At 38.5% G+C, this 99,580-nt stretch carries 87 protein-coding genes and 3 pseudogenes; 41 read left to right on the top strand and 49 right to left on the bottom strand.

Features of this window, described 5'->3' with window-relative positions:
* Positions 1–18: 18 nt before the first annotated feature.
* The 6 genes from AB8M93_RS15980 to AB8M93_RS15955 are packed head-to-tail and all read right to left on the bottom strand — an operon-like array spanning position 19 to position 4,634.
* On the bottom strand, positions 19–222 hold the full coding sequence (locus tag AB8M93_RS15980) for a hypothetical protein (protein WP_373059508.1): 204 nt from the start codon (positions 220–222) through the stop codon (positions 19–21).
* 17 nt (positions 223–239) lie between these two features.
* A complete protein-coding gene (locus AB8M93_RS15975) occupies positions 240–1,064 on the bottom strand; it encodes a hypothetical protein (RefSeq protein ID WP_373059506.1) in 825 nt (274 codons plus the stop codon).
* Between the two features lie 17 nt (positions 1,065–1,081).
* A complete protein-coding gene (locus AB8M93_RS15970) occupies positions 1,082–1,663 on the bottom strand; it encodes a conjugal transfer protein (RefSeq protein WP_373059512.1) in 582 nt (193 codons plus the stop codon).
* A gap of 4 nt (positions 1,664–1,667) precedes the next feature.
* Positions 1,668–4,073 carry a TraG family conjugative transposon ATPase gene (locus AB8M93_RS15965; protein ID WP_373059504.1) on the bottom strand — a complete coding sequence of 802 codons (2,406 nt, stop codon included), beginning with the start codon at positions 4,071–4,073 and terminating at the stop codon, positions 1,668–1,670.
* Complete coding sequence (locus tag AB8M93_RS15960) at positions 4,051–4,344, bottom strand: hypothetical protein (RefSeq protein ID WP_373059502.1); 294 nt, start codon at positions 4,342–4,344, stop codon at positions 4,051–4,053. The genes AB8M93_RS15965 and AB8M93_RS15960 overlap by 23 nt, the downstream gene beginning before the upstream one ends.
* Complete coding sequence (locus AB8M93_RS15955; protein WP_311533874.1) at positions 4,344–4,634, bottom strand: hypothetical protein; 291 nt, start codon at positions 4,632–4,634, stop codon at positions 4,344–4,346. The genes AB8M93_RS15960 and AB8M93_RS15955 overlap by 1 nt, the downstream gene beginning before the upstream one ends.
* A gap of 997 nt (positions 4,635–5,631) precedes the next feature.
* On the opposite strand from AB8M93_RS15955, the gene AB8M93_RS15950 reads away from it, so the two are divergent.
* The 4 genes from AB8M93_RS15950 (at position 5,632) to AB8M93_RS15935 (ending at position 17,696) form a co-directional block, all read left to right on the top strand.
* A complete protein-coding gene (locus AB8M93_RS15950; protein WP_373059500.1) occupies positions 5,632–6,792 on the top strand; it encodes a helix-turn-helix transcriptional regulator in 1,161 nt (386 codons plus the stop codon).
* Positions 6,793–7,014: 222 nt separating this feature from the next.
* A complete protein-coding gene (locus tag AB8M93_RS15945) occupies positions 7,015–7,572 on the top strand; it encodes a hypothetical protein (protein WP_373059498.1) in 558 nt (185 codons plus the stop codon).
* A gap of 648 nt (positions 7,573–8,220) precedes the next feature.
* Positions 8,221–16,764 carry an FG-GAP-like repeat-containing protein gene (locus AB8M93_RS15940; protein ID WP_373059496.1) on the top strand — a complete coding sequence of 2,848 codons (8,544 nt, stop codon included), beginning with the start codon at positions 8,221–8,223 and terminating at the stop codon, positions 16,762–16,764.
* 41 nt (positions 16,765–16,805) lie between these two features.
* Positions 16,806–17,696 carry an outer membrane beta-barrel protein gene (locus tag AB8M93_RS15935; RefSeq protein ID WP_373059494.1) on the top strand — a complete coding sequence of 297 codons (891 nt, stop codon included), beginning with the start codon at positions 16,806–16,808 and terminating at the stop codon, positions 17,694–17,696.
* A 354-nt stretch (positions 17,697–18,050) separates the two neighbouring features.
* On the opposite strand, the gene AB8M93_RS15930 is transcribed toward AB8M93_RS15935, so the two are convergent.
* From AB8M93_RS15930 to AB8M93_RS15910, 5 genes are all read right to left on the bottom strand, one after another.
* Positions 18,051–18,713, bottom strand: coding sequence for a P-loop NTPase family protein (locus tag AB8M93_RS15930; RefSeq protein ID WP_373059492.1), 663 nt, complete (start codon positions 18,711–18,713; stop codon positions 18,051–18,053).
* Positions 18,697–19,428 carry a hypothetical protein gene (locus tag AB8M93_RS15925; RefSeq protein ID WP_373059490.1) on the bottom strand — a complete coding sequence of 244 codons (732 nt, stop codon included), beginning with the start codon at positions 19,426–19,428 and terminating at the stop codon, positions 18,697–18,699. The genes AB8M93_RS15930 and AB8M93_RS15925 overlap by 17 nt, the downstream gene beginning before the upstream one ends.
* Complete coding sequence (locus tag AB8M93_RS15920; protein ID WP_373059488.1) at positions 19,425–19,715, bottom strand: helix-turn-helix domain-containing protein; 291 nt, start codon at positions 19,713–19,715, stop codon at positions 19,425–19,427. The genes AB8M93_RS15925 and AB8M93_RS15920 overlap by 4 nt, the downstream gene beginning before the upstream one ends.
* A 287-nt stretch (positions 19,716–20,002) precedes the next feature.
* On the bottom strand, positions 20,003–20,836 hold the full coding sequence (locus AB8M93_RS15915; protein WP_373059486.1) for an RteC domain-containing protein: 834 nt from the start codon (positions 20,834–20,836) through the stop codon (positions 20,003–20,005).
* A gap of 96 nt (positions 20,837–20,932) precedes the next feature.
* A complete protein-coding gene (locus tag AB8M93_RS15910) occupies positions 20,933–23,341 on the bottom strand; it encodes an aminotransferase class I/II-fold pyridoxal phosphate-dependent enzyme (RefSeq protein ID WP_373059484.1) in 2,409 nt (802 codons plus the stop codon).
* Between the two features lie 212 nt (positions 23,342–23,553).
* Here AB8M93_RS15910 and AB8M93_RS15905 point away from each other — a divergent pair, with 212 nt between their 5' ends.
* The 3 genes from AB8M93_RS15905 (at position 23,554) to AB8M93_RS15895 (ending at position 25,292) form a co-directional block, all read left to right on the top strand.
* The gene (locus AB8M93_RS15905; protein ID WP_373059482.1) at positions 23,554–23,922 is read left to right on the top strand and encodes a DUF7793 family protein; all 369 of its coding nucleotides are present in this window, start codon (positions 23,554–23,556) and stop codon (positions 23,920–23,922) included.
* An 18-nt stretch (positions 23,923–23,940) separates the two neighbouring features.
* A complete protein-coding gene (locus AB8M93_RS15900; protein WP_373059480.1) occupies positions 23,941–24,852 on the top strand; it encodes an AraC family transcriptional regulator in 912 nt (303 codons plus the stop codon).
* 152 nt (positions 24,853–25,004) lie between these two features.
* On the top strand, positions 25,005–25,292 hold the full coding sequence (locus AB8M93_RS15895; protein WP_373059478.1) for a DUF6520 family protein: 288 nt from the start codon (positions 25,005–25,007) through the stop codon (positions 25,290–25,292).
* 59 nt (positions 25,293–25,351) lie between these two features.
* On the opposite strand, the gene AB8M93_RS15890 is transcribed toward AB8M93_RS15895, so the two are convergent.
* The 3 genes from AB8M93_RS15890 to AB8M93_RS15880 are packed head-to-tail and all read right to left on the bottom strand — an operon-like array spanning position 25,352 to position 32,658.
* Positions 25,352–28,234 (bottom strand): M16 family metallopeptidase, encoded by a 2,883-nt coding sequence (locus AB8M93_RS15890; RefSeq protein WP_373059476.1) that lies wholly within the window; start codon positions 28,232–28,234, stop codon positions 25,352–25,354.
* A 13-nt stretch (positions 28,235–28,247) separates the two neighbouring features.
* On the bottom strand, positions 28,248–29,654 hold the full coding sequence (locus AB8M93_RS15885) for a RagB/SusD family nutrient uptake outer membrane protein (RefSeq protein ID WP_373059474.1): 1,407 nt from the start codon (positions 29,652–29,654) through the stop codon (positions 28,248–28,250).
* 10 nt (positions 29,655–29,664) lie between these two features.
* Positions 29,665–32,658, bottom strand: coding sequence for a SusC/RagA family TonB-linked outer membrane protein (locus AB8M93_RS15880; protein WP_373059472.1), 2,994 nt, complete (start codon positions 32,656–32,658; stop codon positions 29,665–29,667).
* A 725-nt stretch (positions 32,659–33,383) separates the two neighbouring features.
* On the opposite strand from AB8M93_RS15880, the gene AB8M93_RS15875 reads away from it, so the two are divergent.
* From AB8M93_RS15875 to AB8M93_RS15840, 8 genes are all read left to right on the top strand, one after another.
* Positions 33,384–33,638 carry a helix-turn-helix domain-containing protein gene (locus AB8M93_RS15875; RefSeq protein WP_373059470.1) on the top strand — a complete coding sequence of 85 codons (255 nt, stop codon included), beginning with the start codon at positions 33,384–33,386 and terminating at the stop codon, positions 33,636–33,638.
* 62 nt (positions 33,639–33,700) lie between these two features.
* Positions 33,701–34,618, top strand: a complete 918-nt coding sequence (gapS4a, locus tag AB8M93_RS15870) for a GapS4a family protein (protein ID WP_373059468.1) — start codon at positions 33,701–33,703, stop codon at positions 34,616–34,618.
* A complete protein-coding gene (gene gapS4b, locus AB8M93_RS15865; protein WP_373059466.1) occupies positions 34,615–35,751 on the top strand; it encodes a GapS4b family protein in 1,137 nt (378 codons plus the stop codon). Before gapS4a ends, gapS4b begins: the two co-directional genes overlap by 4 nt.
* Positions 35,752–36,332: 581 nt before the next feature.
* Positions 36,333–37,199: an HNH endonuclease gene (locus tag AB8M93_RS15860; RefSeq protein WP_373059464.1), complete on the top strand. Its 867-nt coding sequence runs from the start codon at positions 36,333–36,335 to the stop codon at positions 37,197–37,199.
* 303 nt (positions 37,200–37,502) lie between these two features.
* A complete protein-coding gene (locus AB8M93_RS15855) occupies positions 37,503–37,994 on the top strand; it encodes an HI0074 family nucleotidyltransferase substrate-binding subunit (protein ID WP_373059462.1) in 492 nt (163 codons plus the stop codon).
* Positions 37,963–38,301 carry a nucleotidyltransferase domain-containing protein gene (locus AB8M93_RS15850; RefSeq protein ID WP_373059460.1) on the top strand — a complete coding sequence of 113 codons (339 nt, stop codon included), beginning with the start codon at positions 37,963–37,965 and terminating at the stop codon, positions 38,299–38,301. Before AB8M93_RS15855 ends, AB8M93_RS15850 begins: the two co-directional genes overlap by 32 nt.
* A 362-nt stretch (positions 38,302–38,663) precedes the next feature.
* Entirely contained in the window at positions 38,664–38,993 is a 330-nt protein-coding gene (locus tag AB8M93_RS15845; protein WP_373059458.1) for a hypothetical protein, read from the top strand.
* Positions 38,980–39,666 carry an HNH endonuclease gene (locus AB8M93_RS15840; protein WP_373059456.1) on the top strand — a complete coding sequence of 229 codons (687 nt, stop codon included), beginning with the start codon at positions 38,980–38,982 and terminating at the stop codon, positions 39,664–39,666. The genes AB8M93_RS15845 and AB8M93_RS15840 overlap by 14 nt, the downstream gene beginning before the upstream one ends.
* Before the next feature lie 146 nt (positions 39,667–39,812).
* Here the strand turns inward: AB8M93_RS15840 and AB8M93_RS15835 are convergent, their stop codons facing one another.
* Together AB8M93_RS15835 and AB8M93_RS15830 are read right to left on the bottom strand one after the other, a co-directional pair.
* Positions 39,813–40,115, bottom strand: a complete 303-nt coding sequence (locus tag AB8M93_RS15835) for a type II toxin-antitoxin system RelE/ParE family toxin (RefSeq protein ID WP_373059454.1) — start codon at positions 40,113–40,115, stop codon at positions 39,813–39,815.
* On the bottom strand, positions 40,100–40,336 hold the full coding sequence (locus AB8M93_RS15830; RefSeq protein WP_373059452.1) for a hypothetical protein: 237 nt from the start codon (positions 40,334–40,336) through the stop codon (positions 40,100–40,102). Before AB8M93_RS15830 ends, AB8M93_RS15835 begins: the two co-directional genes overlap by 16 nt.
* A 209-nt stretch (positions 40,337–40,545) precedes the next feature.
* Here AB8M93_RS15830 and AB8M93_RS15825 point away from each other — a divergent pair, with 209 nt between their 5' ends.
* Positions 40,546–40,800, top strand: a complete 255-nt coding sequence (locus tag AB8M93_RS15825; RefSeq protein WP_373059450.1) for a hypothetical protein — start codon at positions 40,546–40,548, stop codon at positions 40,798–40,800.
* A complete protein-coding gene (locus AB8M93_RS15820; RefSeq protein ID WP_373059448.1) occupies positions 40,766–41,038 on the top strand; it encodes an HNH endonuclease in 273 nt (90 codons plus the stop codon). The genes AB8M93_RS15825 and AB8M93_RS15820 overlap by 35 nt, the downstream gene beginning before the upstream one ends.
* Before the next feature lie 4 nt (positions 41,039–41,042).
* Here the strand turns inward: AB8M93_RS15820 and AB8M93_RS15815 are convergent, their stop codons facing one another.
* From AB8M93_RS15815 to AB8M93_RS15805, 3 genes and pseudogenes are all read right to left on the bottom strand, one after another.
* On the bottom strand, positions 41,043–41,447 hold the full coding sequence (locus AB8M93_RS15815) for a Fic family protein (protein ID WP_373059446.1): 405 nt from the start codon (positions 41,445–41,447) through the stop codon (positions 41,043–41,045).
* A gap of 36 nt (positions 41,448–41,483) precedes the next feature.
* Positions 41,484–41,537: pseudogene (locus AB8M93_RS15810) on the bottom strand (Fic family protein); the annotation flags it as partial.
* Between the two features lie 3 nt (positions 41,538–41,540).
* Entirely contained in the window at positions 41,541–42,146 is a 606-nt protein-coding gene (locus tag AB8M93_RS15805) for a Fic family protein (RefSeq protein WP_373059444.1), read from the bottom strand.
* A 177-nt stretch (positions 42,147–42,323) separates the two neighbouring features.
* Between AB8M93_RS15805 and AB8M93_RS15800 the strand changes: the two genes are divergently transcribed.
* Positions 42,324–42,560, top strand: a complete 237-nt coding sequence (locus AB8M93_RS15800; RefSeq protein WP_373059442.1) for a hypothetical protein — start codon at positions 42,324–42,326, stop codon at positions 42,558–42,560.
* A 557-nt stretch (positions 42,561–43,117) separates the two neighbouring features.
* Here the strand turns inward: AB8M93_RS15800 and AB8M93_RS15795 are convergent.
* Both AB8M93_RS15795 and AB8M93_RS15790 read right to left on the bottom strand, forming a co-directional pair.
* On the bottom strand, positions 43,118–43,900 hold the full coding sequence (locus tag AB8M93_RS15795; RefSeq protein WP_373059440.1) for an SDR family NAD(P)-dependent oxidoreductase: 783 nt from the start codon (positions 43,898–43,900) through the stop codon (positions 43,118–43,120).
* A gap of 214 nt (positions 43,901–44,114) precedes the next feature.
* On the bottom strand, positions 44,115–44,726 hold the full coding sequence (locus AB8M93_RS15790; RefSeq protein ID WP_373059438.1) for a TetR/AcrR family transcriptional regulator: 612 nt from the start codon (positions 44,724–44,726) through the stop codon (positions 44,115–44,117).
* Between the two features lie 424 nt (positions 44,727–45,150).
* On the opposite strand from AB8M93_RS15790, the gene AB8M93_RS15785 reads away from it, so the two are divergent.
* The gene (locus AB8M93_RS15785) at positions 45,151–46,944 is read left to right on the top strand and encodes a hypothetical protein (RefSeq protein ID WP_373059436.1); all 1,794 of its coding nucleotides are present in this window, start codon (positions 45,151–45,153) and stop codon (positions 46,942–46,944) included.
* 80 nt (positions 46,945–47,024) lie between these two features.
* Here AB8M93_RS15785 and AB8M93_RS15780 read toward each other — a convergent pair whose 3' ends face one another.
* Both AB8M93_RS15780 and AB8M93_RS15775 read right to left on the bottom strand, forming a co-directional pair.
* Positions 47,025–48,284, bottom strand: a complete 1,260-nt coding sequence (locus AB8M93_RS15780) for a Y-family DNA polymerase (protein WP_373059434.1) — start codon at positions 48,282–48,284, stop codon at positions 47,025–47,027.
* On the bottom strand, positions 48,284–48,709 hold the full coding sequence (locus tag AB8M93_RS15775; protein ID WP_373059432.1) for a LexA family protein: 426 nt from the start codon (positions 48,707–48,709) through the stop codon (positions 48,284–48,286). The genes AB8M93_RS15780 and AB8M93_RS15775 overlap by 1 nt, the downstream gene beginning before the upstream one ends.
* A gap of 71 nt (positions 48,710–48,780) precedes the next feature.
* Between AB8M93_RS15775 and AB8M93_RS15770 the strand changes: the two genes are divergently transcribed.
* Positions 48,781–49,143 (top strand): hypothetical protein, encoded by a 363-nt coding sequence (locus AB8M93_RS15770; protein ID WP_373059430.1) that lies wholly within the window; start codon positions 48,781–48,783, stop codon positions 49,141–49,143.
* Between the two features lie 95 nt (positions 49,144–49,238).
* Complete coding sequence (locus AB8M93_RS15765; protein ID WP_373059428.1) at positions 49,239–50,687, top strand: glyceraldehyde-3-phosphate dehydrogenase; 1,449 nt, start codon at positions 49,239–49,241, stop codon at positions 50,685–50,687.
* A gap of 395 nt (positions 50,688–51,082) precedes the next feature.
* Here AB8M93_RS15765 and AB8M93_RS15760 read toward each other — a convergent pair whose 3' ends face one another.
* From AB8M93_RS15760 to AB8M93_RS15735, 7 genes are all read right to left on the bottom strand, one after another.
* Entirely contained in the window at positions 51,083–52,009 is a 927-nt protein-coding gene (locus AB8M93_RS15760; RefSeq protein WP_373059426.1) for a glycerophosphodiester phosphodiesterase family protein, read from the bottom strand.
* Positions 52,010–52,080: 71 nt separating this feature from the next.
* The gene (locus tag AB8M93_RS15755) at positions 52,081–53,655 is read right to left on the bottom strand and encodes a calcineurin-like phosphoesterase C-terminal domain-containing protein (protein ID WP_373059510.1); all 1,575 of its coding nucleotides are present in this window, start codon (positions 53,653–53,655) and stop codon (positions 52,081–52,083) included.
* Positions 53,656–53,666: 11 nt separating this feature from the next.
* Positions 53,667–55,115, bottom strand: coding sequence for a SusD/RagB family nutrient-binding outer membrane lipoprotein (locus tag AB8M93_RS15750; protein WP_373059424.1), 1,449 nt, complete (start codon positions 55,113–55,115; stop codon positions 53,667–53,669).
* 10 nt (positions 55,116–55,125) lie between these two features.
* Positions 55,126–57,165 (bottom strand): TonB-dependent receptor domain-containing protein, encoded by a 2,040-nt coding sequence (locus AB8M93_RS18775; protein ID WP_489671763.1) that lies wholly within the window; start codon positions 57,163–57,165, stop codon positions 55,126–55,128.
* Between the two features lie 60 nt (positions 57,166–57,225).
* The gene (locus AB8M93_RS18770; RefSeq protein WP_489671762.1) at positions 57,226–58,572 is read right to left on the bottom strand and encodes a carboxypeptidase-like regulatory domain-containing protein; all 1,347 of its coding nucleotides are present in this window, start codon (positions 58,570–58,572) and stop codon (positions 57,226–57,228) included.
* Positions 58,573–58,668: 96 nt separating this feature from the next.
* Positions 58,669–59,592: a FecR family protein gene (locus AB8M93_RS15740; RefSeq protein ID WP_373059422.1), complete on the bottom strand. Its 924-nt coding sequence runs from the start codon at positions 59,590–59,592 to the stop codon at positions 58,669–58,671.
* Positions 59,593–59,685: 93 nt separating this feature from the next.
* Complete coding sequence (locus AB8M93_RS15735; RefSeq protein ID WP_373059420.1) at positions 59,686–60,270, bottom strand: RNA polymerase sigma-70 factor; 585 nt, start codon at positions 60,268–60,270, stop codon at positions 59,686–59,688.
* Positions 60,271–60,458: 188 nt separating this feature from the next.
* Between AB8M93_RS15735 and AB8M93_RS15730 the strand changes: the two are divergent.
* The 3 genes and pseudogenes from AB8M93_RS15730 to AB8M93_RS15720 all read left to right on the top strand — a co-directional run.
* Positions 60,459–60,719: pseudogene (locus tag AB8M93_RS15730) on the top strand (glyceraldehyde-3-phosphate dehydrogenase); the annotation flags it as partial.
* An 84-nt stretch (positions 60,720–60,803) separates the two neighbouring features.
* Entirely contained in the window at positions 60,804–60,956 is a 153-nt protein-coding gene (locus AB8M93_RS15725; RefSeq protein WP_373059418.1) for a S41 family peptidase, read from the top strand.
* 52 nt (positions 60,957–61,008) lie between these two features.
* Complete coding sequence (locus tag AB8M93_RS15720; RefSeq protein WP_373059416.1) at positions 61,009–61,170, top strand: hypothetical protein; 162 nt, start codon at positions 61,009–61,011, stop codon at positions 61,168–61,170.
* A 310-nt stretch (positions 61,171–61,480) separates the two neighbouring features.
* Here the strand turns inward: AB8M93_RS15720 and AB8M93_RS15715 are convergent, their stop codons facing one another.
* The 13 genes from AB8M93_RS15715 to AB8M93_RS15655 form a co-directional block, all read right to left on the bottom strand.
* On the bottom strand, positions 61,481–62,389 hold the full coding sequence (locus AB8M93_RS15715; protein ID WP_373059414.1) for an RraA family protein: 909 nt from the start codon (positions 62,387–62,389) through the stop codon (positions 61,481–61,483).
* 178 nt (positions 62,390–62,567) lie between these two features.
* Positions 62,568–63,242 carry a hypothetical protein gene (locus AB8M93_RS15710; RefSeq protein ID WP_373059412.1) on the bottom strand — a complete coding sequence of 225 codons (675 nt, stop codon included), beginning with the start codon at positions 63,240–63,242 and terminating at the stop codon, positions 62,568–62,570.
* 1 nt (position 63,243) lies between these two features.
* On the bottom strand, positions 63,244–64,077 hold the full coding sequence (locus AB8M93_RS15705) for a DUF362 domain-containing protein (RefSeq protein WP_373059410.1): 834 nt from the start codon (positions 64,075–64,077) through the stop codon (positions 63,244–63,246).
* An 83-nt stretch (positions 64,078–64,160) separates the two neighbouring features.
* Complete coding sequence (locus AB8M93_RS15700) at positions 64,161–65,756, bottom strand: aldehyde dehydrogenase (NADP(+)) (protein ID WP_373059408.1); 1,596 nt, start codon at positions 65,754–65,756, stop codon at positions 64,161–64,163.
* 24 nt (positions 65,757–65,780) lie between these two features.
* Complete coding sequence (locus AB8M93_RS15695; protein WP_373059406.1) at positions 65,781–66,614, bottom strand: fumarylacetoacetate hydrolase family protein; 834 nt, start codon at positions 66,612–66,614, stop codon at positions 65,781–65,783.
* Between the two features lie 26 nt (positions 66,615–66,640).
* Complete coding sequence (locus tag AB8M93_RS15690) at positions 66,641–67,843, bottom strand: amidohydrolase family protein (protein ID WP_373059404.1); 1,203 nt, start codon at positions 67,841–67,843, stop codon at positions 66,641–66,643.
* Between the two features lie 11 nt (positions 67,844–67,854).
* The gene (locus AB8M93_RS15685) at positions 67,855–68,742 is read right to left on the bottom strand and encodes an NAD(P)-dependent oxidoreductase (protein WP_373059402.1); all 888 of its coding nucleotides are present in this window, start codon (positions 68,740–68,742) and stop codon (positions 67,855–67,857) included.
* Positions 68,743–68,767: 25 nt separating this feature from the next.
* On the bottom strand, positions 68,768–70,087 hold the full coding sequence (locus AB8M93_RS15680; protein ID WP_373059400.1) for an MFS transporter: 1,320 nt from the start codon (positions 70,085–70,087) through the stop codon (positions 68,768–68,770).
* Between the two features lie 244 nt (positions 70,088–70,331).
* Positions 70,332–70,976: a PKD domain-containing protein gene (locus AB8M93_RS15675; protein ID WP_373059398.1), complete on the bottom strand. Its 645-nt coding sequence runs from the start codon at positions 70,974–70,976 to the stop codon at positions 70,332–70,334.
* 37 nt (positions 70,977–71,013) lie between these two features.
* A complete protein-coding gene (locus AB8M93_RS15670) occupies positions 71,014–72,627 on the bottom strand; it encodes a RagB/SusD family nutrient uptake outer membrane protein (RefSeq protein ID WP_373059396.1) in 1,614 nt (537 codons plus the stop codon).
* Between the two features lie 23 nt (positions 72,628–72,650).
* Positions 72,651–75,968: a SusC/RagA family TonB-linked outer membrane protein gene (locus AB8M93_RS15665; protein WP_373059394.1), complete on the bottom strand. Its 3,318-nt coding sequence runs from the start codon at positions 75,966–75,968 to the stop codon at positions 72,651–72,653.
* Positions 75,969–76,084: 116 nt separating this feature from the next.
* The gene (locus AB8M93_RS15660) at positions 76,085–76,942 is read right to left on the bottom strand and encodes a FecR family protein (protein WP_373059392.1); all 858 of its coding nucleotides are present in this window, start codon (positions 76,940–76,942) and stop codon (positions 76,085–76,087) included.
* A 73-nt stretch (positions 76,943–77,015) separates the two neighbouring features.
* Positions 77,016–77,552, bottom strand: coding sequence for an RNA polymerase sigma factor (locus tag AB8M93_RS15655; protein ID WP_373059390.1), 537 nt, complete (start codon positions 77,550–77,552; stop codon positions 77,016–77,018).
* A 457-nt stretch (positions 77,553–78,009) separates the two neighbouring features.
* Here AB8M93_RS15655 and AB8M93_RS15650 point away from each other — a divergent pair.
* The 15 genes and pseudogenes from AB8M93_RS15650 to AB8M93_RS15580 form a co-directional block, all read left to right on the top strand.
* Positions 78,010–78,772: pseudogene (locus AB8M93_RS15650) on the top strand (glyceraldehyde-3-phosphate dehydrogenase); the annotation flags it as partial.
* A gap of 154 nt (positions 78,773–78,926) precedes the next feature.
* The gene (locus tag AB8M93_RS15645; protein ID WP_373059388.1) at positions 78,927–79,421 is read left to right on the top strand and encodes a YqiA/YcfP family alpha/beta fold hydrolase; all 495 of its coding nucleotides are present in this window, start codon (positions 78,927–78,929) and stop codon (positions 79,419–79,421) included.
* 10 nt (positions 79,422–79,431) lie between these two features.
* The gene (locus AB8M93_RS15640; RefSeq protein WP_373059386.1) at positions 79,432–80,343 is read left to right on the top strand and encodes a helix-turn-helix transcriptional regulator; all 912 of its coding nucleotides are present in this window, start codon (positions 79,432–79,434) and stop codon (positions 80,341–80,343) included.
* Positions 80,344–80,471: 128 nt separating this feature from the next.
* The gene (locus AB8M93_RS15635; RefSeq protein WP_373059384.1) at positions 80,472–80,963 is read left to right on the top strand and encodes an HI0074 family nucleotidyltransferase substrate-binding subunit; all 492 of its coding nucleotides are present in this window, start codon (positions 80,472–80,474) and stop codon (positions 80,961–80,963) included.
* Positions 80,941–81,270 (top strand): nucleotidyltransferase domain-containing protein, encoded by a 330-nt coding sequence (locus AB8M93_RS15630; protein ID WP_373059382.1) that lies wholly within the window; start codon positions 80,941–80,943, stop codon positions 81,268–81,270. The genes AB8M93_RS15635 and AB8M93_RS15630 overlap by 23 nt, the downstream gene beginning before the upstream one ends.
* A 195-nt stretch (positions 81,271–81,465) precedes the next feature.
* Entirely contained in the window at positions 81,466–81,747 is a 282-nt protein-coding gene (locus AB8M93_RS15625; protein ID WP_373059380.1) for a hypothetical protein, read from the top strand.
* Positions 81,748–81,764: 17 nt separating this feature from the next.
* On the top strand, positions 81,765–82,148 hold the full coding sequence (locus AB8M93_RS15620; RefSeq protein WP_373059378.1) for a hypothetical protein: 384 nt from the start codon (positions 81,765–81,767) through the stop codon (positions 82,146–82,148).
* Between the two features lie 202 nt (positions 82,149–82,350).
* Positions 82,351–83,913, top strand: coding sequence for a type I restriction-modification system subunit M (locus AB8M93_RS15615; RefSeq protein WP_373059376.1), 1,563 nt, complete (start codon positions 82,351–82,353; stop codon positions 83,911–83,913).
* Positions 83,914–85,161 carry a restriction endonuclease subunit S gene (locus AB8M93_RS15610; protein WP_373059374.1) on the top strand — a complete coding sequence of 416 codons (1,248 nt, stop codon included), beginning with the start codon at positions 83,914–83,916 and terminating at the stop codon, positions 85,159–85,161. It abuts the gene before it with no gap.
* A 2-nt stretch (positions 85,162–85,163) separates the two neighbouring features.
* Positions 85,164–85,712 carry a hypothetical protein gene (locus AB8M93_RS15605; protein WP_373059372.1) on the top strand — a complete coding sequence of 183 codons (549 nt, stop codon included), beginning with the start codon at positions 85,164–85,166 and terminating at the stop codon, positions 85,710–85,712.
* A 4-nt stretch (positions 85,713–85,716) separates the two neighbouring features.
* Positions 85,717–86,946: a PDDEXK-like family protein gene (locus AB8M93_RS15600; protein ID WP_373059370.1), complete on the top strand. Its 1,230-nt coding sequence runs from the start codon at positions 85,717–85,719 to the stop codon at positions 86,944–86,946.
* Between the two features lie 6 nt (positions 86,947–86,952).
* Positions 86,953–89,826, top strand: a complete 2,874-nt coding sequence (locus tag AB8M93_RS15595) for a type I restriction endonuclease subunit R (RefSeq protein WP_373059368.1) — start codon at positions 86,953–86,955, stop codon at positions 89,824–89,826.
* Positions 89,827–89,896: 70 nt separating this feature from the next.
* The gene (locus tag AB8M93_RS15590; RefSeq protein ID WP_373059366.1) at positions 89,897–90,985 is read left to right on the top strand and encodes an SIR2 family protein; all 1,089 of its coding nucleotides are present in this window, start codon (positions 89,897–89,899) and stop codon (positions 90,983–90,985) included.
* Between the two features lie 155 nt (positions 90,986–91,140).
* Positions 91,141–93,453, top strand: coding sequence for a hypothetical protein (locus AB8M93_RS15585; RefSeq protein WP_373059364.1), 2,313 nt, complete (start codon positions 91,141–91,143; stop codon positions 93,451–93,453).
* A gap of 145 nt (positions 93,454–93,598) precedes the next feature.
* Entirely contained in the window at positions 93,599–94,264 is a 666-nt protein-coding gene (locus AB8M93_RS15580; protein WP_373059362.1) for a class I SAM-dependent methyltransferase, read from the top strand.
* A gap of 60 nt (positions 94,265–94,324) precedes the next feature.
* On the opposite strand, the gene AB8M93_RS15575 is transcribed toward AB8M93_RS15580, so the two are convergent.
* From AB8M93_RS15575 to AB8M93_RS15550, 6 genes are all read right to left on the bottom strand, one after another.
* Positions 94,325–94,657 (bottom strand): cyclic-phosphate processing receiver domain-containing protein, encoded by a 333-nt coding sequence (locus AB8M93_RS15575; RefSeq protein ID WP_373059360.1) that lies wholly within the window; start codon positions 94,655–94,657, stop codon positions 94,325–94,327.
* A 7-nt stretch (positions 94,658–94,664) separates the two neighbouring features.
* Entirely contained in the window at positions 94,665–94,880 is a 216-nt protein-coding gene (locus AB8M93_RS15570; protein ID WP_373059358.1) for a hypothetical protein, read from the bottom strand.
* Positions 94,852–95,124 (bottom strand): hypothetical protein, encoded by a 273-nt coding sequence (locus AB8M93_RS15565; protein WP_373059356.1) that lies wholly within the window; start codon positions 95,122–95,124, stop codon positions 94,852–94,854. Before AB8M93_RS15565 ends, AB8M93_RS15570 begins: the two co-directional genes overlap by 29 nt.
* 1,199 nt (positions 95,125–96,323) lie before the next feature.
* Positions 96,324–96,578 (bottom strand): AbrB/MazE/SpoVT family DNA-binding domain-containing protein, encoded by a 255-nt coding sequence (locus AB8M93_RS15560; RefSeq protein ID WP_373059354.1) that lies wholly within the window; start codon positions 96,576–96,578, stop codon positions 96,324–96,326.
* Positions 96,579–96,665: 87 nt separating this feature from the next.
* Positions 96,666–97,511: a hypothetical protein gene (locus AB8M93_RS15555; RefSeq protein WP_373059352.1), complete on the bottom strand. Its 846-nt coding sequence runs from the start codon at positions 97,509–97,511 to the stop codon at positions 96,666–96,668.
* Between the two features lie 20 nt (positions 97,512–97,531).
* A complete protein-coding gene (locus tag AB8M93_RS15550) occupies positions 97,532–98,065 on the bottom strand; it encodes a DUF6557 family protein (RefSeq protein ID WP_373059350.1) in 534 nt (177 codons plus the stop codon).
* Between the two features lie 282 nt (positions 98,066–98,347).
* Here AB8M93_RS15550 and AB8M93_RS15545 point away from each other — a divergent pair, with 282 nt between their 5' ends.
* Together AB8M93_RS15545 and AB8M93_RS15540 are read left to right on the top strand one after the other, a co-directional pair.
* Positions 98,348–98,686 (top strand): alpha/beta fold hydrolase, encoded by a 339-nt coding sequence (locus tag AB8M93_RS15545; RefSeq protein WP_373059348.1) that lies wholly within the window; start codon positions 98,348–98,350, stop codon positions 98,684–98,686.
* Positions 98,687–98,696: 10 nt separating this feature from the next.
* Entirely contained in the window at positions 98,697–99,521 is an 825-nt protein-coding gene (locus AB8M93_RS15540; RefSeq protein WP_373059346.1) for a helix-turn-helix transcriptional regulator, read from the top strand.
* Positions 99,522–99,580 lie beyond the last annotated feature (59 nt).

Below are 99,580 nucleotides of genomic sequence, written 5' to 3'. Positions count from 1 at the left end.
ATACCGTTGTTAATTAATTTAAAATGGTATACTTTTGAAATGAAATAGTGGTATACTTTTCAGTTGAAATAAACACTCCACGGCATCCCGGTGCATTTTGTACACCAGGTAGCCTGAAAACATACAGGCACAAAATGCCCCGATACTGACGCTGATACTCACCAGTCGGTTGAGCTTTAGCACCTGGAAGATATTACGGTAAGGAGAAAATTTCTTTGACATAAGACAAGGATTTATGGTTAGGAAGTAAACAGTCGCAGGGTAAACGAGGTGGCCCGTTTATAGAGTTTAAACTTTAGAAGCACTATAAAAGCTATAGATCCCGCTTCTATAAGGTTGATGATGACCTGGTTTTGGGAAGGACTGCCCAGGAGGCTTTCCCAGAACCCGCTATTGATCTCCCGATAGAGTTCGTTAATAAACACATTCACCAGGAAAAAGGCCGGCACCAGCATGTAAACCGCTATATATAAGCGAAAAAAAGAGTAGGCCATGCTACGGAAGCGTTCAAAAACCGAGAGGCTGATGATCAGCGGGAAAAACACCTGCATAATACCCAGGACAAAGAAACGTTCCGCCAGGAATAAAGGATAGATAAACAAATCCAGGATCCACAGGAATACCCCGACAATAAAGGAAAGTACTTTTACGGAATACAGGGGGGTAAAAAGCGCTTCATAAAGTGCGGTCATGGCTTTGGTCATCACATCAAAAGCGCCGGGATCCTCGGCAATCTCAAGCTCCTGCAAGCGCAGGGGCATCAGAGCCGGGGCAGTTTCCATAAAGCCGGATTCGACACTCACCAGCAACCGGTCCAGCATGCCAAGGATTTCAGGGGCGCAGAGTACCAGCAGTACCACGCTTAAATTGCGTACCAGGTCCACCGGGCGCAGTCCCCATGTAATCCCGTCCTGGTCGACCATACCTTCCTGGTATTTTTTAAGGATGTTGACCAGGAACAGCACCACGGCAAGACTTTTCATTCCAATCAGGGTATATTCCATAAAGACATTGGTCTTTACCGTCTCAAATACCGTATTTACATATTCCAGCCCGAGTTCCATTGCAAATTATTTAAAAGTTAGATACCGCCCCGGCGGGAGTTTAATTGCTCCTGCAACTGGCGAAAATCGATGATATCACGGTAGCGTCTAAGTTGGCGGTCCACCTGCAGCAGCAGCTCCCGGGATTTCTTTTCTTTTTCATTAATAATTTGTGTGCGGTCCGCATCGGTCATTTTCAAAAAATCACTGGAGAGCACCTGGTCGATAAATTCCAGGTCGCGAAGGGATAATTCGATTATGGCATCAAAGGATTCGGAGATCCGGCTGATTTCCTCCGGGTGGACATAAGGAGAATTCAGGATATCCCTTGCATCATTTTGCACCCTTTCATAAAGCCGCTGGTGGGCACGGGTAAGCTCCCGCACTGCTTTTAGCTGGCGTACCACCGCGTTTACTTTTTCTATATTTTCCTTTTGCTTCTTCAGGAATTCCACGGTCTTTAGCAGCTGCGCGGTCTGTTTTGCCGATTCGATCAGTTGCTTGGCCAGGCTGATAAAATTGGTATTATCATATACCGGCATTCCCTGGCAGGCGGCGCCTGCAGGAAGTAGTAAAACCATTGCCAAAGCAAGGCAAAGCATTTTAGTTTTGTTTTTCATCATATTAAGGTTTAGCGGATAAATACTCATTTATGGCACGTTCCATATTTCCGGTCTTGGCGTACAAAGCCATTATAGCCTCGTTTTCAGCGCCGTCAGTCAGGTATGCGGCATAGGCCTCCGGCGGTACTTCCAACCGGAAAATATTGCTCTCCTTGCCTATCTTTATAAAGACTTCCGTATACTTCCGGGGACCGGTAAGGTTATTGGTAATCGACTTTAACTGGTTCAGGTCATGGGAAGAAAGTTTTAGCCGGGCTACCAGGTCTTCATAGCCTTTTTCATTGCGCAGGCTGTAGATCACCTGGGTATTCTCAAGAATACTGGCCGCGGTGCTTCCCACCGGCAACTGGTTGATCGACTGCAGGATGATCCCTATAGCCCCGTTCTGTTTACGGATAGCCTGGTAATAAAATTCCACGCTCTCCAGCACATTAGCGAACTTTAACTGCTTGGCAAACTCATCAAAGAGGATGATGCCTCTTTCGCTGCGGTTGCTCCAGATAGATCTTTGAATTGCTGTTTTGATGAGTTTCAGCATAATCGAAAGAATCTCTTTATTATCCCGTATTTCATCAAGTTCAAAAATGATCAGGCGCTTTTCCTCCAGGCGGTATGACTGTCCCTGCTGCTCCCGGAACAAATAGCTGTACAGGCCGTTGCCCACGTACTCCGAAATGATATGCAGAAAACGGGAAAGCTCAAAATAGCCGGTATGGATTCCAAGGCGTTGCAGAAGATCTTCCTGTTCGCAATCTATAAAGCGGTAAAAACCTTCAAGGTGATGCGGGGCAGCTATCGAATCGTAATAAGCCTGTAGGAGTTTTTTCAGGGCCACGGTCTCTTCCCTGGCACCGGAGGTCCCGGAAGATAACAACTCCAGTATAAATACCGCCAGCTCTTCCAGGTGTTCCGGGGTAGGACAACATGGCTCCGGCAGGTAAAAAGGGTTAATTCCCAGGGATTTCCCCGGCTGGTAGCGCAATACCAGGTGCTCTTCCGGGTAGAGTTTGGCGAATTTCGCGTAAGAGCCACCCAGGTCAATAATCACCAGGCGAACCCCCTGTTCAAAATACTGGCGCAGGATGTTATTGGCCAGGAAAGATTTGCCTTCCCCGGTAGGCGCGAAGATGGCAAAATTACGAGCCTTTATCCTTCTCTTTTTCTCGTCCCATACATCCTTTATTACCGGGATGTTATACTGACGATCATTAAAGATCACCCCCTCCTTATCTGATCTGTAGTTCCCGCTATGCAGCCAGAGACATAAAGCGTGTTTCAGATCCGTTACATACAGGTCATCATTGGAAAAATTAGAGGTAAATCCAAAAAAGCTATTCAGAAAATAATGTTTTCGTGCTTCCGCTACCGGGGCGTATGGCCGGATGTCCAGCTGTTTACAGGTGGCTTTGATTCCGGCGGCAATGTCTTTTAACTTATGGGGATCCCGGTGCCAGTAAAGAATGCTGAGCTGCCCGCGGATGATCCGGGCCTGTTCATCATGACTGATGCTATGCAAGACAGAATTGATCTTCTCCAGCACCACCAGGTTCTGAGACCCGAAGCTGGCGCTTTTCTTCAGGGCTTCCATTCTTTTCTCCAGCTGCCTGCGCCAAAGATTCGTATCGTCCAGGATAAGCAACTGGTTGACGATATGGTTTTCATAAAGTTCCAGCCCGAACCCATCGATAAACCCCTGGTAAAAATTAAACCCATCTGAAGTAAACCTACCTGCCGGGCGGCTGGTTTGCAACTGGTCTCCAAAGGCTGTCTCATGCTGCACGGCCATGAGATCCAGGTAGTAATCTCCTATTTGGATATGCTGATCCCCCAGCAGGATATCGGTATCCACACCTTCATTAAACCCGTTAAAGTAATCATGGGAACAGGATATCACCTCCTCCTCTTTTAAAGGAATAAGCCTGAGCTTCTGACCCTGATTAAGAAAATGCACCACATCTTCTACAGCCGTCCGGAAACGCTCCAGCGCTTCATCCCCGCTCGTAACCAGGTTTTTACTTACCGCCTTAAAAGGGTTTACGAATTTTGCATGATTAAAACTTTTGTTCCCGGGCCAGCAAAAGAAAAGGTAGCACCGGTGCTCCAGGAATTCCCGGTCTTCAAAATGCCTGCGGGTGGCTTTTTCCAGGAAAAAATTTCCCGGCAATTGGCCTGCCTTGTAACCCTGCTTCCGGTAGACATCCTGTTTATGTACTATGCAACGGGAAGGAAGGCTTTTAAGGGCCTGGAACCAGGTGCTGTGTAGCGATTCAAAATCTTTTTCCGAGAGGGAATACACTTCAGGCAATTCCACGGCGTAGGCCAGGATTATATTTCCATTCGAGGCAAAAACCAGGTTATCTGAAACAGCGGCCAGCGGCGGCTGCTTATACAGGTTCATCATTTTCATCGGCAAATGGATTAACAGGTTTATTACTGATTAGCCTGGGATAAACCCTTATAAAAATCACTTTGCGGGTTAAACGGGTATAATGAAGCAGGCTAAAGTAAAGCCCGGCGTTCATTGAAATCAGGCCAAGGATCACCAGGAAATCGAAAGCAAAAATGGCGATCAAAAGGGAAAGCACCACAACGGCAATCTGCACGGCAAAAAGCAATAAGGGCAGTCCCATGATGAGCGCTTCTTTCCTGATATCCCTGTAGGCGGTATAACGTTTCATCAGACTGCCATGGTTACGAGGTAGGAAAAAATACCCACCACGGCACCGGTAATCAGGACAAATACCAGGACCCGGCTGATTCCTTTTTTGAGGTCGGTATTCTCCCCGAAAAAATGCCCGGCATTAAACAGGAAGCCTACCAGGAAAATTACTCCCAGTAGAACAGGGAAGATGGCGCGGATGGTATCGGAGATCTCCTCGACGGAAGTTTCTATACCACCGATTTGGGCAAATGCAGGTGCAGTCATTAGGAAGGCACCTGCCAAACTGAAATAGTTGATTCTTTTCATCACTTTAGATTTAAGTTAAACTGCTGATTATCTGATCCCAAATTAGAAAAAAAGACAGTTATTTAGCTGTAAATCAAAAAGTTGTGAATAATATTTTACCTGGTATCATTTGCATTGAACGCAATTCAAAATCCTGTAAATGCTATGCAACCAAATCAGAATGCTGTTGATAAATATAAAAGCAGTTTTCAGCGGAAGCGCTTAAAAAGTCAAATTATATAAAATACACAGTAAGAATTTCTTGAATTTTCAAACATGAGCAATCAAATTTTTAAAGGTATTCGACAGTAAAGGATGGAACTGAGAGTTATCGGAATAGGAAGAAATATTAGAAGATTGTATTCAAGATACTATGACATAGCTTAATAGATTTTATGTGGAGTCTGAAATCGCAAGATGGCAGATCGGGATTTTGCTGAACAACAATAATCCCAGGTATCATTTTTTTTAATTCTTTCTTCTGCTCTTTTCATTTCATTCAAATACTTGCACATGGAAGTAGTAGAATAATACAGGTGAGGAAGTAGATATCACGAAAAAATTCTAATGATTCTCCTGTTTTATAAGATTTCCCTCCAATAGAAAAATCGAGTAGCATCGGCGGAAAATATCTAAATAGAATGGCTATAAGGTGGATTTTGAACTGTTATTATGAAATTCAGGAGCCTGGGGAAGTTTCAGAAACTATGTTTTGCTCAACCGGTTTACAGATGCAAAAAAATGCAATGAATTTAGGTCCATATTGAATATAAAATACATAATTTCAAAAATTATAGATAAAAAAAATGGGTAGTAAGCTTGCAGAAAGAATATTCAATCTTTTTCTTTGTTGACCCATACTTTACAAAAAATTGGTGGCAGAATGAATTGAAAAAGAGAATCTCAATAGAATTTCCAGTTCAATTTATTTAGGTGGATATAATATTGCCGGTATGGGGGGCAAAATTATTTGGTCATCATATATAGCAACTACAGAGTATGTTAAATTTGTAACAGTTTGATCAACATTTTATTGATAGCCGCCATCTTTGGCTTCGTTTTATCGACCACATTATTTTTTAAAAAATCCACTAATACAATAGCAACTCGCATTTTAGGCAGTTTTTATTTTCTGTTATCGGTTTATGCTTTGCAAGCTTTTATCATAGATGGTGGATATTTAGAACATTTTACCTGGTTTTTCCTTTGGCCATTACTACCGTATCATCTTATTTTTATCCCGATATATTATTATTTTAAAGTCATTTTGACCGATCAGTTCAAATGGGATAAAGCTGAATTGATTTTGCTCATTCCGTTCCTTTTAGGTTTAATAGATGTTGTTTACGTTTATCTTCAACCGGTAAATTTTTATAATAATATTATTTTCCAGGCTATCGCTTCACCTGAACACAGGTTGGAAGCCGAATACTGGCTTTTAAGCCTAGATCAACACCTGCTTATGCGACACGTTTGGCAATTAGGGGTCTTGGTGGTATTAATACCACCAATTAAGAAGTTTATTAAAAAAGGAAATAATGATGAACTAAAATCTATTCTTAATAAATGGCTAATCACCTTTTGGTCAATATTGACATTAATGGCAGTTTTAGCTATTCTTTATGCTTTAGAAAAAATGTTCGATGAGAACTTGTTTCACTCCTTAATAATAATTGGAAAGGATGGCGGAATTATAACTTTCTTTCTATATATAGCACTTTTTCTTATTGGAATTATCCCGATTTACTTTCCCAGTATTTTGTACGGATACCCACAAAAGATAAAACCTTCATCAAACATCATTAAAGAAGAACAACCTGAGGAGCTTAAATTTGGTCTTGACGAGCAAGAGGTTATTTCAAAATTAGAAAGCTTAAAAGAAAGTAAATCATATCTCAATCAAAGTTTTAATCTTACGGAATGTGCAAGGGAACTGGATATGCCTTCTCATCATATTTCTTATTTTCTTAAAAGTTATTACGGGTTGAGTTTTTCTTCCTATAAGAACGACTTACGCATGGGCTATGCTAAAAGGTTGATTGAAGATGGCTACCTGCAAAATAACACTATTGAAGCTTTGGCTGGAGAATGCGGCTTCGCCAGCAGAACCTCTTTCAGTAAAGCTTTTAAAAATGCAACAGAAGTCAGCCCTAGTCAATATGCCATTGACATGAGATAAGCACTGTTTTTACCATAGTGTAATATTTACATTGCCCGTAATTATTTTCGGCATTAGATGAGTCTCCAGATTTAATACGGATACCAGGAAACCTATATACGATCTCGTTTTTTAGTCTTTATGACGTTTTTTTGTAGTTCGTGCAGAATTTTCCATAAAATAACATGCACAGTTGTGGAGTCAAAAGATCAAAGTTAAACTATAAAAAATGTGCCAGTAAGGATGAATAGTGGTGACGAGAAAAAAGAGCAACGGATAAGAATTCCTGCTCAATCAGAAATCTCCCATCAGAAAATCCTCAGCAGGTCCGGTGTTATTCATAATAATAGGTGGATTAGCCCGGTAGCTTATGCGACTGTTATACTAGTACAGGGGCTGTTCTTCATTTATGTCTCAACCTATATAAGTAATAAAGCTTTAAGAGGTTTGGGCATTATGGCAGGCATTTTGGTTATGAGGATATGTATAGAGTTTTTGATGAATAAAAAGAGTAATTTTCCGATAGATGAAGCTTTGACGCAATACAAGCAACAATTGATCAGTTACTACAGGACAATAAAATATTTGTATTTCATTATGGCTCCGTTATTGATGGCTGCCTACATCTACGGATTCACCATGCTGCTTACTATTTTCGAACAGGAGCTATTGGGGGAATTCTACACCTATGTCATTTATCTATCGTGGATTGTTTTTTTCGGATTGGCTATGCTGACTGGTGTACAATTAAGAAAGGAGCTTGAGATTTTGAAATCATTGATTGCTGATATTGAGATCTAGAGGTCAGCAATTTTCTCCTTTTTCAAAATTTGTCAAAATCAAATTTTCGAAAATTGCTGCCTTGCTTTGGGTACGAGTAATACTAAAACATAACTCATTAAAACATCTTTTGATATTGCAATCGTTCACCCAAAAATACTTACGGCACTCCAAAATCATCATTCCATTTAAGACCGGCCAGGTATCTTTATAATCTTCATCGGTATTGAACCAATCTTTTATTGACTTCTAAGATATGAATTTAAATACCGGCCTCTATTAAGATTTATTAGTTCACTTTTCATGTTTAGAAAGAATGGAAAAAGGAGATGTGAGGGAGTAAATGAATGAATGAGATAGATTATTTTAAAGCTTCCGCCCAGGGACAGCTGTCAATAGGTTGTAAAGCAATAAAGATCAGCCCTCTCAACCGGATCCCACAATTTCTAATGTCAGTATGATCTAATTCCTCTTCTTTACTAAAAACCAGGCAATTAGGAATGTATCCAAATCGAATTTGAGCACCACTACATTGGCATTTCATCCCATTATTCATACTTTTTAACGTTTTTTTGCAATATTATAACATTTCATTTAACAGAATATTCGCTCTACAGAGTAGCGGGATTATTCAAGATCATTCTTAACGTTCAACAAATTTATTTCTACATGAAGCAATATTACATTCCGAAAATTTTTATTTTTTTTATTTTATGTTTGGGGAGTACTATGGCGTTTGCGCAGACTTTTGAACAGGTTCTGCCGCCACCTCCCGCCCCACAAATTCTTCCCAACTTTAACGGAGTACAAAATAGTTCTATAGCTTTTGCCGATGTAGATGGCGATGGCGACCAGGATGTATTAATTGCAGGTGGTGCTGGGGAGATGAATTTAGATCCGATGGGTGATGGAGCTAGTGCTATCCTCTATCTCAACGATGGCTCCGGCGACTATGTCGAAGTCACAGGAACACCCTTTAAGGGAGTGCAAAATGGCTCCGTAGCTTTTGCCGATGTGGATGGTGATGGTGACCAGGATGTAATGATTACCGGTGGTTCTGGTGGTATGATGGGTATGCCGGATATGATGGAGCCCAGTGCCAACCTCTATCTCAACGATGGCTTAGGAAATTTTACAGAACTTTTAGACACTCCTTTTGAAGCTGTTCAAAATAGTTCCATAGCTTTTGCCGATATAGATAAAGATGGCGACCAGGATGTACTGATAACAGGAATCTCTGGTAATGACTGGGATGGAGGTGTTGTCAGCTCTAATCTGTACCTTAATGATGGTCATGGCAACTATACGAAAGATAACACTAATTTCTTTGAAGGAGTGCAGCGCGGCTCCATAGCTTTTGCCGATGTAGATAAAGATGGTGACCAGGATGTGCTTATTACCGGAATAGCCGGTAGTGAGGGGCAAGGAATTCCCGCCTCTGAGCTCTATCTCAACGATGGTTTCGGGAATTTTGTAGAAGATAATAATACTTCTTTCACGGGCGTGGGATTTAGTTCCATTGCTTTTGCCGATATAGATGGAGATAATGATCAAGATGTATTAATTGCAGGCAGGGATAATAATTACAATTCTATCGCCAAATTTTATAAAAATGACGGTGCCGGTCATTATTCAGAATCCACAGGAACTTTTTTTGAAGGAGTGCAAAACGGCTCTGTGGCTTTTGCTGATATTGATGGAGATAGTGACCAGGATCTTTTAATTACAGGTAGGGATAATAATTACAATTTTATCGCCAAACTTTACAAAAATGATGGCTCTGGTAATTATACGGAAGATATTAATAGTTCCTTCGCAGGAGTGGAATATAGCTCTATAGCTTTTGCTGATATAGATGGGGATAATGATCAGGATGTATTAATTACCGGCGCGGGTAGCTCCCACAATCCTATTGCTAAGCTCTATGTTAATATTGGTGCCGGTAACTTTTTAGAGCCCACAGGAACGTTCTTCACAGGAGTGGAAAGCGGTTCTATAGCTTTTGCCGATATAGATGGCGATAATGACCAGGATGTGTTGATCACAGGCAGGGATAACTCATATAATCGTTTTACCAAACTTTATAAAAATGACAGTTCCGGCAATTATTCCGAAGTCACAGATACCCCTTTCACAGCAGTGGAAAACGGTTCTATAGCTTTTACCGATGTAGATAAAGATGGAGACCAGGATGTATTGATTATTGGTCGGGATAATTCCTATAATCGCATTGCAAAACTTTATAAAAATGACGGCTCCGGAAATTACTCTGAAGTGACGGGAACGCCTTTCACAGGAGTGGAAAATGGCTCCATCGCTTTTGCCGATATAGATGGAGATGGTAATCAGGATGTCATGATCACAGGTAAGTGGGGTAACTCTTCCTTGGATGTCAGTGCCAAACTTTATAAGAACGATGGTTCCGGAAATTTTTCAGAAGTTACAGGAACTCCTTTTATGGGAGTGCAAAGTGGTTCAATTGCTTTTGCCGATGTAGACGGAGATGCAGACCAGGATGTGTTAATAACTGGTAGGGGTAGCCAGTATTCCAATATTATCGCCAAACTTTATAAGAATGACGGATCTGGTAATTATTCAGAGGTTACGGAAACTCCTTTAGTGGGAGTGCAGTATAGTTCTGTCGCTTTTGCCGATATAGATGGAGATGATGATCAGGATCTGTTAATCACAGGCAGGGGAAGTTCTATTATAACAAAACTTTATAAGAATGATGGCTCTGGTAATTTTACAGAAGTAACAAATAATTCTTTCCCAGCTGTGCAAGAAGGGTCCATTGCTTTTGCTGATGTAGATAAAGATGGTGCCCCCGATGTAGTTATTACAGGTACGGATAATGAATACAAACCCGTTTCCAAACTTTATATGAATGACAGTGCCGGTAATTTTTCGGAAGTTGGAGGCCTGCCATTCACAAATGTACAAAGGAGCTCCATCGCTTTTGCCGATATAGATGGAGACAACGATAAAGATGTACTCCTAACCGGTTATGATGGCAAGAGTCCCGTTTCTATGTTGTACAGGAATACAACTATTACCTCCACACCCCCTGTTGTAGATGAAACCGCACCGGTTGTAAAGACTTTTTCTCCAGTGCATCAAGCTACGGGTGTGCCTCTTCAACTCACTTTATCTGTCACTTTTGATGAAGCGGTAGCGCTTAATTCAAGTGGTATCCTAACATTGGAAGATACTGATGGAGTGGTGCGAACCTATGATCTTTCGGTTCAGGAAGACCGGGAAAAATTTACCATTTCTGAAGATCAATTGACCTTATCCCTAAAAATTGAGGAAGACCTTCCTGCAAATGCAACCCTTTCAGTGGGAATTAGTAGTGGTTTTGTTAAGGATGAGCATGAAAACAGTACTGAAGCAATAGATGCGAGCAGCGATGTATGGACTTTCACTACAACTAAGTTAGATCAAACCATCAATTTCCCAGAAATTTCTTCAAAGACCTATGGAGATGATAAATTTATCCTTGGAGATGAAAAAAGCGATCAGGGCCTAACGGTGACCTACACAGCTAAAGATCCGACTGTAGTCTCCATCTCTGGTAATCAGGCTACTATTCTTAAAGCGGGAGTTACACAAATCACAGCCACACAGGAAGGAGATGAGACCCATTTTGAGGCTACCCCTGTAACACAAGTTTTGACTGTGAGTGAAGTAGCAATTACCGTTACGGCAGATGCAAAGTCAAAAAAATATGGAGAGGAGGATCCTAATCTCACCTACCAAATCACATCCGGCGCTTTAATCGGAACAGATAAATTGACTGGAGGTCTCACTCGAGTTGCAGGTGAAGATGCAGGTACTTATGTTATTGAGCAAGGCATCCTTTCCTTAAGCAGCAACTATAAACTCACTTATAAAAGTGCAGATTTCACTATCAACAAAGCCGAAGCAATAATCACAGCCGATGCTGTGCAGAACTTTACTTATGACGGAACGGTTAAAAATGTTTCAGCGAAATTGAACCATTCAGAAACTGCGTTGACCTATAGTCTGAAGCAAGGTTATATCCCAGCAGGAACTTATCCAATCACCATTAATGCTGAAGAAACCGACAATTACCTGTCAGCTTCCAAAGATGTTGACCTGGTGATCGAAAAAGCCGAAATTGAAGGAGTTGTTTTTGCAGATGACAGTTTTGTCTACGACGGGACAACGCACAGCATTTTTGTGAAAAACCTTCCTGAAGGTGCTAAAGTGAAGTATGAGAACAATGACAAGACCAATGCAGGTACTTATAAAGTGACTGCCACGGTAAGTCAGGAAAACTACAATGATAAAGTATTGACTGCTAATCTTCTCATCAACAAAGCTGAAGCGGTGATCACTGCCGAAGCCGTGCAGACCTTTACTTATGATGGAATGATTAAAAATGTTTCAGCTAAGCTGAACCATTCAGAAAGTGATTTAAGCTACCGTCCGCAACAGGGATACACCGCAGCAGGAACTTATCCGGTAACAATTTCCGCAGAAGAAACCGATAATTACTTGTCGGCTTCCAAAAATGTCTCTTTGGAAATCAAAAATGCCGAAATTGAAGGATTAACTTTTGCAGACGACAGTTTCATCTATGACGGGACAACGCATAGCATTTTTGTGAAAAACCTTCCTGAAGGTGCTGCTGTAAAGTATGACAACAATGGTCAAGTTAACGCAGGAACTTATAAAGTAACCGCCACGGTAAGTCAGGAGAATTTTAATGATAAAGTACTGACTGCAGATCTTATTATAAAAAAAGCCGAAGCCGTAATCACTGCCGAAGCTGTTCAGACCTTTACTTATGACGGTACGGTAAAAAATGTTTCGGCTAAGCTGAATCATTCAGAAAGTGATTTAAGCTACAGTCCGCAACAGGGATATACCGCAGCAGGAACTTACCCGGTAACAATTTCCGCAGAAGAAACCGATAATTACTTGTCGGCTTCCAAAAATGTCTCTTTAGAAATCAAAAATGCCGAAATTGAAGGAGTTGTTTTTGAAGATGGCACTTTCACCTATGACGGGACAACGCACAGCATTTTTGTGGAAAACCTTCCGGAAGGAGCTACCGTAAAATATGCCGATAATGGGCAAAATAACGCCGGTAATTATAAAGTTAGTGCAACGGTAAGCCAGGAAAACTATAATGATAAAGTTCTGACTGCTAACCTTGTCATCAAAAAAGCTGAAGCGGTAATTACTGCCGATGCAACGCAGACCTTCACCTATGATGGTACGGTTAAAAATGTTTCAGCCGAACTAAACCATGAGGAAACTAAACTGGTTTACACTCCGGCACAAGGATTTACCAATGTAGGAACACATGATGTAACTATTTCTGCGGAAGAAACCGATAATTATTTATCGGCTTCAAAAGAAGTTTCCCTGAAAATTGAAAATGCAGAAATTACAGGAGTGGCTTTTGAAAATGAAACTTTTACTTATAATGGTGAAGTTCATAGTTTAGACGTAACAGGACTTCCTGAAGGTGCTGCTGTAAAGTATGAAAACAAGGACCAGATTAATGCGGGAACTTATAAAGTAACTGCAACGATCAGCCAGGAAAACTATAATGATAAAGTGCTGACTGCAAATCTTGTGATCAACAAAGCTGAAGCGGTAATTACTGCCGATGCAACGCAGACCTTCACCTATGATGGTACGGTTAAAAATGTTTCAGCTAAACTAAATCATGAGGAAACTGCATTGACATATTCTCCTGCACAAGGCTATACTGAAGCAGGAACTTATCCAATTGTAATTTCTGCGGAAGAAACCGATAACTATTTATCAGCTTCCAAAAATGTCTCTTTAGAAATCGAAAATGCCGAAATTGAAGGAGTTGTTTTTGAAGATGACACTTTCACCTATGACGGGACAACGCACAGCATTTTTGTGGAAAATCTTCCTGAAGGTGCTACAGTAAAATATGCCGATAATGGGCAAATTAACGCCGGTAATTATAAAGTTAGTGCAACGGTAAGCCAGGAAAACTATAATAACCTAGAGCTTAATGCAGATCTTGTCATCAAAAAAGCCGAAGCGATAATTACTGCAGATGCTACCCAGACTTTCACCTATGATGGAACGGTTCAAAATGTTTCGGCTATACTAAATCATGAGGAGGCGCAGCTGACTTTCAGTCCGCAGCAAGGATATACTGCAGCCGGTACATATCCTGTAACAATTTCCGCGGAAGAAACCGATAACTATTTGTCGGCTTCCAAAAATGTTTCGCTGGAAATCAAAAATGCCGAAATTGAAGGAGTAACTTTTATCGATGACAGTTTTGTTTATGACGGGACAACTCACACTATTTTTGTGAAAAACCTTCCTGAAGGTGCTGCCGTAAAGTATGAAAACAACGACCAGATTAATGCGGGAACTTATAAAGTGACCGCAACGGTTAGCCAGGAGAATTATAATGATGAGATACTGACTGCAAATCTTATCATCAACAAAGCCGAAGCGGTAATCACTGCCGATGCCACTCAGACCTTTACTTATGACGGAATGGTTAAAAATGTTTCAGCCGAGCTAAATCATATAGAAACCGACTTAAGCTATAGTCCGCAGCAAGGTCATACCGCAGCAGGAACTTATCCAATTGTAGTTTCTGCTGAAGAAACAGCAAATTATCTGGCTACTTCTAAAGAAGTCAGCCTGGTGATTGAAAATGCCGAAATTGAAGGAGTTGTTTTTGAAGATGACACTTTCATCTATGACGGCACCACCCACAGCATTTTTGTAAAGAACCTTCCTGAAGGAGCTTCTGTAACATATGATAATAACGGGCAAATCAATGCGGGAACTTATAAAGTGACTGCAACGGTAAGCCAGGAGAATTATAATGACCTGGAGCTTAATGCAAATCTTACTATCAAAAAAGCTGAAGCCGTAATCACTGCAGATGCCACACATACTTTCACTTATGACGGTACGGTTAAAAATGTTTCAGCAAAGCTGAATCATTCAGAGACGGCCTTGATCTATTCTCCTGCACAAGGCTATACTGAAGCAGGAACTTATCCAATTGCAATTTCTGCTGAAGAAACAGCAAATTATCTGTCTGCTTCCAAAGAAGTCAGCCTTGTGATCGAAAATGCCGATATTGAAGGAGTAACTTTTGCAGATGAAAGCTTAGTCTATGACGGGACAGCGCACGGTATTTATGTAACTGGTCTTCCTGAAGGTGCTTCTGTAACGTATGACAATAATGGCAAAATCAATGCAGGAACTTATAAAGTAACCGCCACGGTAAGTCAGGAGAATTTTAATGATAAAGTACTGACTGCAGATCTTATTATCAAAAAAGCCGAAGCCGTAATCACTGCGGAGGCTACCCAGACTTTCACTTATGACGGTACGGTAAAAAATGTTTCGGCTAAGCTGAATCATTCAGAAACTGTGTTGAGCTATAGTCCGCAGCAAGGTTATACCGCAGCAGGAACTTACCCTGTAACAATTTCCGCGGAAGAAACAGAGAACTATTTGTCGGCTTCCAAAAATGTTTCGCTGGAAATCGAAAATGCCGAAATTGAAGGAGTGACTTTTGCCGATGCCAGTTTTGTCTATGATAATACAACGCATAGCATTTTTGTGGAAAATCTTCCAGAAGGAGCAACCGTAAAATATGCCGATAATGAGCAAATTAATGCAGGTACTTATAAAGTGACTGCAACGGTAAGCCAGGAAAACTATAATGATAAAGTACTGACTGCTGATCTTACCATCAACAAAGCCGAAGCGGTGATCACTGCCGAAGCTGTTCAGACCTTTACCTACGATGGAACGATTAAAAATGTTTCAGCTAAACTGAACCATGAGGAATCTGCATTGACCTATGCTCCTGCACAAGGGTTTACCAACGCAGGAATATATGAGGTCAAAATTTCTTCCGAAGAAACAGAGAACTACCTGTCCGCTTCAAAAGAAGTTTCCCTGGTAATCGAGCCGATAGAAATTGAAGGGCTAAGTTTTGAGGGTGCTACTTTTACTTACGATGGCCAGCCACACAGCCTTATTGTAACCGGCCTGCCTGAAGGTGCAACCGTAAGCTACAGCAACAATGGGAAAACAAATGCGGGAACTTATACGGTTACCGCTATCGTCAGCCTGGAGAATTATTCCGATAAAGTGCTTACTGCAGAGCTGATTATCAACAAAGCTCCGCAGAGTATCACTTTTGAGGAGCTTTCGGATAGAAATGTTATTGATGATAACTTTGTGCTGCAAGCCACTTCCTCTTCCGGATTGCCGGTGACCTATTCTTACACTTCTGAGGATGACGAACCTGCAGCTACGGTAAGCGAGCGTGGATTTGTAAGACTTCTTGCGGCAGGTCAAATAAGTATTACCGCCATGCAGGAAGGAAATCAGAATTATGAAGCTGCAACTCCTGTTATCAGGACACTGAACATCCTAAACAGTACTGCAAGGCTGGACAAGGTGGTGATCAACGGTACCTCCTACTCCAATCCTTCCGCAGAAATCTATTACCTGATTGGCTGTGGCAGTGGTGAAGACCAGGTGCAGATCCAGCTGGAACCAAACAGGGGTTCTTCCGCAGATCATGCAGCAATGTTTACGATCGAAACACCTGTTCCCGGGATTTACGATGAAACCATAATGGTGACTTCAGGAGATGGAAATGCCAGCAGGACCTACCATATCAAAGTTGAAAAAACCTTTAATTTTGAGGATATCGTGGTGCAGAAGTTCAATAATGTATTGCTGGTAAACAACAATCCCGCAACCAACGGGGGGTATAAGTTTGAAAGCTTTAGATGGTACAAAAACGGAGCCCTTATCGGAACCGGGCAGTATTTCTCTGAAGGTGATAATTTAAGTGATCAATTAGATACCGAGAGCAGTTACTATGTGGAAATGACTACAGAAGACGGAGAAATATTAAGAACCTGTGATACCACGGTTCAACTTAGAAGTTCCTTCAACGTGATGCTGTCTCCAAACCCGGTAAATGCCGGAGAATCTTTAGAGTTGTTTGCCGATTTCCCAAAAGAAGAACTGGCTACCATGCAGCTTTCCATACATAACCTGAATGGAGCACTTCTAAAAAGGATGAGTTCCAACAGGAAAACAACCACCATCGAATTGCCATATAATATTCAGGTAGGCGTTTATATCCTTAGCATAAAAACAAGCAAACGCAATAAATCCCTAAAATTTATTGTTCGCTAATGGAACGATTGCATTAATCCTAAATCATCAAATAAAATCTAATGAAATTCAATTATAAAAATACTTACCGAGGCAAATCAATTTTGAAGCTGTTACTGCCTATGCTGGTTTGCGCTGCCATGGGGAACTCCTATGGCCAGTCTAAAAATGAAGTGTCTTTTTACCTGGAGGGGGCATTTTCAAAACTTGATTATGAAGTGCTGCAGGATAAAAATGACATAGAAAACGGCTTTGGTTTTGGAGCAGGTTATTCCTATTATCTTTCTGAAAACTGGAGCATCGGCACAGGTGTCGGGCTTCAGTACATAGAAGGTTCGGCTTACCTTTCCTCTTTAGAAGATACTTATACCACGGTAGATTCAGAAGGAGAGGAATTTGAGTTTAGGTACCGCGTGGAAAATTTCGGGGAAAACCAGTACGCGTATTTCCTGAATGTGCCTTTAAAAGTTCAGTTTGAAACCGGGGACATTGCCCGGTTTTATGCCGCGGCAGGTGCAAAGATAGGTTTTGTGCTTAAATCGGAATATGAAACAGAGGCTTCTTCGCTGACCACCAGCGGGTATTATGAGCAGTATGATGCGGAGCTCCGCGAGCCGATGTTCGCCGGGTTCGGGGATTTTGGGGCTCTTAATACTTCAAAGTCTGACCTTGGGCTTCAAACCAATTTGATCCTTAACCTGGAAACAGGGGTGAAATTCATGCTGGAAAATGACCAGGCGCTCTACATGGGCGTGTTTGTAGACTATGGGTTAAAGGACATAAAGCCTGAAAAAGACGGGCTAGACATTATTGCTTATAATGCCGAAGATCCCATGAACTTTACAAATAACAGCCTGCTTACTTCAGCAAGTAATACAGCATCCACGGCATATGTAGATGAAGTAAAAACCCTGGCTTTCGGACTTAAAATCAGGTACGGCTTCCGGTTCTAAACTGGGGAAATAATTTTAAACTAAATCAGCCTCTTCAGTTATGAAGGGGCTTTTTTATGGAATAGGCTAACAGAAATTAAAAAAGGGTGGCATTCCCCAACTGCCACCCTTTAAGGTCATTTTAGATAGACTAATTAAATTCTGCGGCAAAACTAAACTTTAAAGGGATAGCAAAACAGGGGGAAAATCCCCCTTTTCATCAATAAGATTTAATTCCCTTTAAAAACAGCTGCCGGTAAAAATTCTACTATTAACAAGCCATTCTTCTCTATTATCTGGTGCACCTGGAAAATCCTTATATCCTGAGGGCTGCATGAACAGTAAATTCTGTAGCCAAAAAATACATATTGAAAATCATATTCTTTTATCTACAGCCTGTTTTGGAAAGCCAACCAGGTTAAATAATTCCCGCATCCTGCTGCGCACCCTTTCGCCATAACGCTCTTCCAGTTCTTTTGCATTAAGGTTGGTAGTCGCATGTGTCTTAATTCTTCCTTTACTGGCCAGGTACAATTCATAGCGTGAAAGAAGTACCTCCCCAAGCACATTACAATCTTTGCCGTAATGGCTGCCGATGGGTTCCGCGCCCAGATCGTCAAAACAGAAATATCCACTATTGCCATAATCTTCAATGGTTTTATATCCGATATGGTTAAAACTGAACACCACGTTTCGGCTGGGAATCATTTCATAGTGGCGCCTGTCGGGAAACAGGTGAGGCAGGAGTTTCATCAGGCTAGTTTTTCCGCAGCCTACCGGACCGTTTATCAACAGTCCTTTTTCCGGGTCGATTCCATATTTTTTGCAGGTATGGGCATCACGGATCTTATAAGCACAAAGCTTGCGCAAAACAGGCCGATCCGCTTTATATATTTTAAAATGATTCCCAAATAATAATTTGCCCTTGGCATCAAGGTAGATCAGGATTCTGTTAAAATCGTAGTGGACGGTAGTACCATCAAAGTCACCCAGGGAATATTCCACTCCACCTTCAATTATTTTAGAGGGGTTCGTCATAATTTTTGTTTTTTGTAGTTCTAAGGTGATCCCAATGGGATCTACTACTTGTCCCCCAGCGGGACACTTGTTCATTCTTTCTCCTGTTTTGAAGATTGAGAATCCATTTTTCAGCGGCACTGTACCAGTCCAGAATTTCACTTCCATTACCCATCTTCCATCCAACGGCCTGGTAGTGATTAAAAAAAGTTAGTGCTTCCTGTTTTTCGCAGGAACGATTTTTAAAAAATTCAATAACTTCTTTTTGATGTGCGGGCCGTTTACCCTTAATAAAGTTTTCCTGTTTAGTATTGTTTATAGAAGGTACCACCAGCTGTCTTTCCCTGGGACGGTAGCTGTCCGCAGGTTGTCCCTCTATGGGATTCCTGCATACCTCAAGCTGTCCTGCTCCGGGACGGTAGTGCCACCCAACCGGTTCATCAGCTGTCTCAAATATGGTCATCCTGATCTTACTTCCCTTAAAGGGATTATTGGAAGGAAAATAGGCAAGGTATTTCCACTGGTCAAGATCCCTCACACACCGGTGATAACTGGTTTTAGAACCAATCTTCGCCGCATTCATCATTTCCCTGCGGTTAATAAAAAACGTATCGGCAAAACGGCTGCTGTTCCATTCCTGGAACAGCGCCATATAAAGGCTGATATGATTAGGATTCAAGCGATCATCTGAATAAAATAGCTCGAAGGCGGCATTAAGCTGACGGATATAATTCATTTGCGAAAACCTGAATTGTGGTGGGTGCGGTGTTGGTCCATGGCTTTTTGAACATCAGCAGCCTCGTAATAGATAATACCGCCAATTTTAGTATAAGGCAGGGTGCCGTTGGTACGTAAGTTTTGAAGGGTACCGGGACTGATCTGCAGAAACTCCATCACATCCGAAGATTTAAAATATTGTTTTAAGGTTCCGGAGGATTGTTGGTCCAATAAACTTTTAATTTCTTCGAGCAGTTCCGTTTTAAACTCCCGAAGATCATCCGTGGTGATAATACTTGCTGGCATAAGACTTTGTTTTAAATAATCCCACCACTTCCTGAATCCGATCTTCATTTGAAAGCGGCGGGATTGGGTTGATTTGACTTTCATTTTCATTACAAAGCTGTAAAGGATCTGGAAGAATTTTTCCCAATGAACTTCGTAGTCATGAGAAAATTTAACATTCTATATTTTTAAGTATATTTGGTGGAAAATGAAAGGGTATGATATCCCTGTAAAGGTGAAAATGAGAAACTTTTACAAAGCGTATGGGGAATTTAGTTTTTCGTAGTTACGAAGAGGTTACGAAAAAATCAGAGGGAGTCATCAGCATTGATTTTTTGCTGTAGTATTATGCTTAATTCTTCAAGAAACTTTGTTTTACTTCCCTTTCTTGCTTTGATCTCGGAATATATTTTATAAACATTATCCAGTTTAATATTGAAGAAATCCTCAAAGCAGGAGGTTACGGTGGCAAGGTCTACGGCACCATGATTTATATTACCGCTTGCATATAATGCATAAATTAGTTCAACAAGGGCGGTTTTTGCTCCCGACCAAAGAATGACTTTATGTTGCTTTGGAGCATAAAGGGCAATATTGCCTGTTTGTAATCGCTGTAAGTTTTCCCGGATATAATGAATATACCGGTAGAGTGCCTGCACCATGGCCCAGGTCATATCGTGGGAAGTACTAAATTCCGGATACTGGTAGTAGTTTATAGTGGGCACAAAAGGAAAATCGTTGCGGAACCTACGTGTGAAATACTGGTGATCAAGGTAATTATAATCCTGCTCCATATAGTTCACAAAATCATTATTCTGGGTAAAGAATTTATTGATCTTTTTTATTTCCTTCTCCAGGAACCTCACCTTAAAATTATTCCCAGCCTTGGGAATAGAGAGCTCACAGCTCCTTACCTCGGTGAAATAGATAAGGTAACTCATCGGGTATGGCTTGATGTTTCTGAAAAAATCTATCTCAGCGGTTTTATCTTCAAAATCCTCTTTCTCAACAATATTTTGAAGGGTGGAAAGGGTTTTATTGCACAAGGGAATCCCCTTCTCCGCTTTTTTCAGGTGAGTTTCGGCAGATTTTAAAATTCCATCAAGCTGTTCTGTAAATATTGATATTGTTTCCTCAAACATCAGGTTAGATTTTATAGAAAACAAGTAAAACCGTTGCTGGGCTATCTTCAATTTTCCTTTTTTAGAGTTTGCAGGGTCTTTATGTGAGCAGCGGCATTAATCATTTCGTAACCAATCCAGCGCTTCCATGGCAAAATTATCCCGGGCCTGGATGTAGCAACATTTTGGTATAACGCTGGCCCCTACTTTCCGTTTTTCAAAACCGGCGGTTAATCCAAAATCAATTCTTTTGCTTCCAATTTGCTTTGCCCTCACTATGGTCTGGTATAATAGCTGTCGGTACACGTTATATTCCCTGGAAAATTCATAATCCATACCTACAACTGCCGGCGTATATATGTTAGCTGAGTTTTTATAGCAAAACATTACTCCGACAAGAGGCATACCCTGTTCTTTTAGATACACCAATATAAATTCCCATTGCGGGGATATATTCATGTGCTGAAACAGGGAGTAAGGATAATCGAAGGTATTAAGTCCCAAATTATTTTTCTTCACTGCTAAATACAGTTCATAACACTTTTCCAATTCCTTTACGGTTAATTCCTGACTCGTCTTTACTTCCAAATCATTTGCAAAAGCTTCAATTTCCTTCCTAAAATGTTTCCTGGAACTCCTGCTTAAACTATTCACATATTCTGCCTGGTTCTCCCAGTTGAAATCGGTATAAACTGCAGCCTCTGGCATGGCAACCTGGACAAACCCCTTGTTATGAAGAAAAGTTTTTATCCCTAAATTACTGGTCTCAAAGTCGCGAAGGATTAGATATTGAGGTTGCAATTTTTTCTCCAGTACTTCTAAACGCTCCAATAACAGATTAAATGCTTCCTGCCAGTTTGGGTTTTCCTGGCATAAATATAAATGCTCCCCTTCTGTGATCATAGATCCCATACATAAACAGGAACTGGTATGATAATAAGGTTTTACCTCCCTTTCTTTTTCCAGTTTTAAAGAAACAGATCTTGGAGCAAGCATATCCTCCTTCCATAAACCAAACGAAAAAAAGGTCGCCAAAATACATCTGTCATTCTCATCTTTTACCAGGTAGTAGAAGAATTGGTAATTATGTTCAGGTAACTCATTTGACTTAAATATTCTTTCCAAAGATTTCAGACCTTCCCAGTCATAAAAGCCATGGCTTCCAACTGTTCCATTCCAAAGATCAGGATTCACCTGGTTGATAGAATCATAAGTTTCAATGGATAAATTGGATGTAGATATACCGCTCCCGGTTATCTTCTTAGCTGATTTTCCAAAGGCGAAAAGGACACGCTCTAAACTGGTGTGGGTATCTTCCAGGGCCTTAGGAAAATTATCTACAATAGCATCCACTAGCCCTTTTATTTCTTCTTTTTCATTACTCCGGGAAACCGTAATCCGCAGGCCCGTATTTTTAACCGGAACTGCGGGAAAAATCCCGGTATTCACATAGTATCCTGCTCTTATAAGACGGTTTACCAGGTTAAAACCTGTTTCCGGCATACCTGCCCCTACATAAAATATCGGGGAATCATTATCCGTAATTAAAGGAAGATCTGTTTCATGTAAACACTGGTTGAAGTAGGATATTCTGTCGAAAAGCTCCTCCTGCATACTATATATTTCATCACTTAAATGAATTTTCGCGGAAGCAATAGCTGCCCCTACCGCAGCGGGTTCTAGCTGAACTGAAAATGTTAATGGCCCACCAAAATTTTTGATCCTCTGGTGTATCTTTTTATCGTTACAAACCATCACAGCCCCACTGGCACCAAATGTTTTACTCAACGTACCAAAAAGAATCACCCTGTCCGGCAATGCCTTTAAAACACTCATAACATATCCGCTACCGTTTTTACCTTTCCAGCTCATCCCGTGCACATCATCAAAATAGATGTGAAGCTGAGGATATTTTTGAGAGAGCTGCATCAATTCTTCAATAGGGGCATAATCCCCGTACATGGAATACATCCCATCGGCCATGTACCAAATCTTGTTGCATTTTGATTGCAACTTCCTGATTTTATCCTCCAGCATCTCAAGATTATTATGCCGGATCATCTCTACCGGTACCGAGCGCAGCTTCAAGGGATTTACAGCACTTTGCACACTCCAGTGCACCTGGTGGTCCAGGATAACGCCGTCACCATCATCTACCACAGAAGGCACAACTCCTAAATGACCAAGGGTACTATTTTTGGTAATAACCACAGGGCTTCCGTAAATTTGGTACATCAGGGCTTCCAGTTCCGCATATAAAGGATGGGATACATAGGATTTGGAGAGAGGAAACTGGGTCCCGTAAGCTTCTATAGCTTTAGTAGCACCTTCTTTTAGCCGATGATCCTGTTCGAGACCCAGATACCCGGTAGTGCCAAAGTGAAAAAGTTTTTTTCCTTTGATCCGGATTTCCCTGCCATTGAAGTATTCTCCTTCTGCATATAAATGTAATGCACCGGAATCTTTAGCATTTGTCATTACCGACACTACGGTATCCAATAAATTGTTGTGTCTGATTTTTGCCATAACCTCAGGTTTTTTTTATCTCTATGAAGCTAATAAAAGAAAGTACACCTCTGTCTTCTTCAGAAAAAAATGGCTTCTGAGGCAAATCACAGATTTTAAAGGCAAATGCCTGTAAATGCTATCGAATTCAATTGAAGGACGATTTTCTGTACTCCATTTCGATGAAAAGCTTATTAATTTTTTTTTAAATTTAGGTTATTAAACAGGCTCCAATGATTAATGGCGAAGACTATGCAGACCTTTGGGTGGAAGAAGGTATTCTACATTTTGTTTATAAACCGAATATAATAATCGACCTGGACGCTGCAAAGGCGGTTGTAAAAACCCGCTTGCGTTTTCAAAATGATATACCCTATCCCATTCTATGCGACATCAGGCTTCTAAAAACTGCCAGTAAAGCTGCAAGGGAATATCTTGCCGAAAAAGGCTGTATTAACGCACTTGCCGTAGCATTTGTAATAGATAAAGCATATTCCGGAACATTAGTTAAAGCTTTTATTAATATTAGTAATCCTTCTGTCCCTACCCAGGCGTTTACTACAATCCCGGAAGCCCTCGGGTTTCTTTATGATTTTAAGTAACCTTTAAACCTACTTGTTATGTATAGTGCTCACTCCCAGGGCCGGGTACAGGAAATCCTTGATTTTATTACAGAAATTACTCTAGGAAACTACGCTTACACCCTCCCCCTAAGAAACCAAAAAGATGAACTGGAACAAATCGTAATCTCCCTGAATACCATGGTGGAAGAAGTTGACACCGCGGTTCACCAAATCAATCTTGAAAAAAGTAAAGAAGTAATTGAAAATATTGTTCTGAATCTTGATGATAATCTACATATCACTTCGTATTCTGACAATGTTGGAGATGTACTGAGATACTCTGAAGAAGAATTGTTAAACAAACCTTTGGTAGTTCTTTTAAGCGAAGAAACCAATCTACCCAAAGACATTTATCTGGAACATGCTATAGATAAGAAAATGCCATTTCATGTAGAATTCAGGCATCATAGCGGTTTTCTTTGGACAGGCTATGGTTACCTGCATCAAATGATTTCTTCTGGAAAAAAAACCTATACCTTATCGGTATTCAAGGCTGTTTACTATAATGAGAAAATGAAGAATGAGCTTAGGGACCAGAAGCGAGGAACCTTTAAATACCCGAGCACATACAGAAGTCTGTTGCTACAGGATCAGCGGCATTTAGTAAGAAAACTTCATAAATACGTTTTGGAAAGACTGGATCGCAAACTGCAAAAGCTACCAGTTATCGCAGCTGAGGTTGGTGGTAGCCCAAGTAAAATCAAAAATATTTTTAAGCGTGTGTACGGGGATTCTATTTATGCTTACCATTTACGAAAGCGGTTGGAAAAAGCATATTTATTAATCCAGGAAACCAGCACTCCAATAAATGAAATTGCTGAAGAATGCGGTTTTAAAAGCTTTTCTCATTTTTCAAGATCTTTTAAAAAAGAGTTTGGATTCAATCCCTCCGAGGTTAGAAAATCCTGAATAAAAAACTGCAAAGGCAAAATTAAACTTACCAAAGGCAAAGGCCCGGGACATAAATTAAAGAACTTTATGTCATCGTTTTTGCGCAGGAACGCAGGTGAAGCCTAGCCTTACAAAAAGTAGGCATATGTTTAATAATAAAATTTACTATTATGAATATTCGAAAATTAATATTACCGATGCTGGCAATTGTTTTTGCCATAGGAATGGCCTTTGCCACCGTAGATGTAAAACCTGAACCGAAATTGCAGGTGCAGGATTTTATAATATTAAATGGCAGCTGGCAAGCTATCCCGGAACAGGATTGTGAACCCGGAGATGAGACCTGTAGAGTTAAACTTGGAGATAGTGGACTGGTATATGATGTGTACGATCAAATGGATCAAAGTACATTAAAATCAAGCACTTCCGAGAATCCTAATGTTATTAATCTACAGTAGGCTATAATTGACTTATTAAGTGCTTCCCGGCTATTCCGGGAAGCTTTTTTATTCACGCTCTATTCTTTTTTGTTCTCCATGACAAGTTCATATGAACTGCCCTCCTGAAATATCCGCTCAGCTGTGTTTTGAACTTGGTTGGCGGTGAAAGATTTTAAAAAATTTTCCCTGACCCGTTCATCTATCATTTCCTCACCATACCTGATAAGGCTATATAGACTCTCTGACTTTTCTGAAGGCTGTTCCTGGTCAGTTTGTTTAAATCGCATTAGCAACTCCTTGATCACATTCTCCAGCACCTCTTTTGGAAAGGATCCTTTTTTTAACTCATTGATGATTTGCGTTGTTGAATCTTTAATTTTTGGTAATTCTTCCGGTACGCAGTTATAACGAAATTTTATTTCAAACCGGTTAAGAGATCTGTTGTACCGGCCATCAGCCGCAAAATAATATAGTGAAAGATTTTTGTCAGCACGAAGACCAAATAATAACCTGTCTGCCACCATTCCCAAAATCTTTACTTCAAGTTCTTCCTGCCAATCTACAGGCTTATTAGCCAATGCTGTGAAAACTAATCCATAAAAAGAATTCTGAGTTTCATATAGATCTGAAGGTTCCATCTTTAAAGAAATAGTTTCCGGCTTATTGACTAAAGGATAATGTCTACTATTGCAATAAATGCTTTCTTTTACAGGAAGATTTCCCAAATATTTATTTAGTAGGGGGAGTATTTTTTCTTTTTCAAAATTTCCGGTTATTATAAAAGTATAGTCTTTAGCGTTGCCAAAGAAATAGTTATAAGCCTTATAAGATTCTTCAAAATCAACTGCTTTAATTGCTTCAGTCCTTTTAGAAGCATGAGGTAAAGTGGAGTAATCCCTGGAAAGTTGATTTAAAGCATCTATTAAATCATTTACCGGGTTAATAGAAATTGCTGTATAGTTAAGATTGCTTTTTTTCCAATCTGTAAATGCTAACGAATCTTTTCGAGGTTTAGAAAAATACAAATACACCACTTGTAAAAATTCCTCCAATTCTCCTTTTATAACATTTCCCTTTATTCCTGCTTCATCAAATTTAAGATATGACGAAATTCCCATTTGCAGGGAATTGGAATTACAATAGAACCTTTTAAGATCAAACTTTGTAAACCTCCCCAATCCTGCATTTTCAACAATGGAGGGGGAAAACATTGCCGAATAATAAAGTTCAGGGGCCAAACAAGATGCACCAATTGGTTTGAATCCGTGCAATACCATATTTTCTTCACCAGCAGTTCCGTTTAAAGGTTGTAGCACGACTTTGACCCCGTTTTCCAATAAGTACTCCTGGAAAGTATTGTCTTCATTGTCTACTTTTAATATGTTTTTTTCCTCCAAAGAACCAACTTCTTTTTTACTGAGCAATTTATCAGGGGCAGGAGAAGAATTATATTCTGAAACAGGTTTTTTGTGGGCATCCCTTATTACTTGTCTTAGCTTTTTTTCAGATTCAAAGATCGTGCTATGGTCTTCCGGAATAATCAACCCGATATCCTTTGGCATCCCTGAAAGTAGTTCAGTTACAACATTATTGACCTCATCTACGGAAAGCTTTTTTAGATAATTATTAATCCTCAATTGCTTCTCCTTAGGCAAGACCTCTTTATAAACAAAATGAGCTTTTATTTGTTCTTGCCAATATTCAAGATTTCGGTCAGGATTAACATCATAATCATGAAGAAAATCAGATACGGCCTTGTCCAGTTCTTTTTTCTTTATACCATACTTTTCTAACTGTTTAAGAATATAAATTGTTTTTTTTACGCCTTCTACATCATCACCAAGTCCGGTCCTTATATTGATTTTTAAAGCACTTTCCGGCTTACCTGCATTCTTAGTTTTTCTTTCTATGGTGTGGATACTGAATTGGTTTACAATGTTATTATACACTTCAGCGGCTTCATAAAATCGATGGTTAATAATATTGGTGATTAATTCCAGGGTGATTCTTTTTTCAACACCTTCCCATTTAGTGCGAGTTTGCCAGGTTTTGGGATCCCGAAAATATAGGTTAATGGTTATAGGCTTTCCGAAAGCATTATGAAGTGAATTCGAATCACTTTTTACCACGGCAAAACCATTTTTTCCATTAAAATATTTTTCACCACAATCTTCCTGTCTTGAAGAGCCTTTATTTTGCTTCAAATCATTAAATCTTTCAATAACTAATTTCTCCATCAGTTCAACATTTTCAATTTTACCCACTATACTAACTGCCATGCGGTCCGGTTTGTACCATCTTTTATAAAAATGTTGTAAATCTTTAAATGGAAAAGATTTATTATGTGTTATAAAATTGCCCTTATCTTTTATACATGGAAAAAGTTCATTATCCAACTGGTTCTCAGCATCACGACTTGCACGGCTTGACTCACCCGCCAAATATTCCTGTAACAATACTCCTCTTTCCCTATCAATATTTTCTCGTGATAAATCAAGGTTATTTGCAATATCCTTAAACCATTTAAGTCCTGTATTTGCGGCTTCCATATTGGCTTTCTGAAGATCAAAATAATACAACGTCACTTCACCTCCCGTTTTTCCTCTTACATCACGGGGGCTCATATTTAAATTAGACAATAAAGAAGAATTACTTTTTAAACCTTCCGGGAAATTAATAGTTTCTCTAAAAGCTAGATGTTCAAGATGATGTGCAAAATCCGTTTCATGAGGTTCCTCATAATTAGATCCTACTTTTATCATAAAGGTCATTTTTAATTGTTCCCCACCCCCTTTTAGAGGCTTTATATAATAGGTAAAACCATTTCTTAAGGTACCATGAATGATGCTTTTATCTATTTTGTCCGGTTCAGATTTATCTTTCGGTATTTGCCCGTTAGAGTTAATCGCAATGAGTAATGTACAGGAAAGTAGAAATATCCTAAAGTAAAGTTTCATCATCTGGTTTTTTTGATTAATAACCCGGGTTCTGTGATAGGTTAGGATTTCTCATCCGTTCAGCTTCTGGTATAGGATACAGAACATCAGTATTTTCCCATAACGGATTATTACTTCCCAACACCGCCTCTGCCCTGCCGGTTCTTTTTAGGTCCAGCCATCGATGCCCCCATTCTGCAAACAATTCTTTTCTTTTTTCTTTAAGTATTTCATCTAACAGATTCTCTTCATTTATTTCCGGATCGGTTTGATCCAGCAATTCTAGACCTGCCCGTTTACGGATAACATTAATATCTTCAATTCCACCCTGGAGATTTCCCTGATGAACCCTTGCCTCTGCCCTTACTAGGTATTGTTCGGCTAACCTCAAAACCATAGAGTATTCCTTGGGAGGGACTTCATTTGTGTTTCTAATTTTGTATTTAAAAGGAAAAAAAGCATCCCTGCCTTCATTATAGCTAATCCAATTAATGAGTCTCTTATCATTCTCCTCGAAAGAATTCAATAAGTCCATAGGCAACCTGGCAATGGCAAAAAAGGAAAAAATTGGATCTATGATAAAAAGGTTACCATCTTTGGTATTGGTGACAATTTGACCATCACCTAATGGTGATATTTGCCAGATGGCTTCCCTGCTGTTAGCCAAAAAGACCTCATTTGGATCTTCCAGGAGTTCATAGGTGGAAGTACTACCAATAACCTGGCTGCTATAATTTTCTGCCATTTCCCAATCTTCAACAAACAAGTAAACCCTGGCCAGTAATGCATCTGCTGTATACTGATTAATGTTTGTTCGCTCTCCATCCCTATATTCACTATTTAATACTTCTTCTGCGCGTAAAAGATCTGCGATAATTTGATCATACACCTCAACTGTGGGGGTTCGTGATGCCAGCTGATTTTCTTTATAGTCGGTAGTAAGGATCAGAGGAACATTTCCATAAAGATTTACCAGGTAGAAGTAGGTGAAGGCCCTTACAAAAAGAGCCTCTCCTTCTAATTGTGTTTTTAGTTCTGAAGAAATATTTTCAGAACCAGATAAACCCTGCAGGAAAGAATTGGTGTTATAGATAGTGTTGTATGCACTGGCCCAGATTTCCAGGTTATTTTGATTATCAGGCGTTATCTCATTCTGCTCAAATTCCATCCTGTTTACATTGCCGGATGTAATATTCTGGATATTATCTGAAGATAAACCAGATAATAAAGTGATGCTACTGGTGTAACCATTACTAAATGCAGCAACAAAGAGTTCATTGTAAATTCCCTGCATTGCACTTATTGCAGTTTCTTCACTGCTAAAAACCTGTTCCTGGATTAAACGGTTATTGGGAGCATCTACTTCTACAAAATCTTCACATGAGGTAGTAAAAATACTGATAAGAAAAATGGTTAGCAGGTGTTTTAATATTCTTGATTTCATAATTATCATTTTATAAATTAATTTGCACCCCTCCAGTTATTGTTCTTAAGGTGCGGAAACTGGATCCAGAAGCTGGATTTTCAGGATCCATGCCTTCGTACGGCGTGACGGTAAAAAGATTCTGGCCATGGACAAATAATTTGCATGTCTCCACGCCTATACTCTTAAGAAAAGGCTGTGGCAAATTGTAACCAAGGGAAAGTGTCTTAAGCCTGAGAAATGAAGCATCCTGAATAGGAAAGCCCGACCTAACAACATTATTAAAAGCATTACTCGCCTGGCTAGATCGTGAAATTCTTTGGTATTCCCCTTCCCCATCCAATGCAGACAAGCTCGATTCCAATGCATTACTTTGCGTTCCCAGGTTAAATAAGGTCAAGTCTCCTTTTTGTTTAACAAACTCCCAAAGAAATTGCAGCGAAAGACCTTTGAAGGAAAAATTATTATTTATTCCCCCGAAAAACTTCCTGTTTTGATCCACTGCTAAAACCCTGTCCTGGTAATCCAGCCTGCCATCTTCGTTCACATCTTTAACCGTGTAAAACCCCGTTTCAGGATCAAGACCATTGTATTGATAGCGCAGGGAAATATTTAGCGGATATCCAATTTTATAGGTATTAGCATAAGATGACTGCTCTAAATCTGGATAACTCAGCAATTCATTTTTAGGAAAGCTTATATTAAAGGAGGCTTGCCAGTTAAGCTTTTTGTTCTGTATGATATTACCTGATGCTTCTATTTCCCAGCCTGTATTTTCTACCGTAGCTGGAAGATTCGCCTGCACTGAAGTAAAACCAGTGGTATAAGGAAGAGCGTATCCCACCAGTTGATTTGAAGAACGATTCTGGTATCTACTAAGGCTAATATTAAGCCTGTTTTCATAAAACCCCAGCTCAATTCCCCCTTCCAGTTTTTTATTTATTTCCCAGGAATAATCGGGATTTGCAAGTCCTGTTGGATATAATCCACCCGAGCCGGTTGTTGGTGCATAGGTATCTAAATACCCATAATCACCTATTTGATCATTCCCTGTAGTTCCATAGCTCCCTCTAAACTTTCCAAAGGATAAAAACGATTGGGAATCCTTTAAAAACGCTTCTTCAGAAAATATCCAGGCAACTCCCACCGCTCCAAAATTTGCAAAACGACGGTTGGGACCAAAGCGGGAAGAGCCATCCCTCCTTCCTGTAAAATTAAGGTAGTATTTTTTGTCCCAGTCAAATCCAATACGCGAAAAGACGGCAGCGTACCTGTATTCAGTAGTAATATTAGCTGCATTTATAATTCCTTCTGCCGCTGCTATATTTCCAATCAAGGCATCGGAAGCAAAGCCACTTCCCTGGAACCGGAGTAAATTACTTTTATTTACCTGGAATGTCCCCCCTATAATAGCTTTTACATTCAATTGGTGAAAATCCCGGTTGTAAACAAGCTGAGGTTCAATAATCCAGGATTTTCGCGTAGAATTTAAGAATGCCGAACTACTGTTGTAATTTTCTGCAGGATTATATGAACGTCTTGGTAAATTACGGGTTTCTTCGCTGGTATAGTAGGTATAGCCAAAGCTGGATTTTATTCGAATCCCCGGGAGCAGTTCATAGGCGATATTTAAATTGGATATAAGATTATTTGTTTGAGTTTCGCTAAAATTATAAAAGCCTTCCATGGGATTATCCAGCCCGGCTAATGCCCAGTCTTCCCAATTTAAGCTCCCTTCCTCATTGAAAATCGAGGGAGCATTTGGGGGTAATCGTGAAATTGAAGAATTTAAATTGAGGTTTCCCACCAGGTTATTTACATCGACCCCATAATTAACAGAAAGGCTTAAATCGAGCTTATTATCTTCTGAATTATGATTAAAATTTAAGTGGCCCGTCATTTTATCATAGTCGTAATCTCCCGGATAGACTGTTCCCTGGGTAAAATAGGAACCTCCTACTCTAAAAAAGGTGTTGCCGTTTCCTCCTGAAAAGTTGAGATCAGCACTGGTTGTTCCCGCGGTACCTCCAAAAAGAAAATCCTGCCAGTCTGTAAACCTGTCCTGGTCCCAAAGCAAAAGATCATAAGCGTTCCGCTCTGTTTGTTCTACCCCGTCATTTTCAAAGGCTCTTCTCCTAACCGCCAGGTATTGCTCAGTATCCAATAAATCCAGCCGATTAGGAACAGTTGCCGCACCTGTAAAAAATCTTGCTTCCAAAGCTGTCCCCTTTGTTTTTCCTGATTTTGTAGTAATTAGAACAACCCCATTTGCCCCTCTCGAACCGTAAATGGCCGTGGCATCGGCATCTTTAAGTACTTCAATACTTTCTATATTGGAAAGGTTCAGGTTGTTTAAAGGGTCCAGTCCGGCATCGCCTATTATAGAATTAGTCTCCACAGGAGTGGAATTAATGGGAACACCATCTATAATATATAAAGGATAATTTCCTTCTTCCCGTAAGCTGTTTGTTCCCCTAATGCGAATTGTTGGAGCGGTACCGGGATTACTCCCTCCCGAAACCACCTCAACCCCTGCCATTCTCCCCTGCAGGGCCTGGATGGGGCTTACCACCGGCTGGTTTTCTATTTCCTCGGCGGTTACGCGGGAGATATTTCCCGTGCTTTCCCTTCTTGTAGTGTTGTAGTAGCCGGCATTTATCTTTACCGCGTCCAGGGCATCTACATCTTCCTCCAGTTGTACGTTGATCTCAGTTTGACTGCCTACGGCAATCTCCTGCTTCTTATAGCCTAAAAAGGAAAATACCAGGGTCTCCCCCTGCCCCGCGGTTATGGAATATTCTCCCTCAAAACTGGTTACGGTACCGCGGGCTTCTCCTTTTACAGATACGGTTACCCCGGGCAGCGGCAGGTTATTTTCTCCCGTTACCGTACCGGTAATTTGCTGTTGTTGTGGTGTGTGGTTTGTAGTTAAAACTGCCGCATGTGCCGGCACTGCCAGTATATAGATAATAATACCAACAATTATCCACGCCAGGAACTTCCAGCGCTTGTAATTATTTTTCATAATTTTGCTGTGCTTTAAAGTGAAACGATTTTTTACTTAAGCTTAGGCCTTCCCCAACCAGACTCCAATCTTAGGGGAAGGCTTTTTAGCTTAACACCTATCTAAAGGCTAATTCAAATTTTCTTCTCATAGACAATCTTTTTTTGTGAACATCTACGCCCCTAAAGCCGTAGTCTTATAATCTATTAGCCCACCCTCCTTACCCCCTTTTGGGGGCAGGGGGCTTCCCACCCAACTACTGCCGCCATTATAGGGATGGCCGCAATAACCCACGGGATTGTTTAAAGAGATTGCCCTGTTCCCGCAAACAGGATTAATGAAAACAGTAATAGCTACCGCCGGCCACTTTGGCCATTTTTAGTGTGTTGCTGTGGTTTGTTTAAATGCGAACCTTTATGTGAAGAAACAAAAGCTTTAAAGCAGTTAAGCAGGAAGCGCCTAAATACAAAATGGGCGTGAAACTCAACTTACTGCATTAGAGGTACTGGTATACCTTGTGTACGAATAAGAGAGCCCACGCCCGGGTCGTGAGCATCCTAGCTTATCCTCTCGTACACATAAAAATTACCAGTTTTCTAATGCGAGATTCAAAGCGAATGCTTCCAATATTTTACCTTAAGAAGTTTCGCAAATATATAATTATGAGGTAAATATAAAGAAATAATTCTTTTTGGGTATATATCCCCAAAGATTTTTTTTGAATAAATGTCAAATTGTTCAAAAAAATGGACAGTAAGGCAATCTCCAATGAGTTTCTCAGGCAATTGGGCAAAAGAATTAAAGAAGAAAGGGAGTTAAAAAATTTTACTCTAGAAAACATGGATGCTCTATGTGATATAGATCCAAGTGATTTCAGTAAAATTGAGAATGGTAGGCAAAACATAACCTTTAAAACTTTCATTAGGATAGCTGTTGCTTTAGACATAAATCCTTTAAAATTATTTAGGTTCGAATTTACCTTAGATGAATTCAAAAATTAGGTTTTTTTGGGATTTGCAGATACTTAATACATTTTTATATATTGCATTCCTAAAATTTAACAATGGGAGAACTCTCTAAAAAGATCGGAGAATATGGAGAAAAAAAGGTAATGGAATTTCTCTCCCTTCTTGGATGGCAACCGATTGAAACAGGAGTGACTATTGAATGCTTTAATCCTTCGTTACATAAAAGAAGCGAGAAAAGAGGCACACACGGTAAAGATTTAGGTTTCACATATCACTCTCCCCTCTCAGAAGGAGAATTAATTGACGTATTCGTATCTGTAAAATATAGTAAAAATCCTTATGAAGAAAACCCTCGTTCCAAATTTCATAGTCATTTCTCAGACTTAGCTAACGGAATTTCATGTTATAAGAAATCTTCAGAAAGGGTGGAGCGAATAAATCATTTTTTTAAATATTCGAAAGTAAGAACGATTGGAGTACTATTTTGGCTAAACAACTCTCCTAAAGATTCTGATAAAAATTTGCTTTCAGATTTGGCTATATCGAGATTTCATGAAGACCTAGATTTTGAGGAAATTATTGTTGTCACTAATGAAGCTTATACGTTTATTAAAACTTCAATCAGAGAAATAAAGGCAAGAACTTCTTCTGAGAAAATTGAATTTTATTATCCCGCCACTGGCAAAAACCTAAATCCGACAACTCGGAAAATTTCTGGAAAGATTTTACCTATTGAATTTTTAACAAGTAATATTTTACCCTTCAGAGTAAAAGTTAGTGAAAATGAATGGCATTTATATCTTTTTTCCAAACAGCCTTTTTCGGTATCAGATTTTAAAAGATTAGTAGGGTTATCCATCGATATTTCTAATGGTTTAGCAAAAAAAATAATAATTGGATTTTCAGATTACAACGAACTTTTAGATGAGAATTCGATAAATGTTGTTCTACAATCATTTGAAGAAAAAGAATTTGCGTTAGAAAATATTTTCTGTATAAATATAGATGAATGAAAGAATTATATGAAAGTGTAGATAAAATATTACCTCAGGGGGAATTTTTAAGAGGATTTACAAACCAAAATTTAGTAACAAAGGCGGATCTTAAAAATATCCTTAAAAACAGAGGTGTATTTTTCTGTAATGATAGTAAAGAAAATCTTGTTCCATTTCTCTGTAATACTCTTATTTCACCTCAAGAATTTGAGCAGTTAAAAGATAGTTTTAACACAAAAGAAGATAATCCGAAAAGATCCACTAGCAATCTAGAGATAAAAAGTAATACTCCCCTTATTGAAATGGTTCCACCTACTCCGGAAATGGAATCACTAAAAAAGGAATTAAATTCTCTGCCTTCTAACTTCACTGTTACTAAATTAAATCCATTTACACAGGAACATAGAAATCAAAAAAAAATTTTTGCTGAGTTTGAAGTTGAAAGACGTGATTTAAATAAAAGCTGGTTTGAAGCAACAAATATTTTTAAAGGAAAATTAGTAATTGAAAAAGAATCTGAAAAAAAAATTAAAATCACTCGCCAGACAACTTCGCCAGAAACAATGAAAGTGGCCAGTAAACTCGAAAGCCTTTATACTAACTACTTAAAAAATCATGATTACTCAGGAAAAGACTCTAAACTGGAAAAAATTTTCTTTGGTAATTTTAACAATGAAGAAAGAATCGCTTTTTTTTTAAGATTATCGAACAGTATGCAAAGTGGGCATTTTGACTTTGTAGATATTAGTGATGTACATTTCAGGGCTGATAAAAAGAAGACTCTACCAAAGGATATTATTTGGATGTCAAACAAGGACGCATTAATTTTTAGAGGAAAGAAAATTCAATCTGATTTCTTTTTTAGTCAAAATTCATTCCACGAGTATATTGAATGCTGGGGAATGGAAGTAAAACTCCGCTACTCATATGAATTGTTAGAGGGCAATCTCACAGTTAATTATGGTTTTCCTTATTTCGAAAAAAAAGGAAAAAAAGCTGAATTTGAAATAAATATCAGTTCGTTTACTTCACAAGGAAATGTTCCATACTCTAAAAAGCAGGAGATAAGAGAAATACTTTTTGATTTATTGGATGCTGAGAAATCAAAAGTATTTAATAATTTTCTTAGGTATTCCAATAGTAAAATTTAAAAAAGACACCTATTAACTGTAGAGAAATTTTTTCTATATGCTCAGTATAAGAGATATTTATGACTCCCCTAAAAATTTCCAAGCAATACTTCTGTGGTTTATTTTACTACCATTTTGGTACGTGGATATTTATCTATTTTCACCTTGGATAATAAATCAAAATGACTATTTGCTCAAAATAAGCATCTGCTTTATTTGCAATCTATTTTCTGTTTGTCTTCTACTTTTTTGTGTCCTTTGCTCCTTTTCTAGTAGAAAAATTAAAACTACACTTAATGAAATGTCCGGAGTAACTATTATTATCTTAAGCTGCTGGAGTGCAATTCTTAGTATTGCATGTTTTCTATGGAGCATTTTGTCCAATAAGATTATTACTTTTTATGGTTTTATAGGTATCTATTTTCTTCCCTTAATATTTACATTTCTTTTTTATTTTTTCAAGAATAACAATTATAAAAAACATATTGAAATTGAGACCTAACACTATAAACTTTATAATTTTTAGAACTCTTCAATAACAAATATAAAGTCAGTTCGGGGATTATTAACTCCTATAAACATCGATTGGCAGGATTTAAATTATGAATAAAGAACCCATTGTTCCCCCGGAAGGTTTAGATAAATACTCCCGTTACTTTAAAAAATTAAAGCGCGGGGTAAGTAAGCATTTAGGCAAAGCCCCGCATAAGCCGGTAATGCTGTTGACGGTAATTCGCAGCATCAGGAAAAACGAGATCCCGGATAACCGGATATTTATAACTCCTGAACTGCTGTTGAATTTTAGGGAAACCTGGAACCAACTAGTAGATACCGGCCATACCGAGAATTTTGCCCTTCCTTTTTTCCATATGCGCTCTGAACCTTTCTGGCAGCTGGTGGCCAAACCGGGAATGGAGATCGGCATCACCCGCTCCGGGAGCATAAAAAGTTTTAAAAATCTACAGGAAACCGTGGCATTTGCCCAGATTGACCCGGAACTATTCCTGCTGTTGCAACAGCCGCAAACCTGCGAATACCTTGAAGCACAATTATTACAGCAGTATTTTTACAACTCTCAAAGCAATTACAGGCACAACCGGGATTCGGTAGAAGAGTCTCAACTGGAATACCAGATCCGGTATTCCTCCGGCCAGGAATACCGGGAAAATTTACTTTTCCTGAAATCGCAACTGGACGAAAACCGGTACCAGGAAGAACTTTTTATACGTGGCGGGTTGTTTAAGCGCAGCATTCCCAAAATTTATGACCATCGTTGCTGTATCTCCGGGATGCGGATTATGGCCACGCCAAATATCCAGATGATCGATGCCTGCCATATTCACCCCTTCAGCCTTTCCAATGATGATACCGTGAGAAACGGCATTGCCCTCTCTCCTACCCTGCACCGGGGCTTTGACCACGGATTGATAAGCATAACGGCAGATTATAAAGTAAAGTTTCGGCCTTAGTGAACGATAAAGATTCAGAAGTTACCTTGAACCAGTTTTAAAGGACAGGGTTAGCAAGAATCAACATATAAGCCGTAATACTACTTTAAAAGAAAATTATTAATAGATTTGGAACTATGACACGTAAACCTGCAACAAAGAGCTTTTTTTCTCAAGTAGTAGGTTTATTAAAAAATGCCCGGCAAAAAGTAATATGGCCTGTTACCTTATCTTTGTACCTGAAAGTTTAGTAAAACGCGAGCATGTAAAACAAATACTGCCCTGCAAATAAAATATTCAGAATTAACCTTAAATTACTTAGCAATGGAACAGATACGATGGCAGCAGCGATTTTCTAATCTTACTAAAGCTTTTCACAAGCTGGAACGAGGTCTTGAGCTTTTCAATTTTGAGGTTTACCTGGAGAAGAGGCAGGAACTAAAAGAAAACATAGACAGTGAGAAGGAACATTATCTAATGTTGGAGTTGGAACAACTTGACCTGGACAGGGAAGGAATTATTCAGCGGTTTGAATACACCTACGAACTCTTTTTAAATACCATAAAAGATTTTATGGAGTATCATGGAGAACCAAGGGAAAATTTTAAAGGTAGCAGAACAATATTAAGCCTTGCCTTGCAGAAGAACATTATAGAAGATCATGATAAGTGGAGAAAAATGGTGCAGTCAAGAAATGATATGTCCCATACCTACAATGAAGAAGTGGCAGATGAAGTCACTTCGAACATTATTGATATTTATTTCCCCCTAATGCAAAAATTATATGGCTACCTTAAGAAAGAATACGAAAAATAGTTTTGGATTATCCCCTGAAACAATTGCTCTTTTGCATTCGGCATTTTCAAAATTTCCCGCGGTTGACGAGGTGCGCGTTTTTGGTTCCAGGGCAATGGGAAATTTTAAGCCCGGCTCAGACATTGACCTTGCTGTATTTTCCCCGGGTATGTCTTATAATGATCTTTTAGACCTTAAAATAGCCATAGATGATTTAGAACTACTATATAAGATAGATGTACTGGATTACAAAAAAATCGATCATCAGGAGCTTAAAGATCATATTAACTACGTAGGCAGAACCTTATATAAAGCCACTGAAGTTTAGGTTTGAAGTGGTTCTCGAAGGTGAAGAACATTTATCCATTTATTCAAAAGGTCACACACTGTCTTGCGATTCTCAAGAAAACTATTAACACTATCTGAACATAGCATTTCCGAGACAGCGTTTCGGATATTTGTATATTACATTTAACTCAGGATTGGAAACCTAAACAACAAACGTATATCTTTATATATAACTATTTATAGCTATTGGAGCACCGGAACTAAGGGAGGAATTGCTTAAATACATAGAGATTGGTGATAAAAAGTTTTTAAATACCATGCTTAAAATCGCACGGTAATACATTGAAAATGGTTAAACCACATGATTGTCCTAGCCATCCTTCCCTAGCTCAGAATTAAATTATGAATAAAGAACCCATTGTTCCCCCGGAAGGTTTAGATAAATACTCCCGTTACTTTAAAAAATTAAAGCGCGGGGTAAGTAAGCATTTAGGCAAAGCCCCGCATAAGCCGGTAATGCTCCTGGCGGTAATTCGCGGCATCAGGAAAAACGAGATCCGGGATAACCGCCTCTTTATAACTCCTGAACTGCTGTTGAATTTCAGGGAAACCTGGAACCAACTGGTGGAGACAGGCCATACCGAGAATTTCGCGCTTCCCTTTTTCCATATGCGGTCGGAGCCTTTCTGGCAGCTGGTGGCCAAACCGGGAATGGAAATTGGCATCACCTGAATATCCAGGGAGCATAAAAAGTTTTAAAAATTTACAGGAAACCGTGGCATTTGCCCAGATTGACCCGGAATTATTCCTGCTGTTGCAACAGCCGCAAACCTGCGGATACCTCGAAGCACAATTATTACAGCAGTATTTTTACAACTCCCAAAGCAGTTACAGGCACAACCGGGATTCGGTAGAAGAATCCCAACTGGAATACCAGATTCGCCATTCCTCCGGCCAGGATTACCGGGAAAATTTACTTTTCCTGAAATCACAACTGGACGAAAGCCGGTACCAGGAAGAACTTTTTATTCGGGGCGGGTTATTTAAGCGCAGCATCCCTAAAATTTATGACCATCGTTGCTGTATCTCGGGAATGCGCATTATGGGCCCGCCAAATATCCAGATGATCGATGCCTGCCATATACACCCCTTCAGCCTTTCCAATGACGATACCCTTAGAAACGGCATCTCCCTCTCTCCTACCCTGCACCGCGCCTTTGACCGCGGGCTATTAAGCATAACAGCAGATTATAAAGTAAAAGTTTCAGCCCTGGTGAACGATAAAGATTCAGAATTTACCTTAAATCAGTTTGAAGATCAACCCATCCTCCTGCCGGAAAAAGAGGAATGGCAGCCATCAATAGAATCCCTGAACTGGCACCAGGAGGAAGTGTTTTTGGGGTGAAAAATCAAGTCAAAGGGATTATCATTTTGTATTTTCAGGCTAACAACTGCGCGCGCTTTGGTCTCAAAAACCATAAACTAAAAGACTACAAAATGAGGCTAAGGAGGCTAAGAAAAGATGTAAGGTTCTTAAATCCCTGGTGCGGATCAATATTCTAAAGGTTCTTTTCTTGCATATCTCACACGAAGGATATAAATAGCCTCTTCCTCTATAAGATAGGATATACGGTAGGTGTGCTTTTCATATGCCCTTATGTTTCCGGGATTATTGGTCTTGATCGTGTCCAGTTTGTAGATCTCCGGATTGGTAGACAGTATTGAGGCTGATTCATAAATTTCTGTGATGATCCTGGCGGTGGTTTCAATGGATTCCGACTGCTCCAACAATTCTAAAAATGCCTGACTAAGTTCTGCATCAGCCTGGCTCGTCCAGATTATTGCTTTGCCCATTGTTTAATACGTTCGCCCACTTCCTGGTGTGTGTATGTTTTACCTTCATTTATCTGGGCGATGGATGCGTTAATTTCCTCATTATATTGTTCTTTGCTGATACGTTGCGATGATACCTTTTTATTGTATTTCAGCATATTTTTTATTGCTTCAATAAATGTAGGGTCCTTTACCTTGTCCAGTTCCTGGTGTATCCATTCTAAATCTGCCCGTAAGTTCATAACCTTCGTTTTTACTTTCATATCAAAGATAATTAATTATTGGTGACATACTTAGAAATAGGAGAGCTAAAACATCAGGATATCAGTCAAATGTTCCGAAATTATCCCTGTTACTGCAACAGCCGCAAACCTGTGAATCCCTTGAAGCACAATTATTACAGCAGTATTTTTACAGCTCACAAAGCAATTACAGGCACAACCGGGATTCGGTGGAAGAGTCTCAACTGGAATACCAGATCCGGCATTCATCAGGCAAAGAATACCGGGAAAATTTACTTTTCCTGAAATCACAACTGGACGAAAGCCGGTACCAGGAAGAACTTTTTATCCGTGGCGGTTTGTTTAAGCGCAGCATTCCTAAAATTTATGACCATCGTTGCTGTATCTCGGGAATGCGCATTATGGCCACGCCTAATATCCAGATGATCGATGCCTGCCATACACCCCTTCAGCCTTTCCAATGACGATACCGTGAGAAACGGCATTGCGCTCTCTCCTACCCTGCACCGCGCATTTGACCGCGGGCTTATCAGCATAACAGCAGATTATAAAGTAAAAGTTTCAGCCCTGGTGAACGATAAAGATTCAGAATTTACCTTAAACCAGTTTGAAGACCAATATATCCTCCTGCCGGAAAAAGAAGAATGGCAGCCATCAATAGAATCCCTGAACTGGCACCGGGAGGAAGTGTATTTGGGGTGAAAGTTTATAAATTCAGCAAATAACTGGTACTTCTTCCCCCACCTTTTTTAATAAAAGCTCCTTTATCAAATAAATCCTGGAGATCCCTGGTGGCAGTAGATTTAGAGGTTCTGTTAAGGGAAATGTATTTACCGGCATTCATACCGCCTTCAAATCCTTTATAGCCTTCTGCGAGCATTCTCTTTACTGTTTTGAGCTGTCGCTCATTCAGCTTATCCTGGAATTTATCAAAAAATTTTGCCTTCTTCATTGAAAAATTAATAAGCTGCCCGGCATCCTCCTGAGCTTCCAGGGTTGTTTTTACAAAATAATTAATCCATGGGGTTATCTCGTTAGACCGCTGTGCTTTTTTTAAAGCTTCATAATAATTTTTTTTCCTGGCTTCAATCGCCTTGGAAAGACTTAGCAAAACCGGCCGCTGAAGGTGTTGAGAAAGGGCCTTTTCTGAAATAGCACGGCCAATCCTGCCGTTACCGTCTTCGAAAGGGTGTATGCTCTCAAATTAAAGATGTGCCACCGCAGCACGAATTACGGGTTGCTTTATTTCTTCATTCGAACCCGGGGCAGTATTATTAAACCAATTAATAAACTGTTCCATCTCCTGGGGAACCCTGGGGGAAGGCGGAGCCTCATAATGAATTACTTCCTTTCCCATCGCCCCGGAGATAACCTGCATAGGTTCATTGTGTTCTCTCCAGGAACCCACGTTTACAGCTGAACTTCCTTTCATCAACATCACATGCCAATTAAACAACACTTTTTCTGATAATGGCCTTTGAAAATATTTTTGTGCATCAACCATCATCTGAGAAACGCCTTGAGCTCTTTGATCTTTCACCGGTTCCCGTTTACTATTCAGCCCGAGATTATTTCGGATGGAAGACATGACGTCCTTTCTGCTTAAGTATTCTCCTTCGATCTCTGAAGTCTTCAGAGCCTCTGCCACCAATAAATCAACGATGGATTCAAATTGAAGTTCTTCCGGCAAGACCTCCATTGCTCCGTTGAGCCTGCCGGCTCTTTCAGAAAAAGCATAGAGATCTTTCTCCACTTCAACAGTAGAGTATTTAAAATTAGGCCAATCTTTTTGTTGCCAGTTATATTTCATGAGCCAAATAGAAACATTAATCGGCTCAAATATAGTAAAAAAATGAACCGAATATATTTATGAATCGGTTCATTTATCTAAAACTACGAGCTTATCTATAGAGAAAACTTACAATGAGTGGTAAAGGAGTACAAGAAATGATTGATCCCGGTCATATTTACCCTTTTCAATTATACCATGGAAAATGGCACCGCTCATTCCCCAATTCTCCATCGCGCTTTTGACCGGAGGCTCATAAGTACAACGGCAGATTATAAAGTAAAAGTTTCAGCTTTGGTTAACGATAAAGATTCAGAATTTACCTTGAAACAGTTTGAAGATCAACCCGGCCCTGCCGGAAAAAAAGGAATGGCAGCCATCAATAGAATTGCTGAAAGGGCATCAAAAGGAAGTGTTTTGAGTGAAAGTTTATAAATTCAGCAAATAACTGGTACTTCTTCCCCCGCCTTTTTTAATAAAAGCTCCTTTATCAAATAAATCCTGGAGATCCCTGGTAGCAGTAGATTTAGAGGCCCTGTTAAGGGTTAAATTCTTATCTTTTTAATGTCTATTTCTTTGGCGGAAGTACTTGTTGATCAATTTTTAAATACACATATTTAAAGATGTTAGCAAAAAAATAGAAGGATCTAAATCCTTTAGTGATCACAAAAAGGGATGTTATTTAGCATCCCTTTTTTGCTTAGAACACGCTTTTTTATTTACAGACTCTTCCTTTTTTACTCATCAATCTCTATTGGCGGTTTTTCTATCTATGATTTGATATGTGCAAAAAAGTGACCTTATGGGATTGTAGTAATATCGTGTTAGGCATAACTACTCCAATAATCTAGAGCGCCATTTTAAAGGAGAAGACCTTAGTGCTACATTTCTAAGCCGGGTATATTCATCCGGAATTACCGTCCGCCTCCAGCTGAATGCTATCCGTTTTCCATCGGAATATAGTGCTTGGGATCCCATGGAGAGATTATCTACTACATAGCTCTATGTTTTTCAGTTCCTTTTTTTAGAGATTCATACATGGTAGCCGCCTTTTTATCAAATTCCTGAGGATTGTTACGATTAGCGATGATGGCATCCATATCACCAAGCATGACATCGATTTCATTTTTTCTTAGTCCTTCCAAGGTTTTACTTACTACCATTTCAGTACTTTGTAATGTTCCCGCTCCTGCAGTTTTCATCATTGGAGTGTCTGTTCCTGTAGGATACAAAGTCATAACATGAATCTCTTCATTTTGCAACTCTCTTCTTAATGCTTCGGAAAATAATTTTACTGCTCCTTTTGTTGCTGCGTACGGACTATAAAAAGGCATTCCTACTAACGCAAGGTTAGAGGATACATTTATAATAGCTGTAGCTGATTCATGTTTTAACAGCGGTAAAAACTTTTTTGTCATCAAAATAAGTCCCGTAACATTAATATTAACCTGTTGAATAATATCTTCGTCAGTGATTGTGGTTAATTCACCTGCACTTACTACCCCTGCATTATTGATTAATAAATCAATAGTTTCCCATTTATTTTGAACTTCATTTACGAAATTGCTGATATCGGATATGTCCGCCACGTTTCCGGAAAATAAAATAAAATTTGCTTCGGGAAATGTGGATTCTAAGCTTACTAATTTTTGCTTATTTCTACCAATAACGGCGAAATCCCGGGTTCCTTCCTGGTACAGTTGGTTTATAAGCTCTTTTCCTATGCCACTTCCTCCTCCTGATATTACAACTTTTTTGTTTTTAAAATTTTCCATTTATTATAAATTATTATGATTAACTTAAATTACTGCAACATTGAGCGGAATTAACTTTAAAGGTTATATGTTGAACTGTTTACCTATCTTCATTAGTTTAGATCAACCATATTTTCCCTGGATTTCCCGTTTTAATTAAATTTTATAAAGAAGACTTATACTTCAAAAAACTGTTCCCGATTTAATTTCACTTTTAAGTAATTACTAAAAGATTTCACCTGGAATGTTTTTTTATCGATTGAAGAACTATTTTTATACTTTCTTCATATTGTTTAAAGAATACATCATCCTTGTCTAATTTTCTAAGTCCACGAATTCCTTCGAATGAACTAATTAAAAACGTGGCAATAGACTCAGGTTGAATATCATCCCTAATCTGATCTTCTTTAATGCCTATCTGTAATATGTAGACAATGGCATTTTGCCACTCTATTACAATATTTTTAAGCGCTTTCTTTAAACTATTATCCTCATAACCTAATTCATTAATCAGATTATTAAGCGGGCAGCCCAAGAGTTTTTCTTCTTCATTAAATTGACGCAATCGTTGGGTAAATACGTGTTCAATTAGTTCTATCGTTGGTTCATTTTCATAGAGAGGCCTAATCATATTCTGATAAATACGCTGGTGCAGTATTTCGGAAATCATTTTTTCAGTGAGGGATGATTTATTTTTAAAATGATGATAAAATGCCCCTTTTGACAAGCGTGTTTCTTTCATAATCATACCGGGAGTAGTCCGGTAATAACCATGTCTGTATATTACATTAAAAGCCTGTTCTGTAATAAGCTGCTGCGTTTCTATAGATTTTTTATCCCTGGTCATGCTATAAATATAAACAAAACATTCTTAATAGAATGTTTTATACCAATTATAATTTAAGATGACTGAAGAGGCAGATAAAATATACCGGATGTGTAATATTGAAGATGTAAATTTATTGTTACTAATGTCAGGCTTAAATATTTACTCCTCCTATTGAAGAGAATAACTTAGAAAGTTGAAGGTCGGGAGAAATTCTTCTTTTCAGGAGTGCTCCATCATATACGTAAGAAGGTATGCAAACTACTATTTTTATCAAAAATTTTTACAAAGGAAATATTGTTTTTATATTGCAATATTGCCTAGTGCTTCAAATTTAACAACATTCTATACTGAGGGCTACCCTGCTATCTTTCAGGTATGGGAAGCTGTATTAATTAAAACAGCTTTTCATTCAACTTGACCGCATTAAACTTCGAAAATTAAAGTGGATATTAGGGAATACTTTAAAGAATTAAAAAGGCGAAATGTTTTTAAGGCTGCACTCGCCTATTTGGTGGTGGCGTGGATTATTGTACAGGTTATTTCTATTATCTTCCCGGTATTCAATATCTCTCAGGATTTATTAAAAACTATTATAATTGTCTTAATTGTTGGTTTTCCGGTATGGCTGGTATTTGCGTGGATATACGAGGTAACTCCAGAAGGATTAAAAAGAACGGAAGATATTTCCAGACAAGATTCTATTACCGCTGAAACCAGTAATAAATTTAATAAAGTTATTATTGGTGCTTTGGTAGTGGCGATTATTCTTCTCTCAGTAAATCTATACAGTAATTATTCCGAAGGAAGAGCCTTAAAGGATAATGAATCCAATCATACTGAAGAAGTCATTCCAGCCTCTAAAGGTAAAGAAAAATCAATTGCAGTTTTGGCTTTTGATGATATGAGTCCAGGTAAGGATCATGAGTATTTTTCTGACGGAATTAGCGATGAGATATTAAATCTTCTGGCGAAGATCCCCGATTTAAAAGTGATTAGCCGCACTTCTTCTTTTTATTTTAAAGGAAAGGAAGCTACGGCACAGGAAATAGGCCAAAAATTGCATGTTTCCCATTTGCTGGAGGGAAATGTACGAAAAGCAGGTAATACCCTACGCATAACAGCTCAATTAGTAAATGTTGCAGATGGTTCCCAAATCTGGTCAAAAACTTATGACCGGAAAATGGAAGATGTTTTTAAAATTCAGGATGAAATTGCTGATAATGTAACCTCAGAATTAAAAGCAAACTTATTGGGTAAAGAGGTACGCTCCAACATAACCGATACTGAAGCTTACAACTTTTACCTGGAGGCAAAACAGCTTTTAAGGCAATCTACTCCGGAAAGTGTGGAAAATGCTGAATTTCTTTTGCGTCGGTCTATTAAAATTGACAGTACTTATGCCCCGGCCTGGATTCTTATGAGCAAAATAATGATGTCCAAAACTCTTCTCTTTAATTCCATTTCCATAGAAAAAGGTACAACTAAAGGAATCTCTGCTGCCAAAAAGGCCATTCAGATTGATCCTAAAAATGCTTCTGCATATGCCGTATTAGGGAGACAACAAACATTTATGTGGAATGGGCAGCAAGAAGCCTACAAAAATGTTCAGAAGGCGTTGCATCTGGAACCCGATAATATCGAAGTAATAAATACTGGTGCCCTAAATAAAACTTTTACCGGAAAAACAGAAAAAGCGGTTGAACTTTATTTAAAAACTAAAAGACTGGATCCTTTAAACTTTAACTGGGAATTAGGTTTCACTTATTGGATGAACGGAGAGTTTGAGAAAGCAGAAAAAGAAGTTAGAAACAGCTTACTTCATATGCCAAATATGGGCGTTGCACATTCAATACTTTCATTGATACTGGTTTATCAGGAGAAATATGAAGAAGCCCTTATTGAGGCTGAAAAAGAACCTGCTCCTTTCTTTAAGTTATGGAGTAAATGTCGCGCACTATACGGGCTGGGTAGATATAAGGAAGCAGATGCAGCATTAGAAAAACTAATAACACAACATAGTGAAGATGGAAGTTCAAATATAGCTGAAATATACGCTTTTAGAAATAAAAAAGATAAAGCCTTTGAGTGGTTGGAAAAATCTTATTCATATAAAAATTCAGATATTTACCAAATACTAAATTTCCAGGCCATGAAGAATTTGCATGGTGATCCCCGATGGAATGGCTTTATAAAAAAACTGCCATTACCTGAAGATCACGGTTTTCATTTGGATTAATTTGGCCAATATTTGAAAATCTCTCCCGCTAAGTGTTTAGGTCCTAATTTTTTTAAAAATCTAATGTAACCGTTCATATTCTATTTAGCATGAATCCACAAAATTTCTTCAAACCTGGTAGTATATCTTCGGGAAAATTTTTCCTGCCGTACTTTCCATGTTCGCCCTAGATCCTGGCCACCAAATTTAACTTTACCGGATTGGTTTTGGTTTAAAAGGTCAATAGTTTTCATCAGCTGTTCATGCTTTGGATTTATTGTAGTGAACAGCGGTAACTGCCGCTGGTTTTCTGGCACCAAACCCGTAAGTATAATGCCCGCTTTTTTATATTCATAGCCCTGCCGGAAAATTTCAGCCAGACCAGACAAAGCAGCTTTGGTAAGCTCTATGGTAGAATTGGTGGGAAAGACCAATTGTACAGCTATATTGCACCTGTATTGTTTAAGATCCTGCCGGTGTGGGTTAGTGTGAAGAAATACATATACCATATTACAACAAGATTGTTGTTTCCTTAATTTATAAGCTCCACGCGAGCAGTATGTACTTACCCGCTCCCTAATTTCATGATATTCGGAATACATTTTCTCGAATGCACGGGTAACCGCAATGTTCTTTTTAATGGCCGGCTCTTCCAGTTCCAGGATTTTTTCTCCAGAAAGATCCCTTTTTAACCGCAAACCCACCTCCGTCATTTCTTTCCTTACGTATTCATTAGGTAACCTGGTAAATTGAAGGGCATTAGATACTCCAATTTCCTGCAGCTTTTTCGCATGCTGTTTCCCTATCCCCCATACATCCTCTATCTTTGTATATTCCAAGGCTTTATCAATTTTTTCCTGCGAATCCAAAGAACATACACCTCCTGTTTTCTTACTGAATTTCTTAGCAATCTTATTGGCAATCTTAGCTAATGATTTGGTGGGGGCGATACCTACACTAATGGGAATACCCGTGCATTTTTTAACCTTTTCGATCATCTCCAATCCAACCTCTCTCAAATCGAAAAGACAAAAACCTTCAAACCTCAGGAAAGATTCATCTATACTATAAATCTCAATATCTGGAGTAAAGGATGAAAGGATGTTCATCACCCGGGAACTCATATCCCCGTACAGCGCGTAATTGGAAGAAAAGACATTTACCTGGCCTTTTTCAAAAATTTTCTCATACAGAAATGCCGGGGCTCCCATTGGAATAGCAAGAGCCTTAGCTTCATTCGAGCGTGCTATTACACAACCGTCATTATTGCTAAGTACAACGACAGGTTTACCTATCAGTCCGGGGTTAAAAACCCTTTCACATGAGGCATAAAAATTATTACAGTCTACAAGTGCAAACATTACAGGTTCTTTATTACAGCCGTCACCATTCCCCAGATGAGAAATTCATTATCCATAGTAACCTTAATAGGTTTGTAATTTTCATTTTCGGCCAACAGCCAGATCGTACTTCTTTCAATTTTCAAGCGCTTCACCGTAAATTCACCATCTATAAAACATACCGCTATTTTACCATTAACCGGTTCCAGGCTTTTATCTATAATTAATAAATCCCCGGAATGTATACCGGCGTTTTTCATTGAATCCCCTTTTACGCGTCCAAAGAAGGTAGCATCCTTATTTCTGATATATTCCTTATTAAGATCTATGGAATTTTCCAGATGATCATCTGCGGGAGATGGAAACCCTGCCGATATTCCGGCATCCACAACAGGTAAAAACTGCTCTACTCCGATTTCTTTTATAAAAACTTCTAATACCACCATGAGTACAAAATTACTACTAGGATTAATTCCATACAAGTGGATTTATTCCATATATTTAGAAAAAATTTGATATGGGACTATTGGATTTAAGAAATATAAAGGGTGAAGCTCCGGGACAGGATATAGAAGATGCTCATATAGGAATTACCTGTGATTACCTCTTTTCTGCAAAGCGCAGTAAAAAAGGCAGCAATTATATTTATATGAAGGTATGGGTTTTTGTAACCTCCTGGCAGGGATATCAGTATCAACAATATGGTTTGCACACAGGGGATTATATGGAATGGGAGAAGCTAATCTTAAAAAGAATTGAATATTGTCTATCCACATATGGTGTAGATCCTTTACAAACCAAACGCATGCTTCGGGAAATTGAACCTACCAAAGATAAGATGATCATGTGGGATGATAATATGAATGATATCATTAGGTAGATGCATTTTATCATCTTCATTTTATCTCATATCTAAAGATTACGAAAACGTTTGAAATTTCTAAATTTGCCAAAATTTTTAAAACAAACCACACCATGATTTCCATTACTTCCAATTATGAAAAAGAACTGTCCTTTCAAATAGACAGAAGAAAAGCCAGTGCACATTTACTCAATATCATTACAGAACTTTGGTATGATAAAGCTATTGAACTCGTATTTTTTCGAAATCAACTCATCAACAGCAGCACAGGTAAAATTCTGGATCTTCATGAATACGCAGAGGAATTTATTAGTAAACCTATTTCCATTTTTGATTCGCTGGAATTAGCAAAAGCCTTAAAAAATCTAAAGCTCCCTCCTGCCAAAATAGACATTGGAAAGCTAACCTATGAATATCAAAGCGAACCGAATTCCAGTGATGCCACGGCTTTCCTATACAAGAAGTTTAAAGATATAGATAAAGCTGAAGTTATAACCCCGAAAGATGTGGTCCTCTATGGTTTTGGACGCATTGGAAGATTGGTTGCCAGAGAATTAATGGCAAGAACAGGCAAGGGAAACCAGCTAAGATTAAGGGCAATAGTAACAAGAGGACAAATTAACAGGGAAAACCTGGAAAAAAGGGCGGCGCTGTTTAGAAACGATTCCGTTCATGGCAATTTTAATGGTACAGTTCGGATAGATCCAAACAGTAACACCCTGATCATTAACGGAACAAGTATTCAAATGATTGCTGCCAATCAGCCGGTAGACATAGACTATACTAAATATGGTATAAAGGACGCCCTGATAATTGATAATACCGGTGCTTTTAGAGACCAGGAAGAACTTAACAGGCACCTGCAATCCAAAGGAGCTTCTAAAGTACTTCTTACCGCTCCCGCCAAAGGAGTTCCTAACATAGTTCACGGCGTAAACCACAAAGAATATCATCCAGATAGCATCTCCCTTTTTTCGGCAGCATCATGTACTACAAATGCCATAACACCGGTACTGAAGGCTATAGAAGAATCCCTGGGAGTGGTAAAAGGTCATCTGGAAACCATCCATGCTTATACTAATGATCAGAACCTGGTAGATAATATGCATAGTAAATACCGCCGGGGACGAGCCGCTACCTTAAATATGGTTATCACTGAAACCGGGGCCGGCAAAGCGGTGGCCAGGGCATTACCGGCACTGCAAGGAAAACTCACTTCAAATGCCATACGTGTACCTGTTCCCAATGGTTCCCTGGTAATTCTAAACCTGGAAGTGGAAAATCCAACTTCGTTGAAAGAAATAAATGCGATTATAAAAAAATATGCCCTGGAAGGAGATTTGGTAGAGCAGATAAAATATTCTATTGATAACGAACTGGTTTCAACAGATGTATTAGGTTCCTCAGCCCCGGCAATTTATGACAGCAAAGCTACCATTGTTTCGGCAGATGGAAAGAACATTATCCTGTACATATGGTACGACAATGAGTATGGCTATAGCCACCAGGTCATACGATTGGCAAAGCATATTGCCAAGGTTAGAAGATATACTTATTATTAAAAGCCTTTATATAAAAATAAAATTAAAGTCTTTTGACCTTAACATATTTATAAATGATATGTCTAAACATATGACAGAAAATCTTTCTCATGATCGTTAGAACAGGCTAATTCTATTCGGTAAAACATAAGCAGGATGCTCCCTATGCTGTATTTATTTCCTGCCTGCCCCCCCTCACCCAGGATGTCAGGCAGGAACCCTTAAGTTCCCGTTCGCTATAAAAACAGCACAGAAACCTCGCGCAGTTTAATATTCTGGTAAATTAGGAGGATGAATCTATAGATTTGTATAGTCATCCCAATTGAACTATAGGATGGGCGATATCATTTACTGGAATTTTTCCTGTTGTTATGGTAAGTGAATTACCAAAGTTCCGATATTTCAAAATCGAAATTTTATTTAGCTTTAAAAAGCTTATTAGCCTTTCCGGGAAAATCGGTAATAATACCATCAACCCTTAACTCTATCATCTTTTTTATTGCTTCATTTTTATTAACCGTCCAGGGAATCAGTTTCATCTGTAGCGCTTTTATAGAATCTACGAAAGCTTCATTTTTTACAAGGTTATAATTGGGACTATATATTTCAGGTACAAAGTTTAATTGATCCATATTTTCCTGAATACCTTCCTTGTAGACCAAAAATGCCAATTTTGTTCCTGGATAATTTTTATGGATCGTGTTTAAAATAGCAGGGTCAAAAGACTGAATATTTACAGCCCCCTTAATATCCTTATTTTCAATTACATTCATCACCATATCTACAAATACTTCAGGTTCCGGCTGGGAAATCCCATATTGTTCCTGGTCAGATTTAAGTTCAATATTATACCCGACCGGTTTCAGTTTCTTATTTTCTATATATTTTTCCACACTATCTATAACTTCCACCAGTAAGGGCTTATAGGCCGAAACCTTATGTTGCCCGGGAAATGAATTATTCCCCTTTAATCCTATATCGTATTTCCTGATACTATCATAGGGCATTTGATAAAGATTATAGTTAGCTTCCTCAGACTTTTTGATACTGTCGCCATTAGGTTGTAGTACATATGCCGAAGACATAAAAGGTTCATGGGAAACCACTACTTCCCCATCTCCGGAGATCACTACATCCATTTCAATTACATCAACACTATCATTTATTGCAGCAATAAATCCAGGGATACTATTTTCAGGCATCAAGCCGCGTTCTCCCCGATGGCCCTGAACTTCAATTCCGTTTTCAGTTAATATTCCGGATTCCTCTTTTTCTTTCGTAGAATGTTTGCAAGAAGTACTAAAGAGAACTAATCCTGCTAAAACAAATTGAAATATTTTCATGTTGTAAATTTTAAAGAAGGCCCACTTTTGCAAAAAGCTCCAGCAGGCCTACACAAACTAAACAAAGATTTTTATTTAGGTTCTTCCAGGCGGTAACTGCTTTTTTCAGAAAAAGTATTCCCGAACATATCTGTAGCTCTTATTTCAATGATATGCTCTCCTGTTTTTAACCGGGTTGGAATATCACCTCTCCATAAATGAGTACTATTTATAGGATTGGAAGAGCGCCTTCCCTCCATCAATTCTTCGGAAAGATCCCATTCGTAAACCAGAGTTTCGTATGACGGATCTTTCCTTTCTGTATACTCCATTGGCTTCCACTCCCCATTGTCTATACGATATAAAACTTCATCTCCCTCATTCCCCATAAAAAAATTAACAAATATCCCTGCCTGGCTCCTTCTTCCGGTAGCCACCACTTTTGGTGCGAAAATTTTCATTTGGTAATCCTTATTTTTCCCGGCCACCTTGTAATTCGTTTGATAGGAATTACCATTAAAGTGTATAAAAGCATAACCTTTAGGCGTACCATCACGCATCACCGAAATAGGAATTCCCTGTTCATCCAGCATGCCGGAATACCAGTCTCCCGAGGTAGTGCCTACATTGTATTCATGATGCATTTCTTCACGATCAAAACCATCTTCTTTTCCAAAGAAATCCTGCCTTTGGATGTGCGTATGCGCCGAAAGTGACAAGGTATGTGGGAATTCACTTAAAATCGTGAACAATCGCTGCTTATCTTTATCCCTGAAGGTGTCCTGATTTTCCGGCTCAGCTAATGGAATATGCCATGCAAGTACCACCAGTTGATCTTTAGAAACATGTTCCAAGTCATTTTCAATAAAATCCAGTTGATCCTCCCGAAAACCGCCTAAATAACCCTTTTGATCCCTCGGGTCGGGATACAAAATATCATCCATGATAATAAAATGTACTTTACCGTAATTAAAGGCGTAATTGGCCGGTCCAAAATTGGCCTCATAAGTTTCATCAGACATATTATCTTTTGTGGCATCAAAATTCATATCATGATTTCCCATAAGGTTATACCACGGGATTCCCACCTTTTTTACAGCCTGAATATATGGCTGGAAAAGTTCAAGATCGTTTCCCACCAGATCGCCCAAACTTAAACCGAAAGGAATATTTTCGATACCCTCAACTTCAGCTACAATCCCTTTGGCAAAATAATCGATCTCTTTAAGGTTATAAGGCTGGGGATCACCAAAAATAAGAGCGGTAAATTCTTCATTCTCTTCGGAAGGAATTAAACCAAAATCTACAGATTTTGGTAATTTCCCGGTAGGTTTCACCCCGGGAAATTTAGTTTCCGGTGAACCTTTTGGTTTATTGATATAATAAAACTGAGGCTGATTATTTTCATCCGTCTTTACCCCATAGCCAGAAGGTTTTATCACGAAAATAATATCATCACCACCTACAGGAAGTTCATATTTCCCCGCACTGTCGGTAATAACCACTTCTCTACCGTTGGACACCGAAATATTGGCAATACCCTGTTCTTTTCGGTCTTTTCTTCCATTGTTGTTCAGGTCTTCAAACACATAACCTTTTACGCTATCCTGTGCAAAAATTCCGAAGCTGATTAATAATATGCCTATCGTTAAAATGGTATTTTTCATCATTCCTTATTTTACTGGTCCCACCAAACTTTTGTATTAATGTCATCACTGCCACCAAGCATTTCCACTCCCTGGGCGTAGCCTTCAGAGTTTTCTATAGCAAGATCTGTAGGATAATACAGCCTTGAAGGCATAACTCCATCGTTAAACATCGATTCTGTTGTAGGAAGTTCAGGATAACCGGTTCTGCGGTATTCAAACCACTGCTGATAATCGGTAAAATAGAGGGCGTAATATTTTTGAAGCATTATTTGCTCCAATGTCCCATTATAGGCAACCGCCGGGTTTTCAAAATAATCCTCAGGAACCTCTTCTACTCCCAATTGCTCCATAGCGGCCACTACTCCATTGCGGTAGTGCGTTTGGGCATCTTCAATAAAGCCTCGTTGGGCCAGTTCAGCTTTAATAAATTCTACTTCAGCATAAGTCAGCAGGAAAATCTGCATAGGATTGGTTACCTGTTCTATATTAAAGGTGGAAGCATTGTAGGTGAACTGAGACTCAGGGCCTGTGTAAGCGCTGGGAATTCCTTTATATCCTATATTGATGGTATTTTGATCTTCATCTGTTTCTGAAGCCATTGTTGCAATAATCGGCCTTCGAGGGTCATTCCATTCATTAAGATTATCAATAAAAAAAGAGGTAATCTTTGTGCTCAATCTGAAATCCTGAGGCCTGCCCCAGGGGCTTACATTGGGCTCTACGCCTGTTACCTGTAGGATAGCGGACTCTTCAGTATTTTCAAAAACAGGATAAATCTCCGGATTATTTACCATTTCTGTCAGTTTTTGAAAAGCATTGGTTTCAGAACGGTTAGAAATTCTAAGTAAAAGGCGCATATGGAGAGAATTGGTGAATCTCTGCCATTTTTCAACGTCGTTCTGGAAGAGTATATCTTCCATATAAACCATACTCTCTTCCGGATTATATAAAGCGTTGGCTGTTTCCAGGTCTTCCAGGATTTTGTCATAAATGCTTTCCTGGGAATCAAAATCCGGATACAGGATTCCATCTTCCGCCATTACAGCTTCCGTTATAGGCACTGGTCCAAAGAGATCGGTAAGATTGGCATAAACATAAGCCTGGAGCGTTAACGCGATAGCCTGGTAATTCTCATCTTCCCTGGCATCGGCTGCGGCTTTCATTTCCTGGATATTCTTTAACCATTTGTAATAATTGTTCCAGGAAGAATTCCCGATGCCCATACTCACATCATAACGGTGCAGACCACCGGACACACTGGGAAACGGCAGGGAAACCTGCATCAAATCAAAAGTAATAGCGTTTGCCCTGCCGATATTATGAGTGGCTAATCCATAAATAATGGGATTAAGGAGGGTTGCAGGGCTAACTTCTTCAATTCTGTTGGGATCAGAATTTATTTCATCAAATTCATTAGTACAGGCCGCTATTAATAGAACGGCAAGTAAGCTAAATAGTAATGATTTATTTTTATTCATAATTATTGAATTATAAGTTCATTTTTAAGTTGAAGCCGTAGGTTGCAGGAGAAGGCATCTGCCCAATTTCCACACCCGGCATTATTCGGTTACCATTTAGGGCGGCAGTTTCGGGATCATAAATAGGGAAATCCGTTACCATAATAAGGTTACGCCCAAAAGCAGAAAGCTGCAGGTTTTGGATTCCGCTATTCCCCAGCCATTTTTGCGGAAAATTATATCTTAAGCTTACTTCCCTCAATTTTAAATAGGAAGCATCGAAAGAGTTTGATTCTACATTTGCCCTGCGATAATAGCGGTTATACCATTCCTGTGTGGCAACTTCAGTAGTATTGGGAGAATACGTGCCGTCTTCATTAAGCACCACACCGTCTCCAACAATGGTCATACCTTCCCTACCCATAAAGGTGGAAGTAAGTTTACCCTGTTGAGTCAATTTATGGTGGGTTTGGGAATAGATAATTCCGCCGTACTGGCCATCTATAGTAAAGTTAAAATCGAAATTCCCAAAAGAAAGTTCATTGTAAAGGCCTCCACGCCAGTCGGGCAAAGCATCACCTATATATTGAATGTCTCCTGATTCAGGATAAGCCGGTAAGCCACCAGTGTCGTAAACAATCTGTCCATCGGGCGACCGGACAAACCCATACCCGTAAATGGCAGTAGGCGATTCCCCGACTTTAGCTATGAGGGAAGCCTGCCCTCCCTGGTCTATGATATATTGATTTTCTATATTATCGGGAAGATCAAACACCTTCCCCCAGTTCTTGGACCAGGTTAATGTGGTATTCCAGCTGAAATTTGAACTCTCCAATAAATTTCCGTTTAGGGTGAGTTCTATCCCCCGGTTACGTACTTCACCTGCATTTAAAATCGCTGAGCTGTAACCGGTATTCCAGTTGAGAGGCACTGCAATAATTTGGTTTTTAGTTGATATCTGATATATTGTAGCATCAAGATTAATACGGTTATTCAGCAGCCTTGCCTCAATTCCTGTTTCATAACTGGTAGAAATTTCCGGTTTAAAATCCCTGTTATATAATGTAGAAGGAACAGTAGCAGAACTGGGAAAACTATTCTGGCTATAATACTTCCTGGTTTGGTAGGGATCAGTATCATTACCAACCTGAGCATAAGAGAATCGGTATTTTAAGTAACTTACCGTGTTCCCTTGAAAATTGAAGATATCAGACAATATTAAACTGGTATTTGCAGAAGGATAAAAGAATGACCAATTTTCTTTGGGCAGGGTGCTGGACCAGTCGTTTCTTCCGGTAACATCCAGAAAAATCTGGTCTTTGTAAGACCAGGTAATCAACCCGTACAAACTGTTTACCTCCTTATTCTGGTCTGAAGTGTAAAGTGTTGGCGCATTCTTTCCATTAGAAAGCTTATAAACATCGGGAACTACCAGGCCGGTAACCGAAGCGTTATTTAATCTCCTTTTTTCTGTCCTGTTGTTGCCTCCAACACTGGCAGAAAGGGAAAAATCATTGAACTGATTCTCATAGCTTAAAAGAAAATCACTGTTTATTTCCTGCTTAAAAACATCCTGCGCCTGGTAATAACCTTCAGCGTACCGGTTAATACTGTATGGCCTCTTTTGCTCCCTTTCCTGATTATAGGTGTTAATTGCAGTACGCAACATCAGGTTGAAATGCGGGGCAAGTTTAATGTTGGCATTGATATTCCCAATAATCTGATGACTGTCTAAGGTGTTCAAAGATTCATAGGCAATCAGGTACGGATTATCGATATAGGAGCTGAAGGGCTGGATTTGCTGGATGTTCTCCTGGCCTTCCTGCCAGATATTCCTGTACCAGTCCAAATCTACGTTGGGATTCTGAAAAATCATAAAATACGCGATAGAACCGTTATTATACCCGGTGCTGGGAAGATTATCACTCCAGCGATTATTGTATTTCACTACCGCACCAAGACTTATTTTGTCCGATATATCATATTGTGAATTTATCGATGCGGTGATAGCCTCATACCCGGTATTGGGCATAATCCACTCATTCTTAGTCTGCCCAATCGATGCCCGCATAGAGCCATTTTCACCTCCACCCTGGATGGATATGTTATTTTGAGTGGTGAATCCCGTACGTCAGAAAGCCTTGCGGTTATCTTTATAAGGCCTCCACAATTGTCTTTCCAGCGATTGCCCTTCTACCTCGGGATCATATTGATAGTAATACTGGCCGTTGAATTCTGGTCCCCATGCGCTACTGGTAGCTCCCGTGTTCCCTCCATCTTCAGAGCTTCCGTAGGAATAATACAGCTCTCCGTTTTCATTGGTATAATTATTACCCTGCCCATATTTATACTGGTAATCAGGCCATCTCTGGATCACATCAAAAGAAGCTATAGAGTTTATAGTAATTCCTAGCCCCTGGCTTTTTTGTCCTGATTTTGTGGTGATCATCAACACCCCGTTGGCAGCACGGCTTCCATACAAAGCTGCTGCACCAGGGCCTTTAAGAACCGAAACACTTTCAATATCATCAAAATTAAGATTGGAAATTCCGTTGCCATAATCTATAGGAGAATCTTCTCCCATATAAGCGCTTCCGGAACCTGAAGTTGTCATTTCGGTATTAACGGGAACCCCATCCACAACAATTAAAGCATAGTTCCCGTTAAGATCGAAAGAACTGTTTCCCCTCAGTGTAATTTGCTGCGAATTAATAGGCCCAGAACCTGAAGAGACAACATTCATTCCCGCAACCTTTCCTTTTAAACCTGAAGACCAGTTCGTTGGTGCTGTTTGGGAGAGGCTTTCAGCTTCTACTGTGGCCTGAGAGAAACCAAGTTGCTTTTCTTCCCTTTTTATTCCAAGCGCTGTCACAACTACTTCATTAAGAGCATTGGTATTCTCCTGTAACACCACCTCTATATTTTGAGCAGCAGAAACCGTCAAATTCCGCGTTTGAAAACCCATGAAAGAAACCTCAATTTCAACAGGTAACGAAGGTACTCGCAGACTGAAGTTACCATCAAAATTGGTAGTGGTACCATTAGAAGTGCCGGTCTCAATAATCGTTGCACCTGGCAATGGCATCCCCTGGTTGTCTATTACCGTTCCACGAATAATTTGCTGGGGCGTCTCCTTCTTAATTACCGTTATGGTGTTATTAAAGATCTTAAAGTCAAACCGGGATTTTTTCCGCAGAAAATCCAGCAGTCCTGTAATACTTATATTCTCCTTCTGAAAACTGAACCGCTTTTTTGAACGGGAAACATCTTCATCATAAGCAAAGGTAAACTTGCTAAGGCTTTCTATTTCATCAAAAATTTCGGTAAATGTTTTATCGGAGACCCTGATGCTTATTTTAATATCATCGGGATTGGTAGTCTCAGCATAAATACTTCCTGTATAACTTGATAGCAGGGCTAGCAGGAGGCACATACGCTCTATAGATTTTCTTTTTAAAAATTGTACTTTCGTATTCATTACAGTTTGGCTATAAATTTTAAGAGGTTTGTAGTCTTTAATGACCCATTTCTGTTGGCGCAGGGATGGGTTTATGTTCTTTGCTTAGGTTCTTATTTATTTTGCTCTTATATGGAAATGTTTTGGAGTTATAGTATCTATCTTAACAGCTTTCAAATGCTCAATACTTTTAAAGATATTTTCAAGATTTTCATCACGAAATTTTGCCGTCATCTTTAAGTCCCTCACATCATTCTGTTCAACAGCTATTTCTACGGCAAACCAGTTCTCCAGTATTCGTGCTATTTCCTCCAGGGATTGATTATTAAAAACAATTATATTCCGTGTCCAGGCTGAATAAATATCGCTGTTACTTTTGCTCATCAAAAGGCTGTGGCTCTTATACGTCACCTGTTGATCGGGATGAAGAACTACTTTTGCGGTTTCGTCTGCTTTAACGCTCACCTCAACACGCCCCGTATTCACACTTACCTGTGCCTTTTCTTCTGAATAAGAATTGATATTGAAAGAAGTTCCCAAAACTTTTGTCTCTAGGTCTTGGGTATGGACCACGAAAGGCTTATCCGGATTTCGTTTTACTTTAAAAAACGCTTCTCCTTCTAATTCAACATTCCTCATGGTGCCGAATTCCTCCGGATAGGTAAGAGTAGTTTTTCCATTCAGAGTCACAATACTGCCATCGCTAAGAGTGATCACCTTTTTTTCTCCACTTTCGGTTTTTTGTACAATATAACCGGGAGAAAAAATAGTTTCTGAAAAAAAGCCGACCGAAACAATTAGAAGAATGATACTGGCAGCAGCTATATAACTCCAGGCCTTCTTATATATTAATCTGCCCGAAGTATTATTGCTGATATTATTTAATATTTTTCTCTTTTTAATATCCCCCGTTTTTACAGTCATGTAACTGGAAGTTTTCTGCATCATATCAAAAAATAGGTGTAACTGGGCACGTTCCTCTGCAGTCGCCTTATTTTCAGCATATTTACGAGCCAGCATTTTTATTTGTTCAGGTCTCAAAATCTTGATCTTTTATAGAAAGACACGATTTATGACGGCAACACGTAAGCTAAAAACCGATGGTAAAGTTTTGGTAAAGAAGACGAGGCTTACTTAACATTTTGCAAACAATAGAAGAAGCCAAATGGAAACACGGGAATCGGTGAGGTTCTCCCTAAGGAATTTCAATGCATTGGACACATGAGTTTCAACGGTCCTAACAGAAATATTCAGACGTTGCGAAATTTCAATATTAGAAAGATCTTCAAAACGACTGAGCTTAAATATTTTACGACAGCGCGGAGGGAGTGCTTCTATAACTCCTAAAGCATGATTTTCAAATTCCTGATACTCCATTTGTTTTAGCGGAGATTGCTGATCGCCCATATTCTTTAGCACATCTTCATGGACTTTTTCAAATTTAAGATTCCTAAAATGATTAGCTAAACCATATTTTATACTACGGAACAGGTAGCCTTCCAGATTGAGAATTTTTGATTCATCCTGCCGCTTCCAGAATTTTATAAAAACCTCCTGAACTATATCCTCGCATATTTTTTCATCCTGATAAATCCTGAAAGCATAACAGTATAAACGCTCCCAATACCTTTCGAACAAAACAGTAAATGCCTCCTCGTTACCTTTATCGAAAAGACACTGAAGCTGTAAATCGTCTAATGAAGAGTAGGGTGTTTTCATTTCCAATTGATAAAAACAAAAGAAAGGAAATACTATTACCAAGGCTTTTCGTGAGCATTAACCTTAGGTTAAATAGGAATTTAGTTGTGTCCGGTTAATCTTATTAAAAGGAGATTTCCTAAAAGTGTCCTAGAGGATGGCATGTTTCGGACAAATCGGAAGATTGGTTGCCAGAGAATTAATAAGAAATAAATGCGATTATAAAAAAATATGCACTGGAAGGAGATTTTGTAGAGCAGATAAAAAAATTCAATTGATAACGAACTGGTTTCAACAGATGTAATAGGCTCCTCAGCCCCGGCTATTTATGACAGTAAGGCCACTCTTGTCTCGGCAGATGGAAGGAACATTATCCTGTACATATGGTAGACAATGAGTATGGATACAGCCATCAGGTAATCCGGTTGGCAAAGCACATCGCCAAGGTTAGAAGATATACTTATTATTAGATATTAAATTGCCCTTATCGGATTGAATCACAACGAGCAAAAAAGCACTGCGAAATTTTTGAATACCTTTAAACCAAGTATGATTTGAATGATGGGAAATACAGTAAATATTACTTTGGATTGTTTAATGGAAAAAAATTAGCTGAACCTTCTTGTTATTATAACAAACCTGTTTATGTTTTAACCAATGAAAAAACTTTTAGTGCAGCATCGATTTTTGTTGCTGTATTTAAATGATTGAAAATATAATATCGCCGGGATAATAACAGATGGCCCAAGTGGCAATAGTATGAGGTCTGAGTTACCAAATTCAGGTCTGCGTGGAAAAATCAGCACCATGGTTTCTTTTCAAAAAGATGGGGGAATTTTTGACGGCTTTGGTACTAAGCCCAACATAAGCATTAAAAGAGACATGGACCAGATGCTGTGGAAGAACGATTCCCAGCTCTGATGTTTGGTCATGTAGCGGTAAACCATTAACAATGAAAAATTTAGTTCTTTAGCAGGTTTTTAAAGTTTTCATCACTCCTGAGTAGAAATTTATCGGCCAGGCCCGTCGCCTAACAGGAAGATATTGTCATCATCCTATGCTCATAATTTCAGGTACACTTTTACTTCTGAAATTCTCGAATTTTCAGAAATGATTAATCATGTATTTATTTGTCAAGGACAGGACAGGCTTTTTTATTAACAATATTAAAAAGGAAGCTGGCCCACAAGAACCAGCTTCCATTACTAACTAACAAAAAACTAAATTTTTCTTACTTGCTTTCTTTATTTGGATTTTCTGGAAGCCCAAGGCTTTTGAAAAATTCTTCTGGCGCAGGTCGGTTAGCTACAGTCTCATCAATTTCCCTCCCTAACTTTTCATAAAGCTCTCTTCTTCCTTCAATATCTGCAATTAATTCTTGATAAGCGATTTGACCAACTCTTACAGCAACTCTTCTCGGTACAACCACCACACCATCTGTATCAGCCACTACCACATCACCAGGATACACCAGTACTCCCCCAACAACAACAGGAGTTTGCACATCCATAAGCTCATTTCTACCTATTCTTTCGCCTCTCCCTCTCCTGTCATAGTCCATGTATACAGGATTTCTTTGGAGAATGATTTCATCAAGGTCCCGCACCCCTCCAACTGAAACTAAACCTACCATACCTCTTTCTTGCCAATCTAAAATATTTTTGGATCCTGTGGAACCTGCGTCATTGTCGTCCTGGTTATCAATAACCACAACAGTTCCTTCTTTTATGTGCTCGTTGAAGGATTCGCCAGCTAATGTAGAATACCACATTCCCCTCCATTTTCTATAATCCTGATAATTTTCAGGTTGCGTTAAATCAGATCCTGCATTTCGAGGTCGATTTGTAGGAGCATACCTTGCAGTAACTGCAATTCCTGAGATTCGATGCTCCATAGTTTGAACATCTCTCCAAAGAGGGGCAATTTTTTGATCCATAAGCCCAACATCCATATAACCTACTGTGACCAATCCATCCACGACATCATTTACTCTTGCACCTCGATATAGTTCTAAAAGAACTTCATCTGAGACATCGGGGACCTTTAATGACTTATTTGAATTTTCCTGAGCCATTGTAGTTGGCATATTAAATCCTAAAATTGCAATAATTAATAGAGCATAACTTTTCATTTTCTTCATGTTTTAAATTAAATTGATTATAAAAAATTTTAAATTAAATTGTTCGAAAGAACTTCACACTAAATCTTCTAAGCTGAACTTTAAAAGCTAAAATTGTTCGCATTATTACTTACCACTATAACAAGTGAAAAATTAAAAGTTCCTATAAAGTACCAGATGATTTCTTCTATAATGTTTTTTATTCGGTTTTTCCCCTTCTCTGTTCTAGAATACGTTTAGCACGATCGGAATTATAAATACCACATGGACAGAAGCGAAGAAGAGTATTTGCTGCATCTTCTGAAGATCTTCTTCCTTCCTGAACCATTTCTATCATTTTCTTAGCCATGTTAAAAGAAACCATGCCATGACCACACATAGTGGAGAGGGCTAAAACCTGGGAATCCGGCAGATTATCATGTGGATCATAAAAGCCCAGAGAATATTCAACGCTATGCCGTTTTATCCCGCTTGCTTCAGCTGCCTGGATGGCATTTTCTACCGATGTACTCATATTAACAGAGAATCCAAAATCTGCCGTAACAATTTCTTTCATACAAGCTTCGGCATCTTCTTTAGTGGAAAAGACAGCTGAGACGGTTCCCGGTTTGATGACTCCCTCAATAACTGATTCCCAATCTTTAATAGCAATGCGATTCCAGTGCACCGTGGGATCTAAACCTTTTTCAGGTGCCAGGCTACCACGGTTTCCATTACCCATATTAACAGGGCTATGACTGGCACAAATTCTCAAAAATTCTTTAAGTTTTGGGATACAATCTTCATCATTTATCCCCTTTGACGGAATGGCAAATATTATATAATCATCCCGAAAACTTTCGGCAGTACCGTATCTGTGTAGAGTATTGGTCATCTTATTTTTTTTCAGTTTGTGTTAGTATAATTTTGTTGGTCCTGCGTCCAAGACCCATATTTGTCTTTGCTCTATGATTTGAATACCCTAGTTTTTCAAGTAGTGGACGCAAGTTTACATCATCACCTTCATCAGTACATCGGGTAGAAATCCCTATAGCTGTAACTGTATCGATTTCCAAATTCACCATTTTAACAGTAGATAGTACTTTCTCTACCATATTAATGTCTGTCTTAATTTCTACGATAGCTGATAAAATTTTCTCATTTAGAATATCCGGGCGCAAATTTCCCATTGATTCATCCGCTAGTAAATGAGTTATTGGATTATTCTTTTCAAATTTTACACCTAGAAATGCAAGTTCCCTTGTCATAATCTGAATGTCTGAAAACATTACACCCACTCCCGGTCTGCCAAATTCTATGGTATAGCCAACTTCATCGGTATCAACACGTAACCTCACATCATTAGTTTTAACTTCTTCAGTTCCCCGTCCTTTTATGCCGGTGGAGGTATGCTCCACCACAGGATCAGAGAAAATTTGCCGTATGAGCCGGGGCATTTCCAATTCATTCATTTCTATTGCCGATGTAGGACATACATCCGGCTCCGGTTCCATACGAAAGCGTAAAGCTTTTGCGGCCATTCGGATTGTTCTCGCAATCTTGGGATTAAGGTTTTCTGTACTCATTCCCCGGAAGCAGGTGCCGCATTCTACACAAGCATCATCATCTATTCTTGCCCTGTTTATTGTAGTATCTACATAAATAGCATTCATAGGACATACTGCTACACAATTTCCGCAAGCGATGCATTTTTCATGGTTTATAGTCATAGTTGTATTTTTTAAATTGTATTTTTAATTAATGAAGAAGCGCATGAGATAAACTGATATTTAGCCTATGAAGATTTCTTCTTTTATTGATATGCGGTAACGTTCGCCTGGGACCATTCCCCATCAATCAGTCTCCACATTTTTCCTGTTGGATTTTTATTTCTAAGTTCCTTCGGGAGACGATGCTCGCGTACATTATCATAGCAATGCAGCGAGGCAAACCGTAACATTGAACCAGGTATTCCTACGGAAGAAAAACCAGGGTGACCTGTTGCAGGAAAGGGTCCCCCGTGATTCATTGAAGGAACAACAGAAACGCTTGTAGGCATTTTGTCGTTTAAAAGTCTACCCACTTTTGTTCTTAGCAAGGGCTCAATTTGTTTATACAACTGATCATCTTCACCTACTTTATCAGAGTATATAGATCCTGTTAAATTTCCTTCTAATTTAGATGCAATGGCTCTCATTTCATCAGCGCTTTCTGAAAGAACAAAAAGAGTCACGGTTCCAAAAGCTTCCGTTTGAAGTACCTTTGCATTGTTAAGAAATGTATCCCCTGGTACTTTGAGTAATGTGTTTAAATAAGCATATCCGGGTCCTTCTGCCTCTTTTCCTCCTACAAGCAGCTCTGCACCTGCATTTATAAGAGTAGCAACAGCATCTGCTATGCTTTTTGGCCCAGAAGAGGAGAGTAAGGTTCCGGGTTTATTTTCTTTAAATTTTTCAGCTACTAAGTTTAAAAATCCTAATCCCTCCTCATTTTTCTCAATGATAACGATGCCTGGATTTGTACAAAATTGTCCCGAGCCCAAGGAACAGGAAGTATATAGTTCTTCTGCAATTTCAGCAGGTCTTTCTCTTAAGGCACCTTGTAAAACAAAAACAGGATTAACACTGGACATTTCAAGATAAATAGGTTTGCCTGCCTTGTCTGCAGCTTCTTTTAATTTCAAGCCACTCGTTCTACTACCTGTGAAGCCTGTTGCACCTATCATAGGATGTGTAATTAGCATCAATCCCTCTTCGGGCTCCATATGATAGATGAGTTGCACCGTTGCCTTAGGTAGGCCAGTATCATTAACAGCGTCAAAGGCGGCTTCCGCCAAAATCTTTGTGGTGCCAGCATGGCCAGGATTGGCTTTTGCAATAACTGGATTACCTGCGGCAATGGCAGAAGCGAAATCACCTCCTGCTACACTGTTAAAAGCATACGGGAAATTATTAGGTCCAAAAACCACAACAGGGCCTCCTAAGGCTCCAAACTTTGAACGTATGTTACTTTTGGTATCTATTGTAGCTCTTGCCCAGGAACGTTCCCGCGCCGCAACGGCTGCCTGACGTAATTGGTTAGTTGTACGTGGTAGTTCAACAGCACGCAATCTTGTATCCTTTGGCAGTGCTGTTTCTAAATGAGCAATCTCTACTAATTCCTCAGTACGAGCCTCTATATTTTTGGCAAATCTATCTAAAAAATCTCCCATCTTTTCAGGAGAAATTGAATACAATTCATCTGCAGCTTTTTTGCCAGCACGAATCATTTCAAGTATTTCCTCTCTAGATGATATAGGAAATTTATCTGGTAACTCTCTTTTTTCTACAGGATTCCTTGAACTAAAAAACCCTTCTGGATTTCTTGAATTTTTCCATTCTCCTGCAATTAAAATTTTTTGATTTGACATTTTTGCATTTTAAAAATTAAATTTCTATTTGTGCCCTACTACGTTTTCAAGCGTAAGCGAACCAACTTTTATCTTCACGCAATCGCCAGGATGTAAAGTGAAATCATCTGGAGGTACAATGCCGGTTCCTGTCATTAAAAATGAACCATATGGAAATGTCATTTCTCTAAAAAGGTAACCCGCCAGGTCTTCAAAAGTGCGTTTCATCTGATTTGTATTAGTGCTTTTCTGAAAAACATTTTTCTTGTTTCTGGTAATTGTCATTTCAATTAAAAGCTCGCGAAGCTCATCTGCGCCCATAAAAACAATTCCAGGGCCTATGGCACAGGAACCATCATAATTTTTAGCCTGAGGAAGATAAAGTGGATTTTCTCCTTCAATATCCCTGGAGGAAACATCATTTCCCAGAGTATATCCCACTATTTCACCAGTGAAATTAAGAATAAGAACAAGCTCTGGTTCAGGAACATTCCAGCTAGTATCTTTACGAATCCTCACTGGGCTGTTGGGGCCAACAGTACGCCATCCCACAGCCTTGAAAAAAAGTTCAGGACGCGGCGCTTCGTAGACTCTTTGATAAATACTTTTTATTTCAGTTTCTATTTCCCGCGCGTCACGACTATGAGCATAAGTTACCCCGCTTGCCCATACTTCCTGGTCTGGTTCAATGGGAGCTAATAATTTGTCATTAGCCTCCTCGGCAGTGGGTATTACTTTTAGAAAACTTCTAATACCATCTAAAGGAAGCTCCAGCAGCATTTTTAAATTAAAACTCTTTGGTAGTAATATTTCATTCAGCGCCCAACGAAAGCTTCCAGAATAATCATGACGAGTTAAATAAATTTTTTCCTGTTTCATAATTGGTTAGTGATATAAATTAAATTTTATGAAAACATAAGTCCTCGTTCTTGCTTATGAGAACTGGATGTATCTGACATTACCCGACCTTCCTTAATCACTAGTTTCACCTTTCTTAGGCTCTGAATATTTTCTACGGGATTTCCTTCTACAGCAATTATATCGGCATCTTTACCGGGAATTAAACTTCCAGTTTTGTTTTCCATATTACATACCGCTGCACCATTTATAGTCAATGCTTGCAGGGCCTGCAGATTCGAAGCTCCCAATTCAACAGAATACTCAGCCTCTTTGAATAGTTCTCCATGCATACCATCTGTTCCTAAGGCAAAAGGAATTTTTGCTTCAATTAATGACCTTATTCGACTACTGATTTCCTCGCGCTCATCATAATGTCCCTGGATCAAATGTTTGGGATAGTGGTTTACGATCTTATCATTTAGTATTGGGCTAGGAGTTAAAACAGGTTGTGTTTTTGATTTCCCCAAATTTTCAATTTGATGATCACTTATATGATACGCATGTTCTAAGGTATCCAGCCCTAACTCCAAAGCCCAATCTAATCCAATGCCCCCAACACAATGAGAAGCTACTTTTACTCCTGCCTCATGAGATGTCTGGATTGCTGCTGCTATTTCTTCATATGAAAGAAAGCTTGGCAAATCCCCGTTCCTTCTTAATGTTCCTGTAATGTAGATTTTAGTAAAATCAGCTCCTGCTCCAAGATTTTTCTTTATTGCTTCTATTATTTCTTCTTTCCCCTTAAACGGATAGCCAACAAAACCATGCCCAGTGGCTGCGCGCATCCCTTTTCCTGCTACAATAGAACGGGGCCCAGGAATTAAATTATTTTTTACCGCTTCCCGACATGCAATGTCCAAATAGTCCTTATCACCAAGTGTGCGGCATGTTGTAACACCAGAAAGAAGATCTTTTTTCATCATTATTGTTGCACGAATTGTCAATTCAGGAATAGTATCCTTCATTCTTTCAAGATAGTTTTCCAAAGAGGGATCCATTGAATGATGGGTGTGGCTATCAATCATACCAGGCATTATGGTGCATCCTGTAAAATCAAGAACAGTATCATATGCTGAATGAGGTATTTCGGCAAAAGGTGCAACAATCTGGATTTTTTCACCTTCCATTACCAGAGCTCCATTGGGTATAATTTCAGAACTATAACCTTCCCATAAATAGGAACCTTTAATAACAACTCTTTCAATCATAACTGTATTTTTTATTTACTATTTTGATCTGAAACATTTTCTACAACTTTAATCAGTTCAGCTCCTTCCATGTTCTGCATGTTTAAATCTTCGGCTAATCTGAAATATTCTGTAGCTGCCTTTGCCACATATGCAGGAAATTTTACTTTATCCAGAGTATTTGAGACTATGGACATGTCTTTGCACATCTGTCCCAATCCACCTGGTGATGGCTGATGCTCCAGAATGCTTTTCGAGAGAAGTTGAAAGTATTCACTACCTGCAATCCCACTACCTACTATCTTACAAACAACAGCAGGATCTAAATTTAACTTCCTTGCCAGAGTAATAACTTCCATGGTGGCAACATGAGTAGTCCCTACCAACAACTGATTGCAGTATTTTACAGATTGTCCTATCCCTGGAGTATTTCCTACATGGACAATATTTCCGATTATTTCCAAAAGCGGAGTAACCGTATTAATTACTTCTACTGGGGCAGCAGCAATTAGTGTTAAATTCCCCTTTGGTACCCTAGCCGGCCCACCAGTGAATGGACAATCAACAAAATGAACATTTCTTTCTGAACATTGTGCAGCAATAGATTCCAGGACAGAACGGTTAATAGTACTCATGCAGATAATCACCGAACCAGGCCCTACACCATTAAGAATACCAAAATCTCCAGAAAAAACTTCCAGAATCTGCTCATCATTCAGTACAATTACAATTATGGTTTTACAACTTCTTCCAATTTCTACGGGATTCGCATAATGGATCCCCCCTAACTCCTGAAATTTTTGAATTGCTTCTGGCCGTAGATCATTGCCATATACAGAATATCCATTTTGAATGAAGGCCTTCGCAATTGGAAAACCAACCCTACCTAATCCTATTACACCAATTTCTTCTTTGTTCATGGTCATTAAAAATTACATGCATTACTTAAAGCTGTACTTTTGATTTTACTTTTTTAGCCTTATTAGATTGAGGTAACATCTTTTTCAACTTATTTTCCTTAGGGTTTTCCAATCCTAAAAACGTAAAGATTGCAGCTAGGAGAAGAGAACACGACATTAACAAATAGGAGGCGTCAAAACTTTCTGTCACAGCATTTAGATGCCCCACCAGGTATGCTCCTGCAAAGGATCCCAGTGCTCCAAAACTATTGATAATAGCTACTGCTCCTGCACTTACATTTTTTGGAAATATTTCTGTTAATGATGTAAAAAAAGGAGCATAGGGAGTATAAATTGCTGCCCCAGCAATTACAAGTAAACCAAAAGAAATATTAAAATTAGATGTGCCTGCAAAATAAGAAGCACCGAAAGCAATGGATGCGACAAGAAGAAAAGGCCATATAAATACCTTTCGGTTTAACGTCTTGTCAGAGAAATATGAAGCTATAAACATAGATATAATAGCAATAATGTACGGGATCGTTGAAAGCCAGCCTGTACGTACAATACTTCCATCCGGAGCTGAATTAATAATGGTAGGCAACCACATAATAAAACCATAAGCACCCAGGCTCCAAAGAAAATATTGAAAGCATAATAAAATACATGCTCTGGATTTAAATGCCGCTGCATAATTTTTTACAGGTTTTATATTCTTTTGCTCTTCGTTAAGCTGATTTTCGAACTTTACCTTTTCACTTTTTGACATCCATTTTGCGTTATTGGGCTTATCGTCTACCAAAAACCACCAACAAAATGCCCATATTACCGCCGGAGCTCCTTCAATTATAAACATACCTCGCCAGCCAACAGAATCTATTAAATAACCAGACAAAACCGACATCCATATTAGAGTGATAGGATTGCCTAAAATTAAAAATGTATTAGCCTTAGATCGCTCCGGGCTCGTAAACCACCTACTAAGCAGTATAATTAGAGCAGGCCATACAGCAGCTTCAACAGCCCCCAATAAAAATCGTATTACGTACAGTATTTTTATATCGCCAATTAAACCCGTTGCAGATGCCAGCAATCCCCAAAGGATACAAGACCAAAAAATCAATTTTTTAATACTCTTATCTGCAGCGTAAATTGCACCGGGAATTTGAAAAAAGAAGTAACCAAGAAAGAAAAGGGCCCCCATTAGGGATAACGCTGAAGGGGATATATCGAGGTCTCTAGCCATCCCGCCGGCAGCTGCAAATCCAAAATTAGCCCTGTCTACATAGGCGAGACTAAATGAAATAAAAACAATAGGTGTAATCCTATACCATCTTTTTCTGGCAAGTGTACGATCTTTAATCATTAGAAATTGAAATTTAAAAATATGTTCCTGTGCTTTCTGCAACCAGGAAGTAGGTAAGTGGTTAACTTATCTGCGTTATAAGCTTTCATCCCCAATCCTAAGGCTATTGACTGGAACTAAAACTGAAATTCTTTCTACTTTGCGCTATAGAATGGTTTGGCTATCCAATTAATGAATAATCATTAAACACTCAGATAGCTTCAATCCAAGAGAAATTATATTAAATAATTTCTAAGTATTTTACTTATTCTAAGACTGTAAGGTAGTCTCTAACAACTATAGTATCTGCTCCCCTGGGAAAATTTCTATAAGCAATAAGAGTAACATCCCAAGAACCTGGTAGATTGTATTGTACCGAAGGATTGGAGCCTGTTGATGTTGCTGGTTCGCCGCCTTCAAAAGTCCATTCAAAAAATTCTGGAGAGCCAGTGGAAGAATTAGAATTGAAATTAACTGTATCTCCAGCTTCAATAGTAATTTCTCCGTTTTCACCTTCAACATCTGAAGTAAACCTAGCGATAACATGTTCTAAAACTGTTATTGTTATTAATGAATCTAATGTAACACTTGGATCATTAAATTGATCCTGAAGGCGTATATCAAATACCCCGGGCGCTAAAAATTTTGTATGTAGGATTCTCTCTGTAGATGTGGCATCATTATCTGAACCTATGACATCCACGACACCTCCACCGGGTAAGGTCCATAATCTTTCTTTAACGCCCCGGGACCCGTCTAAAATTGAAACAGAATCATTTACATTAATAGTCCTGGGTGACCAGTCGATAAATACATCAGAAAATTCGTTTAACGGTGGATCTTCTGGTTGGCAGGAAACTAAACTGGCGATTGCCATAACGGTGAGGAGTAAAATTTTATGATTTTTCATGTTTTTCAGTTTATAATGGTTGATATACACTTAGATGTTATTCTTGAATTTCATCATTAGTTATGGTTTCCTGATAAGGAATAGGGAGAAAATCATCCTCTACAGAATCATAATTTTGATAAGACTGAACAAACTGTGTGACTATAACAGCAGTCGGATCCGCTAAATCTTCAGCAGTTGCTTCTCTAAGTTCATTTGGAAATGATCTATATGATATTTGTGAAAGCTCAGCAAGAATATCTTCTATAATGCCCCACCGCCTAATATCCTGCCAACGAATCATGTGACCTTCAAAAGATAATTCAAGGGGGCGTTCAATGTACATTAGATGATGCATTAACTCTTCTGAATTATAATCATCAGGATTTAGTTGCAGTAAACCGGATCTCTCTCTTACCATATTCACATACTGTATTGCTTCAGAAACATTCTCAGCTGTTTTTAAAACTGTTTCTGCATACATCAAATAAACATCTGCTAAACGTACTATTCTTTCATTTATGCCAGAACGATCATCTACTGGTTCTTCTGCCAGCCACCAATTTTGGAATTTTTTTACATGTGCTTCCTGTTCTACACCAAAATCAAATTCTTGTGTGGACCTTTGATAAAAAATTTGTCCATCACCCTTAAAGGCGATACTCGCTAAAGCTCGTTGAGAATACTGCTGGCCAGCATTTCTGGGATCTTCCGGATCTAGTTCATCTCGTTTATATTTTTGAATCAAATTGTAAGCAGGTTCAACATTTCTATCTCCTCCCGCTTCCTGCGGAGCATAGTCTGCTGCTCTGGTAGTTGCGTTATTTGGAGTTTCACCCGGTTTTACCACATCTGAAAAGTTGACTTCAAAAATAGATTCACTATTATATTCATGTACAATGTCGAAGTTCCAACTGATATCTGGAGCAAGACCATACAATTCACTATCAATTATTTTCTTAAATTCAGTCCTTGCTTGCTCGAACATTTCTTCATACAAATATACTTTACCTAATATAGCAGTGGCGGCTCCCCAGGTAGCACGTCCAAGATTTACTGAACTACGGGTTTGCGGAAGATTTTGCTGGGCAAATTGTAAGTCGGAAAAAATGAGATCATAAACTTCATTCCTTGGAGAAAGAGGTTGAGAAAATTCATCCATATTTTCAGGAACTGTGGTATGAATGATGATTTCTCCATCATTGTAAGTCGTTGCCAGCCAGAAATAAAATAAACCCCTTAGAAAACGAGCTTCTGCCTCAATTGGTATTTTGGAAGATTCTGTGAGGTCCGCGGTTTCCAGATTCTGTAATACCTGGTTTGCTCTGAAGATTCCAGTGTATAATTCTGTCCACATATTAGTAGTAAACCCATTTACATTTGTAGCGTTATATTCGTGTAAATCGATATTATCCTGGCCCCAGGGATTTGGCTTAGCTATATCTGACATAGCATGCATAGAACCAACTGCACCGCCACCCATCACATAATCTGATTGGAGTGTATTATAAGTTGCCATTAAACCTTTTTGAAAGTCTTCCTCCGTCTCCCAAAAATCATTAATTGTGATGGTATTGGGATTAGTCTCGTCAAGAAATTCATCAGATGTTGTGCAAGAACCAAATGAAAAGCATGTAAATATGGTTACCGCTACTATCTTTCCTAGTTTCATAATTCTTTAATTTTTAATTTTTATTAAAATTCCAGTTGTAAACCTGCTCTAAATTGAGATGTTACCGGAATATTTCCTCCATCTATACCTCTATTTAATAAACCATCGTTACCTATTTCTGGATCGTTTCCTGTGTATTTTGTAAAGGTTAATGCATTTTCCACACCAATATATATTCTCAAATTGTTTATTGTTAGTTGATCGAGTAGTGATTCAGGCAAATTATAACCGAGTTGAACACTTCTTAACCTTAGGTAGTCTCCGTCTTCAAGAAAATAATCTGACCTGGATCGTATATTAGCATGAGATGTTGAGCCTCTGGGAGTAGGAATTGTAGAGGTAGGATTTGCAGGTGTCCAGGCATTAAGAACATCTTGGTGCCTCTTATGTGCATAGGCATAGCTTTTTATTGCATTATAAATTTTATTGCCGTATGTTCCATAAAACTGGGCGTAGAAATCAAAATTTCTATAGTTTGCATTAATCGCGAAACCTGCAACCCAATCTGGATTACCACTTCCCATAAAGATTCTATCATCATCATTTATGGCACCATCATTATTAGTATCTACGTATCGTAAATCCCCAAGATGCGCTCCTGGTACCAGATTTTGATATTCCTGAACTTCTTCTTCTGTGGTAACTAAGCCATTAGTAGGAATAAGAAAGAAAGAACCTGCCGGATAACCCTCCCTTATTACGGAAACAGGATCTGTAGCACCTCCTATCTGGCCTCCCCAAATGGTACTAGAGGAGAGATTGGTTTGAGTAACTTCATTTGAATTTTGTGAGAAAGTTGCAGTTAATGTAAAACCGAATTCTTCTCCATATTTTCTAAAGCTACTGGCCAATTCATAACCTTTATTTGTCATATTCCCAACGTTCATTATAACACTTCCGTCTCCACCAGAACCTGCAGAAGGAGGAACCGCTACTGGAAAAAGCATATCTGATTTATTTGTCACATAAGCATCTCCCGTAAATGTCACAGCACCATCCAAAAACCTGAGATCAAGCCCCAGGTTCTTTGCTATACTTGTTTCCCATTTTACATCAACATTCGTAAAATCTAATTGAGTAACACCAAGTGCCAGATGTTGATCTGGTTCTCCTAAAACATAATCTACACCTCCTGAAACAACAGGAGCATATAAATAATCTGGTATAAACTGATTTCCTGTAGTACCATAACTAGCCCTTATTTTTGCAGATGATAAAACTGTGTTTATGCCCCAGTTTTGATAAAAAGATTCCTCATCAATATTCCACCCTAGAGAAAAAGAAGGAAAAACTCCATACTTATGATCTTCTCCAAACCTTGAGGATCCATCCCTACGCACACTGGCACTTAACAGGTATTTATCTGCATAATTATACTGAAGTCTACCAATTGCTCCTGTTAAACTAGAAATATATTCTGTTCCACTCGCTGTAGGATCTATTGCGCCTCCACTTAATACCTGGATATCATTGCTTAAGAAATCACGCCTGCCAGCACTAAATGATCTTCTGGTAGTTTGTTCCCTAGTATAAGCGGCTAATGCAGATATTTTATGGTCACCAAAAGCCTTCTCATACATACCCATAAATTCAACAATCCAGTGTTGTCGGAAATTTTGCCCTACTTCAAGGCTGGCTATTGGAAAGCCTCCAGGAGCCAGATCGCCGGTAAATTCATCGTAGAAAGTAAATCTTGGTTCAAATAATTTTGAATATGTATTATACTGAAAACCACCAAGATTTGTTCTAAGGGTAAGACCTTCAAATACCTCATAATTCAAATCCATATTTATAGAATGGTTGTTCCCTTGTTGTTCATTTACTTGTTTTATTCTTCTGGCAATATTTGCTATCGCGCCAGGGTTAGACTCCGGTTCTGGAAAGGATTCGTCTCTGTAATCTTCAAGAGGAGTTTCAAAAGGCCGTAATCGAATTGCATCAATTGGAAGATCGGTATTGCTTATATCTCTCTGATCAAATGCTAGACCTATACCTACATTAGCGCTAAATTTACCTTTTTCAAAATGAGTGTTAGCACGAGTAGAAAGGCGCTCGTATTCGCTGTTTAACCAGGTCCCTTCCTGATTAAAATAGGTTGTAACAATACTATAGGTTAGAGTTTCTGTTCCGCCTGATAGCCTTAAACTATGATTTTGAATGGCTGCATTATCCACCTGGAACATATCTGTCCAATTGGTGTTATAATATAATCCTCTTTCATGCCATCCCGGCTGGAGAGCTGTCCAACCGAAATCACCTGGAGCATTAACAGAAAGATATCTTATCCTATTTACATACAGCCAATCTGCTGTATTATTTATCAGCGGGATATTTCGGTTAATCTTTGTAATGCCATAGTAAGAATCAAGATTTACCCGCATTTGTCCTGGAGTACCAGTTTTTGTGGTAATCAAAATAACACCATTCGATGCTCTTGTACCATAAATAGAAGCCGAAGCCGCATCCTTAAGTACTTCAATAGATGCTATTGCATCTGGACTAATGTTAGGAGGTTGCTGATATGGAACCCCATCAACAACATAAAGAGGCCCGGTTCCATCTGCTGAAAGGGATCCTAAACCACGAATTTGAACATTGGCAACCGCACCGGGTGCTCCTGAGCTTTGTGTAATGTTTACTCCTGCCATTTGACCCTGTAGTGCAGAAGTAAAATCTGGAGAACCTATCTTTTCCAATGATTCGGCTTTAACTTGAGAGACTGCCCCGGTTAACTCTCTAACAGTTTGCGTTCCATAACCCACCACCATAACTTCATCTAATGCCTGTTCATCAGATTCCATTTGAACATCCATTGTTGAATTTCCTGCAACAGCCCTTCTCGTAGTTTTCATACCTATGTAACTAAAAACCAAAACTGCATCATTTGAAGTCACATCAATGGTATAATTTCCATCAAAATCACTTAATACCCCGTTGCTAGTACCTTCCTCTTGTATTGTTACACTTGGTAATGGAACCCCGTTTGAGTCTGTTATGGTACCACTTACACTTTGTTGGATACCAGTTAGCTTTACCTTAGTTTTTTCTTCAGAAGAATCTAAAGCAATCGCAATATTATTACCCATTACACTAAGAGTGTAAGGTGTTCTTCTAGTAATTTCCTTCAACACTTTCTCTAAATCTTCCTTCTGAAATTTAAATCTTCCTGATAGTTTAGTTTTGAGATCTATACCTTCTCCATAAGCAAACTTCAAATCCGCCTGAGATTCTACTTCTAATATAATTGCACTTAGAGTTGGATTGTAAACATCAAAAGAAATTTCTTGAGGATTTATAAACAGAGGAAAATAAAAAAATACTGTTAATAGTAGTTTGTTCATATTTAATTTATTTAATTTTAAAAATGCAAATGGCTTTTCGACAATAGTCGGATTATGCTTGTTTGTTATTTTGAAGAAAAAGGGGGTTTTCTATTTGACCGTGGAAACCCTTTTTTCTACTTACTGTATATTTCTATTTTTTTAGTTTCTTTATTTACTTCATAGTTAAGATTATTTATTATTGATAAAAGATTTAAAATATCTTTAAGAGAGTCCTCTTTATTTATCCTCAATGTTACTCTCTTCTCCTGCGTGTAATCATTGGTGAGAAATTCATATCCAAATCTTTTCTCTAACCATTCAAAAAGCTTCTCCAATTCTATATTATTTAAATCCTTATAAGAGACATTATCATCAAAGTGGAGAGTAGTATTAAATCTTCTTATTAAAGCTCTTTCATTTTCATAAATAAATTTTTCACCCTTGATGAGAGCCCACGACTTTTCCAACCCATCAACTGAAACTAAAATTCGCCCTGAGAACAAAGTAACTTCTATGTTTTTTAGCCCAGGCTTTTCATTTACTAAGAAAGAGGTTCCAAGTGCAATCGTTGTAGTAAATTTGGTATTTACCTTAAACTCCTTTACACTGTCCGTTATTACGTTAAAAAAGGCTTCGCCTTTTAATTCTACTTCTCTAGAATTAGTGAAATTTTTCTTAAAGCTTATTTCGGAATCCTTCTTTAGTAGAACCAGGCTGCCATCAGGTAATACAACCTCTTTGTCAGCTGCAGCAAAGTTTTCAATAGTAATTATTGGATTGTGAATTTCCAGAAAGAAATAGGATATGAAAAGTAAAATTATAAGCGCAGCGGCGGCGGCTTTAGCATAGTTTTTCCGATCGGCTTTTCTGCCCGTCGAAATCTTAGATCGAAAGCTTTTCCACGAATCTGCTATATCGTTTTCTGATACAGTTGAGTAGGGAGCATTCCATGCCTCTTCAAATTCTTCTTCGTTAAAATCATGATTTTTCAATGCAACAATTTTTCAGCTTATATAACTATGACAATTGAAAAATCAATAGTTCCTACTCCGGATGTAAAATTTTTTAAATTTTTTTCAATTCTTCTTTTAAAAAGTTACTGGCAAGATAGATGTGATTCGCAATCGTTTTCGTGGAAATGGAAAGATATTTAGCTATTTCATCGTAGGTTAAGTTCTCCTTTTTATGAAGTAGAAATATCTCTCTTCTTTTTTTTGGCAATTTTTTTATTCCGGTATTGAGTTTAATTAAATCCTCCTCAAGGTAGTCATTGGGAGATTCTTCTGTTACTTCATAAGATTGTAAATAATAATCCTGGTTTGAAACCATTTTCTTTTCTCTTCGAAGATGGTTTAGGATTATATTTTTACATATTACATAAAGCTGTTTATCAAATACAACGTCTTCTTTCAAGTTCTCTCTTTCATTCCAAACTTTTAAAAATGTTTGTTGAACAAAATCATCGGCCTGTAGAGTAGAAGAATAGAATTTTTTTGCAAATCCATGTAATTTGGAGTAGTAAATTTTATAAAGTTTCTCCAATGCAGTTATATCATTGTTCCTTAAGGCTTTTACCAAAAAATATGTTTCATGATTCTTCATACCCAAAAGATTAAAATTCTATTAAAAAATTTTTATTTAAGCTCCATAAAGTTAAAAGTATAACAATTTTTTAAAAAAAAACAAAAATTCTTGTCTCGTTAAAAATGAATAATATAATAAAAGGCTATGATTTATATTAATAATGAATCCTCAGATAGCATAAGCCATAGTAATGGGAAATGTTTTCTTATCAATTAACTGAAGAAAATTTGAGAAGCATAAATTTCAACAGCATCATGAAGTTCCGGAATTTAGAATAAATTTTTTGTCATATTTAAGATATGAGTGAGTTGAACTTGGATTTAAAAAATCCTAGTTTTAAGAATAGCAAAAGTTTACGTTAAAAATTTATTCTACTGTTTACTTCCAATTATAAAAGTGCAAAAAGCCAGTAATCGTTGAAGTTAAAGTTTAATTGAAGAATTTGAAGACGAGGATGACAATTTTCTTTGCTAAAAATGAAGCATTATTTATTGACAAGAGGCGTTTTAAAAACGGGGAAGAGTTAAACAGGCATCTTGCAGTCCAAGGGGGCGGCTAAAGTATTGCTTACAGCCCCTGCAAAGGGCATTCCTAATATTGTTCATGGGGTAAACCATAAAGAATATCTCCCTGATGACCTATCGATATTTTCCGCAGCTTCCTGTACTACAAATGCCATTACACCAGTTCTCAAAGCTATAGAAGAATCCCTTGGTGTGGAACATGGACACCTGGAAACTATACATGCCTATACTAATGATCAAAATCTCGTAGATAACATGCATAGTAAATACCGCAGAGGAAGGGCTGCCGCATTAAATATGGTAATTACCGAAACCGGGGCAGGGAAAGCTGTTGCAAAAGCACTCCCGTCACTGGAAGGGAAATTAACTTCAAATGCCATCCGGGTGCCTGTACCTAACGGTTCCCTGGCCATTCTTAACCTGGAAGTAAAAGCAAAAACTACAGTGGAAGAAGTAGAGGCTATCTTAAAAAAGTATGCCCTTGAGGGGGATTTGGTAGAGCAAATTAAATTTTCTCTGGACAATGAACTCGTATCATCCGATATAGTGGGATCCACAGCCCCGGCAATTTATGACAGTAAGGCAACCATTGTTTCTGCTGAGGGAAAAAATATTATCCTGTACATATGGTACGACAATGAGTATGGATACAGCCACCAGGTAATAAGATTGGCAAAGCATATTGCCAAGGTTAGAAGATATACTTATTATTAGATCTTAATATACCATTATCGTGGAAGTAATTAGATTAATTACTACTTATACTAAAATTGGAAATATTATAATATTAAAAAATAGACATGGATTAAAACGACACTTTTTGTCGCATTCTTGGTTTTTATTTGTCCTGAACTTTTAAATTTACAGGATGAACATTTTATACCTGCACGGACTTAAAAGCAAATTAAGTTCTGCCAAAAGAAAAGTACTCGAACAATACGGAAACGTTTACGCGCCGGATATTGACTATTCCAGAGATCATATTCAATATGGAGAAGTTCTTCAGCAGTTTCCGAAAACAGAATTTAATGTGATCATCGGCAGCAGTATGGGAGCCTTAAATGCATATATCATCTCTAACTGGATTGGCCGCCCTGCGCTCCTGTTCAATCCTCCATTATCAAAACATCCATGGAGTACAATGTTTCCGAAGGAAAAATTTAGCCGGGGAGACGCTTCAAAGCAACTTTTATTAGGAGCAAGAGATGAAGTGGTAAATCCGCAGGAGACTCTCAGTTATATCGGGAATCATTTATATAATCATGAACTGGTAATCAAAATCGATCCTCAACTTGGCCACCGAATTCCTGTTGATGTATTTAAAGCTGAAGTAAAAGATTTCTTCGATAAAATCTGCCAATAAAATTATAAACATGTCTGTACGCCAAACCATTAAACGCCATTACAAGATCATTTCGCTGCTTAAAAAGCGGCCGATGAGCTTTGAAGAGATCTCCAATGAAATGCTGGCCGATCCAGATTCGGTAGAAGAAAACCTGTTGAAATCTCAAAGAACCCTGCAGCGCGACATCCGTGATATTGCTTCTATCTACGGAATTGAGATCGCTTCAGACCGCGCACATAATAAATACTATATCATAGATGATCTCGAGATGAACCACTCCCAAAGGCTGAGGGAAAATTTCGAAATTTTGAATGCCATCAGGCTTTCACGCAGCCTGGGAAACAGCCTGATCTTTGAAGAAAGGAAACCACTGGGTACCGAACATATGGCAGGCCTGCTTCATGCCATTCAGAATCTTAATCTTGTGAAGTTCCAGTATCATAAATTCCTTGAAGATTCCCAAAGCAGTAGGAAGGTTAAACCCATTTCGCTGAAGGAAGCCCGCAACCGCTGGTACCTTATAGGCATGGATACCAAAGATGAGCAGATCAAAAATTTTTCGCTGGACAGAATCAGGGAACTTAGCATCACTTCAGAAAAATTCAAAAGGATCGAGTATAATATCCACGAAGAATTTAAAGACAGCTTCGGCATTATTAACGGCACCAATGAGGAGCCGGTAAAAATTGTGCTGGCTTTTACCGCCAGGGAAGGAAAATATGTAGCTTCCCTCCCACTGCACCACAGCCAGCAGTTAATTTCTGAAGATAAATCTGAAGATGAAATGCGCTTCAGCTATTTTATAAGGCCTACCTACGACTTCAGGATGGAAATTTTGTCTTATGGTGACCAGGTAAAGGTTATCGAGCCAAAAAAACTGCAGGACCATATCGCCATTCAGCTGAAAAATGTTCTAAAAAGTTATAATTTCAAAGGTTAAATAGTTGACAGAGCAGCACAAATTTATTTTCCACCTAAATTCTGATTACTTTAGCAGTTGTATATTGCTTTTACAACTTAAGAACTGACTCCGAGGCAATGTTCAGCTATTAATAAAGAAAATACGTAATGGAGCAAATCCGCTGGAAACAAAGATTTTCAAACCTGCAAAAGGCATTCATAAAACTGGAACGCGGACTGGAGCTGTTCGATCTGGAGGAATATAAGGAAAAACAGGAGCAGATTAGTCGTAGTGCAGATCCTGGGCACGATGTGGTTTTGATGGCTGAAATGGAAAAACTGGAATTAAGCAGGGAAGGAATAATCCAGCGTTTTGAATATACATTTGAATTATTCATCCTGACATTGCAGGATATTTTGAAGTTTTCCGGCGAAAATGCAGAGGAATTGTTCGGAAAGCGTGCTGTATTAAAAAGTGCTTTGAAAAACAATCTTATCCAGGACCATGACGGCTGGAGGAAAATGTTGAATTCCAGAAATCTAACCTCACATACCTATGACGAAAAAACTGCCGATGAGATCACTGTTAATATCATAAACACGTTTTTCCCATTAATGCAGCAATTATATGCAAGGCTTGAAGAAAAATACCAGCAATAAATTTGGGCTTTCAGAAGAGACCATTCACCTTTTGGAGTCTGCTTTAAGCAAATTCCCCCAAATACAGGAAGTGAAAATTTTTGGCTCCAGGGCCATGGGTACTTATCGCCCCGGTTCTGATATTGACCTCGCCATTTTTTCTGACGATCTTAGCCACCTTGATTGGCTGGATCTTTTAGACGGGATTGAAGATCTCAATTTACTCTACGAAATAGATTGCCTCTACTACAATAAAATAGACACTCCTGCCCTTAAAGAGCATATTGATCAGGTTGGGAAAGTTTTCTATAAGGCTAATAAAGCCTAATTCCCCGGTGGCTTTTACCGGATCGCTGCTTTAACTTTTCCGCAATCCCACATCTTCATTTTCCAGGTTAGCCGACATAGTTTGTCAGGCTTCCCCTGTAGTTTTGTTGATATATCCGCTGAGCTATTTTAGGCCTGGTTTTCAATTTGGGGTAATGAAACTCTCCCGGAATACTCAGCGGTTATTTTTAATGATATGAAGAAAAATTACCTGGTCACCCACGGCGGGATCAGCTTAGATCTTGCCAAAGTCAAAGCATTTCACATCGATACCTGGATCCCCCGCGGAAGGAGCCATATTCTGCGGATAGAATTCCATTCGCGGTACGAGTACATTTTTAATCCCGGAAAACAGGAATATGAAAAGGTACTGATAAATGATTTTACAGAGCATCATTATGCCGACTATGAAACCACGGAAGCCTACCGCAATGAATGGCAGGAAATCTGGAAGACTTATCTGGGAGAAGACATATAAATAGACTAAAATTAAGTATGACCAAATATCATTTCCCTAATCTTTATAGGCTTTTAGAAGTAGAGTTTATTCAGCAGGCACTTTTCGATCTGATTGAAGAAAAGAGTAATTATTCGCCCCTGCTGGTAATAAATCATCAGGATTATTTTCTTTCCCTTTCCAATGAATACTACTACGTTTTTCTGCTTCCTGTAGTTACCCCTCAAATTGCAGCCAGAGTCTCTAATTCCTGCAAATTTATATTTAACCGGAAAACAATCCTGGTGCAACTGGAAAATTTCGGAAATATTCCCATGTTAGAACATCAGTTCTGTGTAAAGCTGCAGGATATTATTCAGCAGGCAGAGCAAAACGGAATTAAGAAAAACAGTTTATTTCTGCGGTTATTAAGTGAGATATAATTAAAGTGCTTCTTAAAATTAAAATTTAAGCAACTGTTTCTCTTCGTGTTATAATTAAAATAAAGACAATTATGGAAAAACATTTCCAAACCTTTAAGAAAATATTTAGATTTACAACGCTGGCACCTGATTTCCGCCACCCTACTCTCTGGAAATTGAATGATAATTTACAGCACCCAAACCTGTATACCTTACTTACTGAATGACTCAATCAAAACAACAACTGGAAAATCAGCTCTGGAACATTGCCAACACTCTTCGGGGAAAAATGGGAGCCGATGAATTCCGGGATTATATTTTAGGATTTATCTTTTACAAGTACCTGAGCCGAAAAATGGAGCTGCACGCCGATAAGATCCTGAAGCCGGATAATCTTATCTTCAGGCAACTGGAAGGGCATCCTCAGGAAGATTTATATCTTGAAGCTGTAAAAGAGGATGCTTTGATGCATCTTGGCTATTTCCTTAAACCTTCTGAACTCTTCAGTGAACTCGCCCGCCGTGGGAATGGCAACGGGAAAAGCAAATTCATCCTGGCCGACCTGGATAAGGTGCTGCGGAATATCGAGCAGAGCACCATGGGCAGCGAAAGCGAGGAAGATTTCGGAAATCTTTTTGAAGACCTGGACCTTACCAGCAGCAAATTGGGTAAAACCGAAGAAGCAAAAAACGAACTCATTGTAAAGGTGCTTACGCATCTAGACCAGGTGGATTTTGACCTGGAGAATACCGAAAATGATGTTTTAGGTGATGCCTATGAATACCTGATCGGAAAATTCGCTTCGGGTGCCGGGAAGAAAGCCGGGGAATTTTACACCCCCCAACAGGTAAGTAAAGTGCTGGCGAAGCTGGTGACCCTAGGAAAAGACCAGGTGAAAAATGTCTATGATCCTACCTGCGGTTCCGGGTCTTTGTTGCTGCGGGTCTCAAAGGAAGCCGAAGTAGGTGCTTTTTACGGGCAGGAGAGCAATCCCACCACCTACAACCTTTGCAGGATGAACATGATCATGCACGATGTGCATTACAAGCGCTTCGATATTTATAATGAAGATACACTGGAGAATCCGTCTCTCGAGCATTTTGACGAGCGTTTCGAAGCCATCGTGGCCAATCCGCCGTTCTCTGCGAAATGGAGTGCGAGTCCATTATTTATGAGTGACGATCGTTTTGCGGCCTACGGAAAACTGGCTCCAAAAACTAAAGCCGACTTTGCTTTTGTACAACATATGGTGCATCAACTTTCTGATACCGGAACCATGGCGTGTGTCTTGCCGCACGGCGTACTTTTTAGAGGTGCTGCGGAAGGCCACATTCGTAAATACCTGATCAAAGACAAGAATTACCTGGACGCGGTGATTGGTTTACCTGCCAATATTTTCTATGGAACGGGAATCCCCACCAGTATTTTGGTCCTAAAGAAAAACAGGGAGCACAGCAAAGACATTCTGTTTATTGACAGCAGTGAACACTATGAGAAGATTAAAACCCAGAATTACCTGCGGGAAGAGGATGTAGAGAAGATCATTGACACTTATAGGGAACGAATTACTATTGATAAATACAGCTATGTAGCGCCACTTTCTGAAGTTAAGGAAAACGATTACAACCTCAACATCCCTCGCTATGTGGATACTTTTGAAGAAGAAGAGCAGGTAGATATCAATGCTGTTGCTGCGGAATTAAAAGGTCTTGAAAATGACATAAAAGCAACTGATTCTGAAATAGCCGACTTCTGTAACCAGTTAGGAATTGAACAACCTTTTTAGATGGAGACGGAAATTTTGCAAGAAAAGAGGCAACAACTGATTCCGAAGCTGAGGTTTAAAGAGTTTGAGGGAGAATGGAAAATAAATAAATTAGGATCTATTACCACCTATGTAGATTACAGGGGAAAAGGACCAGAGAAATCTACTGAAGGAGTATTTCTTGTTACAGCAAAAAATATAAAACAAGGGTTTATTAATTATGAAATTTCGAAGGAATATATACCATTAAAGAATTACTCTTCAGTTATGAGTAAAGGAGAGCCAGAAGTGGGAGATATTTTATTTACCACTGAAGCACCTTTGGGAAATATTGCAATGGTAGATAGTCCTAACATTGCTTTAGCTCAAAGAGTAATTAAATTGAGGGTCAAGGAACAATTATGGAATTCATACCTTCTTTTTTACATGTTAAGTCCTAATTATCAAAAATTAATAATTAAAAAAGCAATTGGAACCACTGTTTTAGGAATTTCAGGACGGGAACTTCATAGAACGGCAATAAAACTTCCTTCATTACCAGAACAACAAAAAATCGCCTCCTTCCTATCGGCAGTCGATAAAAAGATCCAACAGCTCACCCGCAAAAAAGCTCTTTTAGAGACCTATAAAAAAGGGGTGATGCAAAAGCTGTTTTCGCAGGAAATTAGGTTTAAAGATCAGAATGGAAAGGAATTTCCGGAGTGGAAGAAGAAGAAATTGGGAGATTTAGCTGATAGAATTACTCAGAAAAATACAAATGACAAGATAAATTTTGTACTTACAAATTCTGCTACTCAAGGAATCATTAGCCAAAATGATTATTTCGATAGAGATATTGCAAATCAAAATAATTTACAAGGCTATTATGTAGTCTCTAAGGATGATTTTGTTTACAACCCCAGAATTTCTGTCCATGCTCCTGTTGGGCCTATTAAAAGAAATAAGTTAAGAGAAGGCGTTATGTCACCACTGTATTCAGTTTTTCGTTTTAAGGATGATAAAAATTTGGTCTTTTTTGAATATTTTTTTGAGACGGTATTGTGGCACAAATATTTAAATAGCGTGGCCAATTTTGGGGCACGGCATGATCGAATGAATATTTCCTTAAATGATTTTTATCTTATGCCGATTCCATTCCCTGCCGTAGAAGAACAACGAAAAATAGCAGATTTTTTATCTGCCATTGACTATAAAATAGAAGCAGTTACCCAGCAAATCGAAAAAAATCAGACCTTCAAAAAAGGGCTTTTACAGCAGATGTTTGTTTAACTATGAAAGACGAATTTTTAAATAACGAGATTTGGGTCCTCACCTTTGGGGGTGGTTTTCAGCGGGCCAATGTTTATAAAAACTTAGAGGTTTCTAAAGATGTCCGAAAAGAGTTTCGAAATGGCCTTAGAATGCACATTGAAAAACTGGTTGAGGAGCAATATCATCAAACTGTTTCAGAGAAGACCCACATAGCGAATATTCGATCAATTGAGGATTATTCAAAGACCACACAATTTGGAGACGTATATATTCCCATAAATTTTGGTGTAGCTCAAAAACTTCTTAACCTTTATTTAAAATACTCCTGGTGTAGCGGGAGAATAAATGCAGTGCCTGTGCATTTTCCGGTAGACCGTCTAATTCAAATCAAATTAAATAAAGAAGCACATAAGAACGGATTAAAATTGTTCAAACTAAAACCCTGGACACAGTTTGAAGACAAGGAAGACTACAATGATGTTATAGAATTCGCTAAAGAAGTGCGAGATAAAAAATTTTCCGGTAAAACTTTAGCAGAGATGGAACTGGAAATTTTCACAAGAAGATAAATATATGGAAGAAACTAAAAGCCATTGTAAACTGATTCAGGAGGCCTCTCGTATTCTCGAACACCAAAAGGAAATTTCTACTTTAAAAGGAGAGAATTTTAACATCTTTTCTATCCTGAAGATGGAAACCAAAGAAAACGCCACCCATTCTGCTTTTTTAGGAGAATTACTAAATCCTGAAGGTTCTCATGATCTTGGAAGTACATTTTTAAAACTTTTTCTTGACACTCTTCAAGTAAAAAGTATGGACATAGATTCCGCGAGAGTAAAATTAGAATATTATGTAGGGGAAAGGAATGACGGTGAAAAAACCGGTGGCAGAGTGGATATATTCATTTATGATAAAGATCTGAATTCAATTTGTGTAGAAAATAAAATTTACGCTCCGGACCAAAACGTGCAAATCCAGCGCTATTGCAACTATAATAGAAATAATAATTTAGTGTTCTATCTTACTCTTGAGGGAGAAGAACCAGGTAAAGGAAGTAAAGGAAAATTAAAATCAGGAGAGCATTTCCACCTTTTAAGCTATTCCACAGATATTGTGAATTGGCTTAGAGCCTGTGCTAAAGAAGCTGTTCATTTTCCCATCATCAGGGAGACTATTCAGCAGTACATCATATTAATCAAGAAACTCACTAATCAACTTACTGACCATAAAATGCAGAACGAGATCCAAAAACTTATTGCTGAAAATTATAATACTACCAGAACCCTCGTCTCAAATTTAAAAGTAGTGGAATTAAAATACACAAATCTTCTTTTAAATGAAATAAAGGGTCAGCTCGAAAAAGAACTCAAAGAAGGATGGACAGTGGAGGCCTATAATGATTTGGAAGAAGCCTGGACAGGATTATATATTAATCACGAGGAATGGCCTAAAAAAGTTTATGTCAAACTTGAAGGACAATCCAAAGTTCCGTGGAGTGATAGTATCTATGGGATAATTGGGAACAAAAACAATTGTGACCGTGATAAATTAAATAAAGAACTGGCTGGTGTAGAATTGCTTCAAGAAGGTTTTAGATCAAATAACGTTTGGCCTTTCTATAAAACTATTCTTCACTTTAGTAATGACGAATCCCGCGCCATTTTATTCGATGAGCAAAAAAGAAAAGAACTTGCTTTAGACCTTTCTGAAAAATTTCTTGAATTGGCAAAAGCTTGTGAGGAACCTTTGAAGAAGGTACAGAATACAGATCAAGTAAAAGAAACACCTGCTTCTTTAAATTAAAAGGAATTGAGCTACCAATCTGAAGCCGAATTAGAAAACAACCTGGTCAAGCAACTGCAAAGCCAGGACTATGACAGGGTTATTGTAAATTCTGAGGCTTCTGTATTGGCCAATCTTAAGAATCAGCTGGAGGCTTTTAATGACACCAGCTTTTCAGAAAAGGAATTCGGCAGCATCATTAACCACCTGGCGAAAGGCAATGTCTTTGAAAAAGCAAAGAGCCTGCGCGGGAGATATCAGCTCACCAGGGACAACGAAGAGTCTTTTTGGGTACGCTTCTATAATTCGGAAGACTGGACAAAGAACCTGTTCCAGGTTACCAATCAGATCACCCAGGAAGGAACGTACAAAAACCGCTACGATGTTACGCTGCTGGTGAATGGTTTGCCACTGGTGCAAATCGAATTAAAAAGGCGCGGACTTGAACTTAAAGAGGCTTTTAAGCAAATCAACCGTTATAAACGCCACTCCTACTGGAACAACTACGGGCTATTCAATTTCGTGCAGCTGTTTGTGATTAGTAATGGTGTGGACACAAAGTATTTTTCCAATAATCCGCTACAAACCCTCACCTTCAAACAAACCTTTTTCTGGGCCGATAAGCAGAACAGAAATATCAAGGAATTAACGGCTTTTACAAAAGCCTTTTTAGACACTGCACACCTGGGGAAAATGCTTTCAAGGTATATCGTTCATAACGAAACCCACAAGATCCTGATGGTGCTTCGCCCCTATCAGTTCTATGCTTCCGAAGCCATTATTGAGCAGGTGAAAACAAGCAAAGACAATGGCTACATTTGGCACACAACGGGATCAGGCAAAACGTTGACATCTTTTAAAGCCAGTCAGATCCTCATGGACCTGCCGCAGGTGCATAAAGTGGTCTTTGTGGTAGACAGGAAAGACCTGGATTACCAGACCATGAAGGAGTTCAACAGCTTCAAAAAAGACTCTGTTGATGTTACGGGTAACACGAATTCATTGGTCACCCAGTTTACCGATAATACGAAACTCATCCTCACCACCATTCAGAAACTGAACAATGCTATTTCTCCGGGCCGTTATCAATCCCGCATGGAACACCTGCAGGACAAGCGGATGGTATTCATTTTTGACGAATGCCACCGCAGCCAGTTCGGGGAAACTCACAAGCGAATTACAGTCTTCTTTAAGAACAGTCAGCTCTTCGGCTTTACCGGCACCCCGATCTTTGCAGATAATGCATCTAAAAACGATTTGGGAAAGAGGACCACAAAAGACCTTTTCGGAGAGTGTCTGCACAAGTACGTGATCACAGATGCCATTCGGGATCAGAATGTACTCAAGTTCAGCATAGAATATATTGGCCGCTATAAGCGTAAGAGCAACACCTTTGTAGATATTGAGGTAGAAGATATCGACACCAAAGAGGTGCTGGAAAGCGAACAGCGAATGGAAAAGATCGTGGACTACATCATCAAATACCACGACACCAAAACCAAAAATCGAGACTACTCCTCCATCTTTGCCGTTAGCAGCATTCCGAATCTGATCAGGTATTACGAGATCTTCAAAAAGAAAAAAGAAGCCGGGGAACACGACCTAAGAATTGCTACCATCTTCACTTACGGTGCCAATGAAGAAGATGAAGAAGCACAGGGATTGTTGCCGGACACTAAAGTAATGGCCGCGGAACCTAAGGTCTTATATAAAACCAGTCATACCCGGGAGAAGCTGGATGAATTTATAGAAGATTATAATGCAATGTACAATACCGCCTTCTCTACCCGGGACAGCAAAGATTTCGAGAACTACTTTAAGGACATCAGTAAGCGTTACAAGAACCGGGAAAAGGTCGGGTTTAAGGATGAAGACCGGTTGGATATCATCCTGGTGGTGAACATGTTCCTTACCGGTTTTGACGCCAAAAAGCTGAACACCCTGTACGTGGATAAGAACCTGCGGCACCACGGACTCATCCAGGCCTTTTCCAGAACCAACAGGATCCTGGACGAAAAGAAATCCCAGGGAGAGATCCTCGCCTTCCGCAATCTTAAAAAAGCTACCGACGAAGCCATTGCGCTTTTCTCCAATAAAGAAGCAAAAGAAGAGATCCTCCTCCCCGATTACGAGCAGGTCACAGAGAAATTCTCTGAAGCTTTTATTGAGCTCCTTAAAATTGCCCCGACAGTAAAGAGCGTGGACAATTTACCTTCTGAAGAAGAGGAGCTGCAATTTGTGCAGGCTTTCCGGGCGTTAATTCGTGCGAAAAATGTGCTTACCTCTTTTGCCGATTTTAGCTGGGAGGACGTGCCGATGGACGAGCAGACCTTTGAAGATTACAAGAGCAAGTATCTCGATCTATATGAAAAAGCAAAAGGCGATCATCAGAAACAAAAAGCTTCCATCCTGGATGATGTAGATTTTGAACTGGAATTGATCCACAGGGATGAAATCAATGTGGCTTACATCCTGAAATTACTCGCCGGACTAAAACAAGCCAAAGGTCAGTCTGCCGCTCAGCAGAAAAAGCAAATTTTAGATCTGCTTGCCGGAGACGTCGAGCTCCGCAGCAAGCGTGAATTGATTGAAAAATTCATAGAAGAAAATCTTCCAAAAATAAAAGATATAGATTCTATTCCCAATGAATTTGATAAGTACTGGAGCGATCAGCGGGTATTAGCCTTAGGCAATCTCTGTGAAGAAGAACACCTGGACAAGGAACAGTTTAAATCATTAATAGACGCCTACATCTACAACGAACACGAGCCCCTGCGGGATGAAGTTTTTAAGTGCCTGGATAATCGCCCCAGTATTTTAAAAGCACGGGAAATTGGGGATAGGATCATCAATAAGATGAAGGAGTTTGTGGAGGTGTTTGTGAGAGGGGTTGGGGCATAATAGAAGAATCTGATTCATCATCCTTTGCTAAAGATTAATTCCATAAAACCAATACATAAAAATTTTAAAGATGAAGATTAATTCCAAGATTCAAGAAGCTATAAGAAACAATAGATTGGTCATCTTTACTGGTTCAGGATTATCAACAAAATTTGGTTTACCGACGTGGGATACTTTGGTAAAACAGGTAGTTCAAGATGTAGATAATTCTATATACACTCCTTTTATAAGTCTAATGGAAAATGGCTTGATGGAACCGTCTGAAGTTCTTGAAAAATTAAAACCAGAACATAATCAAATAAAAAAATACATTTTAAAAAATTTTAAAGTATCAACAACAGATGATTTAGAGCTTCATCAAAAGTTACTGGAGCTAACTGGTCAAATAATTACTACAAATTATGATAATGCCTTTGAATTAGCCTCAAATAACAAAATTAACCCTACCGTTCACACTTCAACTTTTAACGTTAGCGAAATAAATAAAAATGAACAAGAATATATTTTCAAAATTCATGGAAGTTATAATGAACCTGACAGTTGTATAGTTTTTCAGGATCAATATAAATCTCTCTATTCTAAAAGCGCCGCTAAAGAAAAACTAAAGTCGGTTTTTGCCGAAAAAGTTATCTTATTTTTAGGCTTTAGCTTTAAAGATCCTGATATTTCTTTCCTTTTCAACACTCTCGATAATATATATGAAAATAATATTCAACATTTCATAATAACCCCCAATCCGAAGGAATTCGACAACTTTAATTTTTTGAAAACTATAGAAATAGAAGATTACCGTGAAATAGAAGTATTTGTCAACTCATGTTTAGAATTTAAGAAAAGTGGTTTAAAAGAAATAGAAGAGCCTTCTAAAGAAATTCTAACTAAACAAAAAAGAGTAGCCCTAATTTCACCTAATCCTATAGATCTTGAATTGAGGGAAGATATTCTCAACGTTATCAGCAACTTTGATTCTCTAAGTCTAACTTTTCTTTTAGGCACACTTAATATTAATACCTTACTATGTCTAGACGATTACGATCTTATTATAATTGTTAGTACGACTTTTAAGGGTAAGGTTTATGTTGAAGAACAAAATCTACAGAGTAATCTAATGGAACCCATTGAGATTTTTCGAAATATTCCAAATGAAAAACGCCTGTAGTTCTAATTACAAATGAAGAAATACCACTAGTAGAAGATCGACCGGCAATCTATATTTCAACTTTTAAAAATTCCATAGTAAAAAAGTTCATCCATAAGACTCTGCGAAATGCAGAACTTAATTTTTTCGAGAAAGAAATACAAGTAAATTTCCTGATGACTTTTCCTTTTATTAATGAAAAAGGAATTTCCAACTTTGAATCAATTTATGGCAATAACAGAGATCTGGAGATCGGGAAAAAATCCTTGACTAACGTCATTGGCCGTATAGAAGAACAGTCCACTATTGCATCTAAATTGTTTAATATTAAAAAGTCGAATAAACTCTTAACAATAAAAGCTTCAGGAGGCACAGGAAAAACAACCTTAATAAAAAAAGTAGCATATGAGCTCTACAATAGAGGATATTACCATGAAGGTGTTTCATTTAAATCCTGTGAAAACGTTAAAACTTTTGAAGGCTTTGAAGAACTTTTAATTGAAGGATTTAATCTTACCAATATTATTAATTTCAAGGAATATTTAATTGAGAATTTCAGCCATAAAAAATTAGACCTTTTGGTAATCTTGGATAATTTTGAAACTGTTGCTAATGAATTAGACGAGGTCTCCCTAATTAAAGCTAAAGAGTTGCTGATGTTTGCAACAGATTATGCAAGTATAGTTATAACTTCGAGAGAAAGATTGAGTTCTGTAGCCGATTTTGAAGATGTTTATTCCCTCACTCCGCTTATTACTGATGATGCACTAGTTCTATTCGAAGAAAATTATGGTAAGGTAAGAGCCATAGATGAAATAAAAATTTTACGGAATGAAATTCTAGAAGACCTATTGAATAATAATCCTCTGGCAATTAAGCTGGTTACTAACTCTCGCACAAGATTTCGACATATCTCCGAATTAAAAAAACAACTGAAGGAGAATTTCTTCGAATCTACAAATGAAGATTTCACCAAGGTTTTTACTGAAAACGCAGATCTCAATATTGAAAGGACCAAGTCAATTTATCAATCAATAAATTATTCGTACTCCACCTTAAGCTCGAGACAGAAAATTGCTTTCGAATTACTTAATCTTTTTCCTGATGGAATAAGTCTTTCCAATTTCAAGAAGTGTTTCAAAAACAGCGCATCTACAAATAATATAAGTGATAAAGAGTTAAGGGTTTTAAAAGACAAATCTCTAGTTGAAGATTATAATGGCACTCTACAGCTTCAGCCAATAATTAGAAGATTTGCAGAGTTTCAGTTTAAACGACAACCACTCATAGAAATTAAGAAATATTGCTTAGATGCCTATTCATTTAATAGTTTCATTTTAGATATTATTCAATTTATAGAAAAAAAAGAATCCCTTTCCAGAGCATTAGAATTATTTAATCATTTCAAAAATAATCTTTTGAATGTTTTGACCTATATCCCTGAAATAGAAATCAAGGAAAACGGTTCTGTTCCAGAAAAAAAGTATCTACTTAATTTTATTTATGATGTAGAAGATTTTGTTTTAAGTAAAAAGCAGGTAAACGAATTCCTGAGCAAGTTACACGAGCTAGAGGAATATTTCGCTGACTTACCAAATGCAACTACCTTCTTAAAGGTATTAAGATATAACAAGGAGTATTTTCATAGAGAGTTTGACCATTCATATCAGAAATTATCTTCTTTTCTTTCTACCCAAGAGATGAAACAACGCAACTTTAAAGAAGAAGATTATCTCGAAAAAAGATTTAAAAATATTGTTTCCAATGTACATAGTATGGAGGGATATACTTTCCAATACTTGATGCCCTTTATTGAAAATAATGAGACAAAATATTACCTCGATTCTCATTTCTTCTATCTGGGAATTGCGGACAATATCTCTAGGAAAGAACCAGGATTCTATTATTTCGAGTATGATTTAATGTTCAAAAGGTTAGAAATCCGTCAGCTAGAAGACCATATAAATTCTCTGTACATGGAGGAACATCTTGAAATTATGCAATGTACATACACCTTATCTAAAGTAAAACCTCTGAAGCATAGCACAATTCAAAAATTAGTGGTGACCAATCCCTACACAAGAGGACTAAAGGAACTAATGTTTGCTTTTAATTGTGAAGATGATGAAAAAAAACAAAAGCATTTTGAGAAAGCTCTTCGAAATTTATCGCATATTAAGTATTATTATTTAGAAGCACTTTATTACTATGCTAAATTTTTACAATCTTCAGGTTCTGACCAATTTGTAGAAGTCTTAAAAGAAGGTCTTGTTTCAAGTGAACAATTTAAATATCAGTATATCTATCATCTGTTCACAAATTTTGAACAAAACAAGAGTTATGAATTTAAATATTCATTTTATCCGATAGAGACATTGGAAAACTACGTGAAAAACCACAATAATTTTTGGGAAGAAAAATTCAAGACAAGTGAAGATAAGTATAGCAGGAAGAGAGTGCGAAAAAGCAACTTTACTCAAAGAAGTTGAAAATAATACAACGTACACTTGTCCCTAACATACTAAATAACAAGAAAAAAGGAAAGTCCATTTTCCGTCGCTAGCGCGGAGAAGTTTTTCAGACTTAAACCTAATTCAGACAACCTCCAAGAATGTGATTTTTGACTATCATTCCATGACAACAAATGATAAAGTAAAAAAGCCCTGGCCAACCAAAGCTGCCATGGCGCAGATCTATGAAAAGAACCTGTGGGGTGGTGAAACATCTGAATTTTACTCCGGTTTAGGTTCCCATCATCCTGAGACCGTAGATCCATACATCGCTGTAGTGTCCGCTTTTTTTAAAGATCTTAAAGCTCCGCCGATAGTCTGCGACCTGGGCTGCGGGGATTTTAATGTTGGAAAAGAACTGGTAAAGCACTGTAAAAACTACATTGCTATAGACATAGTTCCGGAGCTTATAGCGCATAATAGAAATGATTTTAAAGCAGATAATCTGGAATTTTCGTGTGTGGATATTGCAAAGGATAAATTGCCTCCGGGAAATTGCGCGATCCTAAGGCAGGTGTTGCAACATTTATCGAATGCAGAAATAAAAAGTGTAGTAGATAAACTGTACCATTTTAAATATGTTATCTTAACCGAACACCTACCGGAAGTAGATTTTGAACCCAATAAAGATATTATCTCCGGTCAGGGTATCAGGCTGAAAAAACATAGTGGCGTAAGCCTTACCGCATCACCGTTTAATTTTAAGGCCAAAGATGAAAAACAGTTGTTGTCTGTTCCATCTCCAGGGTTTAAAGGAGTCTTGGTCACCACGTTGTATAAAGTGCACTAGAGGAGCTGTACTGCAAGATTTCAAAAGCTTGTTTTAATTTAAAGCAAAATTTTATTAACGCTATTCCTTTATAAATTTGATATAATTCCCTAACAAACCTCTAATCTGTTCTGCCGCCACAGGATTTGCAGAATGTACTTTAAATTTCAAGTTTCGGAGATCCAAACCCGATTCGTACACCAACCATTTGGCCGCAGCATAACCATCGGGTGCTACATCTCCTTTTTCATCCAGGCCTAAATCATTGTCAAAACTGAGAAAATCCGGCAGGCCATTTTCTTCAATATACTCTACAAATTGCCTGAAGCTGCGCACCACTACAAAAGCTTCTGCTTCAGAAGGAGTATAGACCATTTCAGGATCCCTTATATCATCTAAAAAAATATTTTTCATCCATATTTTATCTAAATCCCACAGCCTTAGGGCCTGGTTCTTTATGATTATGCTCTTCGGTTATATTGAAAATTTCGGCCAAGGTCATTGCTTCCGTGGCATTAAATTCCAGTCCTTCTTCCCTTACTAAAATATTAGCTTTCTCTTTAGGTAAAGGCTTAAATTCATAGGCAAGTTTAAGCCTGCCTTTACGCTTAAGCGCCGGATCTATATTTTTTAACATCTGTTTTAAAAGTTGCGATAATCTGGATGCCCAGGGATTCTCCTAATATGCCATCGGTAATATTCAAAATCATGGAAAGATTAGAGTTTCGCTGCGCTTTTCGGGACATGATAAGTTCTTCGGCATCTTCAATTACTAATACCGAATTAGGATTTCCCATTAGATATTTAATCATTGCAACATTATCTAAATTCTGAGCCATTTGCCCCGGCAGAAAAATAACTTCCTTCTCTACCAGGTCCATAAATGGCGTATATAAGTGCTTTTCCCTGTGCCAGGCTTGCCATATAGCAGGTGTAATCTGCTTTTATTTTCCTCTGAAAGGATTTGTGTAATTTGCTTATGAAATGATTCAAAATCTTCATTATACATTTTAGCCAGATCAATCCTGGGCTTCAAAAATTTAATTTTTCTATTATCCAATTCAGATTAAAACCGGGTAGAAATTCAGGCTCCTTATTATTTTTATATTTCATAATAATTTGATTTCCAAATTTTAGTTAGAATAAAATTCCGCTTCGACTTTTAGTTCTCCTAAGCCCTACCCATAGGAAAATTCCCAGACTGAAGCGGATTTATTCTTTACAAGGTGAAGAAATTATCATCCCAATGTATTTTTCAAAAATGAAGGGAAGCAACGCCAAAATATGACGTAGAAAAAATAAATATTAGAAAATTTACTATTGTGTGGTAGGAAGCTATCCACTGTTTGGATAAATGAGGTTCTTTAAGAAAAAAAACAGTACCCAGGAAATGATACTTTATTATCAGCTTCCTTTAAACTCGGTAAGGATGCCGGCTAATTAGTCTTTAATCAGAATTTGCGCTTGCATGGGTTGTGGTTGAAGTTCTGCCCCAAAGAACTGGAGTATCTGATTGATTTTATCGTCATTAAATTTGGCTTCCCTTGTTAGTTTTATACCCAACAGGTATATTTAATTATTACCTTCCTATTATACGCTTTTAGGCATACTGACAATATAAACGATTATAAATTTCAAATACGAAAGTTAAAAATTGTTAAAGCGAGACCAATCCGGTGACCAGTTTTTTTAAGCCTCTGAAAGGACTTGGAAACACTGGAAACTTAAACAAACGGTCGTTCCCTCCGACTCCACTTTTTGGCTACCAGCTAATAACAAAAACCCCGTAATCTCACTGATTACGGGGTTTTTCATTTTTAATGAAGTCATTTGATGGCAAATAATTGCACATTCTCAGTGTGCAATTCGGCGACCAATTTTTTCTTCAAAAATTGCACACTGGAAACACCTAAAACATCTACATACCAAGTCTTTACAAAATATTAAAGTTCTAAATCGCATGTCCTTTTTTAGTACTTTAAATGCAAATTTTAAGACCAAAAAAATGAGCACTTCTTATCAACTTAGTTTTTACCTTCGAAAAAGCAGGAGTAATAAATCTTCTGAGAGTGATATTGTTTTACCATTGCCATTCCTCTAAATCTTCATCTGAAAATACATCTGGAATTAATTTTGTGGGCTGGCCATTATCTTCAATTTCTTCTTTTATTATTTCCTCCCATCCTTCACGAACCTTCTTTTCAGCCGGACTTATAATGATCTTATTGTCCTTCACATCAATAGACACCTTTTCCTTCAGGCCTATCAATTTCATTAGCTTTGCAGGCAAGATAACTCCTTTAGAATTTCCTACCCGAAATATATTAGCTTCCATACCTCTAATTATAGTTACAACAAAGTTATAACACTGATTCAGGTTAAACATGAAATCCACGCTTTTTAAAAGAGATCACGGCGAAATTTATTTCTCCAGTGAAAAAAGCTGATCAAAAAATTCTGTTTTTTTAAGAATCGAAGGCTCTAAAATACCTGTTTTCTCCACGTTCACAAAACCCATAAATCTGAAATACCGGTCAAAGGTACGCAGCGCGTAACAACTAAATGACGACTCCCTTTGTTCCAAAAGCTGCGGAAAGGCTCTAAAATATTTTTTCGCATAAAAGTGAGAATCCCTTTCCTTATCTCCATATTTTTTTAGCAGTAACAAACTAAAGGCTGGATTTACACGACCTATAGCTTCAGACTCATACCTGTCGTAATAGGCCCAGTTGAATTTATACCATAGTACATTCAGGATTTCCTGCAGGATGAAATTAGCATCATCTGCATATTTTTCACCCGTTTTGGTAAGGCTAAGCTTCCCGTTCCTTTTTTTAGCCAAAACAGAAATTTCCAGTATAATGCGGGTAATACTTACTTCTTCAGCGTCACTTTCTCTGTATAACTTACTAATCCCCTTTTCTACCCACTCATTTTTCAGGCATCCCAGTGCATAGATCTCCTTCACCAGTTTAACGGGCAAAGCTCCGGTTTTGGTGAGCTTTATTTCCTTACCACCTTTCATTTTATCTATTAGCAGCCGCACCTGTACGAGCAAAGGGCAATTTTCAAGATGAGTTTCCGAAAGTTTGTTCATCAATAAAGGGCCTTCCTCTGTGGGAAAATTTTGAAGTGCCCTCATCTGCCCTGGGGCCAGATTTTCAAAATCTTCTATAGAAGACTTATTATGTGCATTAACCCTTTTTTGTAATTCCCTGTTAAGATCTTCCAGGTTATCAAAACCTTCCAGTCCATCAAGATTAATCATATATAGCTGCCTTTTTGTTTTTAAGAATGATCATTTTCCTGATCATCTACCTCTAATTTATCTAAAAATTCATCTAAGGAAATGGTATTGTTCCTTTTTTCCTCTTCGCTCATCATTTCATAGTCCTCTCCTGTATTTTTGAGACTTTCCAGTTGCTCCTGTACCACTTCCTCTTCAAAACCCGCAAAGGTCATTTCATAAAGGCAATGGGCCAGGATTTCAACTTCAGAAAATTTCTCTAAACCTTCTGAACCTATTTCCATGCCCAGCCACTTGTTCCAGGGAGTAAATTCGATGGCCTGTAAGAATGCTTCTTCTTCATTTTGAGGATGTTTGCATTTCCCGGAAACATCTACATACTCCTCTGCATCAAAATCATCGGCAACGGACTTTATCACAATTGCCATTCCGGATTCTTCAGGATTCATTATGAGCAATTTATTGAAAACCCTTTTGTAATTTTCTATATTTTCCTCCTCCTCAGGAAACAGCTCTATCAATCCGGGAGCTACACTGAGCCAGTAATTGTTTTGTATTAGCGTTTTTAAAGTCATTGCTTTTAAAATATAGTTTTGTAAAATAAAAAATTTCACATCGGATTTGTCAAAATTCCTGGTATCAAAATGAACAAAGAACTGGAAGTTTAAAATAAAGCTTTTCCAAGTTCTGAATTGAAATCATTCATAAACGACATTTTTTGTCGCCGTCTCTGTGTTTATTTGCCTGGAACTTCTAATTTTACAGAATGAACATTTTATATCTACATGGATTAAAAAGCAAACTCAGCGAAAGATCGGCATATTCAGCCGAAGATCATCCTGAATGAATTTCCGCAGGTGGAATTCAACGTGATCATCGGTAGTAGTATGGGCGCGCTTAACGGCTATATTATTTCAGAAAATATCGGCAGGCCTGCATTATTGTTCAATCCGCCACTTATCAAGTACCGGGAGGTGAATTTCAGTTCCCGGTTTGCAAAAGGACTGGCTTCAAAAAAGATCATCCTGGGAGGAAGTGACAAGGTGGTAGATCCTTCAAAAACCTTGCAATTTCTCAGCAGGCATTTAGAGGAATCTGAATTAGAGATTTACATAGATCCGCGGCTGGGGCATCGCATTCCGATAGAAATATTTCAGGAACAGGTAAAAACATTTTTTTCCAAACTTTGTTATTAAATCAACCAATATGTCTGTACGCCAAACCATAAAACGCCATTACAAGATCATTTCACTGCTTAAAAAGCGGCCGATGAGTTTTGAAGAGATCAGCGACGAGATGCTGGCAGATCCCGATTCGCTGGAAGAAAACCTGCTGAAATCCCAAAGAACCCTGCAGCGCGACATCCGGGATATTGCCTCCATCTACGGAATCGAAATTACATCAGACCGTAGCAATAACAAATATTATATCGTAGACGATCTGGAGATGAACCATTCCCAAAGGTTGAGGGAAAATTTTGAAATGCTGAATGCCATCAGGCTTTCCCGCAGCCTGGGCAGCAGCCTGATTTTTGAAAAAAGGAAATCCCTGGGCACCGAGCATATGGCCGGGCTGCTTCATGCCATTCAGAACCTCAATATCGTAGAGTTTCAGTATTATAAATTTCGCGAGGATTCGCATAGCATCAGAAAGGTTAAACCCATTTCACTCAAGGAAGCCCGCAATCGCTGGTACCTTATTGGTATGGACACCAAAGATGGGCAGATCAAAAATTTCTCCCTGGACAGGATTAGTGAGCTCGGCATCACTTCAGAAAAATTCAAAAGGATCGATTATAATATCCACGAAGAATTTAAGGATAGCTTTGGCATTATTAACGGCACAGATGAAGAGCCGGTAAAAGTTGTGCTGGCCTTTACTGCACGGGAAGGCAAATATGTAGCTTCCCTCCCACTGCACCACAGCCAGCAGTTGATTTCTAAAGATGAATCTGAAGATAAATCTGAAAATGAAAATGAAATGCGCTTCAGCTATTTTATAAGGCCTACCTACGTGTATATATTAATATAGAACTACCCCACATTTCAATTTAAAAGTATACCACTTATTACCAACTTGAACGTCCAACC

It is taken from the genome of Autumnicola aciditolerans, assembly GCF_041679265.1.
Taxonomy (GTDB): Bacteria; Bacteroidota; Bacteroidia; order Flavobacteriales; family Flavobacteriaceae; genus Autumnicola.
The sequence above is the reverse complement of the archived record's forward strand: the minus strand, read 5'-3'. Positions and strand labels throughout refer to the sequence as shown.

Coding starts and splice junctions, on each gene's coding strand:
- AB8M93_RS15980 (WP_373059508.1), bottom strand. CDS start 222: ATGTCAAAGAAATTTTCTCCTTACCGTAATATCTTCCAGGTGCTAAAG.
- AB8M93_RS15975 (WP_373059506.1), bottom strand. CDS start 1,064: ATGGAACTCGGGCTGGAATATGTAAATACGGTATTTGAGACGGTAAAG.
- AB8M93_RS15970 (WP_373059512.1), bottom strand. CDS start 1,663: ATGAAAAACAAAACTAAAATGCTTTGCCTTGCTTTGGCAATGGTTTTA.
- AB8M93_RS15965 (WP_373059504.1), bottom strand. CDS start 4,073: ATGAAAATGATGAACCTGTATAAGCAGCCGCCGCTGGCCGCTGTTTCA.
- AB8M93_RS15960 (WP_373059502.1), bottom strand. CDS start 4,344: ATGAAACGTTATACCGCCTACAGGGATATCAGGAAAGAAGCGCTCATC.
- AB8M93_RS15955 (WP_311533874.1), bottom strand. CDS start 4,634: ATGAAAAGAATCAACTATTTCAGTTTGGCAGGTGCCTTCCTAATGACT.
- AB8M93_RS15945 (WP_373059498.1), top strand. CDS start 7,015: ATGAATAGTGGTGACGAGAAAAAAGAGCAACGGATAAGAATTCCTGCT.
- AB8M93_RS15940 (WP_373059496.1), top strand. CDS start 8,221: ATGAAGCAATATTACATTCCGAAAATTTTTATTTTTTTTATTTTATGT.
- AB8M93_RS15935 (WP_373059494.1), top strand. CDS start 16,806: ATGAAATTCAATTATAAAAATACTTACCGAGGCAAATCAATTTTGAAG.
- AB8M93_RS15930 (WP_373059492.1), bottom strand. CDS start 18,713: ATGACGAACCCCTCTAAAATAATTGAAGGTGGAGTGGAATATTCCCTG.
- AB8M93_RS15925 (WP_373059490.1), bottom strand. CDS start 19,428: ATGAATTATATCCGTCAGCTTAATGCCGCCTTCGAGCTATTTTATTCA.
- AB8M93_RS15920 (WP_373059488.1), bottom strand. CDS start 19,715: ATGCCAGCAAGTATTATCACCACGGATGATCTTCGGGAGTTTAAAACG.
- AB8M93_RS15915 (WP_373059486.1), bottom strand. CDS start 20,836: ATGTTTGAGGAAACAATATCAATATTTACAGAACAGCTTGATGGAATT.
- AB8M93_RS15910 (WP_373059484.1), bottom strand. CDS start 23,341: ATGGCAAAAATCAGACACAACAATTTATTGGATACCGTAGTGTCGGTA.
- AB8M93_RS15905 (WP_373059482.1), top strand. CDS start 23,554: ATGATTAATGGCGAAGACTATGCAGACCTTTGGGTGGAAGAAGGTATT.
- AB8M93_RS15900 (WP_373059480.1), top strand. CDS start 23,941: ATGTATAGTGCTCACTCCCAGGGCCGGGTACAGGAAATCCTTGATTTT.
- AB8M93_RS15895 (WP_373059478.1), top strand. CDS start 25,005: ATGAATATTCGAAAATTAATATTACCGATGCTGGCAATTGTTTTTGCC.
- AB8M93_RS15890 (WP_373059476.1), bottom strand. CDS start 28,234: ATGATGAAACTTTACTTTAGGATATTTCTACTTTCCTGTACATTACTC.
- AB8M93_RS15885 (WP_373059474.1), bottom strand. CDS start 29,654: ATGAAATCAAGAATATTAAAACACCTGCTAACCATTTTTCTTATCAGT.
- AB8M93_RS15880 (WP_373059472.1), bottom strand. CDS start 32,658: ATGAAAAATAATTACAAGCGCTGGAAGTTCCTGGCGTGGATAATTGTT.
- AB8M93_RS15875 (WP_373059470.1), top strand. CDS start 33,384: ATGGACAGTAAGGCAATCTCCAATGAGTTTCTCAGGCAATTGGGCAAA.
- gapS4a (WP_373059468.1), top strand. CDS start 33,701: ATGGGAGAACTCTCTAAAAAGATCGGAGAATATGGAGAAAAAAAGGTA.
- gapS4b (WP_373059466.1), top strand. CDS start 34,615: ATGAAAGAATTATATGAAAGTGTAGATAAAATATTACCTCAGGGGGAA.
- AB8M93_RS15860 (WP_373059464.1), top strand. CDS start 36,333: ATGAATAAAGAACCCATTGTTCCCCCGGAAGGTTTAGATAAATACTCC.
- AB8M93_RS15855 (WP_373059462.1), top strand. CDS start 37,503: ATGGAACAGATACGATGGCAGCAGCGATTTTCTAATCTTACTAAAGCT.
- AB8M93_RS15850 (WP_373059460.1), top strand. CDS start 37,963: ATGGCTACCTTAAGAAAGAATACGAAAAATAGTTTTGGATTATCCCCT.
- AB8M93_RS15845 (WP_373059458.1), top strand. CDS start 38,664: ATGAATAAAGAACCCATTGTTCCCCCGGAAGGTTTAGATAAATACTCC.
- AB8M93_RS15835 (WP_373059454.1), bottom strand. CDS start 40,115: ATGGGCAAAGCAATAATCTGGACGAGCCAGGCTGATGCAGAACTTAGT.
- AB8M93_RS15830 (WP_373059452.1), bottom strand. CDS start 40,336: ATGAACTTACGGGCAGATTTAGAATGGATACACCAGGAACTGGACAAG.
- AB8M93_RS15820 (WP_373059448.1), top strand. CDS start 40,766: ATGCCTGCCATACACCCCTTCAGCCTTTCCAATGACGATACCGTGAGA.
- AB8M93_RS15805 (WP_373059444.1), bottom strand. CDS start 42,146: ATGAAATATAACTGGCAACAAAAAGATTGGCCTAATTTTAAATACTCT.
- AB8M93_RS15800 (WP_373059442.1), top strand. CDS start 42,324: ATGGAAAATGGCACCGCTCATTCCCCAATTCTCCATCGCGCTTTTGAC.
- AB8M93_RS15795 (WP_373059440.1), bottom strand. CDS start 43,900: ATGGAAAATTTTAAAAACAAAAAAGTTGTAATATCAGGAGGAGGAAGT.
- AB8M93_RS15790 (WP_373059438.1), bottom strand. CDS start 44,726: ATGACCAGGGATAAAAAATCTATAGAAACGCAGCAGCTTATTACAGAA.
- AB8M93_RS15780 (WP_373059434.1), bottom strand. CDS start 48,284: ATGTTTGCACTTGTAGACTGTAATAATTTTTATGCCTCATGTGAAAGG.
- AB8M93_RS15775 (WP_373059432.1), bottom strand. CDS start 48,709: ATGGTGGTATTAGAAGTTTTTATAAAAGAAATCGGAGTAGAGCAGTTT.
- AB8M93_RS15770 (WP_373059430.1), top strand. CDS start 48,781: ATGGGACTATTGGATTTAAGAAATATAAAGGGTGAAGCTCCGGGACAG.
- AB8M93_RS15765 (WP_373059428.1), top strand. CDS start 49,239: ATGATTTCCATTACTTCCAATTATGAAAAAGAACTGTCCTTTCAAATA.
- AB8M93_RS15760 (WP_373059426.1), bottom strand. CDS start 52,009: ATGAAAATATTTCAATTTGTTTTAGCAGGATTAGTTCTCTTTAGTACT.
- AB8M93_RS15755 (WP_373059510.1), bottom strand. CDS start 53,655: ATGAAAAATACCATTTTAACGATAGGCATATTATTAATCAGCTTCGGA.
- AB8M93_RS15750 (WP_373059424.1), bottom strand. CDS start 55,115: ATGAATAAAAATAAATCATTACTATTTAGCTTACTTGCCGTTCTATTA.
- AB8M93_RS18775 (WP_489671763.1), bottom strand. CDS start 57,165: ATGCGGGCATCGATTGGGCAGACTAAGAATGAGTGGATTATGCCCAAT.
- AB8M93_RS18770 (WP_489671762.1), bottom strand. CDS start 58,572: ATGAATACGAAAGTACAATTTTTAAAAAGAAAATCTATAGAGCGTATG.
- AB8M93_RS15735 (WP_373059420.1), bottom strand. CDS start 60,270: ATGAAAACACCCTACTCTTCATTAGACGATTTACAGCTTCAGTGTCTT.
- AB8M93_RS15720 (WP_373059416.1), top strand. CDS start 61,009: ATGAGGTCTGAGTTACCAAATTCAGGTCTGCGTGGAAAAATCAGCACC.
- AB8M93_RS15715 (WP_373059414.1), bottom strand. CDS start 62,389: ATGAAGAAAATGAAAAGTTATGCTCTATTAATTATTGCAATTTTAGGA.
- AB8M93_RS15710 (WP_373059412.1), bottom strand. CDS start 63,242: ATGACCAATACTCTACACAGATACGGTACTGCCGAAAGTTTTCGGGAT.
- AB8M93_RS15705 (WP_373059410.1), bottom strand. CDS start 64,077: ATGACTATAAACCATGAAAAATGCATCGCTTGCGGAAATTGTGTAGCA.
- AB8M93_RS15700 (WP_373059408.1), bottom strand. CDS start 65,756: ATGTCAAATCAAAAAATTTTAATTGCAGGAGAATGGAAAAATTCAAGA.
- AB8M93_RS15695 (WP_373059406.1), bottom strand. CDS start 66,614: ATGAAACAGGAAAAAATTTATTTAACTCGTCATGATTATTCTGGAAGC.
- AB8M93_RS15690 (WP_373059404.1), bottom strand. CDS start 67,843: ATGATTGAAAGAGTTGTTATTAAAGGTTCCTATTTATGGGAAGGTTAT.
- AB8M93_RS15685 (WP_373059402.1), bottom strand. CDS start 68,742: ATGAACAAAGAAGAAATTGGTGTAATAGGATTAGGTAGGGTTGGTTTT.
- AB8M93_RS15680 (WP_373059400.1), bottom strand. CDS start 70,087: ATGATTAAAGATCGTACACTTGCCAGAAAAAGATGGTATAGGATTACA.
- AB8M93_RS15675 (WP_373059398.1), bottom strand. CDS start 70,976: ATGAAAAATCATAAAATTTTACTCCTCACCGTTATGGCAATCGCCAGT.
- AB8M93_RS15670 (WP_373059396.1), bottom strand. CDS start 72,627: ATGAAACTAGGAAAGATAGTAGCGGTAACCATATTTACATGCTTTTCA.
- AB8M93_RS15665 (WP_373059394.1), bottom strand. CDS start 75,968: ATGAACAAACTACTATTAACAGTATTTTTTTATTTTCCTCTGTTTATA.
- AB8M93_RS15655 (WP_373059390.1), bottom strand. CDS start 77,552: ATGAAGAATCATGAAACATATTTTTTGGTAAAAGCCTTAAGGAACAAT.
- AB8M93_RS15645 (WP_373059388.1), top strand. CDS start 78,927: ATGAACATTTTATACCTGCACGGACTTAAAAGCAAATTAAGTTCTGCC.
- AB8M93_RS15640 (WP_373059386.1), top strand. CDS start 79,432: ATGTCTGTACGCCAAACCATTAAACGCCATTACAAGATCATTTCGCTG.
- AB8M93_RS15635 (WP_373059384.1), top strand. CDS start 80,472: ATGGAGCAAATCCGCTGGAAACAAAGATTTTCAAACCTGCAAAAGGCA.
- AB8M93_RS15625 (WP_373059380.1), top strand. CDS start 81,466: ATGAAGAAAAATTACCTGGTCACCCACGGCGGGATCAGCTTAGATCTT.
- AB8M93_RS15620 (WP_373059378.1), top strand. CDS start 81,765: ATGACCAAATATCATTTCCCTAATCTTTATAGGCTTTTAGAAGTAGAG.
- AB8M93_RS15615 (WP_373059376.1), top strand. CDS start 82,351: ATGACTCAATCAAAACAACAACTGGAAAATCAGCTCTGGAACATTGCC.
- AB8M93_RS15610 (WP_373059374.1), top strand. CDS start 83,914: ATGGAGACGGAAATTTTGCAAGAAAAGAGGCAACAACTGATTCCGAAG.
- AB8M93_RS15605 (WP_373059372.1), top strand. CDS start 85,164: ATGAAAGACGAATTTTTAAATAACGAGATTTGGGTCCTCACCTTTGGG.
- AB8M93_RS15600 (WP_373059370.1), top strand. CDS start 85,717: ATGGAAGAAACTAAAAGCCATTGTAAACTGATTCAGGAGGCCTCTCGT.
- AB8M93_RS15590 (WP_373059366.1), top strand. CDS start 89,897: ATGAAGATTAATTCCAAGATTCAAGAAGCTATAAGAAACAATAGATTG.
- AB8M93_RS15585 (WP_373059364.1), top strand. CDS start 91,141: ATGACTTTTCCTTTTATTAATGAAAAAGGAATTTCCAACTTTGAATCA.
- AB8M93_RS15580 (WP_373059362.1), top strand. CDS start 93,599: ATGACAACAAATGATAAAGTAAAAAAGCCCTGGCCAACCAAAGCTGCC.
- AB8M93_RS15575 (WP_373059360.1), bottom strand. CDS start 94,657: ATGAAAAATATTTTTTTAGATGATATAAGGGATCCTGAAATGGTCTAT.
- AB8M93_RS15570 (WP_373059358.1), bottom strand. CDS start 94,880: ATGTTAAAAAATATAGATCCGGCGCTTAAGCGTAAAGGCAGGCTTAAA.
- AB8M93_RS15565 (WP_373059356.1), bottom strand. CDS start 95,124: ATGGACCTGGTAGAGAAGGAAGTTATTTTTCTGCCGGGGCAAATGGCT.
- AB8M93_RS15560 (WP_373059354.1), bottom strand. CDS start 96,578: ATGGAAGCTAATATATTTCGGGTAGGAAATTCTAAAGGAGTTATCTTG.
- AB8M93_RS15555 (WP_373059352.1), bottom strand. CDS start 97,511: ATGATTAATCTTGATGGACTGGAAGGTTTTGATAACCTGGAAGATCTT.
- AB8M93_RS15550 (WP_373059350.1), bottom strand. CDS start 98,065: ATGACTTTAAAAACGCTAATACAAAACAATTACTGGCTCAGTGTAGCT.
- AB8M93_RS15540 (WP_373059346.1), top strand. CDS start 98,697: ATGTCTGTACGCCAAACCATAAAACGCCATTACAAGATCATTTCACTG.